Origin of the sequence: Pseudomonas inefficax, assembly GCF_032164165.1 — a bacterium.
Lineage (GTDB): Bacteria > Pseudomonadota > Gammaproteobacteria > Pseudomonadales > Pseudomonadaceae > Aquipseudomonas > Aquipseudomonas inefficax.
Genome location: NZ_CP134401.1, coordinates 114536 through 227957, shown reverse-complemented (window position 1 = coordinate 227957; position 113422 = coordinate 114536). Strand labels below are relative to the sequence as shown.

Below are 113422 nucleotides of genomic sequence, written 5' to 3'. Positions count from 1 at the left end.
AGCGCCATTTTATATCGGGTTTCTGCTTGCCTTACTTAGATGCCCTGGTGGATTATAATGAGCTTGAACAAGGAGTCGCCCGGTGAGTACAGTCGAAGTCCTGGCCAGCGTCGATATCGTCGCCCTGCGCATGGCCCCCGAAGCTCAGCATCTGCAAGTGCTGTTGCACCGTCGTGAGCGTGAACCGCATGCCGGCCAATGGGCCTTGCCCGGGGTCATCGTCAATGGCCGCATCCCCGACACCAGCCTGGAAGCGGCCGCCGAACGTGCGCTGCGCGAGAAAGCCCAAGTCGTACCGTGCTACATGGAACAGGTGGGGACCGAGGGCAATGCTTTCCGCGACCCGCGTGGCTGGTCGCTCAGTACCTATTACCTGGCATTGCTCGAACCGGGGCAGGTCGTCGAGTGCGAGCAACTGGCGTTTTTCGACTTGGACAGCGTATTGGCGCGCAAGGTGCTGTTGCCATTTGATCACAACCTGTTGGTGGAGCTTGCCCGTGAGCGGCTGGCGGCGAAGACGGTGTACAGCAGCCTGCCGCTGTACTTGCTGGCGGAGAAGTTCACTGTGCTGGATGCGCTAGGTGCGGTGCAGGCTTGCCTGGGGCAGGCGGTGAACAACACCTCGCTGCGCAAACGCCTGGAGCGCTTGCGCGAATTGGGATGGGTGAGTGATACCGGGGAGAAGAACCAGCCGAGGCTGGGTAGGCCGCAGCAGTTGTATCGATATACGCCGCAGGGTGAGCGGGCGTTCATGTTTGACCGCAGTTTATTGCCGGAAGGAGGATAGAGCCCGCGGTATCTCCGCTTCAGGAAGGTAACCTGTTAAAAATGACAGTATTGAAGTCACGGGGTTCTTGTTAGGGTAAATGCTCTAAGCGACGAGGGCGGCTTTATAATGAATCTTTGCTTTCGTAATGCCACTTTCCATAACCAGCGCAATCATGCCAAAACATATACGCCTTATGGCTTTTCCGTCAGCCCGGAATGTTTGGCTCTTATCGGGTTTGCCGGTCAATTGCAAGACATGTTTAGTGGCTGTTATTTGCTAGGGAACGGGCGCCGTACATATAGTTCATCACTTTGCCGCTTTGTCAGTCCCGACTTTTTGAGCCCGTTTGGTCGTGGTGGGGTAAATGCCTACGCATATTGTTCCGGTGATCCCGTGAATTATATTGATCCTTCAGGATTCAACAGGAACGGAGTCAGGGGGCGAGCGAATCCTCAAATGGAGTTGGATATTGCCGGTTTGGAAGTCGCAGGTTTTCCGCCAAGCTTGCATCCACAGCTTTCGCACTTCAGGAAGGTGGCAAGGGGAATACATCGAGGGCAAATGGAAAACAGCAAAGTAGTCGCACGATTATATAAGCAAGCTGCTCCACACTATGCGTACAATCGATGGGATCTTAAATACAATTTTGAAACTGGTGGATTTGCAGCGGATTTTGTGAGTGGTGATCCTATTTCTCATTTGCCGGCTGGTAATTATGAAGTGAAGCAGAATGTCTTTGTATTAGGCGTTGGAGCTTTTAGGCCTGCACGGGGGCTCGGAAATTATAAGTCTTACGAAGTCAGTAAAGCAGACCTCGCGGGATTTTCGCTTCCCGCTGCTCAGCACGATAGAGCGCAGCTTGGAGAGTCAGCATGGCCTGAAGTTGCTAAAGCAATGTGGAATGTGCGTTTTGGAAGGGAGATCGACAAGTTTGATGAGATGCTTGAAAACTATGGACCACCGGCAGTCCCCACTCCACCCCCTAGGCGGCGCTGATCTTGGACGCGAGCCTTTATCGCATTCGTCGTAGAGGCACGCCGTGCATTGAGCCGCGCCGGGGAAAGTCATTCAATGCGCGCAGCGGCTGGCATCGCCTTGTTCCGCTGGTACCTTGCGCGCCGCCGCCAGGATGGTCGCCAGCACGATCATGGCGATGAACGCCGGGAAGCTGGCGAAGCCCAGGGTGGCCACGGCCACGCCGCCAACTTCACGGCGATGAAGAAGGTTACCCAGTGGGCAGCCAGCAGGGCGCCGGTCAGGCCCAGCACCGGCAGATTGCGCAGGGTGAGGGCGTCTAGCAGGCGCGCGCCCGTGAGCCCGGCGACGAAGCCCAGGGCGATGAAGGCAAAGGAGGCGCGGCCGAAGGTGATGATGCTGGCGTCGGCCTCGATCAGGTGACCGAGGATACCGGTCAGGCCGAACAGCACAGCGGCGATATGGGCAGCGCACATAAATTTTCGCATTGGCTCCCATAGATGGAGCATGGAAATCTGCTTGGGTTTTGTGCTGCCCGTACCGGCCTCTTCGCGGGCTTGCCCGCTCCCACAGGAATGTCACCGGCCTCGAAGGCTGTGGTGTCCCTGTGGGAGCGGGCAAGCCCGCGAAGAGGCCGGCACTGGTTGAATCAGTGCCCCATGGCCACCTTGGCACTCATCTGCCGGCGACGGTAGGCGCTGTCACGGCTGGCCAGCCACCAGTACAGCGGCGAGGTAACCGCCAGCCCCACCAGCCACGACAGGTCCGCACCGTTGATATGCTCGGAAATCGGCCCGACATACAGGGGCGTGTTCATGAACGGGATCTGCACCACGATGCCCACGGCATAAGCGATCAGCGCCTGCGGGTTGTAGCGCCCGTAGATGCCGCCATCGACCTGGAAGATCGACTGGATGTCGTAGTCACCCTTGTGAATGGCATAGAAGTCGATCAGGTTGATCGCTGTCCATGGCACCAGCACCACCAGCAGCACCAGCACCATGTCGACGAAGTGGCCGATGAAGTCCGCCGAGGCGAACACCGCCACCACGCAACAGGCCGTCAGTACGACCAGCGACAGCACGGCGCGGCTCCTGGCGGTGGGGATCCAGCGGTGGGCGAAGGTTTGCACCAGGGTGATGATCGACAGCACTGCGCCATACAGGTTGAGGGCGTTGTGGCTGATCACGCTGAGCAGGAACAGCACCAGCATGATCGGGCCGAGGGTACCGGTGGCCAGCTTGACCGCGTCCATGGTGTCCATGCCGGCCGGGATCGCCAGCACCGCCACGGCGCCGAAGATGAACGACAGGCTGGAACCCAGGGCCGAGCCCAGGTAGGTAGTCCAGAACGTCGAGCTGACCTTCACGTCTGCTGGCAGGTAGCGCGAGTAGTCTGACACGTAGGGCGCAAAGGCGATCTGCCACAGCGCTGCCAGCGACACCGTGGCCAGCCAGCCCGCCAGGTTGAAGCCACCGCGCGTGAGGAAGTCGTCACTCTGTACGTGGCTGAAGATGTAGCCGAAGCCGACCACGATGCCGATACCCAGCACCCAGGTACCAATGCGGTTGAGCACGTGGATGAAGCGGTAGCCGATGATGCCGATGATGCCCGAGCCCAGCGCACCGATGACAATGCCCACCGACACCGGCACGGCATCGACCACGCCGTGCAGCGACTTGCCCGCGAGGACGATGTTGGAGGCGAAGAAGCCGATGTACATGACCCCGGCGATCACCACCACCAGCAGCGCACCGAGCGAGCCGAACTGGGCGCGGCTCTGGATCATCTGCGGGATGCCCATTTGCGGGCCTTGTGCCGAGTGCAGCGCCATCAGTACGCCACCGACCAGGTGGCCGACCAGGATAGCGACGATGCCCCATACCAGGTTCAGGTGGAACAGTTGCACACCCAGTGCGCCGGTGACGATGGGTAGCGGCGCGATGTTGCCGCCGAACCACAGTGTGAACAGATCCCTTACCTTTCCATGGCGGTCTTGCGGGGGCACGTAGCCGATCGTGTGTTTTTCTATGAGGGGTGCCGAATTGGCTGCACTGGTCATGACTGACTCCAAGGCAAGGTAGGGCATCGGGAGCTGCCCGGGGGCGTGCCGGCGAAGGGCGACGCGTTCTTGTTGGAGCGATGATGCGGGGCGCGGGGGCAACGAGAAATTAGTAAATATGTGCCCATAAACGTTAAAAAAACTAAGGCTGACAAAAGGTTAAGCGGGGGACGGTAGCAAGGAGGGTGCCAGGGGGCGGGAGGGCTTGGGCTAGAGGGATTTGGGCCTGATGGAGGCGAGAAGCGGTGTGCTTTGGTGGTGCGCCGTGCGCGTTTGCAGGGCGGATAGAAATGCTGCCTGTGCTGGCCCTTTCGCGGGTGAACCCGCTCCCACAGGTACTGCGCATGGCTTGAAATCAATGCGGTCGAGGTGGGAGCGGGTTCACCCGCGAAAGGGCCGACACAGGCAAAACGCTACATCGGCAACAACCGATCCTGAATCACCTCTTTCATCACCAGCGTCGAACTCAACCGCTTCACATTGGGAATGCTGGTCAGCTGCTCGTCATACAGCTTCTGGAACGCGGGCAGATCCTTGGCCACCACATGCAGCAGGTAATCCGGGTCGCCAAACAGCCGCTGCGCTTCGACGATCTGCGGGATTTCAGCCAGCGCCGCTTCAAAGTCCGCAACCGGCTGGCGGGTGACTTCGCGCAGGGTCACGAATACCAGCGCGGCAAAGTTCAGCCCCAGCGCGCTCGGCGCCAGGCGGGCGTGATAGCCAAGAATCGCCCCTGATTCCTCCAGTGCCTTCAAGCGCCGATGGCAGGGCGACAGGCTGAGCCCCACACGGTCGGCCAGTTCGGTCACCGATAACCGACCGTCTTTTTGCAGTTCGGCAAGCATTTTTCGATCGGTCCTGTCCATCGAGAAGAATCTTCCAGTAATTGAAGGTTGTCGGGGAATATACGAAAGAAAATCCCTTGGCGGAATCCGTAATCTTTGGTCATCCCAAAGCAGTGGAAAAGGAAGATTCAAGTGGCTCTCAGTGTTCTGACGGCGTTCTGGGCCGTGTCGATGCTGTTCGTTATTACCCCGGGCGCGGACTGGGCCTATGCCATTTCGGCCGGCATGCGCGGGCGCTGGGTTATGCCTGCGGTGGCGGGGATGCTGTCGGGGCATTTCCTCGCGACCCTGGTGGTGGCGGCCGGGGTCGGCAGCCTGCTGGCCGGCCACCCGCTGGCGCTGACCTTGCTGACCCTGGCGGGGTGCAGCTACCTGCTGTGGCTGGGTGGCAACCTGCTGCTGAGCCCGGCATTGCCGGCGGCTGGGCGGGACGGGGCGGGGGAGTCGGGTTCACGCTGGGCATTGAAGGGGTTTTGCGTCAGTGGCTTGAACCCGAAGGTGTTCCTGCTGTTCCTGGCCCTGTTGCCGCAGTTCACCGACCCGCAGTCGAGCTGGCCGGTGCCGCTGCAGATCTTGCTGCTGGGCCTGGTGCACCTGTGCAGCTCGCTGGTGATCTACTCGCTGGTCGGCTATGGCGCCAAAGCCGTGTTGAGCACTCGGCCGGGGGCTGCGAGGCTGGTTGGCCGGGTGTCGGGAGTGGCGATGATAACGGTGGCCCTGGGTTTGATAGCCGGCCAGATTCGTTGAGGCCGGTACAGACGACAAGCAAAGCCTCGGATAAACTCGCAGCACTTCAACGCACATCCAGGACGTGCCCCATGCCAGAAACCACACAGCTGCTCACCTTCGCCCTGATCTGCCTCGGCATGGTCCTTACCCCAGGGCCGAACATGATCTACCTTATCTCCCGATCGATTTGCCAGGGCCGCAAGGCCGGGCTGATTTCGTTGGGTGGTGTGGCCCTGGGCTTCGTCATCTACATGTTCTGCGCCGCGCTGGGCATCACTGCCCTGGTGATGGCTGTGCCCTTTGCCTACGACGCGCTGCGCATCTGTGGCGCGTTGTACCTGTTGTACCTGGCCTGGCAGGCACTGCGCCCTGGTGGCCGTTCGCCGTTCCAGGTTCGTGATCTGCCTGCCGACAGCCCGCGGCGGCTGTTCACCATGGGCTTTGCCACCAGCCTGCTCAACCCCAAGATCGCCGTCATGTACCTGTCGTTGATGCCACAGTTCATCGAGCCGGGGCATGGCAGCGTGCTGCTGCAGTCGCTTGTGCTGGGGTCGACGCAGATCGCCATCAGTGTTTCGGTCAATGCACTGATCGCTATCATGGCCGGGTCCATCGCCCTGTTCCTCGCCGGTCGCCCGCTGTGGCAGCAGGTTCAGCGCTGGCTGATGGGCACAGTACTGGCGGGCCTGGCCGTGCGCATGCTGGCGGAAGGACGGCGTTGAGCGCTAGGCTTCGGGCGGTGGTTCCTGGGGCAGGTACAAGGTAAAGGTGGTGCCTTGGCCCGGGACACTGTTCACCTGCACATCGCCCCCGGACTGCCTGGCAAAACCGAACACCTGCGACAGCCCGAGCCCGGTGCCTTCACCCGGTGCCTTGGTGGTGAAGAACGGGTCGAAGATGCGCTCCAGCAGTTCGGCGGCAATGCCGACACCGCTGTCGCTCACCGAAATCGCCGCGAACGGGCCCGGTTGTGGCGCCTGGCCGCGCAGGGCGGGCAGATGCTGGTCGGCCTGCAGGCGCAGTTGCAAGGTGCCTTCGCCGGCCATGGCATCGCGGCCGTTTAGCATCAGGTTGATTACCGCGGTTTCCAGCTGATTGAGGTCGGCGCGGATATGGCAAGGCGCCTGCGGCAATTGCAGCTCGACCTGGATCCGTGTACCGGTGGCAGTGTCGAGCATGTCGGCCATGGCCTCCAGTCGTGGCCCGGCCTCGAACACTTGCGGGCTCAGGGCCTGGCGGCGGGCGAAGGCCAGCAATTGGCCGGTCAGCCTGGTACCGCGGTCGACGGTGTCGGATATGGTCTTGAGGTAGCGTTCTCGGCGCTGTGCATCGAGGTCAGGGCGTTGCAGAAAGTGCAGCGACGAGCGAATGATGGTCAGCAGGTTGTTGAAGTCATGGGCCACGCCACCGGTAAGTTGGCCGATGGCTTCGAGCTTCTGGGTCTGGCGCAGCACGGCTTCTGTGTGCAACAACTGGCTGGTGCGATCGTCGACGCGCTGTTCGAGGGTGGCATTCATTGCCTCCAGTGCCGCCATGGCGTCGCGTACCTTGGCGTGGGCCTGTCCCCGCTGTATATGCGCCCAGGAGCGCTCGGTGACTTCGCTGATCAGCGTCTGCTCATGGTAGGTCCACTTGCGTGGCGCCTTGTCGTGGATGGCCATCAGCGCGGTCAGCCGGCCGCCTTTGATCAGAGGCATGCAAATGGTCGCGGTGATGCCGATGGCCTGGAAGGTGGCAGCTTCCTCCGGGGATAGCTCGCTCAGGTTGTCCTGGATGACCAGCGGCAGGCCACTGCGCAGGCGGCCGAGCGCCAGCTTGCCGAAGTCCTGCAGCCGGTAGCGGCCCAGCAGGTGCGGCGAGCCGGGCGCCACGGCGTCACCGCAGATGGTGAAACCGTCTTCGTCTGGTTCCATCACCGCGTAGGCGCAACTCGACAGTTGCAGGTGCTCGACCAGCATGCGCGTGGTAGTTGCAAGGATCTGCTCCGGGTCGGTGGCATCTGCCACGGCGCGGCCCAGGTCGTCGAGGAACTTCAGGCGCTGGTTGGCGAGCACGCTGGCGGTGGTTTCGGTGACCGTATCCAGCATGCCCAGCACCTTGCCATCGTGATCGCGGATGGGGCTGTAGCAGAAGGTGAACCAGGCCCGTTCGGGGCCGCCGTTGCGGTCGATGACGAGCGGGAAGTCTTCGATGTACACCGCCTCGCCAGCCATGGCGCGGTTGGCCAGGTCGCCGATATCAGCCCAGGCTTCCTGCCAGACAGTGCTGAAGGGGATGCCAAGTGCCGAGGGCTTTTGCCCGAGAATCTGCGAGAAAGCGTCGTTGTGCAGGGTTAGCAGGTCGGGGCCCCAAAGTACGGCTTGCGGGAAGCGCGAGGCCAGGCACAGGGCCAGGCAAGTTTTCAGCGAGTCAGGCCAGTGCTGCAGAGGGCCCAGCGGGGTGGCGGCCCAATCGTGGTTGCGGATGCGCTCGGCCATCAGCCCGCCGCCGTCTAGCCATTTTGCCATGTGTTCTGCTGGTCCTTTTTCGCAAGGCCCTAAGGGTGCATCCAGAATAGACGTTTGGCGAGAATTTTTGGTGGCTGTATCGGCCTCTTCGCGGGTAAACCCGCTCCCACAGCGATAGCACATTGCTCAAGGTGTGCACCGTACCTGTGGGAGCGGTTTTACCCGCGAAGAGGCCGGCCCAGGCTAGCGAATGAAGTGCACTTTGCCAGTGTCGTCATTGCCCATGTAGATGCCATAAACCCCGGCCTGTCGCTCGAGGATATAGCGCTCCAGGATCTGCCGGATCGCCGGGTAGTAGATTTCATCCCAAGGGACTTCATCCGGCTCGAAAAACTTGTACGCCAGCGTTTCCGGCCCGTACTGCCCGGTTTCTTCGGTGGCGATGGCGCGGAAGATGATGTAGACCTCGCTGATCTTCGGGACGCTGAAGATCGAGTACGGCGAGACGATTTCGGCGCGTACACCGCTTTCTTCCCAGACCTCGCGCAGTGCGGCCTGCTCGGTGGTCTCGCCAGCTTCCATGAACCCGGCCGGCAAAGTCCAGGTGCCAGGGCGCGGCGGGATGGCGCGCTGGCACAGCAGGTACTTGCCATCACGCTCGATGATGCAGCCGGCGATGATCTTCGGGTTGATGTAGTGGATATAGCCGCAGCCGGTGCAGTGCAGGCGTTCGTGGGTGTCGCCTGTGGGAACGCCCCGGGCTAGTTCCGTGGTGCAGTGCGGGCAGTAGCGCGGGGCGTTGGGCATCGTCAGCGACCTATACGTGGTTCCTTCAGGGCCAGGGGCTCGACGATGTCGCGCACCTTGGTGTTGTCATCCTGCTTCTGGCGCAGGTAGTCCAGGGCCACCTTGGCGGCGGCGCGGACGTGGTCGACCGAGGCCTGGTGGGCAACCAGCGGGTCACCGCTCTTGATCGCCTCGACGATCTTTTCCATTTCGCGGTTGCTGGCGCCGCGTCGGTTCTCCTGCGACACCGAGGTGGCGCGCAGGTAGCTGATGCGCGCCTGCAACTGGCGCAGCTGCTGTGCCGCCACCTGGTTGCCGGAGCCTTCCAGCAGCACATCGTAGAAACCTTGTACCGAATCCAGCACCTGTTGCAGCTCGCCTTCCTCGAGGGCTTCGCGGTTGACCTCCAGCGCACGTTCCAGTGCACGAATGTCCTTGGCTTTGGCGTTGAGGGTGAACAGCTGCACGATCAGGCCTTCGAGCACGCAGCGCAGCTCGTAGATGTCGCGGGCGTCTTCCAGGGTGATGATGGCCACGCGCGGGCCCTTGGCGTCGGCGAATTCCACCAGGCCTTCGGACTCCAGGTGGCGCAGGGCTTCACGCACCGAGGTGCGGCTGACGCCGAGGCGGTCGCAGAGGTCGCGCTCGACCAGGCGGTCGCCTGGCAGCAGGTGGAAGTTCATGATCGCGGCGCGCAGCTTGTCGAGCACGATTTCGCGCAGGGTAACGGGGTTGCGGTTGACCTTGAAGCTGTCGTCGAGTGGCTGGCGTTTCATCAAGTGCGCTCTTAAAGAGGCTGCCCGGCCGCAACCGCAACAGCACCACGAACCTGGGTGCTCCTTGCGTGGGTTCGAACAGCCCGGTGTTAACGGGTTGACTCCGCATCGGCTTCAGCGAATGCTTCGCGGGCCAGGCGGAAACTGTCCACCGCCGCGGGCACGCCGCAATAAATGCCGACCTGGAGCAGGATCTCGCGAATCTGTTCACGGCTCAGGCCATTACGCAAGGCGCCGCGAATGTGCAGCTTGAGCTCGTGGGGCCGGTTGAGCGCGGAAATCATGGCCAAGTTTATCATGCTGCGCTCTTTGAGCGACAAGCCTTCGCGGCCCCAGACGTGGCCCCAGCAGTATTCGGTGACCAGCTCCTGCAACGGCCTGGTGAAGTCGTCGGCGTTCTGGATCGAGCGGTTGACGTAGTCCTCGCCCAGCACCTGGGTGCGGATCTGCAGGCCTTTTTCGTACTTTTCATTGCTCATGGGCAGTACTCCGGATCAAAACAGGGTCATTTGCGTTGGCTTCTTCGCGGGTGAACCCGCTCCCACAGGTACTGCACAGGTTTCAGCATCTGTGCGATCCCTGTGGGAGCGGGTTTACCCGCGAAGAAGCCAACGCCGAGCTCAAGGTCTATCAGCCCAGGGGCGGCAGGGCGCCCAGCTTGCCCTTGTGGTACACCATCGGCGTTACCGGTTCGGCCGGCAGCACCAGGTTCTTCACCGCACCGACGATAATCGCGTGGTCACCGCCGTCGTACTCGCGCCACAGTTCGCACTCGATGATCGCCGTGGCCTTGGCCAGCAGCGGGTTGCCCAGCTCGCTCAGGTGCCAGTCGATGCCGTTGGCCTTGTCCTTGCCCTTGCCGGCGAAGGCATAGGCCTCGGCGGTCTGGTCGGCGGACAGCAGGTGAATCGCGAACTGCTTGCTGTCACGCAGGATGGGGTAGGTGTCGGAGGCGTAGTTGGGGCAGAACAACACTAGCGCCGGGTCGATCGACAGCGCGCTGAACGCGCTGGCAGTGATGCCGACGATGCCACCGTCGGCGTCGAGGGTGGTGACCACCGTGACGCCGGACGGGAAGGAGCCCATCACGTCTTTGTAGATGCCTGGTTCGATCATGGGCGCAATCTCCTAGCGCATGACAAAGGGGTCGGGCATGGGCGCGGTGGACAGGTTGATCCACACCGTCTTCAGCTCGGTATAGGCCAGCACCGAATCGATGCCGCTCTCGCGGCCGTAGCCGCTGTTCTTGAACCCACCGATCGGCGCCATGGCCGATACGGCACGGTAGGTGTTGACCCAGATGATCCCCGAACGCACGTCGCGGGCCAGGCGGTGGGCACGGCCCAGGTCGCGAGTCCAGATGCCGGCGGCCAGGCCGAACTGCGAGTCGTTGGCGATGGCCAGGGCTTCTTCCTCGGTCTTGAAGCGGATTACCGCGGCAACCGGGCCGAACACCTCTTCCTGCATGATGGTCATCGAATTGCTGTCGCACTCGAACAGGGTCGGCTCGTAGAACCAGCCGTCACCCTCGACCTCGGCACGCTTGCCGCCCATGTGCAGCTTGGCGCCTTCGGCCTTGGCCGCGGCCACCAGGCCTTCGACCACTGCCAGCTGTTGCGCGGTAGCCATGGGGCCCATTTCGCTGGCGTCGTCCTGCGGGTTGCCGATGCGGATACGCTTGGCACGGGCGATCAGGCGTTCGACGAACTCGTCGAAGATTTCGTCCTGCACCAGCAGGCGCGAGCCGGCCACGCAGCTTTGCCCGGAGGCGGCATAGATGCCGGCCACGGCGCCGTTGATGGCGCTGTCCAGGTCGGCGTCGGCGAAGATGATGTTCGGCGACTTGCCGCCCAGCTCCAGCGACAGCTTGGCGAAGTTCTCGGCGCTGCTGCGCACCACGTGGCGGGCGGTGGCGGCACCGCCAGTGAAGGCGATCTTGCGCACCAGCGGGTGACGGGTCAGCGCCGCGCCGGTGCTGGGGCCGTAGCCGGTGACCACGTTGACCACACCGGCCGGGAAGCCGGCCTCGAGGGCCAGGCGGGCCAGTTCGAGGATGGTCGCCGAGGCGTGCTCGGACGGTTTGAGCACGATGGTGTTGCCGGCGGCCAGGGCCGGGGCGAGCTTGATTGCGGTGAGGTACAGCGGGCTGTTCCACGGGATGATCCCGGCCACCACGCCGATCGGCTCGTGCACGGTGTAGGCGAACAGGTCGGGCTTGTCCAGCGGCAGGGTGCCGCCTTCAAGCTTGTCGGCAAGGCCTGCGGTGTAGTGGAAGAACTCTGGCAGGTAGCCGACCTGGCCGCGGGTTTCGCGGATCAGCTTGCCATTGTCACGGCTTTCCAGCTGGGCCAGGTGTTCCTTGTTTTCGGCAATCAGGTCACCCAGGCGACGCAGCAGCTTGCCGCGCGCGGTGGCGGTGATGCTGCGCCATTGCTTGCTGTCGAAGGCGCGCTGGGCGGCTTGCACGGCCAGCTCCACATCGGCCTCGTCGGCGTCGGGCAGTTGCGCCCAGGCCTGGGCGGTGGCCGGGTTGAGGCTGTCGAAGGTCTTGCCGCTCTGGGCATCGCGCCATTGGCCGTCGATGCACATCTGGAAACGAACGAGGGTCATGCAACAATCCCCTTGGCGGATTCGGTGAGGGTGCGGGCTTGCGCGAGGAAGTCCAGCAGCATCTTGTTGACTTCACGCGGTGCTTCCACTGGCATCATATGCCGTTGCTCGGCGAGGACCACGCTGCGTGCACCAGGAATGCTGGCGGCGAGCTGGCGGGTCATGGCCGGGGTGGAGCCCGAGTCGAGTTCGCCAGTGGCGATCAGCGTCGGTACCTGGATACTGGCCAGGTCGGCGGCGCGGTACATGTCCTGGGTGGCGAACAGCGAATAAGTGGTGTGGTAGCCCTGCGGGTCGTTGCTCGCCAGCACCTGGCGAATGGCGGCGACCTGCGCCGGGTTGGCAGCCTTGTATTCGCGGCTGAACCAGCGGTCGAGCGCGGCGTCGACGTTGGCGTCGGGGCCCATCTGCGCAGCCTGGGCGGCGCGGGCGATAACCCCGGCACTCTGCTCGGGGGTGCGGTTGAACACGCTGTTGAGCACTACCAGTGCCGCCAGGCGTTGTGGGTAGCCGAGGGCGAACGCCCGGGCGACCAGGCCGCCCATGGAGAAGCCGATCACGGTGGCTTGCGCGATCTGCAGGTGGTCGAGCAGTTCGGCGAGCTGGGCGGCATAGCCTTCCAGGCCGATGTCGGCGGCTGGCAGCGCGCTCTGGCCGTGGCCGAGCATGTCGTAGGCGATGACGCGGTAGTCATTGGCCAGGCCAACGAACTGACCGCCCCACATTTCCTTGTTCAGGCCCACGCCGTGGATCAGTACCACGGGTTGGCCCTGGCCGACGGACAGGTAGCTGGTGCCGGCGGGTGTGCGTTCAGCGACAGGCTGAATCATGGAGGGCGCTCCTTGAAGGTCGGGCGCGGCGGGTAAGCACGCCACGCCCCGGCCCGTCTTGGTTGTTGTTATTGAGCGTTGGCTTTTTCGGCAGCCAGTTCTTCCAGGTCGATGTAGCGGTTGCCGATGCGCGGGTGCAGGCGGCCACCGTCGGAGGCGCCCAGGACCACGACGATTTCATCGGCGCGCGGGGCGTCTTCGATCTGCATTTCCAGGGTGATGTAGTGCGAACGCAGGCCTTCGTCGTCCTTCTGCATCATCGGGATCTGGATCGAAGTGCCCGGGCCACCGCGCTTGTTGGTGAAGCTCAGGTAGCTCTTGGCCTGTACCGCTTCGCGGTAGTGGTTGCCGAAGCGCAGGGTGTGGATTACTGCCGAGGCGTGTTCGATTTCGCCGTCGGCACCAACGACTGCGGCCTTGCCGTAGGCTTCGATCTTGTCGGCGCCGCCGATGGCTGCGGTCAGGCGCTCGACCATCAGGGCACCCAGGTCCGAGCAGTTGGCACGGATTTCCGGCTTCAGATCTTCAACAAAACCGCGCCCGGCCCATGGGTTCTTGATCACGACGGCCAGGCCGACCATGGTCACCGGCTTGTCGGTGGCCTTGCCGCCTTCGATGCGGGTCTCTTCGGAGTAGGTGACGATCTTGCGGATTTCGAAACTCATGGGTGGCTCCTGGTGAGGGTTATCAGCTCTTGTTGTCTGATGGTATACCATAATATTTGTTGTGCAAGAGGCGGCTGGAAATTTCTCTTGCGGGGGGACGAAAGGTGGGCTGATGCCTTGATTTTTGTGCTGTCTGTACCGGCCTCTCGCGGGTGAACCCGCTCCCACAGGTACCCCACAGGTTTCATGGTCTGCGCCAGTCCTGTGGGAGTGGGTTTACCCGCGAAGAGGCCGGTATAGGCAACGGATCAATACTCAAAAAAAGCCCGCTCACGCGGGCCACAGGGCCCACGGGAGCGGGCGTGTCCCGCAATGTTCCAGGCAATGGGAAATCAGGCGAACGCCGGCACCACTTCCTTGATGAACAGCTCCAGCGATTTCTTCTTCTCGGCGTGGGGCAGGCTGTTGTCGCACCAGAAGCTGAACTCGTCGACGCCGAGTTCCTGGTAGTACCTGATACGCGCGATGATCTCTTCCGGCGTGCCGATCATGGTGTTCTTGCGGATGTTCTCCAGCTCGAACGCCGGCACTTCGGCGAACTTCGATTCCGGGCTTGGCTCGAGGAAGCCGTTGACCGGGGTGGTCTTGTTGCCGAACCAGGCATCGAAGGTGCGGTAGAAGCGCGAGATGGCCTGGGCGCCGACTTTCCAGCCTTCCGGCTCGGCCGGGCTGTGCACGTGGGTGTGGCGCAGCACCATCAGTTGCGGGCGCGGCACGCCCGGGTTGTTGTCCAGTGCAGCCTGGAACTTGTTCTTCAGGTCCAGCACTTCCTCGTCACCCTTCATCAGCGGGGTGACCATGACGTTGCAGCCATTGGCCACGGCGAAGTTGTGCGAGTCCGGGTCGCGGGCGGCGATCCACATCGGTGGGGTGGCGTTGAATGGCTTCGGCACGCTGGTGGAGGTCGGGAACTTGTAGACTTCGCCGTCATGGGCGTAGTCGCCTTCCCACAGCTTGCGCACCACCGGCACCATTTCGCGCAGGGCCTTGCCGCCGTCGGTGGCCGGCATGCCACCAGCCATGCGGTCGAATTCGAACTGGTAGGCGCCACGGGCCAGGCCCACTTCCATGCGGCCGTTGCTGATCACATCGAGCAGGGCGCATTCGCCCGCCACACGGATCGGGTTCCAGAACGGCGCGATGATGGTGCCGGCGCCCAGGCGGATCTTGTCGGTGCGCGCAGCCAGGTAGGCCAGCAGCGGCATCGGGCTTGGTGAGATGGTGTATTCCATGGCGTGGTGTTCGCCGATCCACACGGTGCTGAAACCGCCGTTCTCGGCCATCAAGGTCAGTTCGGTCAGGTCTTCGAACAGCTGGCGGTGGCTGACCTGTTCATCCCAACGTTCCATGTGCACGAACAACGAAAATTTCATGGGGCTTTCCTCAACGCTTGAAAGGGGCTGGCGCCTGGCAGGGTTGGCGCCAGCGGTCTCGATTCAGAACAGGCTTCAGGCAAAGGCCGGCAGGCTGGCCATTTTGCCGCGGCAATACACCATCGGCCGTGGCGCCTCTGCAGGGACGATCAGGTTGTGCACCTTGCCGACCATGATGGCGTGATCGCCACCTTCATACTCGCGCCACAGTTCGCATTCGATGACCGCGGTGGCACCGGCCAGGATCGGGTTGCCCAGTTCGCTCAGGGACCACTCGATACCGCTGGCCTTGTCCTTGCCCTTCTTGGCGAACGCGTAGGCTTCGGCCTGCTGTTCACCGGACAACAGATGAATGGCGAAGCGCTTCTGCCTGATCAGCACGGGGTAGGAGTCGGAGGTGTAGTTGGGGCAGAACAGCACCAGCGGCGGGTCCATCGACAGGGAGGAGAAGGCGCTGGCGGTCAGGCCGACGACCGAGCCGTCGTCGTCCTGGGTAGTGATGACGGTAACGCCGGACGGGAAGGAGCCCAGAACCTGCTTGTAGATGGTTGCGTCGATCATCTGGTGTACCTCTATAGGGCTGCGGTGGTCCGCGGTTTTTATCGTTGATGTGTCTGATGGTATACCGTAATACCTATTTTGCAAGCGGAATTTTCAAGCAAGGGTATTGCGCGATGAACGGCTCAAGCCCACGTATACCGTGCGTTTGAGCGGTGTGGCGGTTTGCCGCAGGGCTTGCGCGAGCGGATCAGTGGGCGTTTTTTCCTACGGATCAGTGTTGTCAAAAGTTTGGAATACCATAATATGGTCCGCAGCTGAGAGGCCGCCTAGATGCGGTTTCCTTACAAAGATAAAAACGACCTTTCGAGCTGAATCCTATGTCCCAACCGTCGTCGCAACACCAGTTTGTCGAGAATCACACGGTCGATTACGTTCCACCTGCCGAGCGCCACGGGAAGGCGCGCGACCTGTTCACCCTCTGGTTCAGTACCAACATCGCGCCACTGCCCATCGTCACCGGTGCCATGGTGGTCCAGGTGTTCAACCTGAACCTGTTGTGGGGCTTGGTCGCCATCGTGCTGGGCCATCTGGTCGGGGGCGTGGTCATTGCCCTTGCCTCTGCGCAGGGACCGCAGCTGGGCATTCCGCAGATGGTGCAGAGCCGCGGCCAGTTCGGCCGCTACGGTGCCTTGCTGATCGTGTTCTTCACCGCGCTGATCTATGTCGGCTTCTTCATTTCCAATATTGTCCTGGCGGGCAAGACCATTCACGGCATTGCCCCGAGCGTGCCGATGCCGGGCGCGATCGTGATCGGTGCGCTGAGTGCCACCGCCATCGGCGTGATCGGCTACCGTTTCATCCATATCCTCAACCGCATCGGTACCTGGGTGATGGGTTCGGCGCTGCTGGCCGGCTTCATCATGATGTTCGCCCAGGAACTGCCGGCCGACTTCTTCAGCCGTGGCGCGTTCAACCTGTCGGGCTTCATCGCCACCGTGTCGCTGGGCACCATCTGGCAGATCAGCTTCTCGCCGTACACCTCCGACTACTCGCGCTACCTGCCGCGTGAAGTGGGCATTGCCAAGCCGTTCTGGGCCACCTACTTCGGCGCTACCCTGGGCACCATCCTGTGCTTCAGCTTTGGTGCGGTGGCGGTGCTGTGCGTGCCGGAAGGTACCGATGCGATGGATGCGGTAAAGCAGGCCACCGGCTGGCTGGGCCCGATCCTGATGGTGCTGTTCCTGCTCAACATCATCAGCCACAACGCGCTCAACCTGTATGGTGCGGTGCTGTCGATCGTGACCGCGATCCAGACCTTCATTGCCGAGTGGACACCGAGCATCAAGGTGCGGGTGGTGCTGGCTGGGGTGATTCTGGTGGGCTGCGGCATGGTGGCGCTGAATGCATCGGCGGACTTCATCGGCCAGTTCATCGGCTTGATCCTGGCGCTGCTGCTGGTGCTGGTGCCATGGGCGTCGATCAACCTGATCGACTTCTACCTGATCAAGAAGGGCCAGTACGATATCGCCTCGATCTTCAGGGCCGACGGCGGCGTCTATGGCCGCTTCAACCACCACGCGATCGTTGCCTATGCCTGCGGCATCCTGGTGCAGTTGCCGTTTGCCAATACGTCGCTGTATGTGGGGCCGTACTCCAATATCGTCGAAGGGGCTGACCTTTCGTGGCTGTTCGGCCTGCTGGTGACGGTGCCGCTGTATTACTGCCTGGCGACCCGGGGCAAGGCTGCCGAGAAGGCGGGGCGGGTCGTGAGTGTGAATGACTGATAGAGCGTTGTTGCTGTAACCGGGGCTGCGTTGCAGCCCATTCGCAGCACAAGGCTGCTCCTGCAAGGGAATCACGATGCATGTAGGAGCAGCCTTGTGCTGCGAATGGGCCGCAACGCGGCCCCGGCTATTTCAGCTCAAACCTTGAACTGCGCCACCAGGCCATTCAGGTCCACCGCCAACCGCGACAGATCCTGCGCCGCCGCACTGGTCTGGTTGGCCCCCGCCGAGGTCTGCATCGCCAGGTCGCGGATGTTCACCAGGTTGCGGTCCACCTCCCGCGCCACCTGCGCCTGTTCCTCCGAGGCGCTGGCAATCACCAGGTTGCGCTGGTTGATCGAGGCTATCGCCTCGGCAATCACCTCCAGCGCCTGACCGGCGCCTTGCGCCACCTCGAGCGTGCCGCTGGCGCGGCCCTGGCTGCTGTGCATCGCCGTCACCGCCCGCTCGGTACCGTTCTGGATACCGGCAATCATCTGCTCGATCTCTGCGGTCGACTGCTGGGTGCGGTGGGCGAGGGCGCGTACCTCATCGGCAACCACCGCAAAGCCACGGCCCGCCTCGCCGGCGCGGGCCGCTTCGATGGCGGCATTCAGCGCCAGCAGGTTGGTCTGCCCGGCAATCGCGCCAATCACGTCCAGCACACGGCTGATCTCGTTGGCATTGTTGGCCAGCTGTTCGATCTCGGCCGAGGTGCCGGTCACGTCAGCCACCAGATGCTGGATGGAAGCCAGCGCCTGGTTGACCCGGTCGCGGCCATCACGGGTGGTCTGGTCGGCACCCTTCGAGGCGTCGGCGGTGCTCACGGCGTTGTTCGCCACTTCCTCGACCGCCGCAGTCATCTGGTTGACCGCGGTGGCCGCCTGGTCGATCTCCGCGCTTTGCTGGTGCAGACCGCGGCTGGTGTCTTCGGTGACGGTGTGCAGTTCCTCCGAAGCCGAGGCCAACTGGTCGGACGAGGCGGCGATCTGGCGGATGGTGTCGCGCAGGCTGCCCTGCATGCGGCCCAGGGCGCGCAGCAGCAAGGCAGGCTCGTCGCGGCCGACTACACGGATGTCCTGGGTCAGGTCGCCGGTCGCCACGCGTTCGGCCACGCTCACTGCATCGGCCAGCGGCACGACGATGCTGTGGGTGAGCACGGTGGCAAGGGCGACCAGCGCCAGCATGATCACCAGCAGCGAGACAATGATCGCGATGAACGCCTCGTCAGCCACGTCGCTGCTGCGCTGCGAGGCTTGTTCGGCACCTTTGCCGTTGTAGGCGATCAGCGCCGCCATGGCTTGCATCATGCTGTCGGCGCGCTGGCTCAGAGGGCCGGTGATCTGCTGCTTTGCGTCTTCCATGCGGCCAGCAGCAATGTCCTGCAGCACGCGTGTCTGCAGTTCGAGGTATTGCTGGTGCGCGCTATCGAAGGTGTCGAACAGGGCGCGGTCATCGGCGGCGGTGATGGTGCCTTGGTATGCCTTCAGGCCATCCTTCATCTTGGCATTGGTATCGTCGAGCAGCTGCAGGTTGCGGTTGCGTTCGCTGGGGTTGTTGTCCAGTGCGGTACGCAGGGTGAGGGCGCGGGAGCGGCCAAGATTGCTGCTGATCTCGCTCAGTGCCACCACGGCGGGCATCCAGTTGACCCGGATTTCGTCCGTGGCCTTGTCCATCTGCCGGGTTTCGTAAAGTGCGGCAAGGCCCATGAACAGGACCAGGATGCCCAACAGGGCGAACACGCAGGCAGCGCGAATGCCGATCTTCAAATTCCTTGATTGCATGACATGCTCCTTGATGGTGGCGTGCAGGCCTCAGGAGCTTGGGCGGATGGCCGGGTCACCGGAAGTGGCGCCAGGCTCTGGAAGCGCTGCGGATTCAGTTGTGTGCCTCACCTCTTGATTTCTTTTTGTCTTGAATGATGCCATATGGCCATCATTCTCGAAAGGTCATTTCATGTCATGACACTAATTGACAAAACCGCCATCAGGCGGCGGTTTTGTCAGGTTTATGGTCAAGCGATCGCGATCAGCGGGTCGGCAGCGGCCAGTGCCAGGGCGCGATCGGCCGCTGGCGGGTAGATCCATACCGAGTTGATCTGGCGCTTGAGGTCTTTGCCTTCCTGGCCATGCAGTTTCAGTTCGCGTTCCCAACCCTCGCTGTAGGCCGCGCCCCATTCGCCCAGGTCCAGGCAAGTGACGTACTTGGGCTGGCGGTACAACACCGGCTGCAGGCCGAGCAGGTCAGCCGCTGCGTTGTTGCCGGAGTGGCGGCCCATGGGGATGGCGTGCTGGCAGGTCATCAGGGCGTGGTTGCCCAGCTCGTCCACAGCGGCCCAGGCGGTGTCGCCCGTGGCGTACACATGGTCCTGGCCCAGCACCTTCAGGTGGTCGTCCACTTTCAGCCGGCCGAAGTTGTCACGCTCGCCGGCAACCTGTGCAGTCAACGGGCTGGCCTTGACGCCAACGGTCCAGATCACGGTGTTGCTGGCGATATGGTCGCCGTTGTCCAAGGTAACGCCACCGGCATCGACGGCCACCACCGAAGCCCCGGCCTTCCACTCGACCCCGGCCTGTTTGCAGGCGGCGATGATCGACGGCGTGATACCCGCGCCCAGCGCCGCGCCAACGTGCGCACCGCGGTCGACCACCACCACCCGCAATGCTGCACTGGCGCCAAGGATGGCACGCAGGCGGGCAGGCATTTCCGTGGCCGTTTCAATACCTGTGAAGCCACCACCGCAAACCACCACAGTGTTGCGTGCGGGCGAAGCGGGCAGGGCGGCCAGGCCGACCAGGTGCTGTTCCAGGCGCATGGCCGATTCCATCTGGTCGACATCGAATGCATGTTCGGCCAGGCCAGGCACTGCCGGGCGTGCGACCTGGCTGCCAGCGGCGAGGATCAGGCGGTCGTAGGCGATCTGTTGGCGGTGCCCCTGGGCGTCGGTGTAGCTGACGCTGCGCCCTTCGGTATCGATGCTGTCGGCGTTGCCCGGAATGAAATGAATGCCCACGGCTTCGAACAGCTCGCCCAGCGGGGCCTTCATGCCGTGCACGTCGGCCTCGTAGAAGCGTGGGCGGATACGCAGTTCAGGCTGCGGAGCAAGGACGCTGATGCTGATGTCGGCACGCTGGGCCTGATCGAGCAGGCGCGCAGCGCTCAGGGCGCTCCATACACCGGCAAAGCCGGCACCGATGATGAGGATGTTCGAGTTCATGAAGGTGCTCCGCAAGGTTCGAAAGGGGGCTTCGAGGGCGGGTTGTGTGCCTCTCGAGTAACTACGACTGTATTGATCGTAGTTTGTGCCTGCAAGTCTTTTTTTCAGAAGGGCGACACTTCGCACCGCCATTTCCTGGCCGGAACAGCCGTATTTACTGGAATAAATGGATGAAAGCGGCCGGCCGTCGGCAGCTGCGCACTTTGCGGAGCAGGTACTACAGGCGTATCATTTGCGACAAGATTGGTCGGAGATAGATATGTCGCTCTACAGTGCTGGCGTCGAATACGGTATCCATTGCCTGCTGTTCCTGGTGGACGAGCGGGGCGACTCGCGCGAGTCCAGCGTGCGCGACCTGGCCGAGTTGCAGGGGGTGCCCCAGGAGTACCTGGCCAAGGTCTTCACCAAGCTGGCCCGTGCCGGGCTGGTGGCTGCCACCGAGGGCGTGCGCGGTGGCTTCCGGCTGGCGCGGCCGTCGGATGAAATCACCGTGCTGGATATCGTCAATGCCATCGACGGGCCGAAGAAGATCTTCGACTGCCGCGAAATTCGCGAACGTTGCAGCCTGTTCGAGGGTTCGCCGCCGGCTTGGGCGACCGAGGGCATGTGCGCGATCCATGCGGTGATGCTGGGGGCGCAAAAGCGCATGGAAGAGGCCCTGGCGCAGCAGACCATCCTTGACTTGGCGCGGCGGTTCGGGCGCAAGGCGCCGGCCGAGTTCGGGCAGAAGGTCAATGCGTGGATGGGTGAGCGGCGGGAGGGTAAAGGGGCAGGAGATATTCCGCTCACCGAGGTCTGAATTGTCGCCCGCGCTGGCCTCTTCGCGGGTAAACCCGCTCCCACAGGTACCCCACAAGTTTCAGAGATTGTGATACCCCTGTGGGAGCGGGTTCACCCGCGAAGAGGCCAGTGCAGGCTAACGCCCTTCATGCTGCCGCCGATACGCCCCCGGCTGCACCCCCACCGCCTTGGCAAACGCCCGGGTAAACGCCGCCACCGACTGATACCCCACCTGCGCCCCCACCTGCTCCACGGTATGCCCCGCCCGCAGCAACTGGCTGGCATGGCGCATGCGCAACGCCAGCAGTACTTGCCCAGGCGACTGTCCGGCCAGTTCGTTGAAACGCTTGAAAAACGCCGACCGCGACAACCCCGTGCAGGCGGCCATGCTTTCCAGCGTCCACGCATGCCCCGGTTGCTCGATCAACTGCTCCAGCAACCCGGCAAACGCCGGTTGCCGGGCGAGGGCGACCAGCCCGCCCAATGGCTGCTCGGCATGCACCTGTTGGCGTAGCACATACAGGAACAACAAGTGCGTCAGCCGCTCCAGCAACGTCTGTGACGGCCCGGCGGCGCGCCGGCATTCCTCCAGAATGAGCTCGAACAACGCCCGCGCTGCATGGCCGGCCGGTTCATCGGCGCGTAGCAATATCCAGTCGGCCAGGCCGTCGACGATCAGCGCCGACAAGCCCGGCCTGAAGTGGAAGAAACCACATACCAGCCCCACGCCATCGACCGCGTCGACGTCCATGGCCTGCATCTGCTGGCGCGGCTGGGTGCAGGCACTGGCCGGGTCCTGGTCGCTGGCCAGGCGATAGCCGAGGTCGCGCAACAGGAACACCGCATCGCCGGCCTCCAGGCGCAGTGCCTCGGGCTGGCCGTCGATGTGCAGCCAGCAATGCCCTTGCACCACCAAGTGGAAGCTGGCCCTGCCCATGCCTTCGGTGCTGGCGTGCCAGCCGCCGCAGTAGCGGCCTACATGGAACAGGCTGGCATCGAGCTCCAGGCCCTCTAATAACCAATCGACAAGGTGGCTGGATGAAATCATCTAATGCAAAGACTCTAGAGCAAGGAAAGGCGACTGATGAATATGGAGGGTAGTTCTTATAACCAACAGACTGTAGTGACACCCATCAAAGGAGACTACTCCATGTCCGCGCGCATTACTTTACACACGCTGCAAAGCGCCCCGGAAGCGGCCCGCCCGTTCCTCGAGAACGCGCAGAAGAATTCCGGCTTCATCCCCAACCTGCTGGGCGTGCTGGCCAATGCCCCGGCGGCGCTGGAAACCTACGTGACCGTTTCGGCACTCAACGGCAAATCCGAACTGAGCCTGGCCGAGCGTGAAGTGGTGCAGCTGATTGCCGCCACCCAGCATGGCTGCGACTTCTGCGTGGCCGGCCACACGGCCGTGGCCCTGAACAAGGCCAAGCTGCCGCAGGAGGTGGTCGATGCCCTGCGTGCCCGTGGCGAGCTGCCCGATGCCCGTTATGAAGCCCTGGCCGCGTTCGCCCGCGAAGTCATCGCCACCCGTGGCAATGTCAGCGAGGACACTTACCAGGCCTTCCGCGCCGCCGGCTTCAGTGAAGGCAACGCCCTGGAGGTGATTCTGGGCGTAAGCCTCGCAACCCTGTGCAACTTTGCTAATGTGTTCGCCCAGACGCCGCTCAATGACGAGCTCGGCAAGTACCGCTGGCAGCCATCTGCATAGACCCTGTTTGCTAGCGGCCATGATGCGGTCGTTGTAGGAGCGGCCTTGTGCCGCGAACGGGCCGCACAGCGGCCCCGGCGTCCCAAAAGGAGCAAGACCATGCAAGATTGTGCATTTCGACACTGGCTGGATGCCAATGCCGAGGCCATTGACCGGGGCCACTGCGAGCCGCAGCTGGTACTGGCGCAAATCGCCGAATCGCAGCTGCTGCGCGTCGGTGTCGACCCGGCCCTGGGCGGCACGGGCGGGCAAGTGACCAACGCGGTCGAGGCCATCGCCGCAATCGCCAGCCGCTCGCTGGCAGCGGCGTTCGTCTGCTGGGGCCAGCGCGCCTTCATCGAATACCTGCTGCACAGCCCCAACCAGCCCCTGCGCGAGCACCTGTTGCCGCGCCTGCTGACTGGCGAACTGGCCGGCGCCACCGGGCTGTCCAACGCCATGAAGTTCCTGTCCGGCATCGAAGCGCTGCAGGTGCGCGGCCGCCCGGCAGCCGATGGCTGGCAGCTGGAAGGGCGCCTGCACTGGGTGACCAACCTGCGCAAAAGCGGCTTCGTGGTGGCTGCGGCTATCGAAGACGAAGCCGGTGGAGCACCGTTCGTGCTGGCCATTCCATCCGACGCGCAGGGCCTGGAGCGTTCCGACGACCTGCAACTGATGGGCCTGCAGTCGAGCAACACCGCGGCACTGGCCTTCCACCAGGTGCAATTGCAGCGCGGCTGGTTGCTGCACGAAAATGCCCGCGAGTTCCTGCCTCGGGTACGCCCGGCTTTCCTGGCGCTGCAGTGCGGCATGGCCATTGGCCTGGCGCGGCGGGCACTGGCGGAAGTGCAGGCACACCTGCATGGCCGTGCATCCTTCCTCGACGAAGCACGCCAGGTGCTCGGCGAGCGCCTGGAAAACACCGTGAGCGAGCTCAAGCAGGGCCTGCTCGATGGCCGCTTCCAGCAGCAGCCGGCAGCCTTGTTCAAGCTGCGCATCACCCTGGCCGAAAGCGCTGCCGACGCCGTACAGCTAGAGTTGCAGGCCAGTGGTGGCAAGGCTTACCTCAGCGAGTACGGTGAAGGCTTTGCCCGCCGCTGGCGCGAGTCGGCCTTCGTGCCGATCGTCACGCCCAGCCTGGTGCAACTGCGCGCCGAACTGCAACGCCAGGCGGGCGCGGCATGAGCCCAGTGTTGCTCGAAGCCCGCGACATCAGCCTGGGCTATCCGCGCGAGGGTGGCTGGCAGGCGGTGCTGGCGCAGTTCGACCTGCAACTGGCCCCCGGCGAAGTGGTGACCATCCTCGGCCCCAGCGGGGTCGGCAAGTCCAGCCTGCTGCGGGTTCTGGCCGGCCTGCAGCAGCCCCGCGGTGGCAGCGTGACCCTGCACGGCCAACCGCTGCAAGGCCCGCACCCACGCCTGGCGGTGGCCTTCCAGGACCCCAGCCTGTTGCCGTGGTTGAACCTGGAAAAGAACGTCGCCTTCGGCCTGGACTTTGCCCGCCAGCCAAAACTTGCCGCCGCCGAACGGCGCGCGCGCATCGACCATGCGATTGCCGCCGTGGGCCTGGCCCATGCCCGCGGCCAGTACCCGGCGCAGTTGTCTGGCGGCATGGCCCAGCGCACCGCGCTGGCCCGCTGCCTGGCCCGCCAGCCCGAAGTGCTGTTGCTCGACGAGCCGTTCGGCGCGCTGGATGAAGTGACCCGGGCCGACATGCAGCAACTGCTGCTGCAACTTATCGCCACCCACAACACGGCGGCGGTGCTGATCACCCACGATATCGACGAAGCCCTGCTGCTCTCCGACCGGGTACTGCTACTGGGCAACCACCCAGCGCACACCCTCGGCCAGTGGCACATCGACCTGCCGCAACCACGGACGCAGCGGGTCGAGGAGCTGGGCGCCTTGCGCATCGAAATACTCAAAACCCTTCGGCGGGCAAGCCGCACAGTCGAACCTACTCCAACCCCATTGCCCTCGGAGGCTGTCCATGTGCATGGATGACTGCTGTTCCTCTTCTTCGCGTCGCGATTTCCTCAAGCTCGGCGCCATGCTCACGGCTGCCGGTGCACTGCCGTTGCTGTCGAGCCTGCAGGCCCGTGCCGCCGCCGAGCCCGACGCGCCAGTGCGTATCGGCTATCTGCCAATCACTGACGCCACGCCGCTGCTGGTCGCGCACAACAACGGCCTGTTCGAGGCCGAGGGCATCAAGGTCGAGCGCCCGGTGCTGCTGCGCAGCTGGGCCCAGGTGATCGAGGCGTTCATCTCTGGCCAGGTCAATGTCATTCACCTGCTGTCGCCGATGACCGTATGGGCCCGTTACGGCAGCAAGGTGCCGGCCAAGGTGGTGGCCTGGAACCATGTGGGCGGTTCAGGCCTGACCGTGGCCCCGGATATCAACGACATGAAGCAGCTGGGCGGCAAGACCGTGGCCATCCCGTTCTGGTACTCGATCCACAACGTCGTGCTGCAACAGATGCTCAACGACAACGGCCTGACCCCGGTGTCGAAGCCGGCCAATGCGCCACTGGCCGGCAACGAAGTCAACCTGTTGGTATTGCCGCCATCCGACATGCCGCCGGCGCTGGCCAGCAAGCGCATCGCCGGCTATATCGTCGCCGAGCCATTCAACGCCCTGGCCGAGAACCTCAAGGTCGGCCGGGTGCAGCGCTTTACCGGCGATGTGTGGCGCAACCACGCCTGCTGTGTGGTGTTCATGCACGAGCACGACCTGAACAACCGCCCGGAGTGGTCGCAGAAGGTAGTCAACGCCATCGTCAAGGCCCAGCACTGGACCCGTGACCACCGCGCCGAGGCCGCTGCATTGTTGTCCAAAGCCGGCCCCAACAAGTACACCCCGCATGAACCAGCAGTGCTTGGCAAAGTGCTGGCCCCGGCCGCGGAGGACCGTGCCGGTTACATTGCCAGCGGCGCCATTCGCCACCAGCAGTGGGACGAAAAGCGCATCGATTTCCAGCCTTACCCGTTCCCCAGCTACACCGAAGAACTGGTCAAGCGCCTGAAAACCACCCTGATCGAGGGCGATAACGCGTTCCTGGCCGGCCTGGACCCGGCACATACCGCCCGCGATCTGGTCGACGACCGCTTCGTGCGCAACGCCATCGCCAGCGTTGGCGGGCCGTCGGTGTTCGGCATCGCCGATAACTTCGAGCGTAGCGAGGAGTTCGCGGTCTGATGCGCACGCATGTCGTTCATGCCGGCCTGGGGCTGGCCGGGTTGCTGGGTTTGTTGCTGTTGTGGTGGGCCGGTGTCGCGCTGTTCGGCCAGGCCGATGGCTTGTCGGCACGCTTTTCGCCAGCAGCGACCCTGGCCAGCCTGATCGAGTTGCTTGGGCAGGGCGAGGTGTACGGGCATATCTGGGTCAGCCTCAAGCGTATCCTGGTCGGGCTGCTGCTGGCGCTGCTGATCGGCGTGCCACTGGGCTTGCTGGTGGGCAGCTACCGGCACCTGGAGGCGGCGACCACGCCGGCGTTCCAGTTCCTGCGCATGATCTCGCCGCTGTCGTGGATGCCGGTGGTGGTGATGCTGATGGGCGTGGGGGACCAGCCTATCTACTTCCTGCTGGCATTTGCTGCGTTGTGGCCGATCTTGCTGAACACGGCGGCCGGGGTAAGGCAACTGGACCCGCGCTGGTTGCAGTTGAGCCGCAGTTTGAGCGCCACGCGCTGGGAAACCTTGTGCAAGGTGATCGTGCCCGGGGTGATCGGCCATGTGCTGACCGGCGTGCGCCTGGCCATCGGTATACTGTGGATCGTGCTGGTGCCGTGCGAAATGCTCGGGGTCAGTGCTGGGCTGGGGTACTTCATTCTCGATACCCGCGACCGGCTGGCGTATTCCGAGCTGATGGCGATGGTGCTGTTGATCGGGGTGCTGGGGTTCGTGCTGGATGCCCTGGCGCGTGGGCTGCATCGGCGTTGGGTGCATGGCTGACGGGCCGTTGCGGCTTCTTCGCGGGTAAACCCGCTCCCACAGGGATATCACCGGGCCTGTGGGAGCGGGTTTACCCGCGAAGAAGTCCTTGGATCAATGCACGGTCTTGCGCTGCCGTACACACTCCTGCGCCTGAGCGGTCAGTTCGTCCAGCCGCTCATCCCGCATCTGTTCCGCTTCGATCATCGCATCCTCACCCTGCTGGTTGAGCAGGTAGGTATGGATCTGCATCACTTCCGCCGTCTGGTAGATCGGCGCAATATCCAGTCGCCCGATCAGCGCGCCGCTAGCCTGGCCGGTACTGCTCATCAGTACCTGCGGCCCGTTGGCGGCCACCACCTGCATGCCCATCGCTTCGAACCACGGTACCTGGCCGGCGAAGGCATTCAGCTCGACGCAGGCATGGCGTGCCTGCAGGTCGCCCAGCAGTGCGCGGGCGATGCCTTGGCGACGATGGCTGGCGCGCACGGCCAGGAACGCCAGGGCGCACGCTTGTTCATCGTCCTCGGCCGGCAATGACAGCGCAAAACCCAGCAACTGGTCCGGCGCCTCGGCGTCCAGCGCCAGGGTAAGCGCCACGGCCAGGCCGCGGGTGCCGTCCAGCGCTTGCAGGTACTGGTGCACCTCCATGCCGACGCCGTACTGGTACAGCGGGTACAGCGGGTTGTCGGCGCTGATGGCAACACTGCTCAGTTCGCCGACGTGGTGGATCACCAGTTCGCGGATCTGGTTCTGGAAAGATTCAGGCGGCACGCTGTCGAGGCGGCTCAGGATGAACATCGGGGGGTGGGCTCCGGCGGGTAGATGGACGGCCCGCGCCATGCGGGCGCGGGCTGTACAGTCTAACCGGTTTTGCCGGTCAGCCTTGTACCTGTAATGCACCGAGCATCAGGTCGAGGTTCTGCACCGCCGCACCGGAGGCACCTTTGCCGAGGTTGTCGAACACTGCGGTCAGCAGCACCTGGCCATGCTCAGGGTTGGCGTAAAGCGCCAGGCGCAGGTCGTTGCTGTCGTTCAACGCCTCGGGGTCGAGGTTCGGCGCTGCGCCGTGCTGGTGCAGGGGCATCAGCTGGACATGGCGGGCACCCTGGTAATGCTGCTGCAGGCAGGCCTGCAGCTGTTCGGCACTGACCTGGCCGGGCAGCAGGCGCAACTGCAGCGGGATGCTCAGCACGATGCCCTGGCGGTAGGCACCGTAGCCGGGCATGAACATCGGCCGCGCCGACAGCCCGGCGTGCTGCTGGATCTCCGGCACGTGCTTGTGCGCCAGCTCCAGGCCGTACAGTTGCAGGGCCGGGGTTTTGCCGGCGGCGGGCTGTTCATGCCGTTCGACTGCGGCGCGGCCACCACCGGAATAGCCGGAGATGGCGTGGATGTTCAGCGGGTAATCCGCTGGCAGCAGGCCGGCCTTGACCAGTGGCCGCAACAGGGCGATGGCGCCGGTAGGGTAGCAGCCAGGGTTGCTGACGCGCTTGCTGTGCGCGATGCGCTCGGCTTGTTGCTCGTCGAGCTCCGGCAGGCCATAGACCCAGCCTGGGCTGGTGCGGTGCGCGGAGCTTGCGTCGATCACCCGCACCTGCGGGTTGTGGATCGCCGCCACGGCCTCGCGGGCGGCATCGTCGGGCAGGCACAGCAGGGCGATGTCGGCGCTGTTGATTGCCTCGCGGCGCCGTTGCGGGTCTTTGCGTTCGGCTTCGGGCAGGGTCAGCAGGCGCAGGTCGCTGCGGCCTTGCAGGCGGGCGTGGATCTGCAGGCCGGTGGTGCCTTGGTCACCGTCGATGAAGACAACAGGGGTGTGCATGGTCAAAGTCCGGTCGGGGAGGGATGGCCTATGCTCGCCGGTAGCTGTAGTAAAGAAAATTTGAATATGATGATCGACATGTTCATCTTTTCTGAATGAGTCGGCCCATGCGCGAAATCAGCCTCGATCGCCTCCGCACCCTGGTGGTCATCTCCGACCTGGGCTCCTTTGCCGAAGCCGCTCGCCAGCTCAACCTGGCACCGCCCACCATCAGCCTGCACGTGGCCGAGCTGGAGGCGCGCATCGGCGCCCCGTTGCTTACCCGCACTCGCGGCCAGGTGCGGCCCACGGTCATCGGCGAAACCCTGCTGGCACGTGCCCGCCGCCTGCTGGCTGACGCCGACCTGGCGCTGGATGAAGTGCGCCGGCAGGTCGAGGGCCTGACCGGCCGGGTACGCCTGGGCGCTTCCACCGGTGCCATCGCGCACCTGCTGCCGCAGGCGCTGGAGCACCTGCGTACGGTGCACCCAGGGATCGATGTGCAGGTACAGGTGCTGACCTCCCAGGCTTCGTTGGCGCGCCTGCGCGAGGGCACGCTGGATATCGGCCTGGTGGCCTTGCCACAGGTGGCCGGCAAAGGGCTTGCGGTTACGCCCTGGCGGCGCGACCCGATCCTGGCCTACGTGCCGGCCGACTGGCAGCCGCCGGCCAGGGTCACGCCGGCCTGGCTGGCGCAGCGGGCGTTGATCCTCAACGACAGCAGCACCCAGCTTTCGCGGGTGACCGGTGAGTGGTTCGCGGCCGCGGGCTTGTACCCCGAGCCGCGAATCGAGCTGAACTACAACGATGCGATCAAGAGCCTGGTCGGGGCCGGGTATGGGGCGACGCTGCTGCCGCAGGAGGGGGAGGCGGCCGAGCTGGACCGGCGCATTGCCCGCCGGCCGTTGCGGCCGGGGTTGTGGCGGCAATTGGGTATTGCTTGCCGGGAAGGGCAGATGGAGCGGGCCACGGGGTATGTGTTGCAGGCGTTGGAGCGGTTGCGCCAGTAGGGGGCTGCTGTGCAGCCCATCGCCGGCAAGCCAGCTCCCACAGGGACCCCACAATGTTCAGGCCTGTGGTGATCCTGTGGGAGCTGGCTTGCCGGCGATTGGGCCGCAAAGCGGCCCCTGGGTCACCCCCGCTCTCGCGCCCGCACCGCGGTCACTGTCTCCCCGCCAACCCCCCAGTTATCGGTCGGTACCTCCTCGATCACCACAAAGGTACTGGCCGGCGGCTTGCCCAGCACCTGCTGCAGCATGCGGGTCGTCTGTTCGATCAGCTGGCGCTTGTGCTCAGCGCTCACGCCTTCATCGGTCACGCGAATATGGACATAGGGCATGGTTGCTCGCTCCTCGGTTCAATGCCAGATGCCAGCGGTGCTACCGCCATCCACCGGCAGGATCACGCCGCTGACGAAGCGTGAGTCGGCCAGGTACAACACTGCATCCACAACATCCTGTGGCAAGCCGGTGCGGCCACTGGGCGACAGCGCGCCCATGCCTTGCGTGTTGCCGCCATGCAGCGGCGTATCGATGATCCCCGGCGCCACCGCATTCACCTGCACGCCGCTGGCTGCAAGTTCCAGGGCCAGGCCTTTCACCGCCTGGTTCAGGCCACCCTTGACCAGTACCGGCAGCAGGGCGGGTACGCGGGTGTCCGGTTGCAAGGCGATGGAGGCGGTGATGGCGATGATCTGCCCATGCCCCTGCCTGGTCATGATCCGCGCCGCTTCCTGGGCCGGGTAGAAGAAGCCCTTGAGGTTGGTGCCGACCAGGGCGTCGACATCCGCTTCGCTGTAGTCGGCAAATGGCTTGGCAATGAAGATGCCGGCGTTGTTGATCAGCAGGTCGACCCCGCCAAAGGCTTGCTCGGCGCTGGCGAACAGGCGCTGCGCCGTGCCCGGTTCGGCGATGTCGCCAGCCACGCCGATGAAGCGCGATGGGTTGCCGAGGCGGGCGGCGGCTTGCTCAAGGCGGGCCTGGCTGCGGGCATTGCCGACCACGTTGTCGCCGCGTTCGAGGAAGGCCTCGGCCAGGGCGAAACCCAGGCCGCTCGAGGCCCCGGTAATGATGACGGTGCGTGGCGTGTTCATGTGCATGATCTCCAGTGAAGTGAGCCATGGGCTCGGTGTGAAGCCACTGTAGGTTGCAATCAGTACTTGAAAAATGGGGCGCGGGGCATTTCAATCGATACATCATGTAATCAATCAGGCCGTCATGACCCGCCATTTCGACGATTTGCAACTGGGCAGCCTGGAGCTGTTCTGCCTGGCCGCCGACAGCGGCAGCTTCACTGCTGCGGCCACGGAGGCCGGTGTTACGCCGGCGGCGGTCAGCCGCAGCGTGGCGCGCCTGGAAGAGCGCCTGGGCGTGCGCCTGTTCGTCCGCACCACCCGGCAGATGCGCCTGTCCGCAGCCGGCCAGGCCTATTACCAGCAATGCCGGCAGGCACTGGGGCAGTTGGTGGAGGCTGAGCGCCAGGTCACCGGTGGGCAAGTCGAGCCGAGTGGTCGGCTGCGCATCAGTGCACCCACACCCTATGCCCACCACCGGCTGTTGCCGCTGCTGCCGCGGTTTCGCCAGCGCTACCCAAAGGTGCAGGTGGATGTGCATGTCAGCAACCGCAACGTCGACTTTGCCGAGGAACCATTCGACCTGGCCATTCGTGGCCGCGAGCCGGCCGATTCACGGTTGGTGGCGCGTCGCCTGGAAGATGCCGAACTGGTGGTGGTGGCTACGCCGGGCTACCTGGCCCGTGCCGGCACGCCACGAACACCACACGACTTGCTGCAACATGAGTGCATCCAGTTCGAACTGCCCAGCAGTGGCCGCCACCCACCATGGAGCTTTCGCCAGCAGGGCCAGCAGGTGGAGATCGAAACCCAGGGTGGGTTCACCTGCCTGGGCGACTTCCTCGCCACCGCCACGCTGGTGCGCCATGGCGGCGGGCTGATGCAGGCTTACCGCTTTACCGTGCAGGATGCACTGGCCAGTGGCGAACTGGTGGAAGTGCTCGCCGAATTTGGCGGCACTTCGCGGCCGTTCATGCTGATCTACCCCCAGGCTCGGCACATGCCGCTGCGGGTGCGGGTGTTCATCGATTTTCTGTTAGCCGAGGGAGCATGGTCCCCGGGTTGAGGCGAGGCGCCGGGGCGTATGGCCGACTATGCTGTTTGCTGCGTCGAGCCAATGTCATCTCGACGACCCTTCAGGTTTTCCAGGAGAACGCTCCATGAAATCCACGAAATGCATACCTTTGCTGGTGATTGCCTCGGTCCTCAGTTTTGCCGCACACGCAGACCCGGCGAGCAACTGTGCGGCCAAGATCAAGGAACTTGAGGATTTCGACAAGGCCAGTGGCCAGGCAATGCATGGCGGCATGGCCCATGACTTCAAAGTCCACCTGCAAAATGCCAAGGATGCTCAGGCCAAGGGTGATATGACTCAGTGTCAGGCCTCGGCGGACCTGGCCAAGACCATTTACAACAAAGCACGTAGCAGGTAAGCCCTTACTGGCCCCTTCGCGGGTAAACCCGCTCCCACAGCATCTCCATCAGGCTCAAGGCCAGCGCGGTACCTGTGGGAGCGGGCAAGCCCGCGAAGAGGCCAGTACAGGAAAGCCCAGTCAGAACCAGCGATCGTTTTTCCGGCGCCCACGGGTCAGCGCCGGCAGGATCAGCCCCGCCAGCAAGCCCGCGCCGGCAATGCTGCCGCCATACACCATGTAGCGCATCATCACCTGCTTGTTCTCGTCCCCCAGGCGCGCCTGGGTATCGCGCAGCTGCGACTGGCTCTGGTCAAGCTGCTCATTCAGCGCCTTGTTGCGTGCTTCCAGTTCGTCTATCAGCTTCTTGCGTGAATCGAGGGTTTCCTGCATGCCCTGCACGCGGTTCTTCCAGCTGTCGTCGATGTTCTTCAGCTGCCCGGTCAGGTCCGCGACCTGGGCATCTAACTGCGGCAGGCGTTCGCTCTGGCCTGGCACCGACTGCAGGTCGTTGCTGAGAATCCATACCAAATCGCCGTTCTGCCCGCGCACCTGGCTGTAGTTGCCCTGGGTGCCGATCAGGGTCAGCTTCTGCCCGGACTTGAGCGTACCGACAATGCGGTGGCCATCGGTGGGGCCGCTGCGCACATAGGTGCTCAGGCTATCGCTGACCCAGCGTGCATCGCTGGCAGGCTCTTCGGCGTGCACCGGCGCGGCAAGGGTCACCAGGCTGGCGATCAGGCCGCCGCGCAGGGCAGTGAGGGCGGAAGCAGTTAGGCGGGAATCGGGCATGTTGGGTCTTCGCTGAAACAGGACAAAAGTAGGCCCGGTGACTGGGCCGATGAACCGGTCGGTGGGTTGACCGTCAGCGAAAGACCGTTTTTTGGTAAGCGGGTTCACTACCTGGTGTCGGAAATGTCTGCAGGATGTTGCAGCGACCCATCCGGCAACTCGGGCTAGACTCATAGGCTCACACTCTTTCATGGAGCAAGGCCATGACTGCCAGGAACACCGTCTGCCTCTGGTACGACAACGACGCCGAGGAGGCGGCGAGCTTCTACGCCAGGGTCTTTCCCGACAGCAAGGTAGTAGCCCTGCACAAGGCGCCGAGTGATTACCCGTCGGGCAGGGAGGGCGACGTGATCACGGTGGAGTTCACCGTCATGGGGATCCCCTGCGTGGGGCTCAATGGAGGTAAGGCCTTCACCCATTGTGAGGCATTTTCATTCCAGGTCAGCACCGAGGATCAGGCAGAGACCGACCGCTTGTGGGATGCCATCGTCGGTAATGGCGGCGAGGCCAGCGTCTGCGGCTGGTGCAAGGATAAATGGGGGATTTCGTGGCAGATCACCCCGCGCATCCTCATCGAAGCCATCGGCCACCCCGACCGGGCGGCGGCCAAGCGGGCGTTCGAGGCGATGATGCAGATGGGCAAGATCGATGTGGCCAGGATAGAGGCGGCGTTGAAGGGCTGACCGCGCCGCCTGCTTCGCGGGTGAACCCGCTCCCACAGGTACAGCGCAAGCTTGCGGCTCACGCTGTGCCTGCGAAGGGCTGCGCAGCAGCCCCGATCTCACAGGCTTGCCCAATCAGTTGCCGGTCACTTCAGCCTCTGCCGACGTCGGTTTGGCCGAAGCCTTCTTCTCCTGCACCACAATGTAGAACTCTTCGCCATGCTTCACCGCACCATACAACACGGCCTTTTCGATCAGTTCGTTGCCGCGCAGGTGGCGCAGCATCATCGGGTCCTTGCGCAGGTCGCGATACAGCGCCAGGCAAAGCAGCACCATCACCACCACGAACGGCAGGGCCACGACGATGGTCAGATTCTGCAGGCCGGTCAGCGCCTCACCAGGATCGCGCGGGTCGCCGATTGCCAGCATGATCGCCGCCACCGTACCGGTCAGCGCACCCCAGAAGATCACCGTGCGCCGTGATGGCGTGGTAGTGCCGTGTTCGGACAGCGTGCCCATCACCAGCGAGGCCGCATCGGCACCGGAGACGAAGAAGATACCCACCAGAACCATCACCAGCACGGATGTCGCCGAGGCCAGCGGGTAGCTGTCCAGCAACTGGTACAACGCGTGGTTGCTGTTGACCGTGCCATTGGCCAGCTGGAAGGCGCCTTCGCGCAGGGCTTCGATACTCGCGCCGCCAAAGATGGTGAACCACACAAGGCTGACCAGGCTCGGTACCAGCAGCACCCCGGTAACGAACTGGCGGATGGTGCGGCCGCGGCTGATGCGGGCGATGAACATGCCCACGAACGGCGTCCAGGAAATCCACCAGGCCCAGTAGAACACGGTCCAGCCGGCCAGCCAGCTGTTCATCTGTTCACCGCCGCTGGCATTGGTGCGGGCCATCATTTCAGGCAGCATCTTGACGTAGATGCCAATCGAGGTTGGCAACAGGTTGAGCATCAGCAGGGTCGGGCCGACCATGAACACGAACACCGCCAGCACCAGCGCCAGCACCATGTTGGTGTTGGACAGCCACTGGATACCCTTGCCGATGCCCGACACCGCCGAGGTGACGAAGGCGATGGTCAGCAGGGTGATGATCGAGATGTAGAACAGTTTGCCGGGGCTTTCGATCCAGCCGTTGTATTCCAGGCCACCAGCGATCTGCAGCGCGCCCAGGCCCAGCGAGGCCGCCGAACCGAACAGCGTGGCGAAGATCGCCATCATGTCGATCAGGCGGCCGAGCGGGCCGTTGGCATGCTTGCCGATCAACGGCCGGAAGGCGGCGGAGATGAGCTGCGAACGGCCGCGGCGGAAGGTGCCATAGGCAATTACCAGACCGACGATGGCGTACATGGCCCAAGGGTGCAGGGTCCAGTGGAACAGCGTGGTGGCCATGGCCACCTGCATCGCTTCGCTGGACTGCCCGGCGGTCGTCGCTGGTGGTGGCGACACATAGTGCGACAGCGGTTCGGCAACGCCGAAGAACATCAGGCCGATGCCCATGCCGGCGCTGAACATCATCGCCACCCAGGACACCGTGCGGAATTCTGGCTGCTCGCCATCACGGCCCAGCGGGACCCGGCCGTAACGACTGGCGGCCAGCCACAGCACGAACACCACGAACAGCGAGGAAGTAAGCACGAAGAACCAGCCGAAGTTGAGTATGACCCAGGATTGCGCGCTGGAGGCTCTGCTGGCGAGGCTGGCCTGGTTGAGGAAGCCCCAGAGGACGAAAGCGATTGCCAGGAGGCTGGTGAAACCAAAGACGATCCAGTCAAGCTTGCCCTCGAAATGCCGGTCCTGGCGTGCTTCTGCGGTTTTCGAGGGGTCCGTCACGCCAAGGTCGAGCGTTTCGGTGATGTGTTCCTTTGCCATGAATGATGAGGCCCCTTTTCGGCTTACCTGCTGGTGCAGGCTTGTAGTTGTGTGGGCGACCGAGTTCGATGACTGTCTCGGCGAGGAGATTGCTGGCGCGATTATCCTGCGCACGAAACGGCGGCTCCTGTCCCGATAACGCCTCGGGGCGTCCATTACGCGACCTGCCAAATACTTTTAGTTCTGGGGGGGATGACCCTTTCTGCTTCGCGTTCTGGTACCCTGATGGGCATTCCCCGGGCCTGCACATCCGAGCACCGTAGAAGCGCTGCTGCTTGTGGACCTGGCCGTACCAGGAAACGGAGATTCGTCCAAATGGCCACTGACCGTGTGAGCCTGATTCACTTCGATAAATTGAGCATGAGCCCTGCCGCTGCCGATCGGTTCCAGAAAGCCCTCGACGCGCTGGAAGCGCTCAAGCTGCAGGACCGTTACGTGTATCTCATCGCTCCTTATCTGGGTGATATCGCTGACGCCTCCGACCGCGATCAACTGGCCACCGCCGTGGAGCAGGGCTTGCGCGTGGTCGACGAGCTGCTGGCTGCCCGATCGGTCAGCAAGGTCAAGGCCGAGGAAGTGCGCCAGGTGTTCCACAGCGCCGCCGAGCGCGCGCAGGCAGAATTGCCCGGCTGAGTGGCGGCATGGCCAAAGACATCGACAACCCCTGCGTCTCGCTGTGCCAGCTCAATAGCGAGCTGTGCGTGAGCTGCGGTCGTACCCGTGAGGAAATCCGCAAATGGCGGGGCATGAAGCGCCCCGAGAAGATGGCCACCGTGCAGCGGGCGGCAACGCGGATGAAGGCTATCGCCAAGAAGGCGGCCAAGCGGCAGAATGCCGACTGAACCTGCGCCTTTTGCGCGCGGCCTTTCCTGACTGTCTGACGAGCCTGAAATGGATTCTCACTCGCTGTTCGCTTTTACCCTGGTCGCTGCAATCGCGATCGCCAGCCCTGGCCCAGCCACACTGATGGCCATCAACAACAGCCTGGCCCATGGCCAACGCAGCGCGATCTGGTCGTCGCTGGGCAATGGCTCGGGCCTGTTCTGCCTGTCGGCAGCCGCCATGCTGGGCTTGGGGGCGCTGCTGGCCAGTTCTGAAGTACTGTTCAACGCCGTGAAGATCCTAGGGGCGGGCTACCTGTTCTACCTGGGGGCGCGGCAATTGCTGAAAAAGAGCCCGATGCTGGTGCAGGGCGCCGCAGAGGGTATGACCAAGGCCCGGCCCACGCCGCTTAAACTTTACAAGTCGGCGTTTCTCACGGCAGTGACCAACCCCAAGGCGACCATGTTCTTCACCGCACTGTTCCCGCAGTTCATCGACCAGGGGGCGGCCCTGCTGCCGCAGTTCCTGATCCTGACCGGGATATTCGTAGCATTGTCGCTGGTTTCGCTGAGCCTGTATGCCGCGCTGGCGGCACGGGCCAAGGGCGTGCTGACCCGGCCGTCGCTGTCGCGCTGGGTGAGCAGGGTGGTGGGCACGACCTTCATCGGTTTTGGCGCGGCGATCCTGGCGATGCGCCGGCAGGGGGCCTGAAGACCGAGGGGCGCTCCCCTGACCGATGAAAGGCCAACCTGATGGCCATACATGGTCCAGACTATCTGCAGCACGCACAGATGGGTGCTGCAGTCGACCACAGGATGTGGCAGCCTTTGGCCACCGCTCCGGGTCTGCGGATGTTACATGTGCCGAGGGTTGTCGATGATCGAGCGCTGCTTTCGCCACGCTTTGCTGCTGTTGTCGTGCCTGCTGCTGCCGCTGGCGGCGGTAGGGCACGAGGAATGCCGGCGGCTGACTGCCACCGGCAACCCGGAGTACCCCCCCTACCTGTGGCGCGACCCGCAAAACCCCCGGCAACTGATCGGTGCCAATGCCGACCTGCTCAAGTACCTGGGCAAGCAACTGGGGCTGGAAATCGAGGTGGTCTATGGCGGGCCTTGGTCGCGCGCCCAGGAAGAGGTGCGCACGGGCCGGATCGACCTGATGGCCGGGTATTTCCTGACCAAGGCCCGTCAGCAGCAGATGGACTTCATTGCCCCGGCATTCCTGCATACCCCAAGCGTTGTCTGGGTGCGCCAGGACAATACCTTTGCCTACCGGCAATGGGCCGACCTGAAGGGCCGCAAAGGCGGCACGCTGGTCAACAACAGCCACGGCCAGCAGTTCGACGATTACGCCCGGGCCAACCTCACCCTCGAAGCGGTACCCGGTGCCAGGCAGGCATTCGAGAAGTTGATGCACAAGCGCAGCGATTACGTGGTGTACGAACAGTATCCCGGCTTGGCGCTGACGCGCACCTTGGGGATTGCAGACACAGTACAGGTGCTGGAGCCACCGATATCCAGCGAAGGGCTGTACCTGGCGCTGTCGCATGACTCGCCCTGTAACCAGCCGAAGCTGCGTGAGGCGCTGGCGAGGGAGATGGAAAAGATCGTTGCCGGGGCGTTGCCGGAGCAGCTGTTGCAGCAAAACCTGGAGCGGTGGCAATAAATTGCAGCCTGGTATGCGGTCCCTTGTAGGAGCGGCCTTGTGTCGCGATGGGGCGCGCAGCGGCCCCGGCTATATCTGCGGCGAAGCTGAAAACAGGGGCCGCTTCGCGCCCCATCGCGACACAAGGCCGCTCCTACAGGGGCTGCACCAGCTGCTTGGCTTCCTTGGCCTGGGTCACGCTGACCGCGCCGGGCAGGCTGACATTGTTCTTCGCCGCAAGGATCTCGGCCATGACGCTGACGGCAATTTCGGCTGGGGTCTTGCTACCGATATAAATGCCGATCGGGCCGTGCAGGCGCTGCAACGACGCTTCGCTTTCACCAAAGTGTTCGATCAGCCGCTCGCGGCGCAGCTGGCTGTTGCGCCGTGAGCCGATGGCACCGATATAGAACGCCGGGCTGTGCAGGGCTTCGAGCAGGGCCAGGTCGTCCAGCTTGGGGTCGTGGCTGACAGCGACGATGGCGCTGCGCAGGTCCGGGGCGAAGGCGCGGACCACGTCGTCCGGCATGCCGGCCAGGTGGTTGACGCCGGCAACGTTCCAGCCTGCCGTGTACTCGGGGCGCGGGTCGCACAGTGAAACGCTGAAGCCATTGAACAGGGCCATGGTCGCCAGGTATTCGGCGAGCGCGCCGGCACCGATCAGCAGCAGGCGGTAGCCGGGGCCCAGGGTACTGAGCATGTGCCGGCCATCGAAGCTGAACAGTTCGGGCGTGCTGGTGGCGGTGAGGCTGGCTTTGCCGCTGCCCAGATCGAGCCCACGGCGTACCAGGTTGCCGCCGTCGAGGCCGGCGAGCAGTTGCTCGAGGTGTGGCAGCGACGGGGCGAATTCCAGGACCAGTTCGAGGGTGCCGCCGCAGGGTAGGCCGAAGCGGTGGGCCTCGTCGGCACTGACGCCATAGCGCACCACCTGGGGCAGGCCGCCGGGCATGCCGGGGCCGCTGTAAGCGCTGGTGTAGCGGTGAATGAGGTCGTCCTCGATGCAGCCGCCAGAGACACTGCCGACCACACGGCCATCGCTGCGCAGAGCCATCATCGAGCCAACCGGGCGGGGGGAGGAACCCCAAGTGCGGGCGACCGTGGCGAGCAGGGTGCGGTGGCCGGCGGCGAGCCAGTCTCGGGTGGTGCGCAGGACCAGCAGGTCGATGCTTTCCATGGGGACTCCATTAAACCTGATGTTCAAGGGGGGTGTGTGCCGGCCTCTTCGCGGGTGAACCCGCTCCCACAGGTACTGCACAGGTCTTAGGAGCGGTGCAAATCCTGTGGGAGCGGGTTCACCCGCGAAGAGGCCGGCACAGCCACCAAATTCAGCGCATATGCAAAATGATCGGGCTACTACTGGCCGGGTCGGTATGCCCGCGCAACTTGCCCACCGCCTGCGCATTCACCGCGCCACCCTTGTTGCCCCAGGCGCTGCGCACGAAACCCAGCACATCGGCAATTTCCTGGTCACTCAGTTGCTCACGGAAAGCCGGCATGCGATAGGCATCGGGCAACCCGGCCGTCACCACCCGCTGCGAACCATTGAGGGTGATATTGATCGCCGATGCGTCTTCCCTGGCCAGTGCCGAGGTGGCGCCGGCCAAGGGTGGCATCCATTCGGCCTGGCCCTTGCCGTCCAGGCCGTGGCACGACGCACAGCGGGTTGCATAGGTATGCGCCCCAGGCCTGTCGAGCCACGCTGGCGTCGATTCGGCCTGGTACTGCCACGGCGCACCGTCGCGTTGCGGGTCGCCGGGTAGCGACTTCAGGTAGCGGGCAATGGCGGCCAGGTCCTCGTCACTCATGAACTGCGTAGAGTTGTTGAACGCCTCGGTCATCGAGCCGAATACCACCGCATGCCGGTTGCGTCCGGTCTTGAGGAACTGCGCGATCTCGGCCTCGCTCCAGCGCCCCAGCCCGGTGTTGGGGTCGGCACGCAGGCTCGGTGCATACCAACCGTCGAGCAGGGCACCAGCAAGGAACGGCTTGCCGCTGTCATCCAGGGCCTTTTCGTTGAAGGCCAGGCCGCGCGGGGTATGGCAGCTGCCGCAGTGGCCAGGGCCCTGGACGATGTAGGCACCGCGGTTCCACTGTGCATCCTGCCCGGCATGCTCGGCGTATGGCGTGGTGGCGGCGAACAGGCCGTTCCACACGGCAATGGGCCAGCGCCAGTTCAGCGGCCAGGGAATGTCGCTGGCAAGGTTGGCTTGCTGCACGGGTTGCACGCCGTGCATGAAGAAGGCGTACAGCGCCTTTACATCGTCATCGCTGAGCTTGGCGTAGGAAGGGTAGGGCATGGCCGGGTACAGCCGCCGGCCACCCGGCGCGACGCCCTGGCGGACGGCACGGTCGAAGTCGGCCAGGCTGTAGTCACCGATACCGGTGCTGCGCTCGGGAGTGATGTTGGTGGCGTGGATCGCGCCCAGCGGGGTGGCCATTTCCAGGCCGCCGGCGAACGGTTTGCCGTCGGGCAGGCTGTGGCAGGCCACGCAGTCGCTGAGGCGGGCTACGTACTCGCCACGGCTGACCAGCGCCGGGTCGGCAGCGGTGGCCTGCGCATCGGCAAATGGCGAGGTGGGCTCGCGGGTGACGTACCAGGCCAGCAGGCCTGCCGCGACCAGGCACGGCAGCGCCAGCCAGCCAGCGGTTCTTGCGAAACGATGGGTCATGGGGCGTCCTTGTCTGCTCAGCTGAAGGTATGGCGGCTCAATGGCAGGCTGCGCACTCGCTGGCCGGTAAGCTGCGCGACTGCGTTGGCCACCGCCGGTGCCACCGCGGGCAACGGTGGCTCGCCGATGCCGCCCATCTTCGCCCCGCTCTCGACAATGCGCACATGCACCCTGGCCATCCGCGATGGCGGCAGGATCGGGTACAGGTCGTAGTTGCGCGCGCGCGGCTTGCCATCCACGTACACCGCTTCTTCCAGCAGCGTCTGCGACAGGCCCAGGGCGACGGCGCCGTTGACCTGATGCTCGATGATCGCCGGGTTGACGATGCTGCCCGGGTCGATGGCCTGCCAGATGTCGTGCACCTTGACCTGGCCGTTCTCGATCGACACCTCGGCAATGACCGCTGCCTCCGAGCCGAACGGCGAGGCCATGGCCACGCCACGTGCTCGCTTGCTGCCGTCCTCGGCGGTGAACGGCCCACGCTTCCAGCCGCCGGAAAGCTCGGCGACGGCCTGCAACAGGGTGGTAAGGCGCGGGTTGTCGCGCAGCAGGTGCAGGCGCAGTTCGAACGGGTCCTTGCCGCCTTTGTCGGCCAGTTCGTCGAGGAACGACTCATAGAAGAAGTCGTTCAGCGAGTTGCCCACCGAGCGCCAGTAGCCGAGCATGGCCGGGCCTTTCACGTAGATCTGCGCGATGCGCTTGTTGGCGATCGCGTAGGACTTGCCCGACAGCCCTTCGAGCGCGGTCGGGTCGAGCTTCTCGCCTTGCTTGCCAGCGATGGCTTCGGTCGGGCCTTCGGTGGCGCTCACTGCTTCGAGGGCCACCGGCAGGCCGTCGGCATCCAGCCCGGCGCGGAACTTCACCACGGCGACCGGGCGCAGCACATCGCGGAGGAATTCTTCCTCACGGCTCCAGATGAGTTTCACCGGCCGGCCGACCGCCTTGGCCAAGGCAATGGCCTGGGGGTAGGGATTGGCCGAGTCGTACAGGAAGTGGCGACCAAAGAAACCGCCCAGCAACGGCGAGTGCAAGATGATCTGCGCCGGGGCCAGGCCGGTGCGCTTGGCAATGTCGTCACGGAACATGTCTGGCGCCTGGTTGGGCAGCCACACTTCCAGGGTACCGTCCGGGTTGAAGCGCGCCAGTGCCGACGGCGGTTCCAGCTGGGCGTGGTTGAGGTACTGGTTGTGGTAGGTTGCCTCGACTTGGGTCTTGGCACTGGCCAGCATGCCGGCCACATCGCCCTGGTTTTCGTCGTCGCGCGCCGGGCCCGTGACCGTGGCCAGGTGTTCGCGCCAGCCATCGCTGGAAAAGTCGGCCGGCATCGGCCGTACCGGGCTGTCGGCCGCGGGCTCCTTCCAGTCCACCTGGATGGCTTCGACCGCGCGCTTGGCGTGCCACCAGCGTTCGGCAACCACGGCCACGGCGCCAGGCAACTGATGCACCGAATGCACGCCCTTCATGGCCTTGACCTGGTCTTCGTTGCGCAGGCTGCCGACGGTCATGCCCAGGCGTGGCGCGTGCTGCACGGCAGCGTGGAGCATGCCGTCGACTTTGATATCGATGCTGTACACAGCCTTGCCGGTGGACTTGTCGTAGGCATCCAGGCGACGTACCGGTTTGCCGATCCAGCGAAACTGGCTGGGGTCGCGCAGCTTGACGCTGGCCGGGTCCGGCACCGGCAGGTCCATGGCACGCCCGGCCAGCTCACCGTAGGGGATGGAGCGGCCAGTCGTGGTATGTACTACATGACCCGGTGTGGTGGAGAGTTCTTCGACCGGCACGCCCAGCTGCTCGGCGCCCGCCTGCAGCAGCATGGCCCGGGCGAGGGCGCCCAGGCGGCGCATGGTCGGGTAGCTCATGCGCACCGACATGCTGCCGCCGGTGATGCGCATGCCGTTTTCCATCACTACATAGGCTTCTCCGGGCGGCGCGCTGTCGACCACGAAATTGGCCGGGTCGACGTCCAGCTCTTCACCAACGATCTGCGCCATGGCGGTGAAGGGGCCTTGGCCACCTTCCATGAACGGGCTGAGCAGGCGTACTTTGCCGTCCGGACGGATCTCCAGAAACGCCGGCACCTGGGTGCCGCGCTCCGGGGTTGCTGCGGCGGCTGCCTGCACGCGGGCCGACCCCATGGGCAGGCCGAAACCCAGCACCAGAGCACCGACAGCCGTACCGGCAAGAAAGCGCCGACGCGACAGGTTGACCGTTTCGCCCCGTTGCAGCTTCAGCAGTTCGGCGGGGGTATCGACTGGTGTGTTCATCAGGCCTTCTCCCCTTGGGCCAACTCATGCATGGCGACATGGATGGCATTGTAGGTACCGCAGCGGCACAGGTTGACCATGGCTGCTTCGATCTGTGCGTCACTGGGCTTGGGCGTATGCTTGAGCAGCGCCGTGGCCGCCATTACCTGACCGGACTGGCAGTAGCCGCACTGGGCCACCTGGTGCTCGACCCAGGCCGCGACCACCCGTTTGCCGACGGCATCGGCCTCGATCGCCTCGATGGTGGTCACCTCGCGTCCGACCACGCCGGCCACCGGGGTGACGCAGGCGCGCACCACGTTGCCGTCTACCAGCACCGAACAGGCGCCGCACTGGGCCAGGCCGCAGCCATACTTGGTGCCGGTCAGCCCCAGGTCATCGCGGATCACCCATAGCAGGGGCGTGTCGGCGTCTGCCTCGACCTGGTAGGTCTTCTGGTTGATGCGTAGTTCCATGGTTCACCTGCCCGTCAACGGTTGCTGTCGCTTGGTTTCTTCTGAGTGGGGAGTACGGTGCTCCCCAGTGCAGAAACGCTAGCACAGCGAGGTGACCGCTGGTCTGCTGGCGGGGCAGGTTCAGAGGATCAGGCAAGCAATTCGGTGGAATACGCAAGTCTGTACCGGTCCTATCGCCAGCAAGCCGGCTCCCACCTCGACCGTATCGACCGCAAGTCATGTGCAGTTCCTGTGGGAGCTGGCTTGCCGGCGATAGGGCCGGTACAGGCAAACAGGACTTCCGGCAGAAAAACCCGGATAATGCCGGCCAATTTCGTTTTGCACGCTTAAATCACGGTAATCCCGCATGGAAATCAAGGTCAATTTTCTCGACAATCTCCGTCTCGAAGCCAAGTTCGATGACTTCACGGTGATCGCCGACCAACCGATCCGTTACAAGGGTGATGGCTCGGCGCCGGGGCCGTTCGACTATTTCCTGGCGTCTTCGGCCTTGTGCGCGGCTTACTTCGTCAAGCTGTACTGCCAGACCCGCGACATCCCCACCGAAAACATTCGCCTGTCGCAGAACAACATCGTCGACCCGGAAAACCGCTACAACCAGGTCTTCAAGATCCAGGTCGAGCTGCCCGAGGACATTTCCGAGAAGGACCGCCAGGGCATCCTGCGCTCCATCGACCGTTGCACGGTGAAGAAGGTGGTGCAGACCGGCCCCGAGTTCGTGATCGAAGTGGTCGACAACCTCGATGCCGATGCCCAGGGCCTGCTGATGCCGGTGGCGGACACCAGCACTTACATCGCCGGCAAGGACCTGCCGCTTGAGCAGACCATCGCCAACATGTCGGGCATCCTCGCCGGGCTGGGGATGAAGATCGAGATCGCCTCGTGGCGCAACATCGTGCCCAATGTGTGGTCGCTGCATGTGCGCGACGCCCAGTCGCCGATGTGCTTCACCAACGGCAAGGGCGCGACCAAGGAGGCCGCGCTGGCCTCGGCGCTGGGCGAGTTCATCGAGCGCCTTAACTGCAACTTCTTCTATAACGACCAGTTCTGGGGCGAGGACCTGGCCAACGCGCCGTTCGTGCACTACCCGAACGAGAAGTGGTTCAAACCCGGCTCGCGTGATGCGCTGCCAGCCGAAATCCTCGACGAGCACTGCCTGGCAATTTACAACCCGGACGGTGAGCTGCGTGGCTCGCACCTGTACGACACCAACTCGGGCAATACCGCGCGCGGCATCTGCTCGTTGCCGTTCGTGCGCCAGTCCGACCAGCAGGTGGTGTACTTCCCGTCCAACCTGATCGAAAACCTGTTCCTCAGCAACGGCATGAGCGCCGGCAACACCCTGGCCGAGGCGCAGGTGCAGTGCCTGTCGGAAATCTTCGAGCGCGCGGTGAAGCGCGAAATCCTCGAAGGCGAGCTGTGCCTGCCGGATGTGCCGCAGGAGGTGCTGGCCAAGTACCCGGCCATTGTCGCCGGCATCCAGGGCCTGGAGGAGCAGGGCTTCCCGGTGCTGGTCAAGGATGCGTCGCTGGGGGGCGAGTTCCCGGTGATGTGCGTGACCTTGATGAACCCGCGCACCGGCGGCGTGTTCGCATCGTTCGGTGCCCATCCGAGCCTGGAAGTGGCGCTGGAGCGCAGCCTCACCGAACTGCTGCAGGGCCGCAGCTTCGAAGGCTTGAACGACCTGCCGCAACCGACCTTCGAAAGCCACGCGCTGACCGAGCCGAACAACTTCGTCGAACACTTCATCGACTCCAGCGGCGTGGTGTCGTGGCGCTTCTTCAGTGCCAAGGCCGACTTCGAGTTCGTCGAGTGGGACTTCTCCGGCCACGGCGAGGATTCCAACGTGCAGGAAGCCGCGACTCTGTTCGGCATCCTCGAAGACCTGGGCAAGGAAGTGTACATGGCGGTGTACGACAACCTCGGTGCCACTGCCTGCCGCATCCTGGTGCCGGGTTACTCGGAGATCTACCCGGTCGAGGACCTGATCTGGGACAACACCAACCGCGCCTTGTCGTTCCGCGCCGACATCCTCAACCTGCACAGCCTGGACAACCGTTCCCTCAAGCTGCTGCTCAAGCGCCTGGACAACTGCGATGTGGATGACTACACCACCATCACCACGCTGATCGGCGTGGAGTTCGACGAGAACACGGTGTGGGGCCAGCTGACCATTCTCGAGTTGAAGTTGCTGATCTGCCTGGCGGTACAGCGCTTCGAGGAAGCCAAGGAACTGGTCGAGGCGTTCCTGCAGTTCAACGACAACACCGTCGAGCGTGGCCTGTTCTACCAGGCGCTGAACGTGGTGCTGGAAGTGCTGCTGGACGATGAACTGGAAATGGACGACTACGAAGCCAACTTCCGCCGCATGTTCGGTAACCCGCGCATGGACGCGGTGCTGGGTTCGGTAGACGGCAGCGTGCGCTTCCATGGCCTGACCCCGACCAGCATGAAGCTCGAAGGCCTCGACCGCCACCTGCGCCTGATCGAAAGCTACAAGAAGCTGCACGCGGCCCGGGCCAAGTTCGCCTGATATCTGACAGGTATTCTTTCCCTCGCAGAACAAGCCTTGTGGGAGCGGCCTTATGTCGCGAAAGGGCTGCGTAGCAGCCCCAGGATTTCTGCGGTGACGCGAATATTGCTGGGGCCGCTGTGCGGCCCTTTCGCGACACAAGGCCGCTCCCACAGGGGTAGCATGAGCCAATAGAGCTCATAGGTCTTTCATCGCTGGTGTTTACACCAAATCGATCTTGCTTCACCGCTTATTATTTCTTGCCGCTTCGCCTGCCAGGCGCGTAGCGTTTTGTTCCCATCCCCTGAATCCATGGCGCGTTGACCGCCAGAAGGACCTCGGCCGCGCACGACAAGAAGGCGCAGACCATGAGCACCCCTTTGGATACCAATGCCCTCAAAGCCCGCCAGCAAGCTGCATGGGCCAGTGGCGACTACGCGGTAATCGGCACAACCCTGCAACTGGTTGGCGAGCGCCTGGCAGAAGCCTGTGACCTGCGCTGGGATGAGCAGGTACTGGACGTCGCCGCCGGCAACGGCAATGCCACCCTGGCCGCCGCCCGGCGCGGTTGCCGGGTCACTTCCACCGACTATGTGCCCGAACTGCTCAAGCGCGGTGAAGAACGGGCGCGGGCCGAGCACCTCAACGTGGTGTTCCAGACTGCCGATGCCGAAGCCTTGCCGTTTGCCGACGGCACCTTCGATGCCGTGCTTTCCACTTTCGGCGTCATGTTTGCCCCCGACCAGGCCCAGGCTGCGCGCGAGTTGGCTCGAGTGTGCCGGCCCGGCGGCCGCATCGGGCTGGCCAACTGGACCCCGCAAGGCTTCGTCGGGCAGATGTTCAAGACCCTCGGGCGGCACGTACCGCCACCAGCCGGGGCTCTACCGCCCTCGCGCTGGGGTGATGAAGAGCAGTTGCGCGGGATGTTCGAGGGCGCGCTGGGCGAATTGAAAGTCAACCGCCAGCACTTCAACTTCCGCTATCGCTCGGCGGCGCATTTCATCGAGGTGTTCCGCACCTGGTACGGGCCGGTGCACAAGGCGTTTGCCTCGCTGGAACCGGAGGCGGCGGAGGCGCTGGAGCGGAATCTGACGCAATTGTTGAATGAAAGCAATGTGGGGGGCGAGTCGTCGTTGGTGGTGCCGAGTGAATACCTTGAAGTGGTGATCATTCGAGGTTGAACCCACGGGCCAAGCGCTCAATTCTTGCACTTGGCCATCACCACCTGGCAAGTCTTCGGTGTGCCCCCTGACCGGCTTGCATAGCGCACGCAGTTGTTCAGCGATTTTTGCCGGGCAATACTCAGCGTATTGCCCCACGCGAGGCCGCCTTCGCCGGTGGTGGGCACGGCTTTGGCGAAACAGTTGGAGCCTGTTGCGGGCGTCGCATACCGGACCTTGCCGGCTTTGCTGGAACAGCCGGCGGTGAGCGCCAGGCTGAAGGCGAGCAGTGTGGCCAGCGTCCATGATGCGTAGGGGCGAGTCGGTTTACTGCTCATAATGCTTTCCTTACCGAGGGCAGGACTCTGCAATTGCGAGCAAGGTGCTGTCCCTGTGGGGGCGGGTTTATCGAGGTGATAAACCGCCGCGAACACCGGCAAAGCCGGTGCCATGCACTGTGCAGGATATTGCATTCAAGCGAAGCGGTGAACGCTTGCGTTGCACCAGATAAGCAGCGCAAGGCCTTTGCACCCTGGCAAGGCCTTGCGCCTGGCGCAATGATCAGAACCGGTAGTTGAAGCTGGCTTCCAGCGTACGCGGTGCACCCGGGGTGATCAGGTTCACCGAACCGTGCGCGGAGGCATAGTAGTCGCGGTCGAACACGTTCTTCAGGCGCAGCGCGGCATCCCACTGCGGCACGCTGTACAGCAGCGCGGCGTCGAAGGTGGTGTAGCCCGGCATCACCACCACGTTGTCGAGTGCGGTGTAGCGCTCGTCGACGTAGTTGGCGCCGGCGGCCACCCGCCATTGCGGGGTCAGGGTACGCACCAGCCAGACGTTGGCGCTGTTACGCGGCGTCAGGGTAGGGGTCTGGCCTTCGTTGGCCACGCCGTTGGTCTTGCTGTTGGACTTGGTGATTTCGGCATCCAGGTAGGCGTAGCCGGCGTAGATCTGCCACTTGTCCGTGAGCTGCCCGCTGACGGTGGCTTCGAAGCCGTCGGTGCGCTGTTCGCCGGCCAGCACGGTCAGGTTGGGGTTGGCAGGGTCGGCGGTTTTCATGTTGGTGCGCTCGAGGCGGAATACCGCTGCGGTCACCGACAGGCGGCTGTCGAGCAGGTCCCATTTGGCGCCGATTTCGTAGTTGGTGGTTTCTTCCGGCTCCAGGTGCTGGTTGGTCGGGCTGACCGCGAACACTTCGCCCGAAGGCTGGTAGCTGCGGCTGACCGACACATAGTAGGACTGGATGTTATCCGGTTGGTAGACCAGGCCGGCACGCGGGCTCCAGGTCTTGTCGGTACGGTCGAGGTCCACGTTCTGCGCGCGGTCATCGTCGTATTCCTGGCCAAAGATGTCGTAACGCACACCGACCAAGGCCTTCCAGTGTTCGTTCAGTTCGATCATGTCCTGCACATACAGGCCAGTGGTCTGCTGGAAGTTGGTGCCTTTGGACGACAGGTTGGCGGCATGTTCCGGTACCGGCACCAAGGCGTCGCGGTACACCGGCACCTGGGCCACGTTGTTCTGGCTCAGCACTCGCTGGTGCTTGTCCTGGAAGCCCACTTCCACGCCATACAGCAGGTTGTGCTGCATACCGGCAAGCTGCGCCTGTTGCTTGAGCTCGGTCTGGTTGAACACGCCGTACTCGTCGCGGGCGACGTTGCCGCGGTTGAGCTTGACCAGCAGTTCGCCGTTGGGCGCGGTGACGAATCGCGTCGGGCTGCTGTCGGCCAAGGTGTTGTTGCGGTCCAGGTCGTAGCGGTAGTAACGGCTGGTGTTGGTCAGGGTGAAGTCGTCATTGATGCGGTAATCAAGGCTCGCAGTCAGCGAGAACACCTCGCTGCGGGCGTAGTCCTGGTCGGCATCGCCGGAGCCGAAGCGCTTGTCGCGGTCCACATCTACCGGGCGGTTGCCAAGGGCAGGGATACCAAAGTCGATCAGGCGCTTGTCGTACAGGTAGGTGGCGCCCAGGTTCAGTTCCAGGTCGTCGGAGAGGCGGAAGTAGGCCGATGGCGCGATGGCCTTGCGGTCGATGTAGCCATCGTCGCGGAAGGTGTCGCTGTCCTCGAAGGCACCGGTCACGCGGTAGGCCTGGTTGCTTTGCGGGTCGGCCCAGCCGGTGTCGAACTGGGTGCGGCGCTTGCCTTCGCTGTCGAAGCTCATGCCGACTTCACGCTTGGGCGTGAAGCTCGGCTTCTTGCTGATGCTGTTGATCAGGCCGCCCGAAGAGCCACGGCCGTACAGCACGGCGGCAGGGCCCTTGATCACCTCGACCCGCTCGATGTTGGACAGGTCACGGAAGTACAGGGCGTCGTCGCGCACGCCGTCGATGTACATGTCGCCAATGGCGCTGAAGCCGCGAATGGTCACCTGGTCGCGCTGGCCGTCGCCGTTGGACAGGCCGACGCCGGGCACGTTCTTCAACACATCTTCCATGGACTGCGCGCCCTGGTCCTTGATCACGCTTTCGGGCACGACGTTGACGGTTTGCGGGATGTCGCGCAGCGGGGCGTCGATCTTCATGGCGCTGCGGCTTTCGCTGGCCTTGTAGCTTTGCTGCTCGTAGGCGCTGGTGACGGCAGTGGCGGGCAAGGCGAGGGAACCCTGCGATTCAGGTTGAACGGCCGCATGAACAGCAGGCACAACCAGCAGGCCCAGCATGGAAATGGATGCTGGGGCAACAGACTTTTTTGCCATTACAGGTGACTCTTTGTTGTATTTGGAGGTCACGAATAGTAATGATTTGTAAATGTAAATCAAGTGTAAAGAATTCGCATTTGCTGTTGCAAGGGTGCGGATGGCGGAAAAGCGACGAGATGCGTCGCGGGAAAAGAGGGCCGGCAAGGCGGCAGGTAACGGCTATGCTTGTTGGCGCGTGAGCATTTCACGCACCTATCCGGTCTTGATTACATGGAAGCAGGCCTATGAATCCGATTCGTTCCCTCGTTCGTGCCGTTGCCCTTGCCACTCTGGCGTCCACCGCCAGCTTCACGGTGCAGGCGGCCGGTATTCCCATTGGCAGCGAGGCGCTGGAGAGCCACGTCACCACGCAGGTCACGGCCATCGACCTGGCCAACCGGCAGGTCACGGTGAAAGGCCCTGATGAAAAGAAGGATGTGACCTTCCAGCTCACGGAAAAGGCCAAGGCGCTGCCTAACCTCAAGGTGGGTGACCAGGTCGACATTTACGTGACCCGTGCGGTGGCCTATGTGCTGAATCCCGAAGTAGGCGGGGCGCCGAAGGCGACTGAAGAGTCCGGTACCATCCGCGCCACGGCAGACAACCCCAACCCGGGTGGCGAGGCATTCCGCCAGGTCAAGGTCACGTCACAGATCAAGAAGATCGACCTCAAGGCACATGAGGTGAGCCTGCTGCCGCCGGAGGGCAAGCTGCAGGTGGTCAAGGTCGAGAACCCTGACCTGCAGGCACGCATGAAGAACCTCAAGGTCGGCCAGACGGTCGACGCGATCTACACCGAAGTGCTGCGCGTCGAAACCTCGCGCTGACCATTCATTGGCGCAGTCCAGGTAGCGCGTTGCTCTCGAGGTTGTCGCGGTAACTGTGGGAGCGGCCTTGTGTCGCGAAAGGGCCGCATCGCGGCCCCCGGATTGATGCGCAACAGTTGAAATTGCTGGGGCTGCTTTGCAGCCCATTCGCGACACAAGGCCGCTCCCACAGAGATCGCGCCAACTTCTGGAATTTGAGCAAGACAGTTGCTCCCATAGATACGGCTCAGGCTTCACTGCGCGGCACCTGTGGATCGTGTATCCATGTGGTGAATAAAGTACGTGCACACTTTCGATTTCCATGGATAAAGGGAATTTTCCGATCATTGCCTGAACATATGTCACGAATGAGGACTGCCATGTTCAGCAAGACCTTGTGCCTTCTGGCGCTTCCCTTTGCCCTGGCGTTGCTTGCCGGTGCCGTGCTGCCGTTCCAGGCTGCGGGTAATGCCGCCGTAGGTCGGGCGCTGGGGCATTGGTTGTGGGGCGCGTTCACGTCATTGACGGTTAGTTCGCTGGTGGTGATCGTCGCGTTGCTGGTCCTGAGGGTGCCGGCGCCGGACATGGGCAAAGCCCTGCAGGGGCCCTGGTGGCTGTGGGTTGGCGGTGTGCTGGGGGCGCTGTACGTGGCCGGTGCCGCTGCGCTCACCCCCAGGCTGGGCGCAGCGGGTTTCCTGGTGCTGGTGGTGGCAGGGCAGATCATCACGGCGGTGGTCGCAGACCACTTCGGAGTGATGGGGCTGGGGGGCAAGCCGCTCAACCTGGCCAGGTTGGCAGGTGTGCTGCTGATCCTCTGCGGCGTGCTGCTGGTGCAGGGCACCTGGGCAGCAGGCACGCCGGCCAGTGCCACTGCTGTGGTGAAACAGCCGGAAGGCTGATCAGCGCCCCGGCTGGCTGCACGCCCACACGGTCTCCCGCAGCCAGCGATGCCCGGGGTCGTCGTCCTTGCGGCTGTGCCAGGCTTGCTGGTAATCGAACGAAGGAATCGCCAGTGGCGGCTCGAACCGGCGCAATGCCCTGTGCTGGTGCAGCGAGCCCACCGCGCGGCTGGCCACGGTCAGGATCAGGTCGGTACCGGCCAGCACATCCACCGCCGCACTCCAGTGCGGCAAGGCCAGGGCAATCCGCCGACGCAGGCCTTGCGCGGCCAGGGCGCGTTCGATTTCATCGAAGGCATCCGGCTGCATGGCCATCAGCACATGCGGACGGGCCAGCCAGTCGTCCAGGGCCAGGCCGCCGCTGGCCGGCAGCACCTGGCGGTCGGCAACGCTGATGAAGCTGTCGGTGAACAGCGGCTGTGCAGTGATGGCCAGGGGCAGGTCGGGGAAGATGCCCAGGGCCAGGTCCAGTTCACCATCGAGCAACTGCGCCAGCATGGTTTCGCGGCTGGCCTGGCTGATGGCCAGGTCCACCCCGGGCGCGACCTGGCGCAGATGGCGCAGCAGGGGTGGCAGGATGATCCGCGAGGAATAATCGGACAGCGAGAGCCTGAAGCGCCGCTGGGCCTTGGCCGGTTCGAACTGTGGGGCAGCCAGCAGGCCGTTGAGGTTGCCCAGGGCGTCGTGCAGCGGTTTGGCCAGCGATTGGGCGCGAGCGGTCAAGGCCATGCGGCCGTTCTGGCGCACCAGCAAGGGGTCGTCGAAGTGCTTGCGCAACTGCGCCAGGGCGTGGCTTACCGCCGGTTGGCTGCGGTGCAGGCGCAGGGCGGCGCGAGTCACGTGCTTTTCGGTCAGCAGGGCGTGCAGGGCGAGCAGCAGGTTGAGGTCGATCTTGCGTAATTCATCCATGGTGCGAATGGTCTTGGCCATCTCCTACGGTTTTGATCAGCTTAACAAATACCCAAAGCTGGCGCGGTCCCTGTAGGAGCGGCCTTGTGTCGCGATGGGCCGCGCAGCGGCCCCGACAAACTTTGCTCGAAGCTGAAAACCTGGGGCCGCTTCGCGCCCCATCGCGACACAAGGCCGCCCTACAAGGACCGTGTCAGTCGTTGGGGTTATACTCGCAACCCGTTTCATGGGGGTCCCTGCTGCAAGGGGTGCAGAAATCATCTGCATCCCGCCTGATTGTTCAACTTTTGCTGCCTGTTTAGCCTGACTCGAACACCCATCCAACAGGATTCGATCATGGCTACCCGCATCGTTCTCAACAGCACCGGCAGTGCCGATGTCATGCATCTTGAACACTTGCAAGCACAAGCCCCTGGGCCCGGCCAGGTCTGGCTGGAGCAGACGGCCATGGGGGTCAACCCGCTCGACTTGTTGCAGCGCAAGGGCGGCGCCCCTCTGGACCTGCCTTCCGGGCTGGGGCTGGAAGGGGCTGGGCGGGTCGCTGCCGTCGGCGAAGGGGTACATGACGTGCAGGTGGGTGACCGGGTCGCCTACGCCATGGGCCCGGTTGGCGGTTACGCCAGTGGCCGCCTGTACCCGGCCGAGCGTCTGGTCAAGCTGCCGCCTCAGCTGGATGACCAGGCCGCCGCCGCCGTGCTGTTCAAGGGCATCACCGCGCAGTACTTGCTGAAGACTACCTATGCCGTGGGCCCCGGTAGCCAGGTGCTGTTGTACGGTGCCGCCGGTGCCTTGGGCCAGCTGATGGCGCCCTGGGCGAGGCACCTGGGGGCGACGGTGATCGGCGTGGTATCACGCCCGCAGAGCGTGGCAAGGGCGCAGGCAGCGGGTTGCCACCATGTGCTGGTGTTCGACGCTACAACCTTGGCCGGCCAGGTCCGCGAGCTGACCCAGGGCCAGGGCGTGGACGTGGCCTATGACTGTGTCGGCAAGGTGTCGCTGCAAGCCTCGCTGGACAGCCTGCGGGTGCGTGGCTTGCTGGTGTCGTTTGGCGGCACCTCCGGCGCGCCGGCGGCCATCGAGGTTGCCACGCTCAACGCCAAGGGCTCGCTGTACCTGACCCGGCCGTCGCTGGCGGCACACACCCGCACGGTCGACGAGTACCAGCAGCGCGCCGACGATGTGCTGGCGGCGGTCGCGGAGGGTATCATCCAGCCTCGGGTCTGGCGTCGCTACCCGCTGGCCGAAGCGGCCAGGGCCCACGGGGACCTGGAGCAAGGGCTGTCGGAGGGCGCGCTAATCCTTACTGCCTGATCCCTGACCCACAGCCTTGTGCCGAGCCTTGCCATGGATGCCTTCGACAGCCGCCGCGCCGATGAACTTGCCACCTTGCTGGCGCTGCACGAACAGGGCTCGTTTGCCGCTGCCGGGCGCCAGTTGGAGCGCCATCCCACGGTGCTGTCCAAGCGCCTGAGTGCACTGGAGATGCGCCTTGGCATTCGCCTGGTGGAGCGCAGTACGCGGCAGTTGCGTTTCACCGATGAAGGCGAGCGGCTGGTGGCCAAGGTGCGCGAGGCCAACCGACTGATAGCAGAGGCCGAACAGGAAGCTGCCGAGGGGGCGGTGGCGGTACGCGGGCGCCTGCGCCTGGCGCTGCCGGCAGCCATGGGGCGGCGCTGGTTGAGCGCAGTGCTGGCTGATTTCGTGCTGGCCCACCCGCAGGTGATGGTGGAGGCCGAGTATGCCGATCGTTTCGTTGACCTGATCGGCGAGGGTTTCGACGCCGCCATCCGTATTGGCGAGCTGGCCGACAACCGCCTGGTGGCCAGAAAACTGTGCGATCATCGGCGCATCCTGTGTGCGTCGCCCGAATACCTGGCCCGGCATGGCGCACCTGTGCATCCGGAGGACCTTGCCGGGCATGACTGTTTGGGTTTCAGTGGTTTGCGAAGCTTTCCCGAATGGCGACTGATGAGTGGCGGGCAGCAGGTGAGTGTCAAGGTTGCCGGCAGCCTGCGCAGCAATGACAACGAAGCGCTGCTGGAGGCGGCGCGACGTGGCGTTGGCATCCTGGCGGGAGGGGACTGGCTGATGGGCGAGGACCTCGCCGCCGGGCGCTTGGTGCGGGTGCTGCCGCAATGGCAGCTGGATGTGGCGGCAGGCATTTACCTGGTACGGCCGACCGCGCGCCTCAACAGTGCTGCCCTGACGGCTTTCAAGGCATGGATGGAGGCACGCTTCGAGGCCGGTGCACCCTGGCGGCGATAGAATTGCACATAACTAATTGAATTGGCAGGGACCCTGTGGCAGCGGCTTTAGCCGCGAACACCGGCGTAGCCGGTGCCATGCACCACGTTGGATTCTTCGCGGCTAAAGCCGCTCCCACAGGGTACGCGGGCAATCGTTATCGTCTTGCTACAGCATGCTGCACGCACTGCTCGTAATAGGTCTGCTTGATCGCTGCCGGCTTGATCCGCGAACGGCTGTTGTAGGTCTGTTCGGTAATGCCGAAGGCGGTCATGCGCATCCACGGTTTGGGGAATTTGCGTGCCTGCAGCTTCTTGCGCGTGGCATACAGGGTTACCCCGGAAAGCTTGGCCTGCTGGGCCTCGGCGGCTATCTGCGCACCCCAGCCGCAGGTGTGGCGATCGTTCTGGCTCAGCGCCCGTGCCTGGGCGCCGAAAGCGAGCGTGGCCAGCAGGCAGCCGGCCATCGTTGCTAGAAGTACTCGCATGTTGCTGTCCTAAGCATCTGAAGGAAAACGAAGTTTGCCTTCACAAGCAGGCACTGGGGGCCAGCAATTTGCCGTCAGATCATGGTCGCTGACCATCGACTGGTGGCATGCAAGCCGAGAGAATAAATACCGCACTGCGAGTATGTGATCGTACAACTGCTTGCGCTATGATGAGCGCTGTCTTTCAAGGTGAAATACAGGGCAATGACAGAGCAGCAGGTACAGGCAAAGACCCGGCGCAAGCCGCGCAGTCTGGCCCAGGAACTGGTCACGGTGCTGACCGAGCGCATTCGCAGCGGCCAGCTCAAGCGCGGCGACAAGCTGCCGACCGAATCGCAGATCATGGCCGAAGAGGGAGTCAGCCGCACGGTGGTGCGTGAAGCGATCTCGCGGCTGCAGGCCGCCGGGCAGGTCGAGACCCGCCACGGCATTGGCACTTTCGTGCTGGACGCACCGGCTGCGGGTGGTTTCCGCATCGACCCGGCGACCGTGGTCACCCTGCGCGAAGTATTGGCGGTGCTGGAATTACGCATTGCCCTGGAGATCGAATCGGCGGGCCTGGCGGCGCAGCGGCGCAGCGATGAAGAGCTGGCCGGCATGCGTGCGGCGCTGGACGAACTCAACGAAGGGGCTGCCCACGCCACGGATGCGGTGTCGGCGGATTTCCAGTTCCACCTGCGCATTGCCCAGGCCAGCGGCAACCACTACTTCGCCGACATCCTCAACCACCTGGGCACCAGCATCATCCCGCGTACCCGGTTGAACTCGGCGCGGCTGGCCCATGATGACCAGGCGCACTACATGAGCCGGCTGATGCACGAGCACGAGGCGATCTATGAAGCCATCGCCCGGCGTGATGGCGAAGGGGCGAAGATGGCCATGCGCATGCACCTGAGCAATAGCCGGGAGCGCTTGCGCCAGGCGCATGAAGAGGCCGAGGCGCAGGGGGCCTGAGGCTTTCGTCGCCTGTACCGGCCTCTTCGCGGGCGCGCCCGCTCCCACAGGGATCACCGAGCTTGAGCCCTGTGGAGCCACAGCCAAAAGAAAAGCCCCGCCATGCGCGGGGCTTTCTGGTTTCAACGGGCGATCAGATCGCCCCGTCACTCCACTGCCCATTCACCAGCCGGCGCAGCCCCAGCGGGTTACCGTCGCGCAATGCCTCGGGCAACAGCGCCTGCGGGTAGTTCTGGTAGCACACCGGGCGCAGGAAGCGGTCGATGGCCAGGGTACCGACCGATGTACCGCGCGCATCCGATGTGGCCGGGTAAGGCCCGCCGTGCACCATCGCATCACACACCTCGACACCGGTCGGATAGCCATTGACCAGGATCCGCCCGACTTTCTCTTCCAGCAGCGGTACCAGCCAGGCGAAGGTCTGCAGGTCTTCCGGCTCGCCGATCAGGGTCGCGGTCAGCTGGCCGCGCAGGCCGAGCAGGGCGGCGCGCAACTGGTCGTTGTCCTGCACTTCCACGGCAACGGTGGTCGGGCCGAACACTTCTTCCTGCAGCAGCGGGTCAGATTCCACCAACAGGCGGGCATCGGCCTTGAACAGCTGGGCGCGCGCCTGGCTGCCTGCCTGCGCTTGGCCGGCCAGGTGCTCGATACCGGCATGGGCGTGCAGGTGCTCCAGGCCTCCGACGTAGCTGCGCAGGCCACCGGCATTGAGCATGGTCTGGCCGGCCTGCTGGCCCAGGTGCTGGCCAAGTTCGGTCAGCAGTTGGCTGTACTGCGGCGACTGCAGGCCGATCACCAGGCCCGGGTTGGTGCAAAACTGGCCCGCGCCCAGGCACACCGAACCGGCCAGCTCACGGGCGATGGCTTCGCCACGCTTGGCCAGGGCGCCCGGCAGGATGATCACCGGGTTGATGCTGGACATCTCGGCGAATACCGGGATCGGCTGCGGGCGCTCGGCGGCCATGCGGCACAGGGCGTCACCGCCTTTCAGCGAGCCGGTGAAACCGACGGCCTGGATAGCCGGGTGCTTGACCAGCCACTCGCCGACGCCGCCACCGAACACCATGTTGAACACGCCCTTGGGCATGCCGGTGCGCTCGGCGGCGCGCTGGATGGCACAACCGACCAGGTCGGCGGTGGCCATGTGGCCGCTGTGGGCCTTGAACACCACTGGGCAACCGGCAGCCAGGGCCGCAGCGGTATCGCCACCGGCGGTGGAGAAGGCCAACGGGAAATTGCTGGCGCCGAACACGGCCACCGGGCCGACGCCGATGCGCATCTGGCGCAGATCCACGCGCGGCAGGGGCTGGCGCTCGGGCAGGGCCAGGTCGATGCGAGCACCGAGGAAGTCACCACGGCGCAGCACCTGGGCGAACAAGCGCATCTGGCCGCTGGTGCGACCGCGCTCGCCCTGGATACGGGCAGGGGGTAGGGCGGTTTCACGGCAGACGATGGCGACGAAGGCGTCGTCCAGTTCGTCTATCTCGGCGGCAATGGCGTCGAGGAATTCGGCGCGCCGCGCCGGGGCCAGCTGGCGGAATTCGGCGAAGGCGGCGGCGGCGGCCTTGGCGGCCTGGTCCACCTCGCTTTCGGTGGCCTGGGCGAAGCTGTAGGGCAGGGCCTCGCCGGTGCTGGCGTCCAGGCTCTGCAGGCGCTGTGAGCCAGCGGCGCTGCGCTGGCCGGCGATGAAGTTGTGGCCGAGGATTTCAGGCATGGGGTGCTCCTCTAGAGAGTAGTGAAGGAAGAGAACGTGTTTGAGGCGTTTGCTCGGTCCCTGTGGGAGCGGGTTCACCCGCGAAGCAGGCAACTCGGTGTATGGCACCGGCTTTGCCGGTGTTCGCGGGTGAACCCGCTCCCACAGGGGCCGCGTTGCACTGTTGAATTGGGCAAGCCGTTGGCATCAGGTAATCGGTGCCGGGTTGAACAGGGTTATGTCGTTGTGCAAGCGATGCTGTTCGGCCCAGGTCTGCTTGCGACCGCTGGCAACGTCCAGGTAGTAGTGGAACAGTTCCCAGCCCAGCTCCTCGATGGTCGAGCGGCCGCTGGCGATGCGCCCGGCGTCGATGTCGATCAGGTCGGGCCAGCGCTGGGCCAGCTCGCTGCGGGTGCAAACCTTGACCACTGGCGCCATGGCCAGGCCGTACGGGGTGCCGCGACCGGTGGTGAACACATGCAGGTTCATGCCGGCAGCCAGTTGCAGGGTGCCGCAGACAAAGTCGCTGGCCGGGGTGGCGCAGAAGATCAGGCCTTTGCGGTTGACCCGTTCACCCGGGCCGAGCACGCCCTGGATAGCGCCGCTACCGGACTTGACGATCGAGCCCAGAGACTTCTCGACGATATTCGACAGGCCGCCCTTCTTGTTGCCCGGCGTGGTGTTGGCACTGCGGTCGGCGGCGCCTTGCTGCAGGTAGCGGTCGTACCAGTCCATTTCGCGTACCAGGGCGTCTGCGACCTGCTGGTTTTCCGCCCGCGAGGTGAGCATGTAGATGGCGTCGCGCACTTCGGTCACTTCAGAGAACAGCACGGTGGCGCCGGCGCGTACCAGCAGGTCGGCGGCATAGCCCAGCGCCGGGTTGGCGGTGATGCCCGAGAAGGCATCGCTGCCGCCGCACTGCATACCCAGGATCAGTTCGCTGGCCGGCACGCTTTCGCGGCGGCGCTGGTCGAGTTTCTTCAGGCGGGTTTCGGCCAGTTCCATGATCTGTTCGATCATTTCCACAAAGCCCAGGCTGGCGTCCTGCAGGCGGTACAGCCACGGGTCGCTGAGGTCCACTGACGGGTCGTTGTCATGCATCACCTGGCTGGCCTGCAGCTTTTCGCAGCCCAGGCTGATAACCAGGGCTTCGCCGCCCAGGTTGGGGTTGCGCGCCAGGTTGCGCACCGTGCGGATCGGGATGTAGGCATCGCGCGCATTGATCGCCACGCCGCAGCCATAGCTGTGGGTGATGGCCACCACGTCATCGACATTGGGGTACTTGGGCAGCAACTCGCTGCGAATTCGCTTGACCGCATGCTCCAGCACGCCGGCCACGCACTGCACGGTGGTGGTGATGCCGAGGATGTTGCGGGTGCCGACGGTGCCGTCGGCGTTGCGGTAGCCTTCGAAGGTGAAGCCTTCGAGCGGCGGCAGCGGCTGCGGGACGGCGTCGCAGCGTGGCAGGCTGTCCAGCTCCGGCGCGGCCGGCATGGCCAGCTGGCTTTCCTGCACCCAGCTGCCCTGGCGCAGGTCTTCCAGCGCGTAACCGATGATCTGCCCGTAGCGGCGCACCGGTTGGCCCTTGGCGATGGCCACGGTGGCCACCTTGTGGCTCTGTGGCACGCCCTCGACCAGGGTCAGGCCGTCGGTGAAGCGGGCGCCTTCGCCCAGGCCGCCATCGTTGACCACCACCACGACATTGTCGTCATCGTGCAGGCGGACGTAGCGGGGCGAGTCGGAATGTTCGATCAACTGCATGTTCGGGCCCTACTTGTCAGGTTTCTCAGGCTTTTGTACATCCGCCCGCGGCGGGGGTGGCCGACGCGGGCGTGTTCACTCAGTGGTGCGAGCCGGCCAGTTTGCTGCCGGCCGCGGGCTCGGCGTCAGGCTTTGGGCTTTCACGCAGCTCGATGCGCTTGATCGGGCCAACAATCACCAGGTAGCTGAACACCGCTACCAGGGCGTTGGCGCCGACATACACCAGGGCCCACTTGAACGAACCCGTGGCGCTGATGATGTAGCCGATGACGATCGGCGTGGTGATCGAGGCGATGTTGCCGAAGGTGTTGAACAGCCCGCCCGACAGCCCGGCGATCTGCTTCGGCGAGGTGTCGGCGACCACCGCCCAGCCCAGTGCACCGATGCCTTTGCCGAAGAACGCCAGGGTCATGAAGCCGACCACCATCCACTCAGCGTCGACGTAGTTGCAGAACACCATGGTGGTCGACAGCAGCAGGCCGCAGACGATCGGCAGTTTGCGCGAGAAGGTCAGCGAGTTGCCGCGGCGCAACAGCCAGTCGGAGATCACCCCGCCCAGCACGCCACCGATGAAGCCGCAGACCGCCGGCAGCGAGGCGATGAAACCAGCCTTGAGGATGGTCATGCCGCGCTCTTGCACCAGGTACACCGGGAACCAGGTGAGGAAGAAGTAGGTGATGGCGTTGATGCAGTACTGGCCCAGGTACACGCCCAGCAGCATGCGGCTGGTCAGCAGTTGCTTGATGTAGCCCCATTTCGGGCCGTCGTTGCCGCGCTTCTGGTCCATGTCCACCAGGCCACCGTTCTGCTCGATGTGCTCGAGTTCGCCTGGGCTGATGCGTGGGTGTTGGCGCGGGTTGTAGATGGTCTTCAGCCATACCATGGAGAACACGATGCCCAGCGCGCCCATGACCACGAACACATGCTCCCAGCCGAAGCTGAACACGATCCAGCCCATGATCGGTGCGAACAGTGCGGTGGCGAAGTACTGCGCCGAGTTGAAAATGGCCGAGGCGGTGCCGCGTTCCTGGGTCGGGAACCAGGCCGCGACGATGCGCGCATTGCCCGGGAATGACGGGGCTTCGGCAAAACCGACCAGGAAGCGCAGGGTGAACAGGGTCACCACCGCCCAGGCAACCGGCAGGCCACCGACAAAGCCCTGCAGCAGGGTGAACAGCGACCAGGTGAAGATGCTGAAGGCGTAGACGTTCTTGGAACCGAAGCGGTCGAGCAGCCAGCCACCAGGAATCTGGCCAGCCACGTAGGCCCATCCGAAGGCGGAGAAGATGTAGCCGAGGGTCACGGCATCGATGCCGAGGTCTTTCTGCAGGCTGGAGCCCGCGATTGCAATGGTGGCGCGGTCAGCGTAGTTGATCGTGGTCACCAGGAACAGCATGAACAGGATCAGGTAGCGCACATGCGTCTTCTTCGTCGCTTGCATGCTGGAGTACTCCCACTATTTATTTTTGTGCGGGCTCACGAATTGTAACCGGAGTGGGGCTGGCCCACTCCGGGCGCGGCATCTGGCAGGCCGCGGGCGGCGCTTACTGCGGGCCCATCTTGTCCATCAGCGCGGCGAGTTGTTCGTACTCTTCGGCGGTGAGGTCGGTAAGCGGAGTCCGCACCGGGCCAGCGTCGTGACCGGCGATCCTGGCGCCGGCCTTGACGATGCTCACGGCGTAGCCGGCCTTGCGGTTGCGGATGTCCAGGTACGGCAGGAAGAAGTCGTCGATCAGCTTGGCCACGGTGGCGTGGTCGTCACGGGCGATGGCGTTGTAGAAGTCCATGGCGGTCTTCGGCACGAAGTTGAACACGGCGGAGGAGTACACCGGCACGCCCAGGGCCTTGTAGGCAGCAGCATACACCTCGGCGGTCGGCAGGCCACCCAGGTAGCTGAAGCGGTCGCCCAGGCGGCGACGGATCGACACCATCAGCTCGATATCACCCAGGCCGTCCTTGTAGCCGATCAGGTTCGGGCAGCGCTCGGCCAGTTTTTCCAGCAGGTCGGCGTTCAGGCGGCAGACGTTGCGGTTGTAGACGACTACGCCGATGTTCACTGATTTGCATACCGCTTCGACATGGGCGGCGACGCCTTCCTGGCTGGCTTCGGTCAGGTAGTGCGGCAGCAGCAGCAGGCCTTTGGCACCCAGGCGCTCGGCTTCTTGCGCGTATTCGATGGCCTGGCGAGTGGAGCCGCCGACGCCGGCGAGGATGGGGACCGACTTGGCGCAGGTGTCGACGGCGGTCTTGATCACCTGGCTGTATTCGCTGGCGGCCAGGGAGAAGAACTCACCGGTGCCGCCGGCGGCGAACAGGGCGCTGGCGCCGTAAGGGGCCAGCCATTCCAGGCGCTTGGCGTAGCCAGCGGGGTTGAAGTCGCCCTGGGCGTTGAAGTCGGTGACCGGGAAAGACAGCAGGCCGTGGGAGAGGATGGATTTGAGTTCTTGTGGAGTCATTGTTGTTGGCATCCTGTGGCGCTTGGGTGAAGGGTGTTGTTATGCGTTGGAGGTAAGTTATCGTACAACTTGTACGATGACTAGTCCCTTGGGGAGATTTTTTTGTGGAGGGGGGCAGAAGGAGTATTGTGGCCTGTGCCGGCCTCTTCGCGGGTAAAACCGCTCCCACAGGTACCGTGGCGCGCTTAAAGATGCGGAGATTCCTGTGGGAGCGGGTTTACCCGCGAAGAGGCCGGCACAAGGAACAACAAGAGATGCCCGATACCCAGATGGCAGACCAGCTGCGATCAGTCATCGTATCTCTAGGCGGGGAAGAAAAAAGATCGCGGAGACAGGCACAAGCCCGCCGCCCGTTTCCACGGGAAGTGTTCTGGGACCAGCAGAGGGTGACCGGGAAAACGGGGGCGGCCTTGCGCCGCCCCGCGATCAAAGCAGAGGAAAGCTAGGGTCAGGCAGCGTGCTGGCGCTTGATTTGCGCCTTGCGTACCTGGGCTCGGCAAGCATCACCGAAAGCCTGGAAGATCTTGATCGAGTCCGGGTTCTTCGCCGCTTGCCACTCCGGGTGCCACTGCACGGCGAACAGGAACGGCGAAATGCTCGGGGCATGGATCGCCTCGACCAGGCCGTCTTCGGCATGGGCGATGGCCTCGATACCGGCACCGAGCTTGTGCAGCCCCTGGCCATGCAGCGAGTTGACGCGAATCTCGTCGGTACCCAGGGTGTCACGCAGCCAGCTGTCCGGCTTGATCTTCACGCCGTGTACCTGGGCGTATTGCACCTCGACCGGGTCTTCCGGGTTTTCCCGGTGGTCATTGAAGCCAGGCTCGGCGTACACCTTCTGGTAGATGTCGCCACCCAGGGCCACGTTGATTTCCTGCATGCCGCGGCAGATGCCGAAAATCGGCAGGCCACGCTTGATCGCGGCCTTGACCAGCGGAATGTCGAACAGGTCGCGGTTCTGGTCCTGGCCTTTGCCGGGGGTTTCGTTCTCCTGGCCGTACAGGGCCGGGTCGATGTTGCTGCCGGCGCCGGTCAGGTACACGCCGTCGGCCATGTCCAGATAGGTCTCGAGGTCCTCGATGCCGCAGCAGGTGGGCACCAGCACCGGGACGCAATCGGAGAACTCGACCAGCGGGGTGATGTATTTGTGGGTCATGACCTGGTAGTCATGGCCTTTTCGCTCTTGGCTGCCCATGGTCATCAGGACGACGGGTTTGCGCAGGGAGGGTTGCTTGTTGCCAATGTTGCTGTTGGACATATGTCACCTTGGGACAGGTTCGGCCTGTCGTTGTTGTGCAGGTGCACGGCGCGGGGCCATGGGTGCGACCTGTAGCCCCGAGCACTGCCGGCTCGTCGGAGGCGACGATTCCGGTCGGGGCTTGTAGATAGCTTGCCAGAGCCGTTCGATATGTCAAACGACGGAGCAGGGCTTGATGGCAGGGAATGCGCCGGTTTTTGGGGGCTGAAACCGATGCGGGCCTGTGGTGGCGTGGGTTTGGCGGGAGGTAAGGTCAATAATATTTAACGATGCAGTTGGGTCTTTGCAGCGGTGCAATGATGGTGTTGCCTGTTCCGGCCTCTTCGCGGGTAAACCCGCTCCCACAGGATTACCTTGGCCTTCAGGACCAATGATGAACCTGTGGGAGCGGGTTTACCCGCGAAGAGGTCGGAACAGGTCTCAGTGCAGTATCTGCGCCAGGAACCCCTTGGCCCGCTCGGTACGCGGCTGGTTGAAGAATACCTGTGGCGGGCTGTCTTCGATGATCTGCCCGCCCTCGAGGAACAACACCCGCTCGGCCACCTGGCGGGCAAAGCCCATTTCATGGGTGACGCAAAGCATGGTCATGCCGGTGCCGGCCAGTTGCACCAGCACATCCAGCACTTCGGCAACCATCTCCGGGTCAAGCGCCGAGGTGGGCTCGTCGAACAGCATGATGCGCGGCTTCATGCACAGCGCCCGGGCAATCGCCACGCGCTGCTGCTGACCGCCAGACAGCTGGCTGGGGTACTTGTGCGCCTGGCTTTCGATGCCGACCTTGCTCAGGTACATGCGCGCCCGCTCCTCGGCGTCCTTGCGCGACAGCCCGCGCACGCTGGTGGGGGCCAGCAGGCAGTTGTCGAGCACGCTCATGTGCGGGAACAGGTTGAAGTGCTGGAACACCATGCCGATGTCGCTGCGCACCTGCGCTGCTTCGCGGCTGGTGGCCGCCAGGTCGATGCCATCCACCTTGATGCTGCCCTGCTGGGCAACTTCCAGGCGGTTGATGCAACGGATCAGGGTCGACTTGCCGGAGCCGGACGGCCCGCACAGTACGATGCGTTCGCCTTCACGCACTTGCAGGTCGATGTTGCGCAGCACGTGGAACGCGCCGTAGTGCTTGTTCAGGCCCTCAATGCGGATCAGCACCGGGCGCAGGTCGGGTTCGGGGGCAAGGGTGGCAAGGCTCAGTGGTGCGGTCATCTTGTTGTTCTCCCGCAGGGGTTCAGTCGAAACGGGTCGCGCTGTAAGGCGCGGGGTCGGTGAAGGGGCGTTCGCCGGTGACCAGCTCGGCCACCAGCCGGCCGCTGACCGGGCCCAGGGTAAGGCCGTGGTGGGCGTGGCCGAAGTTGAACCACAGCCCCGGGTGGCGCGGCGCCGGGCCAATCACCGGGCGCATGTCGGGCAGGCACGGGCGGCGGCCCAGCCAGGGGGTGTCGTCCAGGCGCTCGCCCAGGGCCGGGAACAGCTTGCGCGCCAGGGCTTCGCAGCGGCCCAGCTGGATCTGGTTGCCAGGCGCGCTGCTGGCGTCGAACTCGATGCCGGTGGTCAGGCGCACGCCGCGGGCCATTGGCGCCAGCACGTAGCCGCCCTGGGTGTCACAGATGGAATGCTCCAGTTGCGCGCCGTCACGGGTGCTGTAGTGCATGTGGTAACCACGCTTGATCGCCAGCGGGATCTGGTAGCCCAGGCCGCTGAACAGGTCGGCCGATTGCGGGCCGAGGCAGGCCACCACCTCGTTGGCGGTAATCGGGCCGCGGCGGCTGTCCACCCGCCATTGGCCGTCGACCTGGCGCAGGCTGCGCGCATCGCCATGCAGGAACTGCCCGCCGCGCTGCGTGAACAGGGTGGCGTAGCCGCGGGTGAGGGCGCCGGGGTTGTTCACGGTCTTGGGGTCGAGCCAGTGGATGCCGCCGACCACGCTGGCGTCCAGCTGGTGCTCGCGGGCCTGCAACTGCCCGCATTCGAGGATTTCGAACTGCAGGCCATAACGGCTCAGGCCCTTGGCGTCGGCCTTGGCCTGCTCGAACAGCACCGGGTCACGGAACACTTCGATCCAGCCTTTGGCCTGCACCAGCCCTTCCAGGCCGGCAGCAGCGATGAATGCGTCGTGCTCCTCTACGCAGCGCTGCACCAGCGGCAGCATGTCGGCGGCGGCCCCGGCCAGGCGCCCGGGGGCCGACTGGCGCCAGTAGCGCCACAGCCAGGGTGCGGCCTTGGGCAAGTGCAGCAGGCTGTAGCGCACATCGGGTTGGCGGTTCAGGCCGTAGCGCAGCAGTGCGCCCAGTTGCCGGGGGAAGGCATAGGGGATGACGCTGGAGCGCTCGATCAGCCCGGCGTTGCCGTGGCTGGTGCCGCAGCCCGGCTCGTCGCGGTCGATCAGGATCACCTGCCGCCCGCGGGCCTGCAGGTGCAGCGCGGTGCTGACGCCGACGATGCCGGCGCCGAGGACAAGGGTCTGGCAATGCATGGAACGTATCCTTCGGTCAGTTCAGGTGGCGGCCCAGGCGGGCTTCCAGGTGTTTCAGCAGGCGCCGCACCAGTTCGACGATCAGCAGGTAGAGCACGGCGGCCCACAGGTAGATCTGGAAGTCGAAACTGCGCGAGAAGGCCAGTTTGGTTACGCCCATCAGGTCGTAGATGGTCACCAGCGAGGCGATCGCGCTGGCCTTGATCATCAGGATCAGTTCGTTGCCCAGCGGGCCGATGGCCACCAGCAGCGACTGCGGCAGGATCACCTTGAAGAAAGTGGTCGAGCGCTTCAGGTTCAGCGCCCGTGCCGCCTCATGTTGCCCGGGGGCGACGGCCATCAGGCTGCCGCGGAAGATCTCGGCCTGGTAGGCGGCGGTGTTCAGGGTGAACGCCAGCAAGGTGCAGAACCACGCCTCGCGGAAGAACCACCACAGGCCGACGTCCTGCCAGAAGCCCTTGAGCGAGCCCAGGCCGTAATACAGCAGGAACAGCTGGGCCAGCAGCGGCGAGCCGCGGAAGAAGTACACATAGCCGGCGGCCATGCGCTGCAGCAGCAGGCTGCGCGACATGCGCGCCAGGGCCAGCAACAGGCCGAGCACGGCACCCAGGCTGAAGGAAATCGCCACCAGCTTGGCGGTTACCAGCAGGCCATCGAGGAAGCGCGGGCCGTAGCGGTCGAGCAGGTCGGGGTCGAGGACCACCGCCAGCAGTTGTTCGAAGCTCATGCGCGTGCTCCTTGCAGGTGGCGGTTGCTGCGCCGTTCGATGAAGGCGAACACACGCCCGGAAATGGCGGCGAACAGCAGGTAGCCCAGGCAGGCGATGCCATAGAAGAACATCGGCTCCTTGGTCACGCTGACCGCCAGGTTGGTCTGGCGCATCAGGTCGACCAGCGAGATGGTGGATACCAGCGAGGTGTCCTTGAGCAGCGACAGCCAGTTGTTGGACAGGCCGGGCAAGGCGATGCGGGTCAGTTGTGGCAGCAACACCTTGAAGAAGCCGGTGCGCTTGCTCAGGCCCAGCGCCGAGCAGGCTTCCAGCTGGCCCTTGGGCAGGGTCTTGAAGGCTGCCAGCCAGATCTCGCTGGAGAATGCGGCGAACACCAGGCTGAAGGCGATCATCGCGGCGAGGAAGGTATTGATCAGGAACTCACCCTGGTAGCCCATGGCCGCGAGAATCTTCTGCGCAGCGATCTGGCAGCCGTAATAGATGATCAGCAGTGTCAGCAGTTCGGGCAGGCCACGGAACACGGTAGAGAAGGTGGTGGCCCAGGCCCGCGGCAAGCGCTTGCGCGAGCGTGCTGCAAGGGCGACCACCAGGCCCAGCGGCAGGCCGATGGGCAGGCAGGCCAGGGCCAGGGAAACGGTTACCAGCGCGCCGGCCAGCAGCGCCTGGCCCCAACCTCCACTGGCGAAGGACAGCAAGGACAATTGATCGAGCATGACAAACCCCTAGGATGGGCAACGCGGACTTTTTGTAGGAGCGGCCTTGTGTCGCGAAAGGGCTGCGGAGCAGCCCCAGGATCTATGCCGCAGCAGGGATTGCCGGGGCCGCCTTGCGGCCCTGTCGCGACACAAGGCCGCTCCTACAGAAATTGCGCAGTTTCCTGAAGATCAGTTGTAGATATCGAAAGCGAAGTACTTGCTGGCGATCTTCTGGTAGGTGCCGTTGGCCACGATCTGCTGCAGCGCGGTGTTCAGGCGCTGGCGCAGGGCTTCGTCGTCCTTGCGCACGGCAATGGCGGCATCGGCCTTGGTGTTGGCCACGTCGCCGAGGATCTTGCAGCAGTCCCCGCCGTTCTTGGTCATCCATTCGTTCAGGGGGAACTTGTCGGCAATAACACCGTCCAGGCGGCCCGCAGCCAGGTCGGCGTTGGCTTCGTCCATGGTCGGGTACAGCTTCACATCGGCACCGGCCTTGGCATAGACGTCTTCGGCGTAGATGGCCTGGGTGGAGGACGACTGGGCGCCAACGGTGTAGCCGTCGAAGTTGGTCTGGGCGTCGTTGATCTTGCTGTCCTTGGCCACGGCGACGGTCAGCGGGGTGCGGTAGTAGTGGTCGGTGAAGGCGATCTTCTTGCGCCGTTCTTCGGTGTTGATCATCGACGCGACCACTGCATCGTACTTGCGTGCCATCAGCGCCGGGATGATGCCCTCCCAGTCCTGGGCCACCAGCGTGCACTCGACCTTCATCTGCTCGCACAGGGCATGGGTGATGTCCACGTCGAAGCCGTGCAACTGGTTATTGGCATCGACATAGTTGAAGGGCGGGTAGGCGCCCTCGGTGGCGAAGCGCAGGGTTTCGGCACTGGCGGTACCCGACAGCAGCAGGGCACACGCACCCACCAAGGCCATGGTCTTGTTCATCTCGCACCTCATTGCACTCTTGCTATTGTTGTTTTCCCGTCGACCACGAGGTGTAGCCGACGAATTCGTTATGTAGAGCGGCAGTTGCTTCCAAGCGTTTTTCAACATCCGGTCCGAGCTTCTTGCAGACCTCGTTGACCATCAGGTGCACCCACGACAGCATGGTCGAGGTGGATTCCCAGAACAGGTTGAACTCGGTGGGGATGCGGAACACCTCGTCGGCGTTGGCATCGGCCCAGTCACAGAAGGGGTCGGTCACCAGGGTGACCGCAATGCCAGCCTCGCGCGCCTTCTGGCACAACAGCAGGGCATGGCGGGAATAACGGCGGGCCTCGAACACCACCAGGGCGCTGTCTTCGGCGCGGCCCAGCAATACTTCGCCAAAGTGCCCGGCGCTGATATCGACCAGCTGCACGCCATCGCGCAGGTACTGCAGCAGGTGGCTCATGCACATGGCGATGCCGCGCTCGGTCTGGAAGCCGGCAATGAACACCCGCCGTTTGCTCGCCAGGCGCTGGGCGACACTGTGCCAGGCGCTGCCCTGGCGATACTCGTGCACGCGCACCAGGGCGGCGATTTCCAGCTCCAGGCTGCCTGCGTTGTCGCTGGCGTCCTGGTTCTGGCGGTAATCTTGCAGGCGATCGCCCACCAGCCACGGTCCATCGCCCAGGTCGTTCTGCAGGTCTTGCTTCAACGCCTTGAGGTGGGCATAACCCAATGAACGACAGAAGCGGCCGACACTGGATTCGCTGACGCCCAGCTTGACGGCAATGCTGGCCGAGGTCTGGAACGGCAGTTCATGCAGGTTGGCGAGCATGTAGCTGGCGATCTTGCGGCCCGAAGCAGCGGCCCCTTCGAGGCTGTTTTCCAGGCGTTGCTTGATCGGTTGGCTCATGCTGCTGCTCCAGGGGTAAGGCTTGCGAAAGAAAATGGCTGTTTTCTGTCATCAAGTCAACATTTGACAGATAGCTGTCACATGCCGGAAAGTTTTTGTCGTTGCAACGCTGTAGCCATTCCAATTCCAACAAGGAGCTTCAGATGTCCGCACCTTCCACCAGCACCGTCGTGCGCGTGCCTTTTACCGAGCTGCAGGGCCTGTTGCAGAGCATCTTCCAGCGCCATGGCTGCAGCGAAAGCGTGGCCCGGGTACTGGCCCACAACTGCGCCAGCGCCCAGCGCGATGGTGCCCACAGCCATGGGGTGTTCCGCATGCCCGGCTATGTTTCGACATTGGCCAGCGGCTGGGTCGATGGCCAGGCCACGCCGAAGGTCAGCGACGTAGCGCCCGGTTATGTTCGCGTCGATGCCGCAGGCGGTTTCGCCCAGCCGGCGCTGGCAGCGGCCCGTGAACTTCTGGTGGCGAAGGCGCGCAACGCCGGTATCGCCGTACTGGCGATCCACAACTCGCACCATTTCGCCGCGCTGTGGCCGGATGTGGAACCATTCGCCGACGAAGGCCTGGTAGCCCTGAGCGTGGTCAACAGCATGACCTGCGTGGTGCCGCACGGCGCCCGCAAGCCGCTGTTCGGCACCAACCCCATCGCCTTTGCCGCGCCCTGCGTCGAACATGACCCGATCGTCTTCGACATGGCCACCAGCGCCATGGCCCATGGCGACGTGCAGATTGCCGCGCGCGCTGGCCAGCAATTGCCGAAGGGCATGGGAGTGGATGCCAATGGTGAGCCGACCACCGACCCCAAGGCGATTCTGGAGGGCGGCGCCTTGCTTCCATTTGGCGGGCACAAAGGCTCGGCCTTGTCGATGATGGTGGAGTTGCTGGCGGCGGCACTGACCGGCGGCCATTTCTCCTGGGAGTTCGACTGGTCGGGGCACCCGGGGGCGAAGACGCCATGGACCGGGCAGCTGATCATCGTCATCGACCCGAGCAAGGCCGAGGGCGAGCGGTTTGCCCTGCGCAGCCGCGAGCTGGTCGAGCAGATGCAGGCGGTGGGGCTGACGCGCATGCCGGGCGAGCGGCGTTACCGCGAGCGCGAGGTGGCCGAGGAGGAGGGGGTGGCGTTGACCGAGCAGGAGCTGCAAGGCCTGAAAGAGTTGCTTGGCTGATCCGGCCCTTTCGCGGGTGAACCCGCTCCCACAGGTACTGCGCAGGTTTCAAGGGCAGTGATATCCCTGTGGGAGCGGGTTCACCCGCGAAGAGGCCCGCATTGGCAACTTCATCTTCAGCCATGCAATGTTGCATAGACAACCTTGCACAATAGTTGATGTTCCTGAGCCCGCACTCCGGGTATGCTCAGGGCTGCCTTTTCGAACTGTCCTGATCCAAGGAGCTGCACGCTGTGTTCAAACATGTCGATGCCTATGCCGGCGACCCGATCCTCTCGTTGATGGAAACCTTCAAGGCCGACCCGCGCGCCGACAAGGTCAACCTGAGTATCGGCCTTTACTACGATGAGGCCGGCGTGGTGCCGCAACTGGCGGCTGTGGATGCGGTGGAAAAACGCATCGCCGGCCAGGACCACGAAGCCTCGCTGTACCTGCCGATGGAAGGCCTGGCCAGCTACCGCCAGGCGATCCAGGCGCTGCTGTTCGGTGCCGATCACCCGGCCGTGACCGGCGGGCGCGTGGCCACCGTGCAGACCGTGGGCGGTTCCGGCGCTCTCAAGGTCGGTGCCGACTTCCTCAAACGCTACTTCCCGCAGTCCGAAGTCTGGGTCAGCAACCCGACCTGGGACAACCACCGCGCCATCTTCGAAGGCGCCGGCTTCAAGGTGCATACCTACCCGTATTTCGACCAGGCCACCCGTGGCGTGGACTTCGACGGCATGCTGGCCACCCTGCAGACTCTGCCGGCCAACAGCGTGGTGCTGCTGCACCCGTGCTGCCACAACCCCACCGGCGCCGACCTGGAACAGCACCAGTGGCAACAGGTGGTTGAAGTGGTCAAGGCACGCCAGCTGATCCCGTTCCTCGACATCGCCTACCAAGGCTTCGCCGAGGGCCTGGTGGAAGATGCCTACGCCATCCGCGAAATGGCCCGCGCCGGCGTGCCGTGCCTGGTCAGCAACTCGTTCTCGAAGATCTTCTCGCTGTACGGCGAGCGGGTCGGCGGCCTGTCGGTGGTCTGCGACGATGACGCCACCGCGCAGAGCGTGCTCGGCCAGCTCAAGGCTACCGTACGCCGCAACTACTCCAGCCCGCCCAACTTCGGCGCCCAGCTGGTCGCTGGCGTGCTCGGCGATGCCGGCCTGAATGCACAGTGGGCCGAAGAAGTCGAAGTGATGCGCAAGCGTATCCTCGACATGCGCCAGGCGCTGGTCGATGCCCTGGCCGTGCTGCTGCCAGGCCAGGACTTCCAGTTCTTCCTGCGCCAGCGCGGCATGTTCAGCTACACCGGCTTCAGCGTCGAGCAGGTGCGCCGCCTACGTGACGAGTTCGGCGTGTACCTGATCGACAGCGGCCGCGTATGCATGTCCGGCCTGCGCCCGGCCAACCTGCAACGGGTTGCCGAAGCCTTCGCCGCCGTCCAGAAGTAACACCGCACGGGGCCGCGTCCATGGGGCCGCGGCCTTCTATAGGAGCGGCCTTGTGTCGCGAAAGGGCCGCAAAGCGGCCCCGGCAATATTCGCGGCGAAGCTGCAAACGTTGGGAGCGCTGCGCACCCCTTTCGCGACACCAGGCCGCTCCTACATCTGTCAAATCCCTCCTGCAGTCCAGCGGCACAACCCGCTTGTAAAGACAAGTGCAACCGCTCCTCGGAAAAGGACTTCGCAAGTGCAACCTTTCCGTGCACAATCGCGCTCCCTTTTTCGGTTGAGTTGGGCGAAACGTCTATTTCGCCATTCTCAGCCTGTTGCAGTCTTGCGAGTGGAGCTTCACCCGGAATGAATGAGCAGGCCCCAAGCGTTGAACAACGCTTTGCAGAATCGACCCCCGCCACCCTTGGCAGCTGGTCGCGTCATGACACCACCTGGATGCTGGGCCTGTTCGGCACAGCGATCGGCGCCGGAACCCTGTTCCTGCCGATCAACGCCGGCCTTGGCGGCTTCTGGCCGCTGCTGACCCTGGCCATCCTGGCCTTTCCGATGACCTATTTCGCTCACCGCGGGCTGACCCGTTTCGTCCTTTCCGGGCGCAATGACGGCGACATCACCGAAGTGGTCAGGGAACACTTCGGCAGTACCGCCGGCGCCTCGATCACCGTGCTGTACTTCTTTGCAATCTTCCCGATCCTGCTTATCTATAGCGTGGCACTGACCAACACCGTGTCCAGCTTCATCGAGCACCAGCTGCACCTGGCGCCGCCGCCACGGGCCATCCTGTCGTTCGTGCTGATCCTCGGCTTGCTGGCCATCGTGCGCTGCGGGGAGCAGGCCACGGTCAAGGTCATGAGCCTGCTGGTCTACCCGTTCATCGTTGCCCTGGCATTGCTGGGCCTGTACCTGGTGCCGCACTGGACCGGTGGCATTCTCGACAGCGCCACCCAGGTGCCGCCGGCCTCGGCCTTCCTGCATACCCTGTGGCTTGCGATTCCGGTGATGGTGTTCTCGTTCAACCACTCGCCGATCATCTCCGCCTTCGCCGTCGACCAGAAGCGCCGCTACGGTGAGCATGCCGATGAGCGTAGCGGCCAGATCCTGCGCCGTGCCCACCTGCTGATGGTGGTGATGGTGCTGTTCTTCGTGTTCAGCTGCGTGCTCACCCTGAGCAGCGCCCAGCTGGCCGAGGCCAAGGCGCAGAACCTGTCGATCCTGTCGTACCTGGCCAACCACTTCAGCAACCCGACCATCGCGTTCGCTGCGCCGCTGATCGCCTTCGTGGCCATTGCCAAGTCGTTCCTCGGCCACTACATCGGCGCCAGCGAAGGCCTGAAGGGCATCATCACCAAGGCCGGCGCACGCCCGGGGGCCAAGGCTCTGGACCGCGTGGTTGCCGCGCTGATGCTGGTGGTGTGCTGGATCGTCGCCACCCTCAACCCAAGCATCCTCGGCATGATCGAGTCGCTCGGTGGCCCGATCCTCGCGGTGCTGCTGTTCCTGATGCCGATGTACGCCATTCGCCGCGTGCCATCCATGCGCAAGTACAGCGGTGCTGCCTCCAACGTGTTCGTGGTGGTAGTCGGCCTGGTTGCGCTGACCTCGGTGGTATACGGCCTGCTGGGCTGATACGCCATCCGCAAAAGTAATGCCCGGGGCGCTTGTAGCCACCCGGGCATTTTTTTGTCCACAAGAATTGTCCGGTAATAGAACAATTTCACTGCCCCCATAGGCACCCGGCCGCCTTCATGCTTAACTCAGTGTCCTTTTCAAACCCGCATAAGGATTTCGTCATGGCTCAAGTGACTCTCAAAGGCAACCCGGTTCAGGTCAACGGCGAGCTGCCGAAAGCCGGCGCCCAGGCTCCGGCTTTCTCCCTGGTCGGTGAAGGCCTGGCTGACAAGTCGCTGACTGACTACGCCGGCAAGCGCAAGGTGCTGAACATCTTCCCGAGCGTCGACACCCCGACCTGCGCTACCTCCGTGCGCAAGTTCAATGCCCAGGCCAACGATGTGGCCAACACCGTGGTGCTGTGCATCTCCGCCGACCTGCCGTTCGCTCAGGCACGCTTCTGCGGCGCCGAAGGCCTGGACAACGTGAAGAACCTGTCGACCCTGCGTGGCCGCGAGTTCCTCGAAAACTACGGCGTGGCCATCGCCGATGGCCCGCTGGCCGGCCTGGCTGCCCGTGCCGTGGTGGTGCTGGACGAAAACGACAAGGTGCTGCACAGCGAGCTGGTTGGCGAAATCGCTGATGAGCCGAACTACGACGCAGCTCTGGCTGTGCTGAAGTAAGGGTTGTGGGGTAGGTCGGCTGAGTCCTGTACCGGCCTCTTCGCGGGTAAACCCGCTCCTACAGGTACGGCACAGGTTTCAAAAGCTGTGATATCCCTGTGGGAGCGGGTTTACCCGCGAAGGGGCCGGCACAGGCAACCGAAACCTTTCAGCCCGCCACCGCTCCAGGCAACACCCTGTAAACGGCCCGGAACCATTTCCGGGCCGTTTTCATTTAAAGTTCAACCCCTTGGCAACGTAAGGCAAAGGTAAACCTCTGGTAAAGGCGCTTTGCTAAAACGAAGCCAGTGCTTATCGTTCATCCTCCCCAAGTCGTCATTCCGAACAAGGTTCGTTCAACCCATGCAAGCGTCCAATTCCCGTTCCCCTCGTCGCTGGCTCGTTGGCCTGTTGATCCTGCTGCTGGTGGCTGCACTGGCCTGGTGGCTGTGGCCCGCAGCAGCGCCTGCGCCCAAGGAAGCCGGTGGCGGGCGCGGTGGCAAGGGCATGGGCATGATGGGCGGCCGCCCGGGCTTTGGTGGCTCCAGCGACCCGGTGCCGGTGCGCGTCGAGCCGGTGCGGGTGGGCGACTTCCCGCTTTACTACAAGGCCCTGGGCACAGTCACCGCGACCAACACCGTCAACGTGCGCAGCCGCGTGGCTGGCGAGCTGGTGAAGATCCACTTCAAGGAAGGCCAGCAGGTCAAGGCCGGCGACCTGCTCGCCGAGATCGACCCGCGCCCGTACCGCATCGCCCTGCAACAGGCCGAAGGCACCCTGGCGCAGAACCAGGCGCAGCTGAAGAACGCCCAGGTCGACCTGGCCCGCTATAAAGGCCTGTACGCCGAAGACAGCATCGCCAAGCAAACCCTCGACACCGCCGAAGCACAGGTGGCGCAGTTCCAGGGGCTGGTAAAGACCAACCAGGCGCAGGTCAACGACGCCCGCCTCAACCTCGATTTCACCCAGATTCGCTCGCCGATCAACGGCCGTGTGGGCCTGCGCCAACTCGACCTGGGCAACCTGGTGGCGGCCAACGACACCACCGCGCTGGTGGTGATTACCCAGACCGAGCCGATCAGCGTTGCCTTCACCCTGCCGGAAACCGAGCTGAGCACCGTGCTGGAGCGCTACCGCAGCGGCGCCAGCCTGCCGGTCGAGGCCTGGGACCGCAGTGACAGCAAGCTGCAGTCCACCGGCGTGCTGGGCAGCATCGACAACCAGATCGACACCACCACCGGCACCCTCAAGTTCAAGGGCCGCTTCGAGAACAAGGACCTGGCCCTGTTCCCCAACCAGTTCGTCAACGTGCGCCTGCTGGCCGACACCCTCAAGCAGGTGACCATGGCCCCGGCGGCGGCCATCCAGTTCGGCAATGACGGCTCCTTCGCCTACGTGGTCAATGACCAGAACACGGTCAACATCCGCAAGCTCAAGGTTGGCGCCAGCGACGGCGAGAACAGCGTCATTCTCGAGGGCCTCAAGGCCGGCGACCGCCTGGTGCTGGAAGGCACCGACCGCCTGCGCGAAGGCACCAAGGTGGAAGTTGTCGAAGACAGCTCGCAAGTGCCGACCACCCCGGGCCAGCACCTGCAAGGCCAGGAAGCCAAGGGTTCGGCAAGCACTGGCGATGTGCAGCCCGGTCAAGCACAGCCTGGTAGCGCAGCAGGCAAGGCGGGCGCATGAACCTCTCGCGTCTGTTCATCCTGCGGCCGGTTGCCACCACGCTGAGCATGCTGGCCATCGTCCTGGCCGGCCTGATCGCCTACAAGCTGCTGCCGGTTTCCGCCTTGCCGCAGGTGGATTACCCGACCATCCGGGTCATGACCCTGTACCCAGGCGCCAGCCCGCAGGTCATGACCAGCGCGGTTACCGCGCCGCTCGAACGTCAGTTCGGCCAGATGCCAGGCCTGGAGCAGATGGCCTCGACCAGCTCCGGCGGCGCCTCGGTGCTGACCTTGCGCTTCAACCTCGACATGAACATGGACGTTGCCGAGCAACAGGTGCAGGCCGCGATCAACGCCGCCAGCAACCTGCTGCCCAGCGACCTTCCGGCGCCGCCGGTGTACAACAAGGTCAACCCGGCCGACACCCCGGTGCTGACCCTGGCCATCTCCAGCAAGACCATGTCGCTGCCCAAGCTCAACGACCTGGTCGATACCCGTGTGGCACAGAAGCTCGCACAGATCAGCGGTGTGGGCATGGTCAGCATCGCCGGTGGCCAGCGCCAGGCGGTGCGGATCAAGGTCAACGTCGATGCCCTGGCCGCCAACGGCCTGAATCTGGAGGACGTACGCACCCTGATCGGCGCTTCCAACGTCAACCAGCCCAAGGGCAACTTCGACGGCCCGACCCGGGTGTCGATGCTCGACGCCAACGACCAGCTGCGTTCCCCTGAGGAATACGCCAACCTGATCCTGGCCTACAACAACGGTGCACCGCTGCGCCTGAAGGACGTGGCCGAAATCGTCGACGGCGCGGAAAACGAGCGCCTGGCTGCCTGGGCCAATGAAAACCACGCGGTGCTGCTGAACATCCAGCGCCAGCCGGGCGCCAACGTCATCGAAGTGGTCGACCGCATCAAGGCCCTGCTGCCGTCGATCACCGACAACCTGCCGGCCGGCCTGGATGTTTCGGTGCTCACCGACCGCACCCAGACCATCCGCGCCGCGGTCAAGGACGTGCAGCACGAACTGCTGATCGCCATTGCCCTGGTGGTAATGGTCACGTTCGTCTTCCTGCGTCGTTTCAGCGCCACCCTCATTCCGTCGATCGCCGTGCCACTGTCGCTGATCGGCACCTTTGGCGTGATGTACCTGGCCGGCTTCTCGGTCAACAACCTGACGCTGATGGCCCTGACCATCGCCACCGGTTTCGTGGTCGACGACGCCATCGTCATGCTGGAGAACATCTCCCGGCACATCGAGGAGGGCGAGACGCCCATGCAGGCGGCGCTCAAGGGCGCCCGGCAAATCGGCTTCACCCTGATCTCGCTGACCTTCTCGCTGATTGCGGTACTGATCCCGCTGCTGTTCATGGCCGATGTGGTCGGCCGCCTGTTCCGCGAGTTCGCCATCACCCTGGCGGTGGCCATCCTGATTTCCCTGGTGGTATCGCTGACCCTCACGCCGATGATGTGCGCGCGCCTGCTCAAGCGCGAGCCCAGGGAAGAGGAACAGGGCCGTTTCTACCGCGCCAGTGGCGCCTGGATCGACTGGCTGATCAGGCACTACGGCAGCGCCCTGCAGTGGGTACTCAAGCGCCAGCCGCTGACGTTGCTGGTGGCCGTGGCTAGCCTGGCGCTCACCGTATTCCTGTACATGGTAGTGCCCAAGGGCTTCTTCCCGGTGCAGGACACCGGGGTGATCCAGGGCATTTCCGAAGCACCGCAGTCCACCTCGTTCGCTGCCATGAGTGAACGCCAGCAGGCCTTGAGCAAGGTGATCCTGCAGGACCCGGCCGTGCAGAGCCTGTCGTCCTACATCGGTGTCGATGGCGACAACGCCACGCTCAACAGCGGCCGCCTGCTGATCAACCTCAAGCCCCATGGCGAGCGTGATGTCACGGCCAGCGAAGTGATCAACCGCCTGCAGCCGCAAGTCGACCGGCTGGTGGGCATCCGCCTGTTCATGCAGCCGGTGCAGGACCTGAGCATCGAAGACCGGGTCAGCCGTACCCAGTACCAGTTCAGCCTGTCGTCGCCGGACGCCGACCTGCTGGCGCAGTGGAGCGGCAAGCTGGTGCAGGCGCTGCAGCAGCGCCCGGAGCTGGCCGATGTGGCCAGCGACCTGCAGGACAAGGGCCTGCAGGTGTACCTGGTGATCGATCGCGACATGGCCAGCCGCCTGGGGATAAGCGTGTCGCAGATCACCAACGCCCTGTATGACGCCTTCGGCCAGCGCCAGATCTCCACCATCTACACCCAGGCCAGCCAGTACCGTGTGGTGCTGCAGTCGCAGGACGCGGCTGTGATCGGCCCGCAGGCGCTGGAGTCGATCCACGTCAAGGCCACCGATGGCGGCCAGGTGCGCCTGTCGGCGCTGGCGCGCATCGAGCAGCGCCAGGCCCAGCTGGCCATTTCCCACATCGGCCAGTTCCCGGCGGTGACCCTGTCGTTCAACCTGGCCCACGGCGCATCGCTGGGCGAGGCGGTGCAGGTGATCGAGCAGGTGCAAAAGGACATCGGCATGCCGCTAGGCGTGCAGACCCGCTTCCAGGGCGCGGCGGAGGCGTTCCAGGCATCGCTGTCGAGCACCTTGCTGCTGATTCTGGCGGCGGTGGTGACCATGTACATCGTGTTGGGTGTGCTGTACGAGAGCTACATCCACCCAGTGACCATTCTTTCGACCCTGCCGTCGGCGGCGGTCGGCGCCTTGCTGGCCTTGCTCATCAGTGGCAACGACCTGGGCATGATCGCCATCATCGGCATCATCCTGCTGATCGGCATCGTCAAGAAGAACGCGATCATGATGATCGACTTCGCCCTCGAGGCCGAGCGCCAGCAGGGCATGAGCCCGCGCGATGCCATCTACCAGGCGGCGCTTTTGCGCTTCCGGCCGATCCTGATGACCACCCTGGCCGCGCTGTTCGGCGCCGTGCCGCTGATGTTCGCCACCGGTTCCGGCGCCGAGCTGCGCCAGCCGCTGGGCCTGGTGATGGTCGGCGGGTTGCTGGTCAGCCAGGTGCTGACGCTGTTCACCACCCCGGTCATCTACCTGTACTTCGACCGCCTGGCCCGCCGCTGGCGCCCGGCCACTGACGTGAAGCAGGCCGAGGCATGAACCTGTCCGGTCCTTTCATCCGTCGCCCGGTGGCGACCATGCTGTTGAGCCTGGCGATCATGCTGCTGGGCGGGGTCAGCTTCGGCCTGCTGCCGGTGGCACCGCTGCCTCAGATGGACTTCCCGGTGATCGTGGTGTCGGCCAACCTGTCCGGCGCCAGCCCGGAAGTGATGGCGTCCACCGTGGCCACGCCGCTGGAGCGCAAGCTGGGCAGCATTGCCGGCGTGACCACCCTGACCAGCAGCTCCAACCAGGGCTCCACGCGGGTGATCATCGGCTTCGAGATGGGTCGCGACATCGACGGTGCGGCGCGCGAGGTGCAGGCGGCGATCAACGCCACCCGCAACCTGCTGCCCAGCGGTATGCGCAGCATGCCCACCTACAAGAAGATCAACCCGTCGCAGGCACCGATCATGGTGCTGTCGCTGACCTCGGATGTGCTGCAGAAAGGCCAGCTGTACGACCTGGCCGACACCATCCTGTCGCAGAGCCTGGCCCAGGTGCCCGGGGTAGGGGAGGTGCAGATCGGCGGCAGTTCGCTGCCGGCGGTGCGCATTGCCGTGGAGCCGCAGTTGCTCAACCAGTACGGCCTGTCGCTGGATGAAGTGCGCACTGCCGTGTCCAACGCCAACCAGCGCCGGCCGATGGGCTTTGTCGAGGACGCCGAGCGCAACTGGCAGGTGCGCGCCAACGACCAGCTGGAAAGCGCCAAGGACTACGAGCCCGTGGTGATCCGCCAGCAGAACGGCACCATCCTGCGCCTGTCCGATGTGGCAACCATCACCGATGGCGTGGAGAACCGCTACAACAGCGGCTTCTTCAATGACCAAAGCGCGGTGCTGCTGGTGGTCAACCGCCAGACCGGCGCCAACATCATCGAAACGGTCGACCAGATCAAGGCGCAGCTGCCGGCCCTGCAGTCGCTGCTGCCGGCCAGCGTGCAACTGAACGTGGCCATGGACCGTTCGCCAGTGATCAAGGCAACCCTCAAGGAAGCCGAGCACACCCTGCTGATCGCCGTGGTGCTGGTGATCCTTGTGGTCTACCTGTTCCTTGGCAGCCTGCGTGCCTCGCTGATCCCCAGCCTGGCGGTGCCGGTGTCACTGGTGGGCACCTTCGCGGTCATGTACCTGTGCGGTTTCTCGCTCAACAACCTGTCGCTGATGGCGCTGATCCTTGCCACCGGGCTGGTGGTGGACGACGCCATCGTGGTGCTGGAGAACATCTCCCGGCACATCGAGGACGGCCAGCCGCCGATGAAAGCGGCCTTCCTGGGTGCCAGGGAAGTGGGTTTCACCTTGCTGTCGATGAACGTGTCGCTGGTGGCAGTGTTCGTCTCCATCCTGTTCATGGGCGGCATCGTGCGCAACCTGTTCCAGGAGTTCTCCATCACCCTGGCGGCGGCGATCATCGTGTCGCTGGTGGTATCGCTGACCCTCACGCCGATGTTGTGTGCCCGCTGGCTCAAGCCGCACCAGGCCGAGCAGACCCGCCTGCAGCGCTGGAGCGACCGGTTGCACCAGCGCATGGTCGGTGCCTATGACCGCAGCCTGGGCTGGGCCTTGCGCCACAAGCGCCTGACCCTGTTCAGCCTGCTGGCTACCATCGGCATCAACATCGCCTTGTACGTGGTGGTACCCAAGACGCTGATGCCGCAGCAGGATACCGGCCAGTTGATGGGCTTCATCCGCGGCGACGACGGCCTGTCGTTCAGCGTGATGCAGCCGAAAATGGAAGTGTATCGCCGGGCCTTGCTGGCCGACCCGGCGGTGCAGAGCGTTGCCGGTTTCATCGGCGGCAACAGCGGCACCAACAACGCCTTCGTGCTGGTGCGCCTGAAGCCGATCAGCGAGCGCAAGATCGACGCGCAGAAGGTGATCGAGCGGCTGCGCAAGGAAATGCCCAAGGTACCAGGCGGGCGCCTGTTCCTGATGGCCGACCAGGACCTGCAACTGGGCGGCGGCGGCCGTGACCAGACCTCGTCGCAGTACCTCTATACCCTGCAAAGCGGCGACCTGGCGGCGCTGCGCGAATGGTTCCCGAAAGTGGTGGCGGCGCTGCGTGCACTGCCGCAGCTGACAGCCATCGACGCTCGCGATGGCGCCGGCACCCAGCAGGTGACCCTGGTGGTCGACCGCGACCAGGCCAAGCGCCTGGGCATCGACATGGACATGGTCACCACGGTACTGAACAACGCCTACAGCCAGCGGCAGATCTCCACCATCTACGACAGCCTCAACCAGTACCAGGTGGTGCTGGAGATCAACCCGAAGTACGCCTGGGACCCGAGCACCCTCGAGCAGGTGCAGGTGATTACCGCCGACGGGGCACGCGTGCCGCTGTCGACCATCGCCCATTACGAGAACAGCCTGGCCAACGACCGGGTCAGCCATGAAGGCCAGTTCGCCGCCGAAAGCATCGCCTTCGATGTCGCCGAAGGCTACAGCCCCGACCAGGCCATGGCGGCGCTGGAGCGCGCGGTGGCCAAGCTGGGCTTGCCTGAGGAAGTGATCGCCAGGCTCGGCGGCAGTGCCGATGCCTTCGCCAAGACCCAGGAAGGCCAGCCGCTGATGATCCTTGGCGCGCTGGTGCTGGTCTACCTGGTGCTGGGCATCCTCTACGAAAGCTACATTCACCCGCTGACCATCCTCTCGACACTGCCCTCGGCCGGCGTCGGTGCCTTGCTGGCGCTGTACGTCACCGGTGGCGAGTTCAGCCTGATCTCGCTGCTGGGGCTGTTCCTGCTGATCGGCGTGGTGAAGAAAAACGCCATCCTGATGATCGACCTGGCCCTGCAGCTGGAGCGCCACCAGGGGCTGACACCGGAAGAGTCGATCCGCCGGGCCTGCCTGCTGCGCCTGCGGCCGATCCTGATGACGACCCTGGCGGCCATTCTCGGTGCCTTGCCGTTGCTGCTGAGCCACGCCGAAGGCGCGGAAATGCGCCAGCCACTGGGCCTGACCATCATCGGCGGCCTGGTGTTCAGCCAGATCCTCACCCTTTACACGACACCGGTGGTCTACCTGTACCTGGACCGCCTGCGTCACCGTTTCAACCGTTGGCGTGGCGTGCGCACCGACGCCGCCCTGGAAACCCCGCTATGACTTTTGCCCAGACCCCACTTCACCGTGCCCTGCAGACGCTGACCCGTGGGCGTGGCTCGCGCCTGCTCGGCGCCGGGTTGTGTGTCGCCTTGCTCAGTGCCTGCACCCTGAGCCCGGACTACCACCGCCCGGAGCTGAGCAGCACGGCGCAGTTCAAGCATGCCGAAGGCTGGACTCAGGCCGCGCCGTCCGATGCCATCGCCCGCGGCGCCTGGTGGGAAATCTACGGTGATGCCGGGCTCAATGCGCTGGTCGAAGAGCTCAACCGCAGCAACCAGACCGTGGCGCAATCGGAGGCCCAGTACCGTCAGGCCCAGGCGCTGGTGCGCAGCAGCCGGGCGGCACTGTTCCCCAGCCTGGACCTGAGCGTCGGCAAGAACCGCTCGGCCCAGGGCACCGGCAGCTCCAGTTCGAGCCTGTCCAACAACAGCAGCGGCATTCGCAACACCTACAACGCCCAGCTCGGTGTCAGCTGGGAAATCGACCTGTGGGGCAAGCTGCGCGAGGCCCTCAACGCCAACGAAGCCAGTGCCGAAGCCAGCCTGGCCGACCTGGCCTCGATCCGCCTCAGCCAGCAGTCCGAACTGGTGCAGAACTACCTGCAGTTGCGGGTGATCGACGAGCAGAAGCGCCTGTTGGAAGCCACCGTGGCAGCTTATGAACGTTCCCTGCGGATGAACGAAAACCAGTACCGCGCCGGTGTCGCCGGCCCGGACGCGGTGGCCCAGGCGCGTACCCAGCTGAAAAGCACCGAGGCTGATCTGATCGACCTGGTCTGGCAGCGCGCACAGTTCGAGAACGCCATTGCCGTGTTGCTGGGCAAGGCCCCGGCCGACTTCGCCCTGGCCGACAGCAAGGCCATTCCGGCGCTGCCGCAAATTCCCGTGGCCTTGCCCTCGCAGTTGCTGGAGCGGCGCCCGGACATCGCTGCGGCCGAACGCAACGTGATGGCTGCCAACGCCAACATCGGCGTGTCGCGGGCGGCGTACTTCCCGGACCTGAGCCTGAGCATGAGTGGCGGTTACTCCAGCAGCAGCTTCAGCAACTGGATCGAACTGCCCAACCGTTACTGGTCGGTGGGCCCGCAACTGGCGCTGACTTTGTTCGACGCCGGCAAGCGCAGTGCCGAGGTGGACCGCACGGTGGCGGTGTATGACCAGACCGTGGCGCAGTACCGCCAGACCGTGCTTGACGGCTTCAAGGAAGTGGAAAACCTGCTGGTACAGTTGAAGGTGTATGGCGATGAAGCGGTAGTGCGCCAGGAGGCACTGGATGCCGCCCGCGAGTCGCTGCGCCTGACCGAGAACCAGTACCGCGCCGGGCTGATCGGCTACCTGGATGTGGTCAACGTGCAGACCACGGCACTGAGCAACGAGCGCAGTGTGTTGAACCTGCTGCAGGGGCGCCTGGTCGCCAGCGTACAACTGGTTGCCGCGCTGGGTGGTGGTTGGCAGGCCGAACAGGCGTTTGCCGAGCAGGACTGAATCGACCTGCGGTCGCGCCCCCCTGTAGGAGCGGCCTTGTGTCGCGATCGGGCCGCAGAGCGGCCCCAGAACGTTGTGTACAAGCACAGATCGCTGGGGCCGCTTCGCAGCCCGATCGCGACACAAGGCCGCTCCTACAGCTACCGCGCATCCATCCAGGCCCTCGCAGTCTTTGGATCCATTCCCATTCGCAAAAACCCCGTGCGTTTCGCCTAAGCTTGAGTACAATCGTCAGCTTTTTCCGGGCCTCCCGTCCCGTCGCTGGAACTCCCAATGCTGACCGGTAGCTACTCCTCTTCGCTGGTGTTGATTTCGCTGTGCGTGGCAATCCTGGCGTCCTATACCGCCCTTGACCTGACCGGCCGCATCGCCACGGCCAAAGGCCGGGCTGCCTGCCTGTGGATGGGGGGTGGCGCGCTGGCCATGGGCATCGGCGTGTGGTCGATGCACTTCATCGGCATGCTCGCCTTCAGCCTGCCCATCGAACTGGGCTATGACCTTGCCCTGACCGCGTTCTCGTTGCTGATTGCCGTGTTGTCCTCGGGCTTTGCCTTGTGGCTGGTCAGCCAGCCGAGCCTGCCGTGGCAGCAGCTGGCATTTGGCGCGCTGATCATGGGCGCCGGCATCGCCTGCATGCACTACACCGGCATGGCCGCGCTGCGCATGCTGCCGGGCATCGACTATGACCCGACGCTGTTCGGTGCTTCGCTGCTGATTGCCGTGGGCGCCTCGGCAGCGGCCTTGTGGATCGCCTTCCGTCTGCGCGCGCATACCCCCTATGTGCGGCAGATTCGCGGCCTGGCGGCGGTGGTGATGGGTTTTGCGATCGTCGGCATGCACTACACCGGCATGGCCGCGGCGAACTTCCCCGAAGGCAGCTTCTGTGGTGCCCTGGCAGGGGGCGGCCTGCAAGGCGACGGCCTGGTCTACCTGGTGTTGATCACCACCCTGGCGGTATTGGCGGTGGCTCTGCTCACCTCGGTGCTGGACGCCCGCCTGGAGGCGCGCACCGCCGAGCTGGCCCGCTCGCTGACCCTGGCCAACCAGGAACTGACCCAACTGGCCCTGCACGATACCCTCACCGACCTGCCCAACCGTACCCTGCTGGCCGACCGCATCGAGCAGGCCATCGCCAAGGTAGCGGAGCAGGGCGGCTGCTTTGCCCTGATGTTCATCGACCTGGACGGCTTCAAGCCAGTCAACGATGCCTTTGGCCACCACGTCGGCGACTTGCTGCTCAAGGCCGTGGCGGCGCGTTTGCGCGGGCACCTGCACAGCCAGGACACCCTGGCGCGCATCGGCGGCGACGAGTTCGTGCTGCTGGTGCAGTTGCGCGAGCCGAACGATGCCATGGATGTGGCGGTCAAGCAGGTCAACCTGGTGTCACGGCCGTTCCGCGTGGCCGAGCATGATCTGCAACTGACGGCGAGCCTGGGCATCGTCCTGTATCCGGGCAACGGCCAGGACCAGCACGAGCTGCTGCGCAATGCCGACGCTGCCATGTACCACGCCAAGAGCGCCGGCAAGAACGGCTACAGCTTCTTCGACGTGTCGATGAACAGCAACGCCCGCCAGCAATTGCAGTTACTGCAGGACCTGCGCCAGGCCCTGGAGCAGCGCCAGTTCCGCCTGCACTACCAGCCCAAGTTCGACGCCCAGAATTGCCAACCGATCGGTGCCGAGGCGTTGTTGCGCTGGGAGCACCCGCAGCAGGGCCTGTTGCTGCCCGACCGTTTCATCGGCCTGGCAGAAAAGACCGGCCTGATCATTCCCATTGGCGAATGGGTGCTCATTGAGGCTTGCCGGCAGATGCGTCAGTGGCTGGACCAGGGGCACCACGGCTGGCGCATGGCGGTGAACCTGTCGGCCATCCAGTTCTGCCATGCCGGGCTGGTCGACAGCGTGGCCCGAGCCCTGCAGCAGAACAGCCTGCCGGCCAACTGCCTGACCCTGGAAATTACCGAAACAACCGCCATGCACGACGCCGATGCCAGCCTTACGGTGCTGCAGCGGCTGTCCGACATGGGCGTGGACCTGTCTATCGATGACTTCGGCACCGGCTATTCCAGCCTGATGTACCTCAAGCGCCTGCCGGCCAACGAGCTGAAGATCGACCGCGGTTTTGTGCGCGACCTGGAGCAGGACAGCGACGATGCGGCGATCGTTTCGGCAATCGTGGCGCTGGGCCAGGCGCTGGGGCTGCGCATCGTTGCCGAAGGGGTGGAGACTGACAGGCAGCAGGACTTCCTGACCCGCCTGGGCTGCGATTCGCTGCAAGGCTACCTGCTGGGCCAGCCGGTGCCGGCCGAGCAGTTCATGGGCAAGTTGCAGGCCATGCGCCAGGAAAGTACCGCAGCGGGCTAGACCGCGTCGCGCAGGGTGAAGGCGGGCATGAAAGTATCCATCTCCGCCTCGACGGCCTCGATGATGCGCTCTACGTCGGCGGCGGCCATGATTGCCGAGCAGGGGATGCCGGCAATCGCCAGCAGGGTTTCGCCGGTGGCGCGGTCGAACAGCCGCGCGACCATGCTGCGTGGCGCATCCATGCTGGCTTCGAAGCCCAGCGGGTGGAAATGCCAGCGCATCACCTGGCAGGCGTTGGGGAACGTCATCTTGTTCATGCCAGCCTCCTTGTCCGTACCTGGACGTGGTGAGCGGGTGGCCACATCGATGCGGCCGCCGGGAAGGTAACCATAGCACCTGTCACGGAGTATTCTCGGCTGCAAATACGACAAATGTGCTAATGCATGACAGCGGTCACATCCTTTGCAGGTTGGTATTTTGGGGACTGGCTACCTGGCAAACGTTTTCCTCGGTCGATAGCTGCATGCAGCCCGATGAAATGAACCGCTGTACTCGACATTCGATCCCCTCTCTTTTCGGACGAGCGGTCGAAGCGGTTCACGCTGCCTTACCAGTCAACGGGGCTTAAAGTGAATCTCGACGCAAGCCCAGAGCGGCTCTTTCAACATCGGTCGGGCCGTTAACCAGAATTCTAACGAAACCAACCGGTGTTACAGGTAAAAACGTGCTTGTTCTTATTGCGGCCAGAGCAGTTGTAGCTACTGGAGGAGCAAGGGCAATCAGCGCGGCGGCTGTCACCACTTCCTGGACCGGTTCTGGTAGCCTGTTCCATTGGTCTTTTATTACTCTCAGAGCGTTATTCACAGGTCTCAAATGATTTGCCACATCACTAGCTAGCCACTGTGTCAAGCCGACGGTGACTTCCCTAAGTTCATTCGGCTCTATTTCCAGCATGGTATCTGTGTTCAAAGAGCCTCTTCTGGAGGGTGGCGGTGTTTCGGGGGAAAGCCAGCGATTCAACCTTGATACGTTTCGTCTTAGCCACTGACGCAGTCGTCCACTGGGATCGTGGTGATTGATTGGGTCGTTCTGGCAATAGGTATAGGCGTTTATTCCGCCGTCAGAAAATGGCGACAGTGTATCCGCTCGAATGAAACGCTTGAGCACAGGTGAATAGAACCGATGCCCATTGCCCAAGGGGTAGCATCCGCTGAGCTTGTCCAGGTGCTGACCAGCAAGGCCAAGTTCGGATATTTGGGCATTCGTTTCTCGAAAACCATAAGGTGTATATCTATATTTCGCGGGCGTCGTCGAGAGGCCCAACACAGTCGTCGCTAAATCACATTGCAGCAGTTGAAATGCGGCAAGGTTGGAGCCACTTTCACCTAAGACCAACCCATGTGCACGCAGGTAATGTTTCGATGTGGTACCTGTTTCGTTGCAAAGCGTGTCTTTCATATAGAAAAAATTATGGGTACGCATGGTAGGACGGCCCTATGCGAGTACTTGGATTTTGTAACTCGCAAGAATGTAGTTCGGTTATCTCTTAGGGTCTACTGGTAGAAATATCAGTGTTCGGGGCGGGTAGGTAAACGCTCCGGTCTCAGCCGAGAAGTCCTGCTGCAATATTGATAGTGAACCCCAGGATCGCCGTATTGAATACGAACCCCACCAGCGAATGCGCCAGCACCACCCGCCGTAGGCCCCGCCCAGCGACGCCCACGTCGGAGGTTTGTACCGCCACGCTGATGGTGAACGAGAAATAGTGGAAGTCCCAGTAATCGGGGTTGCGTTCGCCATCGGCGAAGCGCAGCGGCGGTTCGTGGTTTTGTCCGGTATAGAACAGCCGCGCGTAGTGCAGGCTGAAAATGCAGCCGATTAATAGCCAGGAGCCGGCCACGGTCAGGCCGGTGTAGAGGTAGTGCACGACCAGCGCCGTGCCTTGCAGGCCACGGCTGGACACCAGTTGCAGGGTGACGGCGGCGAGGCTGGCGATGGCGGCGATGCACACGGTGAGCAGGACCAGGCCGGCGTTTTCGTCTTCGACGCGGGCGACCTTGCGTACCTTTTCCGCATTGGCGCTCAAGGTCAGGTAGAGCACCAGCAGCAGGTACAGCCATACGCCAAGATTCCAGCCGGCGAGGATGTGCTGCACGCTGTCGCTGGCGGGGATCAGCCAGGCGCCGAGCAGGCCGACCACAGTGGCGATGCTCAGGCGCGGGTGGGTGTGGGTCAGGCGGTGGAAAGCCATGGGGCCTCGTTTTCGGGGGTATGGCTACCACTCTAGCCGGTCATTACAGAGATGATGGACATGCTCGGGTCCATTGTGGGAGCGGGCGAGCCCGCGAAGCAGCCACCGCGGTGGCTGGCAAGTACCCTGTGGGAGCGGCTTTAGCCGCGAACACCGGCGCAGCCGGTGCCATGCACCGCGTTGGATTCTTCGCGGCTAAAGCCGCTCCCACAGGGTATGCGGTGTGCTCACTGATTCTTTGCCGCCGCCCATCGCGCGGCATTGCAACTCTCAGTACACTGCACGCTCCAACACCAACATCCGTTGAACTCGAGGTTACTGCATGACGCTCAGTCCTTTGGCAGGCAAGCCGGCTCCGGCCAGCGTGCTGGTCGATATTCCCCGACTGCTCACCGCCTACTACACCGGCCGCCCCGACGCTGCCGTGGCGGCCCAGCGGGTGGCCTTCGGCACCTCGGGGCACCGTGGCACTTCGCTTGAATTGAGCTTCAACGAGTACCACGTCCTGGCCATTACCCAGGCCATCTGCCTGTATCGCCAGGAGAAGGGCATCGATGGCCCGCTGTTCATCGGCGCCGACACCCACGCACTGTCGGCACCGGCTACCGCCAGCGCCCTGGAAGTGCTGGCTGCCAATGGCGTGCAGGTAATGCTGTCCAAGGACGACGAATACACGCCAACACCAGCGGTTTCCCATGCCATCCTCTGCCATAACCGTGGCCGCGAGCAGGGCCTGGCCGACGGCATCGTCATCACCCCGTCGCACAACCCGCCGCAAAGCGGTGGCTTCAAGTACAACCCGCCCAATGGCGGCCCGGCCGACAGCGACGTGACCAAGTGGATCGAGGCCAAGGCCAACGAACTGCTGGCTGCTGACCTGGCGGGCGTCAAGCGCATGGACCATGCCCAGGCGCTGCAGGCATCCACCACCCAGCGTCACGACTACGTGAGCAACTACGTGGCCGACCTGGAAAACGTCATCGACTTCGACGTCATCCGCGCTGCCAAGCTGCGCCTGGGCGTCGACCCGCTGGGCGGGGCAGGGGTGCGCTACTGGTCGGCGATTGCCGAGCATTACCAGCTGGACCTGGAAGTGGTGAACACCGAGGTCGACCCGACCTTCCGCTTCATGACCGTCGACTGGGACGGCCAGATCCGCATGGACCCTTCCTCGCCCTATGCCATGCAGGGCCTGATCGGCCTGCGCGAACGCTTTGACGTGGCCTTCGCCTGCGACCCGGACCACGATCGCCATGGCATCGTCACCCCCGATGGCCTGCTGCAGCCGAACAACTACCTGGCCGTGGCCATCGACTACCTGTACCGCCACCGCCCGCAATGGCGCAGCGATGCCGCCGTCGGCAAGACCGTGGTGTCCAGCGGCCTGATCGACCGCGTCACCCAGCGCCTGGGCCGTGAACTGTACGAAGTACCGGTGGGCTTCAAGTTCTTCGCCCAGGGCCTGTTCGACGGCACGCTGGGCTTTGGTGGCGAGGAAAGTGCGGGGGCTTCGTTCCTGCGCCGCGATGGCTCGGTCTGGGCCACCGACAAGGACGGGCTGATCCCGGCCTTGCTGGCTGCCGAGATGACCGCCCGCACCGGGCGCAATCCGAGCCAGGCCTACGCCGACCTGACCGAGGCGCTGGGCAAGCCGTTCGCCACCCGTGTCGAAGCCAAGGCCGATGCCCGGCAGAAGGCTTTGCTGAGCAAGCTGGCGCCGGAGCAGGTGAAGTCGACCGAGCTGGCGGGTGAGCCGATCGTGCAGATCCTCAGCCATGCACCGGGCAACGGCCAGGCGATCGGCGGGCTGAAGGTGATGACCGCCAATGGCTGGTTTGCCGCGCGCCCGTCGGGCACCGAGGATATCTACAAGATCTACGCGGAAAGCTTCATCGACGAGGCGCATCTGCAGCGTCTGGTGCAGGAAGCGCAGGTGCTGGTGGATGCGGCGATTGCCTGACAGGTAACAAACCGCTTGGTTCTGCGGTGCGGTGTAAATTAGAATTAATCTTATTTACGCTGCCGCAGGGCCTTCCCCATGATCGATGCCGCGCCGCCACCGGAGCATAGCCTGCCTGCCCTGTACCGGGCCCATCGCGGCTGGCTGGAAACCTGGCTGCGGCGGCGCATGGGCAATGCCTGGGATGCCGCCGACCTCAGCCAGGATACCTTCCTGCGTATCCTGGCCAGCGCGCAGCCGCTGGCAGAAATTCGCGAACCGCGTGCCTACCTGCTGACCGTGGGCAAGCGCCTGCTGAGCAACTTTCACCAGCGGCGCAGCCTGGAACAAGCCTACCTCGATGCACTGGCGCAGTTGCCCGAGCAGCATGTGCCCTCGCCAGAGCAGCGTTGGCTGCTGCTGGAAACCCTGCAAGCCCTCGACGAGTTGCTCGACGGCCTCAAGGCACCGGTACGCAAGGCCTTTCTCTGGAGCCAGCTGGAGGGCCTGGGCTATGCCGAGATCGGCAAGCGCCTGGGCGTTTGCGAGCGCTCGGTCAAACGCTACATGGCGCAGGCCTACGAGCATTGCCTGCTGGCCGAACTGTAATGACCACCCATTCCCCCGAAATCCGCGAGGCACTGCGGGCCGCCGCCCGCTGGCTGGCGCTGGTGGACTCTGGCGCTGCCAGCGCGAGTGACCTGCAGCGCCTGGAACAATGGCGTACCAGCAGCACCTTGCACGAACACGCCTGGCAAAAGGCACTGCTGTTGCGCCAGCGCTTTTCCGCACTACCCGGTGCAGTGGCCATGGCCACCCTGGACCGCCCGGATGCCGGCCGCCGGGCGCTGCTCAAGCAGGCCCTGGGCGTGGCGGCATTGTTGCCGGCGGCCTGGCTGGCAAGCCGCGAGCTGCCGTTGGAAGCCTGGACTGCCGACATGCATACGGCGGTCGGGGAGCGCCGACAAGTGCCGCTGAGCGATGGCACATTCGTGCAGTTGAACAGCGACAGTGCGGTGGATATCGACCTGGGTGCCCGTCGCCTGACATTGCTGCGTGGCGAAGTGGCAGTCAGGTTGCCCGGCAACCTGAGCCTGACGTTGCAGGTGCCCTATGGCCAGGTCGCGCTGGATGCTGGCGAGGTGTGCTTGCGCCTGGTCGATCAGGCTTGCCGGGTATCGGTGCTCAAGGGCACGGCCAACCTGCAGCCGCGGCAAGGCCCGGCGCTGCTGCTGCAGGCCGGGCAGCAGGCCAGCCTGCAAGTGGCTGGGGTTGGCCCTGTCACCGGCCTGGACGCATGGCTGCTGGGCTGGCGCGAAGGGGTGCTGCGCCTGGAGGACCGCCCCTTGGGCGAGCTGCTGCACGAGCTGCGCAGGTACCGCCCCGGCGTGCTGCGCTGGGCGCCCGAACTGGAGGCCCTGCGCGTGACCGGTACGTTCCGCCTCGACGACACCGACCGGGTGCTGGCCTTGCTCGCCGCCAGCCTGCCGTTGCAGGTGCACACGCGCACGCGTTACTGGGTGAGCCTGGCCGCGCGGGAAAATCGCGCATGAGGCTGTCCCCTTTTTTTCGCTCACCGGTCATTACCGGTAGGAGCAAATAAAGGGGAGCCTTGTTCAATGCCTGTTGTCATGTCCAGCCGCCTGCGCCCACTGGCGCGTGCGGCACATCCGTTGTTCGCCATGAGCCTGTTGTTGTGTGCACCGGCCTGGGCCGAAGAACCCGCCCGGCGCAGCTATCAGGTGTCGCCTGCAAACCTTGGTGCGGCACTTACCCAGTTTGCCGACCAGGCCGGGGTCAGCCTGTCGCTGGACCCGGCGCTGGTCAACGGCCGGCAGAGCAATGGCCTGTCCGGCAGCTACAGCGTCGACGAAGGCTTCACCCAGCTGTTGCGCGGCAGCGGCCTGCAGCTGCTGCCGGTGGGCGAGGGCGCTTTCACATTGATGCCGGCACCCCAGGCGGGTGGTGCGCTTGAAATCGCCCCGACCAGCATCGTCGGTGGCCTGGCCGCAGGCAACGAAACGCAACCCTATGCCGGTGGCCAAGTGGCCCGTCAGGGTTCACAGGGCCTGCTCGGCACGCGCGACTTCATGGAAACCCCGTTCAGCATCACCAGCTACACCAGCGAACTGGTGAAGAACCAGCAGGCGCGGACCTTGGGCGAACTGATCGCCAGCGACCCCTCGGTGCGCGCCACCAACCCGGCGGGTGGGCGCTTCGAGCAGTTCACCATTCGCGGCTTCAGCCTGTTCAACAGCGATGTGGCCTACAACGGCCTGTACGGCATCCTGCCGACCTACTCGATCGACATGGAAATGGCCGACCGGGTCGACATCATCAAAGGCCCCAGCCAGTTGATCAACGGCATCTCGCCGCGAGGCAGTGTCGGCGGCGGCATCAATGTGCAGCCCAAGCGGGCCGGTGACCAGCCGCTAACCGAGTTTACCGGTAGCTATGCCTCTGCTGGCCAGGCAGGCGGCGCGGTGGACGTTGGCCGGCGCTTTGGCGAAGGCCAGCAGTTCGGCGTGCGCTTCAACGGCGTGAAACAGGCGGGCGACACCGAATGGGATCACCAGCGTGTCGAGCGCGAAATGGCGGTGCTGGGCCTGGATTTTCGTGGCGAGCGCCTGCGGCTTTCGGCAGACCTGGGCCATACCGAGCGCGACACCGATGCACCGCAGGAGCGGGTGCTGGTTGGTGCCAATGCCAAGGTGCCGGATGCCAGCGACGTGCGCCACAACTACGCCCAGGCCTGGAGCAAGGCGCGCACCAACGACACCTTCGGCGCGCTGCATGCCGAGTACGATATCAGCGAGTCGCTGCTGGCCTATGGCGCGGTCGGTGCGCGCAAGAGCAACCATGACTTCCTGCGCCACAACGTGTCCATCAGCAACGATGCCGGCGACTTCACCGTGCAGCCGCGCGACTTCACCCGGGATGAAACCGTGCGTACCGCCATGGCCGGCGTGCGCAACTGGTTCCATACCGGGCCGGTCAGCCACGAGCTTAACCTGGCCGCCACCTACTTCTACATGGACTTCACCAACGGCGGCGCCCGCTATGCCTCGGCGCCCAGTAACCTCTACCACCCGGTGGCCACGCCGACACCGGGCACGCCAACCCGCATCGACCCTGAGGTGTACACGGAAAACCGCTTTTCCGGCGTGGCCCTGGCCGACACCCTGGGCTTCTTCGACGACCGCCTGCTGCTGACCCTGGGCGCGCGCTGGCAGCGGGTGCAGGTGGATGACTGGAGCGACGGTATCAAGGGTGATACCGCCTACGATGAAGAGAAGGTGTCGCCTTCGGGCGGCGTGCTGCTCAAGGTCAGCGACCAGCTGTCGTTGTATGCCAACTACATGGAGGGCCTGAGCCAGGGCAAGATTGCGCCGTCGACATCGGTCAACGAAGACCAGATCTTCCCGCCGTTCACCAGCCGCCAGGTCGAGGTGGGGGCCAAGTACGACCTGGGCCAGGTCGCCTTTACCGCCAGTGCCTTCCGCATCCGCCAGCCCGCCTACGAAACCAACCCCACATCGCGGGTGTTCGGCCCCAATGGCAAGCGCGACAACCGCGGTATCGAACTGAGCGTGTTCGGCGAACCCGTGCAAGGCGTGCGCGTGCTGGGCGGGGTGATGTACATCGACAGTGAACTGACCGACACCATCGGTGGTGCCTACGATGGCAACCGCGCGCCGGCCACGCCCGAGTACAACGTCAACCTCGGCGCGGAATGGGACGTGCCTGGAGTGAACGGCCTGACCCTGACGGCGCGAGGCATCCACTCGAGCTCGCAGTACCTGGACCAGAACAACAGCAAGCAGATCGACGGTTGGGAGCGTTACGATGTGGGGGCGCGTTATGCGTTCAAAGTGGATGCCACCCAGGTTACCTTGCGTGCCAGTGTCGAGAATGTGCTGGACGACCGCTACTGGAGCTCGGCCGGAGCTTCGGATGACAGCGAGCCGGGGCTGACGCTGTCTACGCCGCGTACCTACCTGCTGTCGGCGACAGTGGGTTTCTAGCCCATTTCAAAAGTGGGCGCGTTCCCTGTAGGAGCGGCCTTGTGTCGCGAAAGGGCTGCAAAGCAGCCCCAGCAATTTCAAGTGTTGCGCATCAATCCTGGGCCGCGTTGCGGCCCTTTCGCGACACAAGGCCGCTCCTACAGGTTGAACCGATCGATCAGACCGAATCTGGCACCACGGCGATCACGTCGATTTCCATCAGCCACTCGGCCTGGGCCAACCCGGCCACCACCAGCCCGGTGGAAATCGGGAACACCCCCTTGAGCCACTTGCCTACCTCCTTGTACACCGGCTCGCGGAAACGCGGGTCGGTGATGTAGGTGGTGGTCTTGACGATGTGCGACAGGTCCGAGCCGGCCTCTTCGAGCAGTTGCTTGACGTTCTTCATCGCCTGCTCGGCCTGCGCCCGTGGGTCACCCAGGCCCACCAGGTTGCCTTCGAAGTCAGTACCGACCTGGCCGCGCACGTAGATGGTGTTGCCGGCGCGCACCGCCTGGCACAGGTCGTTGTCCAGGGTCTGGTTAGGGTAGGTGACCTTGGTGTTGAACATGCGGATGCGAGTATGGGTAGGCATCAGTGGGCTCCGAGGGTGCTGACGTTGCTGATCTTGGGTTGCTGCTGCTCATCCGCTGCGCGTTGTTCGCGGTCGCGGTAGGCGGTATAGGTGCGTTGCGTGGCGATATGGCCGGCGACGTGCTTGGCGTCGTGCCACACGCCCCAGATGAACGACGAGCCACGGCGCGACAGCCACGGCAGGCCAAGGAAGTACACACCCGGCTCGCGGGCTACACCGCGTTGGTGCTGGGGCTTGCCGTTGGCGTCGAAGGTGTCTACCTGCAGCCAGCTGAAGTCGACACCGTAACCGGTAGCCCAGATGATGCTGGTGACGCCGGTCTTGGCCAGGTCCAGTTGCTGTAGCGGGTTGCGCATGCACTCAGGGTCGGCCAGGCGCTTGCGGGCTTCGGGCTCTTCCGGCAGGTCCAGGCCGTTGCGTTCGATGTAGGCATCGGCGGCATCCAGCAGGGCCAGGTAGTTGTCATCGCCGCGGTTGATGTTCTCGACCAAGTTGTCCTGGAAGCGCGCCACGCCGTTCTCGAACGACTGGGTCAGGCCGACCAGGGTCATGCCCTGGTGGGCGAGGGCGCGGAAGTCCACGGTGTGGCCGCCACGGGCGCCACTGACGGCAATGGTCACGTGCTCGCGGCCAGGCTTGGCGATTTCCGCATCCCACTCACCCAGCACGCCCAGCCACCAGCAGAAGTCGCGGTTGCGGTAAGCGCGAGGCGGGCGATCGTGGGCGCCGACCGAGAGGTACACCTGGCGCCCGGCACGCATCAGTTCTTCGGCGATCTGCACCCCGGAGGAGCCGGCACCGACCACCAGTACAGCGCCTTCTGGCAACTGCTCGGGGTTGTAATAGGCGGCAGAGTGGATCTGGTGCAGGTTGCTGTCTTTCGGCGCGATGGCCGGGATCACCGGCTTCTGGAACGGGCCGGTGGCGGCGACCACGCGGTTGGCGCGAATCACGCCTTCATTGGTTTCGATGGTGAAACCGGGGCGGTCGCTGTTGCGCAGCACTTTCTTCACTTCGATGCCGGTGCGTACGGGCAGGTTGTACTTGCGTACGTACTGCTCGAAGTAGTCGGCCACCTGGTCCTTGCCGGCGAAGGCGTCGGCGTCGAGGTCGAATTCCAGCCCCGGGAAGCGGTCGTGCCAGGCCGGGCCGTTGGCCACCAGCGAGTCCCAGCGGCCGGTGCGCCAGGCCTCGGCGATACGCTTGCGCTCCAGCACCAGGTGCGGCACGCCAAGCTTGCTCAGGTGTTCGCTCATGGCCACGCCGGCCTGGCCGGCGCCGACGACGAGGGTGTCGATTTCGAGGTTGTTCAGTGTCATGTCCGAGCCCTTGTTCAGGCGGTTTTTGTCAGGTCGGTTTGGAGGACCGCCGTTGCCTGGGGCCAGACTAGGGATGCCGTGGAAATGGCGAAAATAGTATTTAGCTGGGGCTTGCCGATAAAACGGCGAAGGCCTTGATTCCTGCCGCCTGCAGCGGTTCCCACAGCAGCTTTTCCGGGTTTTTTTCCGAACGTTTCGTGGTCATAGTTTTTTCCTCTGCAAACCCTCGGAAAAAGGTCGTTTCGCCTGCCGCAAGGTCATCCCAGAATGCCGTGTATCGCACAGCACAACAGGAACCATGACATGACTTTTTCCATCATCGGTCGTTGCCAGGAAACCGGCCAGGTCGGTATCGCCATCAGCTCTTCGAGCATCGCCGTGGGCGCCCGCTGCCCGTGGGTGCGGGCCGGTGTGGGCGCGGTCGCCACCCAGAACATCACTCTGCCTGCACTGGGCCCGCAGATTCTCGATGCCCTGGAACAGGGCCAGTTGCCGCCTGCCGCTGCGCTGGACCGGGTGCTGAGCGCCAATGGCTGGAACGAGTACCGCCAGGTCACGGTGATCGACAGCCGTGGCCAGGTGGCGCTGTTCACCGGCAAGGAAGCCTTGGGCACGCACTGCGCCCTCGCCGGTGAGCAATGCGCGGCGGCAGGCAACCTGTTGGCTTCGACCCAGGTGATCGAGGCGATGGTGCAGGCCTTTGAGCAAGCCGGCGGGCATCTGGCCGACCGCCTGCTGGCCGCCATGCACGCGGCGATGGCCGCAGGCGGCGAGGCCGGGCCGGTGCATTCGGCGGCGTTGAAGATCGCCGGCGAGCTGACCTGGCCGCTAGTGGACCTGCGTGTGGACTGGGCCGAGGCTGACCCGATCGCTGTACTCGACGGCCTGTGGCAGGCGTATCGGCCGCAGATGCAGGATTACGTTACCCGCGCCCTCAACCCGACTGCCGCGCCAAGCTACGGGGTGCCGGGCGATGAGTGAATCTGCCAGTCGCGCGCTGCTGGCCAGGCTGATCGGCTTTGCCACGGTCAGCCGGGATTCCAACCTCGAACTGATCAGCTTCATCCGCGACTACCTGGCCGAGCTGGGGGTGGAAAGCGAACTGTTCCATAACCCGGAAGGCACCAAGGCCAACCTGTTCGCCACCATCGGCCCGCAGGGCGTTGGCGGCGTGGTGCTGTCCGGGCATACCGATGTGGTGCCGGTGGACGGCCAGGCCTGGACAGTCGAGCCGTTTGCCCTGAGTGAACGCGACGGGCGCCTGTATGGCCGTGGCACGGCTGACATGAAGGGCTTCATCGCATCGGTGCTGGCGACTGTGCCCGCGTTCCTCGTCCAGCCGTTGCGCATGCCGGTGCACCTGGCGTTCTCCTATGACGAGGAAGTCGGCTGCCTGGGGGTGCGCTCGATGCTGGCCGCGCTGGAGCAGCGTGCACACAAGCCACGGCTGTGCCTGATTGGGGAACCTACCGAACTCAAGCCGGTGCTGGGGCACAAGGGCAAGCTGGCGATGCGTTGCCAGGTGCATGGCGCGGCCTGCCACTCGGCGTACGCGCCGTATGGGGTGAATGCCATCGAGTATGCGGCGAAGCTGATCGGCAAGCTGGGTGATATCGGTGATGCCCTGGCGTTGCCGGAGCATCACGACGCGCGCTTCGACCCACCGTTCTCCACTGTGCAGACCGGTGTGATCAAGGGGGGCAGTGCGCTGAACATCGTGCCGGCGGAATGCGAATTCGATTTCGAAGTGCGGGCCTTGCCGGGGTTCGAGGCGCAGGCAGTGGCCGATCAGTTGCAGACCTATGCCGAGGCCGAATTGCTGCCGCGCATGCGCAAGGTCAATGCGGCCAGCGCCATTCGCCTGCAGCCGTTGAGTGCGTATCCGGGGCTGGCCACCCCAGCGGATAGCGAGGCGGCTGGCCTGGTGGCGTTGCTCAGTGGTTCGGATGAGTTCGGTACGGTGGCGTTTGGTACCGAAGGAGGGCTGTTCGACCAGGCGGGCATCCCGACTGTGGTGTGCGGGCCTGGGAGCATGGACCAGGGGCACAAGCCGGATGAGTTCGTCAGTGTCGAGCAGTTGCGGGGGTGTGATGCCATGTTGCTGAGGCTGGTGGATTACCTCAGGCAGGGTTGATTGCGCTGGCCTCTTCGCGGGTAAACCCGCTCCCACAGGATCTCGTCAGTCTCAAGGGCTGTGCAGTACCTGTGGGAGCGGGTTCACCCGCGAATGGGCCGCAGCGCGGCCCCGGGTATTCAGAAGGTAGCCTTGACCTGCAGGCCAACCACCAGCGCGTTGTCGATGTCCTTCCCGGAGAACGCGCCCGGCTCGATGATGTACTGCACATCCGGGCGCAGGTTCAGCCACGGTGTGGCCTGGTAGCCATAGCTCAGCTCGACCAGCTGCTCGGCGCTGTCGATATCGGGGAACTGCTGCCCGGCATCGAACGCGGCATCTTCCAGCACGTCGCGGCTACGCGGGTTGGGCACGGCACGGCCATAGCCCAGCGCCACGGTATCCTTCGGGCGACCTGCGAACGGCTTGTACAGCACCACGCCGGCGCCATACCACTTGGTGAACGGCGAGGCGGCCTTGCTCGACGCCGAGTACTGGCCGAAGGCGTGCAGGCTGCGCCCCGGCGAACCCTGGTCGTTCCACACGGCCTGGTCGACCAGCAGATAGTGGCCGCCACGGCCGGACACTTCCTCGTCGCTGCCGATGCGCTTCACATCGGAGCTGTCGTAGTAGTAGCCCAGTTTATACTCGCCAGGCAGCTCGCCCTGCAGCTTGTAGACCAGCTCTACCGGTACCACGGTGCCGGTGGTGTGCTTGGGGCCCAGGTGCCAGGCGCGGCTGGAGTTGCCGTTGCTATCCGGATCGACGTTGAACGCCGCCACACGCAGTTGCCAGGACGGTGACAGGTCATACTTCACCCGCACGCCCAGGTGGGCATTGGGGTAATTGGTCCAGCCACTGCCACCAGACATGTTCAGCGGGTGACCGCAGAAGCCGGCGTTCATGAAGTTGCACAGGATGCCACTGTCCAGGCCACCGAGGTCGTTGCCCATGGCCATGTAGCCGAGCTTGACGTTGAGTGCCGGGGTGAACAGGGTGCGCTCGTAGCTCAGCTCCGTCAGGCGGGTGTACAGGCCGCCAAAGTTTTCCTGGATCGGCAGGCGGTTGCCCACCAGGTCTTCCGAGGCGCTGTTGCCGCGGCGGTCGTTGATGGTCAGCTGGACCTTGCCGCCGTTGTCCAGGCCATGCAGTTTCGACAGGTCGAACTGCACGCCCAGTTTCAGGTTTTGCGAGTAGCGCGCCGAGCGGTGCAGGCCACCGTGGGCGTTGTAGGCGGTTTCGCCGCTGTAGTCGCCGGTGAACCTGACGCCGTCTTCTTCCAGCTGGTGACGCAGGCCGCCCCAGTCACCGGTAAGGGTGCTGCGGGTCATCAGGTCGCCGTCGGCCAGGGCGGTGCTGCTGGCGAGGGCCAGCAACAGGGTGGGGGTGATGCGAATTGCGGATGGCATTGCTGAATCTCGGGTTGTCTTCTAAGGCCTCTTCGCGGGTGAACCCGCTCCCACAGGATTTTCACTGCCCTTGCAAACCGTGCAGTTCCTGTGGGAGCGGGTTTACCCGCGAAGGGGGCGACGCGGTGTTACGGCAAGGCGTAAGAAATCACGTAGTCGCCACGGTCAGTCGACTGGCGCGCGCCGCCAGCCGTGACCACCACGTACTGCTTGCCGGTTTTCGGCGAGACGTAGGTCATCGGGCCGCCCTGGCTGCCCACTGGCAGGCGAGCTTTCCAGATTTCCTTGCCGTTGCTGCTGTCGTAGGCGCGCAGGTAGAAGTCCTGGGTGCCGGCGATGAACACCAGGCCACCCTGGGTCGACAGGGTGCCGCCGAGGGTCGGCAGGCCGATCTTGATCGGCAGGTGCATGCGGATGCCGAGCGGGCCTGTGTCCTCGACGGTACCCACCGGTACCTGCCACGCCACCTGGCGAGTCTTCATGTCGATGGCGGTCAGGGTGCCGAAGGGGGGCGCCTGGCACGGAATGCCGGCCACCGACAGGAAGCGGTTCTTGTTCACCGCATACGGGGTGCCCTTGAGCGGTACTGCGCCCATGCCGGTGTTCAATGCTTCGCCACCGGAAGCGGCACCGCCCTTGTTTTGCGACGGGATCATCTGGATCCACAGGCCCAGGCGCATGTCGTTGACGAAGATGAAACCATGTACCGGGTCGGTGGAAATGCTGCCCCAGTTCATGCCACCCAACGAACCCGGGAAGCTCAGCGACAGGTCGGTGCCCGGCGCGGTGTACAGGCCGTCGTAGCGCATTTTCTTGAAGTCGATGCGGCACAGCAGCTGGTCGTACGGGGTTGCGCCCCACATGTCCGATTCGGTCAGGGTCTGCGCGCCGATCTGCGGCATGCCCACCGACTTCGGCTGGGTGGGCGAGTACGGCTCGTTGGGGATGTTGCTTGGCTTGACAGGTACTTCGTCGACCTGGGTCAGCGGCTTGCCGGTGGCGCGGTCGAGCACGTAGATCTGCCCGGCCTTGGTGCCGATTACCACTGCAGGTACCGACTGGCCGTCGTCCTTGGTGAAATCGATCAGGCTCGGCTGCATCGGCAGGTCGAAGTCCCAAAGGTCGTTGTGCACGGTCTGGAACACCCACTTCTGGTTGCCGGTGGTGGCGTCCAGGGCCAGTACCGAAGCGCCATAGGTATGGTCCAGCTTGCTGCGTTCGACACCGTAGATGTCGGTGGACGACGAGCCCATCGGCAGGAACACGGTATTCATCGCCGGGTCGTAGGACATCGGGGCCCAGCTGTTGGGGGTGCTGCGCACGTAGGTGCTGTCGCCCTGCGGCGCCTGGCGATCTTCCGGGTTGCCGGGGTCGAAGGCCCAGCGCATTTCACCCGAGATCACGTCGAAACCACGGATCACGCCGCCTGGCATGTCGGTCTGAACGTTGTCGGCGACGCGGCCGCCGACCACCACGGTGGTACCGGCCATCAGTGGGGCCGAGGAAAGCTGGTAGTAGGAGTCCGGCACATCGCCCAGGCCGGCCTTGAGGTCAACCTGGCCATTGTTGCCGAAGCCCTGGCAGAACTCGCCGGTGTCGGCGTCGACGGCAATCAGGCGGCCATCGATGGTATTGGTCAGCAGGCGACGCTGGCAGTTGGCACCGGCCGGTACGCTGGCGACAGTGATTGGCGAGCTGTTCGGCTGGGTGGGCTGGGCGATGGCGGCAGTGGCGTCGAAGTAGGCCATGCCACGGCAACGCTGCCAGACCTTGGACTGAGCGTTGATCGCGTTCTTCCACAGCTCCTTGCCGGTGTCGGCATCGAGGGCGATCAGGTTGTTGTGCGGGGTGCAGATGAACACCTTGTTGCCGACCTGCAGCGGGGTCAGCTGGTCTTCGGCACCGTTGCCGTCGCTGAGCGCCACGTCACCGGTGTGGTAGGTCCAGGCTACCTTCAGCTTGTTGACGTTGTCGCGGTTGATCTGGTCCAGCGCAGCGAAGCGGCTGCCACCTTCGGTGTTGCCATAATGGGCCCAGTCCTTCTGCGCCTTGTCGGCCTCTACCGGGGTCATGCCCGGGCCTTTGCCGGTGGGGGCGACGCTTGGGTGGGCGACGAACATGTTGCCGGCGGCGATCGCCAGCAGCACGGCCATCACCCCGGCAATGCCATAGGCACCGCGGCCGACGCTGGCACCATTGGCACGGGCCAGCAGCGGGTAGACCAGCGCCACCACCAAGCCGATTGCGCCGAACATGAACAGGCGCGAGAACAGCGGCCAGAACACCAGGCCAGCGTCGACCAGCGCCCAGATGGCAGTGCCGACCAGGAACGCCGCGTACAGCCAGGCGCCAGCCGGTTTGCGGCGAGCGATGAGGACGCCGGCAATGGCCATGGCCAGGCCGCCGACCAGGAAGTACCAGGAACCGCCCAGGCCGGCCAGCTTGACGCCGCCCGCAGCCAGGAGGAGGCCGAGCAGGGCGATGATCACGCCCAGGCCGACCAGGATGATGTTTGTGGCGCCAGAGGCGCGCGGTGTTTCTTTCATGCCAGGGATCTCAGCAGGTGGAATGCGCGCAGTGTAATCGCTTAGCTTGCTAATTAACAAGTTGGTACATAATTTTGTGGGGCGGATTGTCGCAGGGTTGAACTCTGCAAGATGTGGCTAAAAGTCTAGAAAATGCAGTTAAAATTACACTAAACAGGATGTTCATGTCGGCTGGGTAACCCACGTTCGATTTTCGATTGCCGGAATCACGCCGGCCAGGGAGTGCCGCTGCTGTAGAACACCGCGAGCCAGACGGTGGCAGTGCCGGGTGCGGTCCATTCCACGCGGTGGCGATGATGCGGTGGGATGTCCAGGCAATCGCCCGGTGCCAGCAGGCGGGTGTGGCTCTCGTGTTCGAAGCGCAGGCCGGCGGCGCCACTGAGCAGCACGATCCATTCACCTTCGGCCTGGTCGTACCAGAAACCGGGCGGGCTGGCCTGGCCACTGGAGACGATACGTTCAACACGCACGCCCGGGCGGCTGAGCAGTTGGTCGACCCGTTCGGTGCTGGCGGGGTCGCAAGGGGGCAGGGCAGTCAGCAGGTTGGTCGGGATCATGGAAAACCTCGTTTGGAAGGGGTTGGTTCCACTATGGACGCAATTGCCGTGCGCCGCGCTTCTTGACCGGCCCGGCTGTTTGTAAGAACTTTCCGGGATTTGGAAGACGGGCAACTAATGGACAAACTCCTGGCGATGAAGATGTTCGTGGCCACCGTCGATGCCCAGGGCTTTTCTGCCGCCGCACGCCGGCTCGGGCTGGCGACATCGTCGGTGACGCGCCTGGTCGATGCCCTGGAAGCGGCGTTGGGTGCCACCTTGCTCAACCGCTCCACCCGCCAGGTCAGCCTGACCGAGGCCGGCGCCCGTTATTACGAGCGCGCGCGGGGTATTTTCGAGGCCCTGGACGAAGCCGATGCCAGTGTCGCCGATCGGGGCGAGGAGCCTGTTGGTGTGCTGCGCCTGTGCTTGCCGGTGGAGTTCGGCAGGCGGGTCATCGCCCCGCACCTGGGGCCGTTTTTGGCGATACATCCGGCTCTGGAGCTGGACATCGACCTCAGCGACCGCCTGGATGACCTGCTTGACGGGCGCTATGACCTGTCGATCCGCCTGGGCGACCCCTCGCCCAATGACGAGCTGGTATGCCGCCAGCTGGGTCGCTTCCAGCGTTGGCTGGTGGCCAGCCCGGGCTACCTGGCCGGGCGTGAACCGCTGGAGCATCCGCGGCAGCTGATCGAGCACGCCTGCCTGCGCTTTCGCTACGGGCAGAAAGGGCGCCCCTGGCGCCTGGCCCGTGGGCAGGACAGTCTGGAACTGGACGTGAGCGGGCCGTTGCGCAGTGCCAATGCCGACATGTTGCGCGAAACCGCACTGGCGGGCAGCGGTATCGCGCTGTTGGCCGACTGGCTGGTGCAAGAGGATGTGGCGGCCGGGCGCCTGCAGCGGCTGTTCCCCGATTGGCAGGCCAGCCCTGGCGCGGCCAATGACAGCATCAACGCCCTGTACCTGCCCAACCATCGTGGTTCGCGGCGGGTGAATGCCTTTATCGACTTTTGCGAAAATTTGCTGCAGCGTAGCACCTAGTGTTGCGCAGTGCGCAAAGCCCTGTTGCGCCAGCGCTGGATTCTCGCCAAGAGTGCGTCTGGGTAAGGTGGCCGGCATATTCCAGCCATTGCCGAGGACACTCGCATGAATCCCTCCCTTGCCGCCGCGCAGCCTGCAGCCACCGGCCTCAGCCGGGCCCTGGTCGCCCTGCTGGCGTTCTGCTGCGGCGCGATCGTCGCCAATATCTACTATGCCCAGCCCATCGTCGGGCTGATCGCCCCGGACCTGGGGCTGTCCACCGAGCATGCCAGCCTCATCGTTTCGCTCACGCAGCTGGGCTATGCCTTGGGCCTGCTGTTGCTGGTACCGCTGGCCGACCTGTTGGAAAACCGCCGCTTGATGGTGGCTACTGCTGTGCTGGCCTGTGTCAGCCTGCTGCTGGCGGGGACCAGCAGCAGTGGCCAGGGCCAGCTGTTCCTTGGCTATGCACTGCTGATCGGTTTCAGTTCCGTGGCGGTACAGATGCTCATTCCGCTGGCGGCGCACCTGGCGCCGGAGCAGCAGCGTGGGCGGGTGGTCGGCAACATCATGGGCGGCCTGCTGCTGGGTATCCTGCTGGCGCGGCCGTTGTCCAGCCTGGTGGCCGACTACTTCGGCTGGCGTGCGGTGTTCATTGGCGCTGCCGGGGTGATGCTGGCGATCATCCTGTTGCTGGCCCTGACCTTGCCGCGGCGAGTGCCTGAGCACAAGGCCAGCTATGCGGGGCTGATGCTGTCGCTGCTCACGCTGCTGCGCCGTTATCCTTTGCTGCGCCAGCGCTCGCTGTACCAGGCATTGATGTTCGCGGCGTTCAGCCTCTACTGGACGGCGGTGCCGATGGCCCTGGCAACCCAGCATGGCCTGTCGCAGAGCCAGATCGCGGTATTCGCCCTGGTGGGCGCGGTGGGCGCCGTTGCCGCACCCATGGCCGGCCGCCTGGCCGATGCCGGGCATGCCCGGGCCGGTTCGCTGCTGGCGTTGTTGCTGGCACCGGCGGCACTGTTGCTGGGGCTGACGGCACCGGGCTACAGCGTGATCGGCCTGGGCGTGACCGGCGTGCTGCTGGATTTTGCGGTGCAGATGAACATGGTCATCGGCCAGCGTGAAGTGTACGCGCTGGACCCGGCCAGCCGCGGGCGGCTGAACGCGGTGTACATGACCAGCATCTTCCTGGGTGGGGCGCTCGGTTCGGCGGTTGCCAGTGCGGTGTTCGGCCAGTTTGGCTGGCAGGGTGTGGCGCTGGTGGGGGCGGGGTTGCCGGGTGTGGCCTTGCTCATCTTCCTGGCCAAAGCGCGCCGGGGTTGAATGCGAGCCCACAGGTTGTCGCGATCCCTGTAGGAGCGGCCTTGTGTCGCGATGGGGCGCGCAGCGGCCCCGGGATATCGGCTTCGCTGCTGATATTGCCGGGGCTGCTTTGCAGCCCTTTCGCGACACAAGGCCGCTCCTACAGGGATCGCGACAGCCTTTTCGTAGTGCTACCGCCCAAGCGGCAACGCCACACCTATCACGGCAAACAGGCTGCCGCAGCAGCGGTTGAAGCCCTTGCCGCCCTTGGCCAGCCATGGCCGGATGCGAAATGCCAGGCGTGCCAGCAGGTATTCGACCAGGAACTCGACACTGGCAAAGGTAGCCGCCATCACCACGAACTGCAGCAGCAACCCACGCTGCGGGTCGATGAATTGCGGCAGGAAAGCACCATAGAACAGCAACACCTTGGGGTTGGCCATGGCCGACAGCAGGCCTTGGCGGAACAGGCCGGCATTGCCCAGCCGCGCGCTTTGCGCGGTCAGTTCCAGGTGCAGGCCCGGGCTGCGCCACAGCTGGATACCCAGCCAGATCAGATAGGCACCACCCACCCACTTGAGCACGCTCAGCACCGACGCCGAAGCCTGTAGCAAAGCGCTGAGGCCGAACATGGCCAGGGCGATCAGGGCACTGAAGCCAAACACCCCGCCAACGATGGTGAACAATGTCCGGCGTGCGCCATACAAGGCACCGTGGGTCAGGGCCAGCAGGCTGTTGGGGCCCGGGGTCAGCGACAGGCCGATGCTCGCCAGCAGGTAGATGAGCCAAGTGTCGAGTGCCATGGGGGAAATGCCTTGTTGGTGTGGAGGGCGCCAGTCTATGGCGCCGGCCTTGGCCGGCAAGGGTATGATCCGGACATTGAATGGTCGTTTCTGGACGCGATGCCAATGCTCCCCGATATCCGCTTGCTGATCTTGCCATTACCGGATTTTGCCCTGCTGCCGTTCGGGGCCTTTCTCGACAAGTTGCGTTTCAGTGCCGACGACGAGGACTACAGCCAGCAGCGCTACTGCAGCTGGACCGTGGCGGGGCTGACCCTGGACCCGGTGCCGTCGAGCAGTGGCGCGGTGGTGCAGGTCGAGGCCGTCGCAGGCCAGCTCGAGCTGGCCGGTTTCGACTACCTTGTGGTGTTCGGCGGGCGCAACGCCATGGCCACTGCCGCGCTGGCGCCTCGCTACCGGGCCTTGCTAAGGCAGGCCGGCAAGGCTGGCGTCAAGCTGGTGGGGGTCGATAACGGCGCTTTCCTGTTGGCCGCCTGCGGGTTGTTGCAGGGGCACAAGGTAGTGGTGCACTGGCGCCACGAAGCCGAATTCCGTGCGGCCTTCCCGCATTTGCAGGTGCTGACCGAGCAGCTGTATTGCATCGACGGTAGCCGCATCACCTGCGCCGGCGGCACCGCCGCCATCGACCTGGCCGTCGCGCTGTTGTCACGTGCCTGCGGGCGGGCCCGGGCGCTCAAGGGCCTGGCCGACATGCTGGTGGATGAAACCCGCGATAGCCGCCATGCCTTGCGCTCGCTGGAACTGGGGGCCGGGCAGGGCAGGCAGGTGCAGCGTGCGCAAGCGTTGATGCGCCATCACCTGGGTACGCCGTTGACCGCGGAGCAGTTGGCGGCGGAGCTGGGCATCAGCCGGCGCCAGCTGGACCGGCAGTTTCACGCCAGCCATGGCATGAGCGCCAAGGCCTGGTGGCTGGAGATGCGCCTGCAACAGGCGCGCTGGCGCTTGCTCAATTCCAGCCACAGCCTGGCGCAGATTGCCGATGAAGTGGGCCTGGGCGATGCCAGTTACCTGGGCAAGTGCGTGCGGCGACGGTTTGGTTGCACGGCCCTGGAACTGCGCGCAGGCACCAACCCGCTTTGAAGCCGCGCACGGTTCCCTGTGGGAGCGGCTTCAGCCGCGAAGAATCCACCGCGGTGCATGGCACCGGCTGCGCCGGTGTTCGCGGCTAAAGCCGCTCCCACAGGGTTCCTCCTGATTCAGTGAGTCATGTGCAGCCCTGTGAGAGCGGGCTTACTGCGGCGTCCCGAACAACCCCGTCCAGTAAATCCCTGCGTCACTCTTCGGGTCCACTGCATACGCAGCGCCCAGCTCACGAAAGTCCGGGTTCATCAGCGTCGCGCAATGCCCCGGGCTATCCAGCCAGCCATCGACCACCTTGCGCGCGGTGTCACGCCCGGCGGCGATGTTTTCGCCAATCTGCTGATACAGGTAGCCGGCCAGTTCTGCCCGGTCACCGGGGGTGCGGCCGTCCTTGTCGATGTGGTCGAAGAAGTTCTGGTTGGCCATGGCCCGGGTGTGGTTGGCGGCAACCCCGGCCAGCACCGTGCTCCAGCTCAGCGCGGGGGCGGCGGCGAAGGGCTGGCCACCGCATTGGCGCGGTACCTTGCGCGCGGCATTGATTTCCTGCAGCACCTTCTGCCCCTCGGCCTGCCAGTCGCCCAGGCGACCACTGAGCAGCGGCCGGGCCAGCACGATGCGCCAGTCGCGGCCTTCCTGGCTGACGCCGATATCGACGAACTGCGGGTCGAGCACCACCTGGCAGAAACTCTCCTCGATGGCATGCATGGCCGCGCGCGCATCACGTGGCCCCGACAGGCTGATGGCCTGCACGTTGACCATCGGGTAGGCGGCGCGGGTCATGGCCTGCTGCAGGTCGCGGGTACCCTCCGGCGACAGTGCCAGGCGGGTATCGCTGTTGAGCGGTGGCAGCTCCAACGACGCTTCACCACCGCAGGGCTGGGCCTTGCTGCGGTAGACATTGATCGAATCGATCAGTTGCGCCTCTTCGCCGGTGGCAGCCAGTGCCCCGGCCGAGACGACCAGACCCAACGACAAGGCGGCAACGGATGACAGGACGCGCATGTGGATCTCCCTATGACTGGCAGCGTCGTGGTTTGCGCTGCTCATCCTACACAAGCCCGGGGCTTTTGGCCCGGGATCGTGCAAAGCAATGAAAACGCCGGCATTCGTTGCTGGCGGCAAAAGAGGGAGTAGACCACTGATCATCGGAAAAGTGCGAACAGTTGGTAATCATTCTTATCGAACCAACGCTGTCAGCCCGTTTGCCGGCGCCCGGCGGGTATCAGCGCGCCACCGCCTGGTTCGGTTTGTAGAATAGAAAATGCCTGGTCTGCGCCGTCCGGCGATAGGCTTTGGCCCAGTCCGGGCGCACATTGCGGTCGTGGAAGTACAAGGCACCGCCGGTGCGGTCTTTCAACTGCTGGTTGAGCGCCTTGCGCGCGATTTCCTTGGCAATGCCGTAGCGTTGCGCTTCTTCGACCTGGTCCGGGCGCCCGTCGCACCACCAGGAGAACTGGCAGGCCTTGCTTTCCACACCCTGCTTGACCACGCCGCAGATTGTATCCGGGAAGCCATCGTGGCCCAGGCGGTTGAGCACGACGTTGGCCACGGCGGCCATGTCTTCGGCGTCGGCACCTTTGGCCTCCCAGTAGATGGTGCGGGCCAGGCAGGTGATGCTGTCATCCAGCGGCGCCTGGCCGGCCGGGTCCACTGCCTGCGCTTCGCCCGGTGTGAGAGTCTCGGCCTTTTTCGGGGGTGGTGTGTCATTCACCACTTTTTCCTCGAGCACCTCGGCCTTGTCCTCGGCGACGGCAGCCTTGGCCGGGTCGGCGGCGTGCAAGGGGCCTGCGAGCAGGGCCGAGGCCAGGCCGATCACCATCCACGAAAAGCGCATGATGCAAGCTCCCCGAACTGTGGGCTGGTTCACAGTCTAGCCAAGCGCGAGCATCAGTACCAAAGGCAGGGTGGCGGCGGCGACCACGGTCTGCAGGGCGATGATGGTCGCCATCAGCGGTGCGTTACCGCCCATTTGCCGGGCCATCACATAGGAAGACGACGCGGTCGGCAGCGCCTGGAACAGCACCGCAACCACTGCTGCCTGGCCACCCAGGCCAAGCAGGCGGCACAAGCCCCATGTGGTCAGCGGCATGACCAGGAACTTGAATGCCGACGCTGCCATCAGCGGGCGCACCTGCTGGCCCAGGCGGGCGCCACCCAGGGCTGCGCCGACGCACAGCAGGCCCAGCGGCAGGGCGGCCTGGCCCAGGGCCTTGACCGTGGGTTCGATACCCGCTGGCAAGCCCAGCCCGCTGGCGCGCAGCAGCAACCCGCCGGCGCAACCGACGATCAAGGGGTTGGCGAAGATGGCCCGCAGCACCGTCGCTGGTGAGCTATGGCGGGCACTGAAGCGGGCGAACACCAGCACGCAAAGCAGGTTGACCAGGGGCACGATTGCAGCGTTGGCCACCGCCGCCAGGGCGATGCCGGCGCTGCCATAGATACCTGCTGCAAGGGTGGCGCCGATGTAGTTGTTGAAGCGGATGCCGCCCTGGAACACCGAAGTGAAGTCGGCACCGTCATGGTTCATTGCGCCCTGGTACAGCACCAGCAGCACGGCCCCGGCCAGGGTCGAGAGCATCAGCACGCCGACCATGCCCAGCACCGGCACGCCATCGAGGTTGGCGGTGGCCAGGCCATGGAGGAACAGTGACGGCAGCAGTACGTAATAGCTAAGGCGCTCTGCGCCGGGCCAGAAGTTGTCGGCGAGGAAGCCGCGCAGGCGCAGGAAAGTGCCCAGGGCAATCAGCAGGATGATCGGCAGCAGGGTAGTCAGCAGCAAGTGGAGCATGGGCGACGTTCCGTGGTCGGGTACGGGGCACAGCCTACTGGTACGGATCGATCTGTAAAAACGTTGTTTTCTGCACTGACTGTTGAGGAAAAATGCATGGTTGAAGTCGACACTGGCTCTTGTAGGAGCGGCCTTGTGTCGCGAAAGGGGTGCGAAGCGCCCCCAGGATATCGGCATCGCCACAAAATTGCCGGGGCCGCTTTGCGGCCCTTTCGCGACACAAGGCCGCTCCTACAAGGCCCTGCGAACCTTCACGCCTCCAGCGCAGTCTTCAGCACCGCACTCAAATGCCGCCGCTGGCTCTTCTCATGCTCCAGCAACACCACCCGCCGGGTCAGCTGCGGTTCGCCAAATGGCAGGCAGGTGGCCGGAGGCAAGCGTTGCAGGTCGTCATCGGCCATGGGGATGATTGCCACGCCCAGGCCCATCACCGCCATGCGCGCCAGCGCTTCCTGGCTGTCCAGTTCCATCTGTTCGCTCACCTGCAAATGCTGGCGGCGCAGCTCCTGCTCGATCTGTCGGCCGGCCCAGGCACGCTTGTCGAAGCGCAGGAACGGCTGGCTGGCCAGCAACTGGGGCACGCTTTGCCCGGCGAGGTCGGGGCTGGCGATTGCCCAGAAGCGGTCTTCGAACAACGGCGTGAAGTCCAGGCTTTGTGGGTAGGGGCTGACCGGTTCGGTGGTGATCGCCGCATCGAGCTCGCCGTCTTCCACCCGCCGTGCCAGTTCCGCCGACATGCCGGAGGCCACGCTGACATGCAACTGCGGATGGTGCGCCTTGATCCACACCAGCGCCTTGGGCAGGCGCCGCGCCAGCACCGTGTGGATCGCCCCCAGGCGCAGGCGGCCGCGCAGGCTCGGGCCGCTGGCCAGGGCGTCGGCCAGTTCGTCATAGGCAGCCAGGATGGTTTCGGCCCGGGCCACCGCCAACTGGCCGGCTTCGGTCAGCGACACTTGCCTGCGGCTGCGGTCGAACAAGGTCACCTGCAGTTCGTCTTCGAGGGTCTTGATGTGCAGGCTGACCGCCGAAGGGGTGAGGCTGAGCAGATCGGCGGCACGGGCGAAGGTGCCGTGACGGGCGATGGTCACCAGGGTGCGCAGGGCTTTGAGGGACATGCGGGTGGGTCCGGTTTCAGGCTGACAGGGTTGCATTGTCAGGCCCGGCCCTTTCGCAGCACAAGGCTGCTCCTACAGGTATTGCGCATGCTTGAACCATGGCGCTAACCCTGTAGGCGCAGCCTTGTGCTGCTCAGCGCTGGTTACGCCCATAGGCCTGGCTGATTCGGTCGATCACCATGGCCAGGGCGACGATCGCCAGCCCGGCCTCGACGCCTTGGCCGACATTCAAGGTCTGGATCCCCGACAGCACATCCTCGCCCAGCCCGCGGGCGCCAATCATCGAAGCCACCACCACCATCGACAGGGCCATCATCACCGACTGGTTGAGCCCGGCCATGATGCTGGGCAGCGCCAGCGGCAGGGCGATGCGCCGCAATCGCTGCCAGCGGCTGGCCCCAAGGCCATGGGCGGCCTGCAACAACGAAGGGTCGATCTGGCTCAGCCCCAGTTCGGTCAGCCGCACCAGCGGTGGCAGGGCATAGATCAGCGTGGCGAACACGGCGGGCACCTTGCCCAGGCCGAACAGCATCAGCACCGGGATCAGGTAAACGAAGGCCGGCAATGTCTGCATCACATCCAGTACCGGCAACAGCACCCGCTTCGCCAGCGGCCGGGCAGCCAGCAGGATGCCCAGCGGCACACCCACCAACACGCAGAGGCCTGTACTGACCAGCACCAACGCCATGGTCTGCAGCAGTTTGTCCCACAACCCGAGCATACCGATCAGGGCCAGCAGCGCCACCAGTACCGCGCTGCGCAGCAAGCTGCGGCTGGCATGCCAGGCGAGCAGGCCGATCAGCAACAGCAGCAGCCACCACGGCAGCAGGCGCAGCAGGGTTTCCAGGCCGACCAGCAGTTGCAGCAACTGGTCCGAGACGCTGCGCAGGTGATCGCCGTAATGCAGCACCAGCCAGTCGACCAGGCGGTTGACGCTGTCGGCAAAGGAGAATTGCAGGGTTTCAGGGAAGCCGCCGCTCACAGGCTGCCCTCGACCTTGCTGGCAATGTCCGCAGGCAACCAGGCTTTCCACACTTCGCGATTATCGCGCAGGAAGGTGAGGGCAGCGTCACGGGGCGGCGTGCGCTTTTCGCTCATCTCGGCCAGTGCGCTGTTCAGTTGGTCGATGGGCAGGTCGACCCGCTCGAACACGCTCACCAGCTCCGGGTAGCCCTCGCGAAAGGCCCTGGACACGCCAATCGACAATTTGGCCGGCAGCGAGCTGCTGCCCTTGGGCTCGGGGTTGCCGGCATCGGTGAGGGTGGCCCAGGCCTGGGCATCGAACGGCGGCTCTTGCAGGCGTATGAGTTTGTAACGCCCCATCAAAGGGGTAGGGTTCCAGTAGTAGAACAGCACCGGTTGGCCACGGCGGATGGCCGAGTCGATTTCGGCATCCATTGCAGCGCCGGAGCCGCTGCGGAAGTTGGTATAGAGCTCATTCAGCCCGTAGGCCTTGAGTTTCTGGCTGTTGACGGTCTCGGATGTCCAGCCGCTGGGGCTGTTGAGAAAGCGCCCTTTGCCGGGCGACTCGGGGTCGCGGAACACCTGCGGGTAGCGCTTGAGGTCCTCGACGCTGCGCAATTCCGGCGCCACGGGTTTCAGCTTGCGTGCCGCATCGCCCTCGATCACGTAGGCCGGCACCCACCAGCCTTCTTCGGCATTCTTGACCGTATCGCCCAACGCGAACACCTGCCCGGCGGCTTCTGCCTTGACCCAGGCAGGGCTGCGCCCGGCCCATTCCTCGGCAATTACTTGCAGGTCGTTGCGCGCCAGCGCCACTTCCATGCTGACGGTGCTGCCGGGCAGGGTGTCGGTGGGGTAGCCATACCCGCGCTCCACGATCAGCCGCAGGATCTCGGTGGTGAGGGCGCCGCTTTCCCAGCCGATGGCGCCAAAGTGAATGGGCGTGGTCCGTTCCGCCGAAGCGGCGCTATCGGTGCTGGCCATGCCCACCGCCAGCAGCAGACCGGCCAGTAGCGTTGGAATTTTCTTCATCGGGGCCTTCGTCGATTGCCGTGGGGTAGGTGCGGGCAAGTGTAGACGACCCCTCCCAGGCGTTGCCGACAGCAGCATGGAACGGGCTCCTGCTGCGAGTGGGAGCAGCGGTTTGCAAAGGTGCGCAGTGCCGTTTGGCAAGCACATTCTGCGAGGCATTCCTGATGACGCTGGACTTGAATTTTATTTATTACCGCAACTTCCGATTCGATGGAAAGCTGCATGTTCGTTGCATTGGCACAGACCTGCACAAGGTCAACCGCATTCGCTACGAACTGGAGCGGGCCGGCCCGGATGGCCCGGTGTCGTTCCGAGGGGTTTCGGCCTATTCCCAGGCACACACCGGCAAAACGAGTGACCACGGCTGCCCAGCCACTTTGTTCGCCGAGGAGGAGGCGGGGATCTACACCATCCGGCCAAGGGTGGTGCTGCGAGATGAACATGCCCGGGCGATGAACCGGCCTGTCGGGCCGGCCGGTGTCATCGACATGCCGCCGCTGGTACTCGATATCGCGGTCGAGGAGATCAACCGCAGCGTGCTCGACAAGGTCCCGTTGCCTTCTGCCGCCAAGCGTCGCAAGCGGGCGGCAAGCCCCGCGGACGTGGCTGATCACGCTCAGCAAACGCTTCCCACGTTGGCGCCAGGTACCTCGTACCCGACACTGGTCATCGAGTTCGCTAGCGGTGGGTATGAGCACTTCCTTGACGACCTGGAGCCAGGCTCGGGCTCGACGCTGGTTCGCTATTGGCCGAACCTGAAGTCGGTGATCGCGCTCAGGCCGGTGCTGGACGAGCATGAAGTGGACGATGACAGGCTCCTGGCACTACGTCAGCACTATTACCTCGACCAGCCTGCCGGCATGCTCAATGACACCTATCTGGCATTGCTCAAGTCGTTGGCCGCGCTGGACTATGTCGTATCCATGCAGATGTCGCCGCCACCTTCGGAACCACACCCTGTCGCGTTCGTGCTGGCGGGGGTGCTGGCAACCTTGCTGACAGGTACTGCAGTGGTGGCAGGCAACAGGGCTTATGAAAATGCTCAGCCCACGCCCGACTTCGAATCACGCCAGAACTACCTCGACGAACCCGGCCCCCGGTGGAAGGGCCTGAATGTGCGCAAGGCCTGGGCCAACAAGGTGACGGGCAAGGGGGCGCGTATCCACTTCAGCGATGGTGGGTTGTACCCGCAGCATGAAGACCTGCGCGGCAACCCCGCCCTGCAAGTCATCTCGCTTGAGCCCAACCATGACCCCAGCCATGGCACGGCTTCGGCAGGGGTG

General features: G+C 64.2%; 100 protein-coding genes and 1 pseudogene (1 of these 101 only partly in view). 45 read left to right on the top strand and 56 right to left on the bottom strand.

Annotation, left to right across the window (positions count from 1 at the left end; translation table 11 throughout):
* Positions 1-82: 82 nt before the first annotated feature.
* Both RIN61_RS01015 and RIN61_RS01010 read left to right on the top strand, forming a co-directional pair.
* Complete coding sequence (locus tag RIN61_RS01015; RefSeq protein WP_313855317.1) at positions 83-787, top strand: NUDIX hydrolase; 705 nt, start codon at positions 83-85, stop codon at positions 785-787.
* Positions 788-895: 108 nt separating this feature from the next.
* Positions 896-1765: an RHS repeat-associated core domain-containing protein gene (locus tag RIN61_RS01010; RefSeq protein WP_313855315.1), complete on the top strand. Its 870-nt coding sequence runs from the start codon at positions 896-898 to the stop codon at positions 1763-1765.
* A gap of 147 nt (positions 1766-1912) precedes the next feature.
* On the opposite strand, the pseudogene RIN61_RS01005 reads toward RIN61_RS01010, so the two are convergent.
* The 3 genes and pseudogenes from RIN61_RS01005 to RIN61_RS00995 form a co-directional block, all read right to left on the bottom strand.
* A pseudogene (locus RIN61_RS01005) lies at positions 1913-2253 on the bottom strand (EamA family transporter); the annotation flags it as partial.
* A 140-nt stretch (positions 2254-2393) separates the two neighbouring features.
* The gene (locus tag RIN61_RS01000) at positions 2394-3806 is read right to left on the bottom strand and encodes a purine-cytosine permease family protein (protein ID WP_112252643.1); all 1413 of its coding nucleotides are present in this window, start codon (positions 3804-3806) and stop codon (positions 2394-2396) included.
* A 413-nt stretch (positions 3807-4219) separates the two neighbouring features.
* A complete protein-coding gene (locus RIN61_RS00995) occupies positions 4220-4672 on the bottom strand; it encodes an Lrp/AsnC family transcriptional regulator (protein WP_207879057.1) in 453 nt (150 codons plus the stop codon).
* Positions 4673-4783: 111 nt separating this feature from the next.
* On the opposite strand from RIN61_RS00995, the gene RIN61_RS00990 reads away from it, so the two are divergent.
* Both RIN61_RS00990 and RIN61_RS00985 read left to right on the top strand, forming a co-directional pair.
* Positions 4784-5398, top strand: coding sequence for a LysE family translocator (locus RIN61_RS00990; protein ID WP_112252641.1), 615 nt, complete (start codon positions 4784-4786; stop codon positions 5396-5398).
* Positions 5399-5469: 71 nt separating this feature from the next.
* A complete protein-coding gene (locus RIN61_RS00985; protein ID WP_112252640.1) occupies positions 5470-6102 on the top strand; it encodes a LysE family translocator in 633 nt (210 codons plus the stop codon).
* Between the two features lie 3 nt (positions 6103-6105).
* On the opposite strand, the gene RIN61_RS00980 is transcribed toward RIN61_RS00985, so the two are convergent.
* The 10 genes from RIN61_RS00980 to RIN61_RS00935 all read right to left on the bottom strand — a co-directional run bounded on the left by RIN61_RS00980 (position 6106) and on the right by RIN61_RS00935 (position 15428).
* Positions 6106-7887, bottom strand: a complete 1782-nt coding sequence (locus RIN61_RS00980) for an ATP-binding protein (protein ID WP_252378739.1) — start codon at positions 7885-7887, stop codon at positions 6106-6108.
* 183 nt (positions 7888-8070) lie between these two features.
* A complete protein-coding gene (locus RIN61_RS00975; protein WP_112252638.1) occupies positions 8071-8634 on the bottom strand; it encodes an NUDIX hydrolase in 564 nt (187 codons plus the stop codon).
* A 2-nt stretch (positions 8635-8636) separates the two neighbouring features.
* Positions 8637-9389: a GntR family transcriptional regulator gene (locus RIN61_RS00970; RefSeq protein WP_085623601.1), complete on the bottom strand. Its 753-nt coding sequence runs from the start codon at positions 9387-9389 to the stop codon at positions 8637-8639.
* Between the two features lie 89 nt (positions 9390-9478).
* Positions 9479-9868: a carboxymuconolactone decarboxylase family protein gene (locus RIN61_RS00965; RefSeq protein ID WP_046617259.1), complete on the bottom strand. Its 390-nt coding sequence runs from the start codon at positions 9866-9868 to the stop codon at positions 9479-9481.
* A gap of 151 nt (positions 9869-10019) precedes the next feature.
* Positions 10020-10505 carry a flavin reductase family protein gene (locus tag RIN61_RS00960; protein WP_112252637.1) on the bottom strand — a complete coding sequence of 162 codons (486 nt, stop codon included), beginning with the start codon at positions 10503-10505 and terminating at the stop codon, positions 10020-10022.
* A gap of 12 nt (positions 10506-10517) precedes the next feature.
* Positions 10518-11999, bottom strand: a complete 1482-nt coding sequence (locus RIN61_RS00955; RefSeq protein ID WP_112252636.1) for an aldehyde dehydrogenase — start codon at positions 11997-11999, stop codon at positions 10518-10520.
* On the bottom strand, positions 11996-12829 hold the full coding sequence (locus RIN61_RS00950; RefSeq protein ID WP_112252635.1) for an alpha/beta fold hydrolase: 834 nt from the start codon (positions 12827-12829) through the stop codon (positions 11996-11998). Before RIN61_RS00950 ends, RIN61_RS00955 begins: the two co-directional genes overlap by 4 nt.
* A gap of 68 nt (positions 12830-12897) precedes the next feature.
* Positions 12898-13494, bottom strand: a complete 597-nt coding sequence (locus RIN61_RS00945) for an amino acid synthesis family protein (protein ID WP_003258678.1) — start codon at positions 13492-13494, stop codon at positions 12898-12900.
* A gap of 332 nt (positions 13495-13826) precedes the next feature.
* Positions 13827-14867 carry an LLM class flavin-dependent oxidoreductase gene (locus tag RIN61_RS00940; protein ID WP_112252634.1) on the bottom strand — a complete coding sequence of 347 codons (1041 nt, stop codon included), beginning with the start codon at positions 14865-14867 and terminating at the stop codon, positions 13827-13829.
* Between the two features lie 75 nt (positions 14868-14942).
* Complete coding sequence (locus tag RIN61_RS00935) at positions 14943-15428, bottom strand: flavin reductase family protein (RefSeq protein ID WP_112252633.1); 486 nt, start codon at positions 15426-15428, stop codon at positions 14943-14945.
* A 317-nt stretch (positions 15429-15745) separates the two neighbouring features.
* Between RIN61_RS00935 and RIN61_RS00930 the strand changes: the two genes are divergently transcribed.
* Positions 15746-17152, top strand: coding sequence for a purine-cytosine permease family protein (locus tag RIN61_RS00930; protein WP_313855306.1), 1407 nt, complete (start codon positions 15746-15748; stop codon positions 17150-17152).
* Between the two features lie 137 nt (positions 17153-17289).
* Here RIN61_RS00930 and RIN61_RS00925 read toward each other — a convergent pair whose 3' ends face one another.
* Both RIN61_RS00925 and RIN61_RS00920 read right to left on the bottom strand, forming a co-directional pair.
* Positions 17290-18915: a methyl-accepting chemotaxis protein gene (locus tag RIN61_RS00925; protein ID WP_112252630.1), complete on the bottom strand. Its 1626-nt coding sequence runs from the start codon at positions 18913-18915 to the stop codon at positions 17290-17292.
* A gap of 230 nt (positions 18916-19145) precedes the next feature.
* Positions 19146-20348, bottom strand: coding sequence for an NAD(P)/FAD-dependent oxidoreductase (locus RIN61_RS00920; RefSeq protein ID WP_112252629.1), 1203 nt, complete (start codon positions 20346-20348; stop codon positions 19146-19148).
* Positions 20349-20607: 259 nt separating this feature from the next.
* On the opposite strand from RIN61_RS00920, the gene RIN61_RS00915 reads away from it, so the two are divergent.
* The gene (locus RIN61_RS00915; RefSeq protein WP_112252628.1) at positions 20608-21147 is read left to right on the top strand and encodes an RrF2 family transcriptional regulator; all 540 of its coding nucleotides are present in this window, start codon (positions 20608-20610) and stop codon (positions 21145-21147) included.
* Positions 21148-21264: 117 nt separating this feature from the next.
* Here the strand turns inward: RIN61_RS00915 and RIN61_RS00910 are convergent, their stop codons facing one another.
* On the bottom strand, positions 21265-22176 hold the full coding sequence (locus RIN61_RS00910) for an AraC family transcriptional regulator (RefSeq protein ID WP_112252627.1): 912 nt from the start codon (positions 22174-22176) through the stop codon (positions 21265-21267).
* Between the two features lie 102 nt (positions 22177-22278).
* Between RIN61_RS00910 and RIN61_RS00905 the strand changes: the two genes are divergently transcribed.
* From RIN61_RS00905 to RIN61_RS00885, 5 genes are all read left to right on the top strand, one after another.
* Entirely contained in the window at positions 22279-22839 is a 561-nt protein-coding gene (locus RIN61_RS00905) for a carboxymuconolactone decarboxylase family protein (RefSeq protein WP_112252626.1), read from the top strand.
* Between the two features lie 99 nt (positions 22840-22938).
* Complete coding sequence (locus tag RIN61_RS00900) at positions 22939-24003, top strand: acyl-CoA dehydrogenase family protein (RefSeq protein WP_112252625.1); 1065 nt, start codon at positions 22939-22941, stop codon at positions 24001-24003.
* On the top strand, positions 24000-24821 hold the full coding sequence (locus tag RIN61_RS00895; RefSeq protein WP_054572569.1) for an ABC transporter ATP-binding protein: 822 nt from the start codon (positions 24000-24002) through the stop codon (positions 24819-24821). The genes RIN61_RS00900 and RIN61_RS00895 overlap by 4 nt, the downstream gene beginning before the upstream one ends.
* Entirely contained in the window at positions 24808-26013 is a 1206-nt protein-coding gene (locus tag RIN61_RS00890) for an ABC transporter substrate-binding protein (RefSeq protein WP_112252623.1), read from the top strand. The genes RIN61_RS00895 and RIN61_RS00890 overlap by 14 nt, the downstream gene beginning before the upstream one ends.
* The gene (locus tag RIN61_RS00885) at positions 26013-26768 is read left to right on the top strand and encodes an ABC transporter permease (protein WP_112252622.1); all 756 of its coding nucleotides are present in this window, start codon (positions 26013-26015) and stop codon (positions 26766-26768) included. The genes RIN61_RS00890 and RIN61_RS00885 overlap by 1 nt, the downstream gene beginning before the upstream one ends.
* Positions 26769-26861: 93 nt before the next feature.
* On the opposite strand, the gene RIN61_RS00880 is transcribed toward RIN61_RS00885, so the two are convergent.
* Complete coding sequence (locus RIN61_RS00880; protein WP_112252621.1) at positions 26862-27548, bottom strand: GNAT family N-acetyltransferase; 687 nt, start codon at positions 27546-27548, stop codon at positions 26862-26864.
* A gap of 79 nt (positions 27549-27627) precedes the next feature.
* Positions 27628-28569: an N-acetyl-gamma-glutamyl-phosphate reductase gene (gene argC / locus RIN61_RS00875; protein ID WP_013973018.1), complete on the bottom strand. Its 942-nt coding sequence runs from the start codon at positions 28567-28569 to the stop codon at positions 27628-27630.
* Between the two features lie 107 nt (positions 28570-28676).
* Here argC and RIN61_RS00870 point away from each other — a divergent pair, with 107 nt between their 5' ends.
* Positions 28677-29558: a LysR family transcriptional regulator gene (locus tag RIN61_RS00870; RefSeq protein ID WP_313855298.1), complete on the top strand. Its 882-nt coding sequence runs from the start codon at positions 28677-28679 to the stop codon at positions 29556-29558.
* A 122-nt stretch (positions 29559-29680) separates the two neighbouring features.
* Here the strand turns inward: RIN61_RS00870 and RIN61_RS00865 are convergent, their stop codons facing one another.
* Positions 29681-29887, bottom strand: coding sequence for a tautomerase family protein (locus RIN61_RS00865; protein ID WP_061551649.1), 207 nt, complete (start codon positions 29885-29887; stop codon positions 29681-29683).
* Between the two features lie 18 nt (positions 29888-29905).
* The gene (locus RIN61_RS00860) at positions 29906-30640 is read right to left on the bottom strand and encodes an SDR family NAD(P)-dependent oxidoreductase (RefSeq protein WP_215521257.1); all 735 of its coding nucleotides are present in this window, start codon (positions 30638-30640) and stop codon (positions 29906-29908) included.
* A 124-nt stretch (positions 30641-30764) separates the two neighbouring features.
* On the opposite strand from RIN61_RS00860, the gene RIN61_RS00855 reads away from it, so the two are divergent.
* Positions 30765-31685 (top strand): LysR family transcriptional regulator, encoded by a 921-nt coding sequence (locus RIN61_RS00855; RefSeq protein ID WP_215521258.1) that lies wholly within the window; start codon positions 30765-30767, stop codon positions 31683-31685.
* Positions 31686-31779: 94 nt separating this feature from the next.
* Positions 31780-32052 carry a PA2433 domain-containing protein gene (locus RIN61_RS00850; RefSeq protein ID WP_196178189.1) on the top strand — a complete coding sequence of 91 codons (273 nt, stop codon included), beginning with the start codon at positions 31780-31782 and terminating at the stop codon, positions 32050-32052.
* Between the two features lie 120 nt (positions 32053-32172).
* On the opposite strand, the gene RIN61_RS00845 is transcribed toward RIN61_RS00850, so the two are convergent.
* Positions 32173-32823: a TIGR04211 family SH3 domain-containing protein gene (locus RIN61_RS00845; protein WP_112252617.1), complete on the bottom strand. Its 651-nt coding sequence runs from the start codon at positions 32821-32823 to the stop codon at positions 32173-32175.
* A gap of 203 nt (positions 32824-33026) precedes the next feature.
* Here RIN61_RS00845 and RIN61_RS00840 point away from each other — a divergent pair, with 203 nt between their 5' ends.
* Entirely contained in the window at positions 33027-33506 is a 480-nt protein-coding gene (locus RIN61_RS00840) for a VOC family protein (RefSeq protein WP_112252616.1), read from the top strand.
* A 114-nt stretch (positions 33507-33620) separates the two neighbouring features.
* On the opposite strand, the gene RIN61_RS00835 is transcribed toward RIN61_RS00840, so the two are convergent.
* Complete coding sequence (locus RIN61_RS00835) at positions 33621-35369, bottom strand: BCCT family transporter (protein WP_112252615.1); 1749 nt, start codon at positions 35367-35369, stop codon at positions 33621-33623.
* Positions 35370-35684: 315 nt separating this feature from the next.
* On the opposite strand from RIN61_RS00835, the gene RIN61_RS00830 reads away from it, so the two are divergent.
* The 4 genes from RIN61_RS00830 to RIN61_RS00815 all read left to right on the top strand — a co-directional run bounded on the left by RIN61_RS00830 (position 35685) and on the right by RIN61_RS00815 (position 37856).
* Entirely contained in the window at positions 35685-36002 is a 318-nt protein-coding gene (locus RIN61_RS00830; RefSeq protein ID WP_112252614.1) for a hypothetical protein, read from the top strand.
* Between the two features lie 8 nt (positions 36003-36010).
* On the top strand, positions 36011-36211 hold the full coding sequence (locus RIN61_RS00825; RefSeq protein ID WP_112252613.1) for a DUF1289 domain-containing protein: 201 nt from the start codon (positions 36011-36013) through the stop codon (positions 36209-36211).
* A gap of 49 nt (positions 36212-36260) precedes the next feature.
* Positions 36261-36902 carry a LysE family translocator gene (locus tag RIN61_RS00820; RefSeq protein WP_112252612.1) on the top strand — a complete coding sequence of 214 codons (642 nt, stop codon included), beginning with the start codon at positions 36261-36263 and terminating at the stop codon, positions 36900-36902.
* Positions 36903-37067: 165 nt separating this feature from the next.
* Entirely contained in the window at positions 37068-37856 is a 789-nt protein-coding gene (locus RIN61_RS00815; protein WP_112252611.1) for a substrate-binding periplasmic protein, read from the top strand.
* Positions 37857-37989: 133 nt separating this feature from the next.
* Here RIN61_RS00815 and RIN61_RS00810 read toward each other — a convergent pair whose 3' ends face one another.
* From RIN61_RS00810 to RIN61_RS00795, 4 genes are all read right to left on the bottom strand, one after another.
* The gene (locus tag RIN61_RS00810) at positions 37990-39009 is read right to left on the bottom strand and encodes an XdhC family protein (protein ID WP_313855290.1); all 1020 of its coding nucleotides are present in this window, start codon (positions 39007-39009) and stop codon (positions 37990-37992) included.
* Positions 39010-39160: 151 nt separating this feature from the next.
* Complete coding sequence (locus RIN61_RS00805) at positions 39161-40504, bottom strand: c-type cytochrome (RefSeq protein WP_112252609.1); 1344 nt, start codon at positions 40502-40504, stop codon at positions 39161-39163.
* Between the two features lie 17 nt (positions 40505-40521).
* Complete coding sequence (locus RIN61_RS00800) at positions 40522-42771, bottom strand: xanthine dehydrogenase family protein molybdopterin-binding subunit (RefSeq protein WP_112252608.1); 2250 nt, start codon at positions 42769-42771, stop codon at positions 40522-40524.
* The gene (locus RIN61_RS00795; RefSeq protein WP_112252607.1) at positions 42771-43226 is read right to left on the bottom strand and encodes a (2Fe-2S)-binding protein; all 456 of its coding nucleotides are present in this window, start codon (positions 43224-43226) and stop codon (positions 42771-42773) included. The genes RIN61_RS00800 and RIN61_RS00795 overlap by 1 nt, the downstream gene beginning before the upstream one ends.
* Before the next feature lie 346 nt (positions 43227-43572).
* On the opposite strand from RIN61_RS00795, the gene RIN61_RS00790 reads away from it, so the two are divergent.
* Entirely contained in the window at positions 43573-45759 is a 2187-nt protein-coding gene (locus RIN61_RS00790; RefSeq protein WP_313855287.1) for an OsmC domain/YcaO domain-containing protein, read from the top strand.
* A 347-nt stretch (positions 45760-46106) separates the two neighbouring features.
* The gene (locus RIN61_RS00785) at positions 46107-46919 is read left to right on the top strand and encodes a class I SAM-dependent methyltransferase (RefSeq protein WP_112252605.1); all 813 of its coding nucleotides are present in this window, start codon (positions 46107-46109) and stop codon (positions 46917-46919) included.
* A 17-nt stretch (positions 46920-46936) separates the two neighbouring features.
* Here the strand turns inward: RIN61_RS00785 and RIN61_RS00780 are convergent, their stop codons facing one another.
* Both RIN61_RS00780 and RIN61_RS00775 read right to left on the bottom strand, forming a co-directional pair.
* Positions 46937-47236 carry a hypothetical protein gene (locus tag RIN61_RS00780; RefSeq protein ID WP_112252604.1) on the bottom strand — a complete coding sequence of 100 codons (300 nt, stop codon included), beginning with the start codon at positions 47234-47236 and terminating at the stop codon, positions 46937-46939.
* Positions 47237-47459: 223 nt separating this feature from the next.
* Positions 47460-49592: a TonB-dependent receptor gene (locus tag RIN61_RS00775; RefSeq protein WP_181457347.1), complete on the bottom strand. Its 2133-nt coding sequence runs from the start codon at positions 49590-49592 to the stop codon at positions 47460-47462.
* A gap of 227 nt (positions 49593-49819) precedes the next feature.
* Here RIN61_RS00775 and RIN61_RS00770 point away from each other — a divergent pair, with 227 nt between their 5' ends.
* Both RIN61_RS00770 and RIN61_RS00765 read left to right on the top strand, forming a co-directional pair.
* Positions 49820-50401 (top strand): hypothetical protein, encoded by a 582-nt coding sequence (locus RIN61_RS00770; RefSeq protein ID WP_112252602.1) that lies wholly within the window; start codon positions 49820-49822, stop codon positions 50399-50401.
* A 359-nt stretch (positions 50402-50760) separates the two neighbouring features.
* Positions 50761-51279: a DMT family transporter gene (locus tag RIN61_RS00765; RefSeq protein WP_112252601.1), complete on the top strand. Its 519-nt coding sequence runs from the start codon at positions 50761-50763 to the stop codon at positions 51277-51279.
* Here the strand turns inward: RIN61_RS00765 and RIN61_RS00760 are convergent, their stop codons facing one another.
* Positions 51280-52188: a LysR family transcriptional regulator gene (locus RIN61_RS00760; RefSeq protein ID WP_112253231.1), complete on the bottom strand. Its 909-nt coding sequence runs from the start codon at positions 52186-52188 to the stop codon at positions 51280-51282.
* A 336-nt stretch (positions 52189-52524) separates the two neighbouring features.
* Here RIN61_RS00760 and RIN61_RS00755 point away from each other — a divergent pair, with 336 nt between their 5' ends.
* Both RIN61_RS00755 and RIN61_RS00750 read left to right on the top strand, forming a co-directional pair.
* Entirely contained in the window at positions 52525-53499 is a 975-nt protein-coding gene (locus RIN61_RS00755; RefSeq protein ID WP_112252600.1) for a quinone oxidoreductase family protein, read from the top strand.
* Positions 53500-53532: 33 nt separating this feature from the next.
* A complete protein-coding gene (locus RIN61_RS00750) occupies positions 53533-54453 on the top strand; it encodes a LysR family transcriptional regulator (protein ID WP_112252599.1) in 921 nt (306 codons plus the stop codon).
* Between the two features lie 136 nt (positions 54454-54589).
* On the opposite strand, the gene RIN61_RS00745 is transcribed toward RIN61_RS00750, so the two are convergent.
* Positions 54590-54919: a hypothetical protein gene (locus RIN61_RS00745; RefSeq protein WP_112252598.1), complete on the bottom strand. Its 330-nt coding sequence runs from the start codon at positions 54917-54919 to the stop codon at positions 54590-54592.
* Between the two features lie 204 nt (positions 54920-55123).
* Between RIN61_RS00745 and RIN61_RS00740 the strand changes: the two genes are divergently transcribed.
* The gene (locus RIN61_RS00740) at positions 55124-55873 is read left to right on the top strand and encodes a FadR/GntR family transcriptional regulator (protein ID WP_112252597.1); all 750 of its coding nucleotides are present in this window, start codon (positions 55124-55126) and stop codon (positions 55871-55873) included.
* A 133-nt stretch (positions 55874-56006) separates the two neighbouring features.
* On the opposite strand, the gene RIN61_RS00735 is transcribed toward RIN61_RS00740, so the two are convergent.
* From RIN61_RS00735 to RIN61_RS00685, 11 genes are all read right to left on the bottom strand, one after another.
* The gene (locus RIN61_RS00735) at positions 56007-57587 is read right to left on the bottom strand and encodes an aldehyde dehydrogenase (NADP(+)) (RefSeq protein ID WP_112252596.1); all 1581 of its coding nucleotides are present in this window, start codon (positions 57585-57587) and stop codon (positions 56007-56009) included.
* A gap of 186 nt (positions 57588-57773) precedes the next feature.
* Positions 57774-59327: a galactarate dehydratase gene (gene garD / locus RIN61_RS00730; RefSeq protein ID WP_112252595.1), complete on the bottom strand. Its 1554-nt coding sequence runs from the start codon at positions 59325-59327 to the stop codon at positions 57774-57776.
* A 79-nt stretch (positions 59328-59406) separates the two neighbouring features.
* A complete protein-coding gene (locus tag RIN61_RS00725) occupies positions 59407-60768 on the bottom strand; it encodes an MFS transporter (protein WP_112252594.1) in 1362 nt (453 codons plus the stop codon).
* Between the two features lie 103 nt (positions 60769-60871).
* Positions 60872-61783 (bottom strand): 5-dehydro-4-deoxyglucarate dehydratase, encoded by a 912-nt coding sequence (gene kdgD / locus RIN61_RS00720; protein ID WP_112252593.1) that lies wholly within the window; start codon positions 61781-61783, stop codon positions 60872-60874.
* A gap of 448 nt (positions 61784-62231) precedes the next feature.
* On the bottom strand, positions 62232-63041 hold the full coding sequence (locus RIN61_RS00715) for a gamma-glutamyl-gamma-aminobutyrate hydrolase family protein (RefSeq protein ID WP_015270696.1): 810 nt from the start codon (positions 63039-63041) through the stop codon (positions 62232-62234).
* 420 nt (positions 63042-63461) lie between these two features.
* Positions 63462-64244, bottom strand: a complete 783-nt coding sequence (locus tag RIN61_RS00710; RefSeq protein WP_286675479.1) for an amino acid ABC transporter ATP-binding protein — start codon at positions 64242-64244, stop codon at positions 63462-63464.
* A gap of 22 nt (positions 64245-64266) precedes the next feature.
* A complete protein-coding gene (locus RIN61_RS00705) occupies positions 64267-65511 on the bottom strand; it encodes an NAD(P)/FAD-dependent oxidoreductase (protein ID WP_112252590.1) in 1245 nt (414 codons plus the stop codon).
* A 16-nt stretch (positions 65512-65527) separates the two neighbouring features.
* Positions 65528-66238, bottom strand: a complete 711-nt coding sequence (locus RIN61_RS00700) for an ABC transporter permease (protein WP_215521262.1) — start codon at positions 66236-66238, stop codon at positions 65528-65530.
* A complete protein-coding gene (locus RIN61_RS00695; RefSeq protein ID WP_313855277.1) occupies positions 66235-66954 on the bottom strand; it encodes an ABC transporter permease in 720 nt (239 codons plus the stop codon). The genes RIN61_RS00700 and RIN61_RS00695 overlap by 4 nt, the downstream gene beginning before the upstream one ends.
* Before the next feature lie 171 nt (positions 66955-67125).
* The gene (locus RIN61_RS00690; RefSeq protein ID WP_112252589.1) at positions 67126-67878 is read right to left on the bottom strand and encodes a transporter substrate-binding domain-containing protein; all 753 of its coding nucleotides are present in this window, start codon (positions 67876-67878) and stop codon (positions 67126-67128) included.
* Between the two features lie 22 nt (positions 67879-67900).
* On the bottom strand, positions 67901-68773 hold the full coding sequence (locus tag RIN61_RS00685) for a MurR/RpiR family transcriptional regulator (protein ID WP_112252588.1): 873 nt from the start codon (positions 68771-68773) through the stop codon (positions 67901-67903).
* A 143-nt stretch (positions 68774-68916) separates the two neighbouring features.
* On the opposite strand from RIN61_RS00685, the gene RIN61_RS00680 reads away from it, so the two are divergent.
* The 9 genes from RIN61_RS00680 (at position 68917) to RIN61_RS00640 (ending at position 85378) form a co-directional block, all read left to right on the top strand.
* Positions 68917-69942 (top strand): Ldh family oxidoreductase, encoded by a 1026-nt coding sequence (locus RIN61_RS00680; protein ID WP_313855274.1) that lies wholly within the window; start codon positions 68917-68919, stop codon positions 69940-69942.
* A gap of 233 nt (positions 69943-70175) precedes the next feature.
* Positions 70176-71372 carry an amino acid aminotransferase gene (locus RIN61_RS00675; protein WP_112252586.1) on the top strand — a complete coding sequence of 399 codons (1197 nt, stop codon included), beginning with the start codon at positions 70176-70178 and terminating at the stop codon, positions 71370-71372.
* 348 nt (positions 71373-71720) lie between these two features.
* A complete protein-coding gene (locus tag RIN61_RS00670) occupies positions 71721-73001 on the top strand; it encodes a serine/threonine transporter (RefSeq protein ID WP_313855272.1) in 1281 nt (426 codons plus the stop codon).
* 164 nt (positions 73002-73165) lie between these two features.
* A complete protein-coding gene (tpx, locus tag RIN61_RS00665) occupies positions 73166-73666 on the top strand; it encodes a thiol peroxidase (protein ID WP_039614183.1) in 501 nt (166 codons plus the stop codon).
* Positions 73667-74008: 342 nt separating this feature from the next.
* Complete coding sequence (locus tag RIN61_RS00660; protein ID WP_207878872.1) at positions 74009-75331, top strand: MdtA/MuxA family multidrug efflux RND transporter periplasmic adaptor subunit; 1323 nt, start codon at positions 74009-74011, stop codon at positions 75329-75331.
* Positions 75328-78426 (top strand): MdtB/MuxB family multidrug efflux RND transporter permease subunit, encoded by a 3099-nt coding sequence (locus RIN61_RS00655; RefSeq protein WP_313855268.1) that lies wholly within the window; start codon positions 75328-75330, stop codon positions 78424-78426. The genes RIN61_RS00660 and RIN61_RS00655 overlap by 4 nt, the downstream gene beginning before the upstream one ends.
* Positions 78423-81530: an efflux RND transporter permease subunit gene (locus tag RIN61_RS00650; RefSeq protein WP_112252582.1), complete on the top strand. Its 3108-nt coding sequence runs from the start codon at positions 78423-78425 to the stop codon at positions 81528-81530. The genes RIN61_RS00655 and RIN61_RS00650 overlap by 4 nt, the downstream gene beginning before the upstream one ends.
* A complete protein-coding gene (locus RIN61_RS00645) occupies positions 81527-83014 on the top strand; it encodes an efflux transporter outer membrane subunit (protein ID WP_313855265.1) in 1488 nt (495 codons plus the stop codon). The genes RIN61_RS00650 and RIN61_RS00645 overlap by 4 nt, the downstream gene beginning before the upstream one ends.
* A gap of 273 nt (positions 83015-83287) precedes the next feature.
* Positions 83288-85378, top strand: a complete 2091-nt coding sequence (locus tag RIN61_RS00640; RefSeq protein ID WP_313855263.1) for a putative bifunctional diguanylate cyclase/phosphodiesterase — start codon at positions 83288-83290, stop codon at positions 85376-85378.
* On the opposite strand, the gene RIN61_RS00635 is transcribed toward RIN61_RS00640, so the two are convergent.
* The 3 genes from RIN61_RS00635 to RIN61_RS00625 all read right to left on the bottom strand — a co-directional run bounded on the left by RIN61_RS00635 (position 85375) and on the right by RIN61_RS00625 (position 87569).
* Complete coding sequence (locus tag RIN61_RS00635; protein ID WP_013972974.1) at positions 85375-85635, bottom strand: DUF1652 domain-containing protein; 261 nt, start codon at positions 85633-85635, stop codon at positions 85375-85377. The two genes, RIN61_RS00640 and RIN61_RS00635, sit on opposite strands and share 4 nt — an antisense overlap.
* A gap of 307 nt (positions 85636-85942) precedes the next feature.
* On the bottom strand, positions 85943-86800 hold the full coding sequence (locus RIN61_RS00630) for an RHS repeat-associated core domain-containing protein (RefSeq protein ID WP_243432390.1): 858 nt from the start codon (positions 86798-86800) through the stop codon (positions 85943-85945).
* A 121-nt stretch (positions 86801-86921) separates the two neighbouring features.
* Positions 86922-87569: a DUF1345 domain-containing protein gene (locus tag RIN61_RS00625; protein WP_013972973.1), complete on the bottom strand. Its 648-nt coding sequence runs from the start codon at positions 87567-87569 to the stop codon at positions 86922-86924.
* Positions 87570-87891: 322 nt separating this feature from the next.
* Between RIN61_RS00625 and pgm the strand changes: the two genes are divergently transcribed.
* The 4 genes from pgm to RIN61_RS00605 all read left to right on the top strand — a co-directional run bounded on the left by pgm (position 87892) and on the right by RIN61_RS00605 (position 93533).
* On the top strand, positions 87892-89529 hold the full coding sequence (gene pgm, locus RIN61_RS00620) for a phosphoglucomutase (alpha-D-glucose-1,6-bisphosphate-dependent) (protein WP_013972972.1): 1638 nt from the start codon (positions 87892-87894) through the stop codon (positions 89527-89529).
* A gap of 78 nt (positions 89530-89607) precedes the next feature.
* Positions 89608-90117, top strand: coding sequence for a sigma-70 family RNA polymerase sigma factor (locus RIN61_RS00615; RefSeq protein WP_112252576.1), 510 nt, complete (start codon positions 89608-89610; stop codon positions 90115-90117).
* Entirely contained in the window at positions 90117-91061 is a 945-nt protein-coding gene (locus tag RIN61_RS00610; RefSeq protein ID WP_112252575.1) for a FecR domain-containing protein, read from the top strand. The genes RIN61_RS00615 and RIN61_RS00610 overlap by 1 nt, the downstream gene beginning before the upstream one ends.
* A 66-nt stretch (positions 91062-91127) precedes the next feature.
* Positions 91128-93533 carry a TonB-dependent siderophore receptor gene (locus tag RIN61_RS00605; RefSeq protein ID WP_313855257.1) on the top strand — a complete coding sequence of 802 codons (2406 nt, stop codon included), beginning with the start codon at positions 91128-91130 and terminating at the stop codon, positions 93531-93533.
* Between the two features lie 157 nt (positions 93534-93690).
* Here the strand turns inward: RIN61_RS00605 and RIN61_RS00600 are convergent, their stop codons facing one another.
* Both RIN61_RS00600 and RIN61_RS00595 read right to left on the bottom strand, forming a co-directional pair.
* The gene (locus RIN61_RS00600) at positions 93691-94107 is read right to left on the bottom strand and encodes a RidA family protein (protein ID WP_025338851.1); all 417 of its coding nucleotides are present in this window, start codon (positions 94105-94107) and stop codon (positions 93691-93693) included.
* Positions 94107-95426 carry a flavin-containing monooxygenase gene (locus RIN61_RS00595; protein ID WP_313855255.1) on the bottom strand — a complete coding sequence of 440 codons (1320 nt, stop codon included), beginning with the start codon at positions 95424-95426 and terminating at the stop codon, positions 94107-94109. Before RIN61_RS00595 ends, RIN61_RS00600 begins: the two co-directional genes overlap by 1 nt.
* A 303-nt stretch (positions 95427-95729) precedes the next feature.
* On the opposite strand from RIN61_RS00595, the gene RIN61_RS00590 reads away from it, so the two are divergent.
* Together RIN61_RS00590 and argE are read left to right on the top strand one after the other, a co-directional pair.
* Positions 95730-96407 carry a DUF1028 domain-containing protein gene (locus tag RIN61_RS00590; protein ID WP_207878884.1) on the top strand — a complete coding sequence of 226 codons (678 nt, stop codon included), beginning with the start codon at positions 95730-95732 and terminating at the stop codon, positions 96405-96407.
* The gene (argE, locus tag RIN61_RS00585; protein WP_313855253.1) at positions 96400-97560 is read left to right on the top strand and encodes an acetylornithine deacetylase; all 1161 of its coding nucleotides are present in this window, start codon (positions 96400-96402) and stop codon (positions 97558-97560) included. The genes RIN61_RS00590 and argE overlap by 8 nt, the downstream gene beginning before the upstream one ends.
* A gap of 119 nt (positions 97561-97679) precedes the next feature.
* On the opposite strand, the gene RIN61_RS00580 is transcribed toward argE, so the two are convergent.
* The 3 genes from RIN61_RS00580 to RIN61_RS00570 all read right to left on the bottom strand — a co-directional run bounded on the left by RIN61_RS00580 (position 97680) and on the right by RIN61_RS00570 (position 102051).
* A complete protein-coding gene (locus tag RIN61_RS00580; RefSeq protein ID WP_252378757.1) occupies positions 97680-98948 on the bottom strand; it encodes a carbohydrate porin in 1269 nt (422 codons plus the stop codon).
* Positions 98949-99076: 128 nt separating this feature from the next.
* Positions 99077-101494, bottom strand: coding sequence for a glucose/quinate/shikimate family membrane-bound PQQ-dependent dehydrogenase (locus RIN61_RS00575; RefSeq protein ID WP_207878887.1), 2418 nt, complete (start codon positions 101492-101494; stop codon positions 99077-99079).
* A 206-nt stretch (positions 101495-101700) separates the two neighbouring features.
* The gene (locus RIN61_RS00570) at positions 101701-102051 is read right to left on the bottom strand and encodes a cupin domain-containing protein (RefSeq protein WP_112252567.1); all 351 of its coding nucleotides are present in this window, start codon (positions 102049-102051) and stop codon (positions 101701-101703) included.
* 117 nt (positions 102052-102168) lie between these two features.
* On the opposite strand from RIN61_RS00570, the gene RIN61_RS00565 reads away from it, so the two are divergent.
* A complete protein-coding gene (locus RIN61_RS00565) occupies positions 102169-103074 on the top strand; it encodes a LysR family transcriptional regulator (RefSeq protein WP_112252566.1) in 906 nt (301 codons plus the stop codon).
* A gap of 105 nt (positions 103075-103179) precedes the next feature.
* Positions 103180-104379, top strand: a complete 1200-nt coding sequence (locus RIN61_RS00560) for an MFS transporter (protein ID WP_112252565.1) — start codon at positions 103180-103182, stop codon at positions 104377-104379.
* Between the two features lie 170 nt (positions 104380-104549).
* On the opposite strand, the gene RIN61_RS00555 is transcribed toward RIN61_RS00560, so the two are convergent.
* The gene (locus RIN61_RS00555) at positions 104550-105161 is read right to left on the bottom strand and encodes a LysE family translocator (protein WP_207878889.1); all 612 of its coding nucleotides are present in this window, start codon (positions 105159-105161) and stop codon (positions 104550-104552) included.
* A 105-nt stretch (positions 105162-105266) separates the two neighbouring features.
* Here RIN61_RS00555 and RIN61_RS00550 point away from each other — a divergent pair, with 105 nt between their 5' ends.
* Positions 105267-106241: a GlxA family transcriptional regulator gene (locus RIN61_RS00550; RefSeq protein WP_252378760.1), complete on the top strand. Its 975-nt coding sequence runs from the start codon at positions 105267-105269 to the stop codon at positions 106239-106241.
* A gap of 150 nt (positions 106242-106391) precedes the next feature.
* On the opposite strand, the gene RIN61_RS00545 is transcribed toward RIN61_RS00550, so the two are convergent.
* The 6 genes from RIN61_RS00545 to RIN61_RS00520 form a co-directional block, all read right to left on the bottom strand.
* The gene (locus RIN61_RS00545) at positions 106392-107243 is read right to left on the bottom strand and encodes a CAP domain-containing protein (RefSeq protein ID WP_025338862.1); all 852 of its coding nucleotides are present in this window, start codon (positions 107241-107243) and stop codon (positions 106392-106394) included.
* A gap of 220 nt (positions 107244-107463) precedes the next feature.
* On the bottom strand, positions 107464-108075 hold the full coding sequence (locus RIN61_RS00540; RefSeq protein ID WP_133971978.1) for a cell wall hydrolase: 612 nt from the start codon (positions 108073-108075) through the stop codon (positions 107464-107466).
* A gap of 36 nt (positions 108076-108111) precedes the next feature.
* On the bottom strand, positions 108112-109029 hold the full coding sequence (locus RIN61_RS00535) for an AEC family transporter (protein WP_112252560.1): 918 nt from the start codon (positions 109027-109029) through the stop codon (positions 108112-108114).
* A 251-nt stretch (positions 109030-109280) separates the two neighbouring features.
* Positions 109281-110144 carry a LysR family transcriptional regulator gene (locus RIN61_RS00530; RefSeq protein WP_133971982.1) on the bottom strand — a complete coding sequence of 288 codons (864 nt, stop codon included), beginning with the start codon at positions 110142-110144 and terminating at the stop codon, positions 109281-109283.
* 133 nt (positions 110145-110277) lie between these two features.
* Positions 110278-111126, bottom strand: a complete 849-nt coding sequence (locus RIN61_RS00525; RefSeq protein ID WP_313855247.1) for an ABC transporter permease — start codon at positions 111124-111126, stop codon at positions 110278-110280.
* Positions 111123-112139 (bottom strand): ABC transporter substrate-binding protein, encoded by a 1017-nt coding sequence (locus RIN61_RS00520; protein ID WP_313855246.1) that lies wholly within the window; start codon positions 112137-112139, stop codon positions 111123-111125. Before RIN61_RS00520 ends, RIN61_RS00525 begins: the two co-directional genes overlap by 4 nt.
* Positions 112140-112315: 176 nt before the next feature.
* Between RIN61_RS00520 and RIN61_RS00515 the strand changes: the two genes are divergently transcribed.
* Positions 112316-113422: the 5' portion of a S8 family peptidase gene (locus RIN61_RS00515; protein WP_313855245.1), read on the top strand. 786 nt of this gene lie beyond the right edge of the window; 1107 of the gene's 1893 nt are visible here — the first part of the coding sequence; its start codon is at positions 112316-112318; its stop codon lies off the right edge, out of view.

Bases quoted from the DNA above. Each gene is read 5' to 3' on its own strand.
- RIN61_RS01010 (WP_313855315.1), top strand. From the start codon at position 896: ATGAATCTTTGCTTTCGTAATGCCACTTTCCATAACCAGCGCAATCAT.
- RIN61_RS00545 (WP_025338862.1), bottom strand. From the start codon at position 107,243: ATGCGCGTCCTGTCATCCGTTGCCGCCTTGTCGTTGGGTCTGGTCGTC.
- RIN61_RS00580 (WP_252378757.1), bottom strand. From the start codon at position 98,948: ATGCCATCCGCAATTCGCATCACCCCCACCCTGTTGCTGGCCCTCGCC.
- RIN61_RS00670 (WP_313855272.1), top strand. From the start codon at position 71,721: ATGAATGAGCAGGCCCCAAGCGTTGAACAACGCTTTGCAGAATCGACC.
- RIN61_RS00560 (WP_112252565.1), top strand. From the start codon at position 103,180: ATGAATCCCTCCCTTGCCGCCGCGCAGCCTGCAGCCACCGGCCTCAGC.
- RIN61_RS00765 (WP_112252601.1), top strand. From the start codon at position 50,761: ATGTTCAGCAAGACCTTGTGCCTTCTGGCGCTTCCCTTTGCCCTGGCG.
- RIN61_RS00965 (WP_046617259.1), bottom strand. From the start codon at position 9,868: ATGAGCAATGAAAAGTACGAAAAAGGCCTGCAGATCCGCACCCAGGTG.
- RIN61_RS00975 (WP_112252638.1), bottom strand. From the start codon at position 8,634: ATGCCCAACGCCCCGCGCTACTGCCCGCACTGCACCACGGAACTAGCC.
- RIN61_RS00870 (WP_313855298.1), top strand. From the start codon at position 28,677: ATGCGCGAAATCAGCCTCGATCGCCTCCGCACCCTGGTGGTCATCTCC.
- RIN61_RS00895 (WP_054572569.1), top strand. From the start codon at position 24,000: ATGAGCCCAGTGTTGCTCGAAGCCCGCGACATCAGCCTGGGCTATCCG.
- RIN61_RS00530 (WP_133971982.1), bottom strand. From the start codon at position 110,144: ATGTCCCTCAAAGCCCTGCGCACCCTGGTGACCATCGCCCGTCACGGC.
- argC (WP_013973018.1), bottom strand. From the start codon at position 28,569: ATGCACACCCCTGTTGTCTTCATCGACGGTGACCAAGGCACCACCGGC.
- RIN61_RS00955 (WP_112252636.1), bottom strand. From the start codon at position 11,999: ATGACCCTCGTTCGTTTCCAGATGTGCATCGACGGCCAATGGCGCGAT.
- RIN61_RS00855 (WP_215521258.1), top strand. From the start codon at position 30,765: ATGACCCGCCATTTCGACGATTTGCAACTGGGCAGCCTGGAGCTGTTC.
- tpx (WP_039614183.1), top strand. From the start codon at position 73,166: ATGGCTCAAGTGACTCTCAAAGGCAACCCGGTTCAGGTCAACGGCGAG.
- argE (WP_313855253.1), top strand. From the start codon at position 96,400: ATGAGTGAATCTGCCAGTCGCGCGCTGCTGGCCAGGCTGATCGGCTTT.
- RIN61_RS00905 (WP_112252626.1), top strand. From the start codon at position 22,279: ATGTCCGCGCGCATTACTTTACACACGCTGCAAAGCGCCCCGGAAGCG.
- RIN61_RS00880 (WP_112252621.1), bottom strand. From the start codon at position 27,548: ATGTTCATCCTGAGCCGCCTCGACAGCGTGCCGCCTGAATCTTTCCAG.
- RIN61_RS00700 (WP_215521262.1), bottom strand. From the start codon at position 66,238: ATGAGCTTCGAACAACTGCTGGCGGTGGTCCTCGACCCCGACCTGCTC.
- RIN61_RS01000 (WP_112252643.1), bottom strand. From the start codon at position 3,806: ATGACCAGTGCAGCCAATTCGGCACCCCTCATAGAAAAACACACGATC.
- RIN61_RS00640 (WP_313855263.1), top strand. From the start codon at position 83,288: ATGCTGACCGGTAGCTACTCCTCTTCGCTGGTGTTGATTTCGCTGTGC.
- RIN61_RS00575 (WP_207878887.1), bottom strand. From the start codon at position 101,494: ATGAAAGAAACACCGCGCGCCTCTGGCGCCACAAACATCATCCTGGTC.
- RIN61_RS00960 (WP_112252637.1), bottom strand. From the start codon at position 10,505: ATGATCGAACCAGGCATCTACAAAGACGTGATGGGCTCCTTCCCGTCC.
- RIN61_RS00565 (WP_112252566.1), top strand. From the start codon at position 102,169: ATGGACAAACTCCTGGCGATGAAGATGTTCGTGGCCACCGTCGATGCC.
- RIN61_RS00910 (WP_112252627.1), bottom strand. From the start codon at position 22,176: ATGATTTCATCCAGCCACCTTGTCGATTGGTTATTAGAGGGCCTGGAG.
- RIN61_RS00890 (WP_112252623.1), top strand. From the start codon at position 24,808: ATGTGCATGGATGACTGCTGTTCCTCTTCTTCGCGTCGCGATTTCCTC.
- RIN61_RS00645 (WP_313855265.1), top strand. From the start codon at position 81,527: ATGACTTTTGCCCAGACCCCACTTCACCGTGCCCTGCAGACGCTGACC.
- RIN61_RS00740 (WP_112252597.1), top strand. From the start codon at position 55,124: ATGACAGAGCAGCAGGTACAGGCAAAGACCCGGCGCAAGCCGCGCAGT.
- RIN61_RS00555 (WP_207878889.1), bottom strand. From the start codon at position 105,161: ATGGCACTCGACACTTGGCTCATCTACCTGCTGGCGAGCATCGGCCTG.
- RIN61_RS00830 (WP_112252614.1), top strand. From the start codon at position 35,685: ATGGCCACTGACCGTGTGAGCCTGATTCACTTCGATAAATTGAGCATG.
- RIN61_RS00745 (WP_112252598.1), bottom strand. From the start codon at position 54,919: ATGCGAGTACTTCTAGCAACGATGGCCGGCTGCCTGCTGGCCACGCTC.
- RIN61_RS00650 (WP_112252582.1), top strand. From the start codon at position 78,423: ATGAACCTGTCCGGTCCTTTCATCCGTCGCCCGGTGGCGACCATGCTG.
- RIN61_RS00600 (WP_025338851.1), bottom strand. From the start codon at position 94,107: ATGCCTACCCATACTCGCATCCGCATGTTCAACACCAAGGTCACCTAC.
- RIN61_RS00805 (WP_112252609.1), bottom strand. From the start codon at position 40,504: ATGACCCATCGTTTCGCAAGAACCGCTGGCTGGCTGGCGCTGCCGTGC.
- RIN61_RS00725 (WP_112252594.1), bottom strand. From the start codon at position 60,768: ATGCAAGCGACGAAGAAGACGCATGTGCGCTACCTGATCCTGTTCATG.
- RIN61_RS00775 (WP_181457347.1), bottom strand. From the start codon at position 49,592: ATGGCAAAAAAGTCTGTTGCCCCAGCATCCATTTCCATGCTGGGCCTG.
- RIN61_RS00865 (WP_061551649.1), bottom strand. From the start codon at position 29,887: ATGCCCTATGTCCATATTCGCGTGACCGATGAAGGCGTGAGCGCTGAG.
- RIN61_RS00590 (WP_207878884.1), top strand. From the start codon at position 95,730: ATGACTTTTTCCATCATCGGTCGTTGCCAGGAAACCGGCCAGGTCGGT.
- RIN61_RS00845 (WP_112252617.1), bottom strand. From the start codon at position 32,823: ATGCCCGATTCCCGCCTAACTGCTTCCGCCCTCACTGCCCTGCGCGGC.
- RIN61_RS00915 (WP_112252628.1), top strand. From the start codon at position 20,608: ATGTCGCTCTACAGTGCTGGCGTCGAATACGGTATCCATTGCCTGCTG.
- RIN61_RS00925 (WP_112252630.1), bottom strand. From the start codon at position 18,915: ATGCAATCAAGGAATTTGAAGATCGGCATTCGCGCTGCCTGCGTGTTC.
- RIN61_RS00900 (WP_112252625.1), top strand. From the start codon at position 22,939: ATGCAAGATTGTGCATTTCGACACTGGCTGGATGCCAATGCCGAGGCC.
- RIN61_RS00885 (WP_112252622.1), top strand. From the start codon at position 26,013: ATGCGCACGCATGTCGTTCATGCCGGCCTGGGGCTGGCCGGGTTGCTG.
- RIN61_RS00660 (WP_207878872.1), top strand. From the start codon at position 74,009: ATGCAAGCGTCCAATTCCCGTTCCCCTCGTCGCTGGCTCGTTGGCCTG.
- RIN61_RS00940 (WP_112252634.1), bottom strand. From the start codon at position 14,867: ATGAAATTTTCGTTGTTCGTGCACATGGAACGTTGGGATGAACAGGTC.
- RIN61_RS00755 (WP_112252600.1), top strand. From the start codon at position 52,525: ATGGCTACCCGCATCGTTCTCAACAGCACCGGCAGTGCCGATGTCATG.
- RIN61_RS00655 (WP_313855268.1), top strand. From the start codon at position 75,328: ATGAACCTCTCGCGTCTGTTCATCCTGCGGCCGGTTGCCACCACGCTG.
- RIN61_RS00860 (WP_215521257.1), bottom strand. From the start codon at position 30,640: ATGAACACGCCACGCACCGTCATCATTACCGGGGCCTCGAGCGGCCTG.
- RIN61_RS00520 (WP_313855246.1), bottom strand. From the start codon at position 112,139: ATGAAGAAAATTCCAACGCTACTGGCCGGTCTGCTGCTGGCGGTGGGC.
- RIN61_RS00605 (WP_313855257.1), top strand. From the start codon at position 91,128: ATGCCTGTTGTCATGTCCAGCCGCCTGCGCCCACTGGCGCGTGCGGCA.
- RIN61_RS00710 (WP_286675479.1), bottom strand. From the start codon at position 64,244: ATGACCGCACCACTGAGCCTTGCCACCCTTGCCCCCGAACCCGACCTG.
- RIN61_RS00615 (WP_112252576.1), top strand. From the start codon at position 89,608: ATGATCGATGCCGCGCCGCCACCGGAGCATAGCCTGCCTGCCCTGTAC.
- RIN61_RS00695 (WP_313855277.1), bottom strand. From the start codon at position 66,954: ATGCTCGATCAATTGTCCTTGCTGTCCTTCGCCAGTGGAGGTTGGGGC.
- RIN61_RS00970 (WP_085623601.1), bottom strand. From the start codon at position 9,389: ATGAAACGCCAGCCACTCGACGACAGCTTCAAGGTCAACCGCAACCCC.
- RIN61_RS00715 (WP_015270696.1), bottom strand. From the start codon at position 63,041: ATGTCCAACAGCAACATTGGCAACAAGCAACCCTCCCTGCGCAAACCC.
- RIN61_RS00820 (WP_112252612.1), top strand. From the start codon at position 36,261: ATGGATTCTCACTCGCTGTTCGCTTTTACCCTGGTCGCTGCAATCGCG.
- RIN61_RS00825 (WP_112252613.1), top strand. From the start codon at position 36,011: ATGGCCAAAGACATCGACAACCCCTGCGTCTCGCTGTGCCAGCTCAAT.
- RIN61_RS00840 (WP_112252616.1), top strand. From the start codon at position 33,027: ATGACTGCCAGGAACACCGTCTGCCTCTGGTACGACAACGACGCCGAG.
- RIN61_RS00685 (WP_112252588.1), bottom strand. From the start codon at position 68,773: ATGAGCCAACCGATCAAGCAACGCCTGGAAAACAGCCTCGAAGGGGCC.
- RIN61_RS00750 (WP_112252599.1), top strand. From the start codon at position 53,533: ATGGATGCCTTCGACAGCCGCCGCGCCGATGAACTTGCCACCTTGCTG.
- RIN61_RS00780 (WP_112252604.1), bottom strand. From the start codon at position 47,236: ATGAGCAGTAAACCGACTCGCCCCTACGCATCATGGACGCTGGCCACA.
- RIN61_RS00610 (WP_112252575.1), top strand. From the start codon at position 90,117: ATGACCACCCATTCCCCCGAAATCCGCGAGGCACTGCGGGCCGCCGCC.
- RIN61_RS00950 (WP_112252635.1), bottom strand. From the start codon at position 12,829: ATGATTCAGCCTGTCGCTGAACGCACACCCGCCGGCACCAGCTACCTG.
- garD (WP_112252595.1), bottom strand. From the start codon at position 59,327: ATGCAGTTGATCGAACATTCCGACTCGCCCCGCTACGTCCGCCTGCAC.
- RIN61_RS00835 (WP_112252615.1), bottom strand. From the start codon at position 35,369: ATGGCAAAGGAACACATCACCGAAACGCTCGACCTTGGCGTGACGGAC.
- RIN61_RS00595 (WP_313855255.1), bottom strand. From the start codon at position 95,426: ATGACACTGAACAACCTCGAAATCGACACCCTCGTCGTCGGCGCCGGC.
- RIN61_RS00690 (WP_112252589.1), bottom strand. From the start codon at position 67,878: ATGAACAAGACCATGGCCTTGGTGGGTGCGTGTGCCCTGCTGCTGTCG.
- RIN61_RS00535 (WP_112252560.1), bottom strand. From the start codon at position 109,029: ATGCTCCACTTGCTGCTGACTACCCTGCTGCCGATCATCCTGCTGATT.
- RIN61_RS00985 (WP_112252640.1), top strand. From the start codon at position 5,470: ATGCCAGAAACCACACAGCTGCTCACCTTCGCCCTGATCTGCCTCGGC.
- RIN61_RS00680 (WP_313855274.1), top strand. From the start codon at position 68,917: ATGTCCGCACCTTCCACCAGCACCGTCGTGCGCGTGCCTTTTACCGAG.
- RIN61_RS00625 (WP_013972973.1), bottom strand. From the start codon at position 87,569: ATGGCTTTCCACCGCCTGACCCACACCCACCCGCGCCTGAGCATCGCC.
- RIN61_RS00930 (WP_313855306.1), top strand. From the start codon at position 15,746: ATGTCCCAACCGTCGTCGCAACACCAGTTTGTCGAGAATCACACGGTC.
- kdgD (WP_112252593.1), bottom strand. From the start codon at position 61,783: ATGACTCCACAAGAACTCAAATCCATCCTCTCCCACGGCCTGCTGTCT.
- RIN61_RS00570 (WP_112252567.1), bottom strand. From the start codon at position 102,051: ATGATCCCGACCAACCTGCTGACTGCCCTGCCCCCTTGCGACCCCGCC.
- RIN61_RS00540 (WP_133971978.1), bottom strand. From the start codon at position 108,075: ATGCGCTTTTCGTGGATGGTGATCGGCCTGGCCTCGGCCCTGCTCGCA.
- RIN61_RS00735 (WP_112252596.1), bottom strand. From the start codon at position 57,587: ATGCCTGAAATCCTCGGCCACAACTTCATCGCCGGCCAGCGCAGCGCC.
- RIN61_RS00920 (WP_112252629.1), bottom strand. From the start codon at position 20,348: ATGAACTCGAACATCCTCATCATCGGTGCCGGCTTTGCCGGTGTATGG.
- RIN61_RS00550 (WP_252378760.1), top strand. From the start codon at position 105,267: ATGCTCCCCGATATCCGCTTGCTGATCTTGCCATTACCGGATTTTGCC.
- RIN61_RS00980 (WP_252378739.1), bottom strand. From the start codon at position 7,887: ATGGCAAAATGGCTAGACGGCGGCGGGCTGATGGCCGAGCGCATCCGC.
- RIN61_RS00785 (WP_112252605.1), top strand. From the start codon at position 46,107: ATGAGCACCCCTTTGGATACCAATGCCCTCAAAGCCCGCCAGCAAGCT.
- pgm (WP_013972972.1), top strand. From the start codon at position 87,892: ATGACGCTCAGTCCTTTGGCAGGCAAGCCGGCTCCGGCCAGCGTGCTG.
- RIN61_RS00770 (WP_112252602.1), top strand. From the start codon at position 49,820: ATGAATCCGATTCGTTCCCTCGTTCGTGCCGTTGCCCTTGCCACTCTG.
- RIN61_RS00705 (WP_112252590.1), bottom strand. From the start codon at position 65,511: ATGCATTGCCAGACCCTTGTCCTCGGCGCCGGCATCGTCGGCGTCAGC.
- RIN61_RS00800 (WP_112252608.1), bottom strand. From the start codon at position 42,771: ATGAACACACCAGTCGATACCCCCGCCGAACTGCTGAAGCTGCAACGG.
- RIN61_RS00760 (WP_112253231.1), bottom strand. From the start codon at position 52,188: ATGGATGAATTACGCAAGATCGACCTCAACCTGCTGCTCGCCCTGCAC.
- RIN61_RS00795 (WP_112252607.1), bottom strand. From the start codon at position 43,226: ATGGAACTACGCATCAACCAGAAGACCTACCAGGTCGAGGCAGACGCC.
- RIN61_RS00790 (WP_313855287.1), top strand. From the start codon at position 43,573: ATGGAAATCAAGGTCAATTTTCTCGACAATCTCCGTCTCGAAGCCAAG.
- RIN61_RS00935 (WP_112252633.1), bottom strand. From the start codon at position 15,428: ATGATCGACGCAACCATCTACAAGCAGGTTCTGGGCTCCTTCCCGTCC.
- RIN61_RS00810 (WP_313855290.1), bottom strand. From the start codon at position 39,009: ATGGAAAGCATCGACCTGCTGGTCCTGCGCACCACCCGAGACTGGCTC.
- RIN61_RS00850 (WP_196178189.1), top strand. From the start codon at position 31,780: ATGAAATCCACGAAATGCATACCTTTGCTGGTGATTGCCTCGGTCCTC.
- RIN61_RS00815 (WP_112252611.1), top strand. From the start codon at position 37,068: ATGATCGAGCGCTGCTTTCGCCACGCTTTGCTGCTGTTGTCGTGCCTG.
- RIN61_RS00995 (WP_207879057.1), bottom strand. From the start codon at position 4,672: ATGGACAGGACCGATCGAAAAATGCTTGCCGAACTGCAAAAAGACGGT.
- RIN61_RS00635 (WP_013972974.1), bottom strand. From the start codon at position 85,635: ATGAACAAGATGACGTTCCCCAACGCCTGCCAGGTGATGCGCTGGCAT.
- RIN61_RS00945 (WP_003258678.1), bottom strand. From the start codon at position 13,494: ATGAGTTTCGAAATCCGCAAGATCGTCACCTACTCCGAAGAGACCCGC.
- RIN61_RS00630 (WP_243432390.1), bottom strand. From the start codon at position 86,800: ATGCGTACCCATAATTTTTTCTATATGAAAGACACGCTTTGCAACGAA.